The organism is Afipia sp. MLSD5-FHT05B12 (genome assembly GCF_058793355.1).
The window spans coordinates 1-112355 of sequence record NZ_JBXAFS010000007.1; the positions used below are offsets into that span (position 1 = coordinate 1).

Annotated in this window: 105 protein-coding genes (1 of these 105 running past the window's edge); 52 read left to right on the top strand and 53 right to left on the bottom strand. The window is 61.4% G+C overall.

From position 1 onward, the window contains the following. Positions 1–522 (top strand): hypothetical protein (locus AC1Q6J_RS11440; RefSeq protein ID WP_492279446.1); only part of this gene is annotated, 522 nt, incomplete at its 5' end. Positions 523–969: 447 nt separating this feature from the next. Here AC1Q6J_RS11440 and AC1Q6J_RS11445 read toward each other — a convergent pair. After that, positions 970–1239, bottom strand: a complete 270-nt coding sequence (locus tag AC1Q6J_RS11445) for a hypothetical protein (protein WP_492279447.1) — start codon at positions 1237–1239, stop codon at positions 970–972. A gap of 123 nt (positions 1240–1362) precedes the next feature. Beyond that, complete coding sequence (locus tag AC1Q6J_RS11450; RefSeq protein ID WP_492279448.1) at positions 1363–2064, bottom strand: DUF1013 domain-containing protein; 702 nt, start codon at positions 2062–2064, stop codon at positions 1363–1365. A gap of 208 nt (positions 2065–2272) precedes the next feature. Between AC1Q6J_RS11450 and ispH the strand changes: the two genes are divergently transcribed. From ispH to rnhA, 3 genes are all read left to right on the top strand, one after another. Further along, the gene (ispH, locus tag AC1Q6J_RS11455; protein WP_492279449.1) at positions 2273–3244 is read left to right on the top strand and encodes a 4-hydroxy-3-methylbut-2-enyl diphosphate reductase; all 972 of its coding nucleotides are present in this window, start codon (positions 2273–2275) and stop codon (positions 3242–3244) included. 167 nt (positions 3245–3411) lie between these two features. Beyond that, entirely contained in the window at positions 3412–4392 is a 981-nt protein-coding gene (locus tag AC1Q6J_RS11460; RefSeq protein WP_492279450.1) for a homoserine kinase, read from the top strand. Further along, positions 4389–4838 (top strand): ribonuclease HI, encoded by a 450-nt coding sequence (gene rnhA / locus AC1Q6J_RS11465; RefSeq protein WP_492279451.1) that lies wholly within the window; start codon positions 4389–4391, stop codon positions 4836–4838. Before AC1Q6J_RS11460 ends, rnhA begins: the two co-directional genes overlap by 4 nt. A gap of 172 nt (positions 4839–5010) precedes the next feature. On the opposite strand, the gene AC1Q6J_RS11470 is transcribed toward rnhA, so the two are convergent. Both AC1Q6J_RS11470 and AC1Q6J_RS11475 read right to left on the bottom strand, forming a co-directional pair. Next, entirely contained in the window at positions 5011–5496 is a 486-nt protein-coding gene (locus AC1Q6J_RS11470) for a peroxiredoxin (RefSeq protein ID WP_492279452.1), read from the bottom strand. A 118-nt stretch (positions 5497–5614) separates the two neighbouring features. Further along, positions 5615–6481, bottom strand: a complete 867-nt coding sequence (locus AC1Q6J_RS11475) for a protein-disulfide reductase DsbD domain-containing protein (protein ID WP_492279453.1) — start codon at positions 6479–6481, stop codon at positions 5615–5617. A 159-nt stretch (positions 6482–6640) separates the two neighbouring features. On the opposite strand from AC1Q6J_RS11475, the gene AC1Q6J_RS11480 reads away from it, so the two are divergent. Next, positions 6641–7291 carry a YqgE/AlgH family protein gene (locus AC1Q6J_RS11480; protein WP_492279454.1) on the top strand — a complete coding sequence of 217 codons (651 nt, stop codon included), beginning with the start codon at positions 6641–6643 and terminating at the stop codon, positions 7289–7291. A 140-nt stretch (positions 7292–7431) separates the two neighbouring features. On the opposite strand, the gene AC1Q6J_RS11485 is transcribed toward AC1Q6J_RS11480, so the two are convergent. Together AC1Q6J_RS11485 and AC1Q6J_RS11490 are read right to left on the bottom strand one after the other, a co-directional pair. Next, a complete protein-coding gene (locus AC1Q6J_RS11485) occupies positions 7432–10368 on the bottom strand; it encodes an EAL domain-containing protein (protein WP_492279594.1) in 2937 nt (978 codons plus the stop codon). Positions 10369–10715: 347 nt separating this feature from the next. Continuing rightward, a complete protein-coding gene (locus AC1Q6J_RS11490) occupies positions 10716–11714 on the bottom strand; it encodes an NAD(P)H-quinone oxidoreductase (protein WP_492279455.1) in 999 nt (332 codons plus the stop codon). Between the two features lie 230 nt (positions 11715–11944). Between AC1Q6J_RS11490 and AC1Q6J_RS11495 the strand changes: the two genes are divergently transcribed. Further along, positions 11945–12139, top strand: a complete 195-nt coding sequence (locus tag AC1Q6J_RS11495; RefSeq protein ID WP_492279456.1) for a DUF1192 domain-containing protein — start codon at positions 11945–11947, stop codon at positions 12137–12139. Positions 12140–12496: 357 nt separating this feature from the next. Next, a complete protein-coding gene (rcdA, locus tag AC1Q6J_RS11500) occupies positions 12497–13006 on the top strand; it encodes a protease adaptor protein RcdA (protein WP_492279595.1) in 510 nt (169 codons plus the stop codon). Between the two features lie 135 nt (positions 13007–13141). Here rcdA and rpmE read toward each other — a convergent pair whose 3' ends face one another. Beyond that, positions 13142–13369: a 50S ribosomal protein L31 gene (gene rpmE / locus AC1Q6J_RS11505; RefSeq protein WP_002717151.1), complete on the bottom strand. Its 228-nt coding sequence runs from the start codon at positions 13367–13369 to the stop codon at positions 13142–13144. 163 nt (positions 13370–13532) lie between these two features. Here rpmE and AC1Q6J_RS11510 point away from each other — a divergent pair, with 163 nt between their 5' ends. Further along, positions 13533–15413, top strand: a complete 1881-nt coding sequence (locus AC1Q6J_RS11510; protein WP_492279457.1) for an ABC transporter ATP-binding protein/permease — start codon at positions 13533–13535, stop codon at positions 15411–15413. A gap of 12 nt (positions 15414–15425) precedes the next feature. On the opposite strand, the gene AC1Q6J_RS11515 is transcribed toward AC1Q6J_RS11510, so the two are convergent. Together AC1Q6J_RS11515 and AC1Q6J_RS11520 are read right to left on the bottom strand one after the other, a co-directional pair. Then, a complete protein-coding gene (locus AC1Q6J_RS11515) occupies positions 15426–16277 on the bottom strand; it encodes an enoyl-CoA hydratase (protein ID WP_492279458.1) in 852 nt (283 codons plus the stop codon). A gap of 123 nt (positions 16278–16400) precedes the next feature. Next, positions 16401–17234: an oxidoreductase gene (locus AC1Q6J_RS11520; RefSeq protein ID WP_492279459.1), complete on the bottom strand. Its 834-nt coding sequence runs from the start codon at positions 17232–17234 to the stop codon at positions 16401–16403. A gap of 120 nt (positions 17235–17354) precedes the next feature. Between AC1Q6J_RS11520 and AC1Q6J_RS11525 the strand changes: the two genes are divergently transcribed. The 4 genes from AC1Q6J_RS11525 (at position 17355) to AC1Q6J_RS11540 (ending at position 20413) form a co-directional block, all read left to right on the top strand. Next, on the top strand, positions 17355–18242 hold the full coding sequence (locus tag AC1Q6J_RS11525) for a LysR family transcriptional regulator (protein WP_492279460.1): 888 nt from the start codon (positions 17355–17357) through the stop codon (positions 18240–18242). Positions 18243–18374: 132 nt separating this feature from the next. Next, positions 18375–19004, top strand: coding sequence for a LemA family protein (locus AC1Q6J_RS11530; RefSeq protein ID WP_492279461.1), 630 nt, complete (start codon positions 18375–18377; stop codon positions 19002–19004). Positions 19005–19031: 27 nt separating this feature from the next. Beyond that, positions 19032–19901: a TPM domain-containing protein gene (locus tag AC1Q6J_RS11535; protein WP_492279462.1), complete on the top strand. Its 870-nt coding sequence runs from the start codon at positions 19032–19034 to the stop codon at positions 19899–19901. A gap of 14 nt (positions 19902–19915) precedes the next feature. Continuing rightward, positions 19916–20413, top strand: a complete 498-nt coding sequence (locus AC1Q6J_RS11540; protein ID WP_492279463.1) for a TPM domain-containing protein — start codon at positions 19916–19918, stop codon at positions 20411–20413. Between the two features lie 129 nt (positions 20414–20542). Here the strand turns inward: AC1Q6J_RS11540 and putA are convergent, their stop codons facing one another. Beyond that, positions 20543–23551: a bifunctional proline dehydrogenase/L-glutamate gamma-semialdehyde dehydrogenase PutA gene (putA, locus tag AC1Q6J_RS11545; protein WP_492279464.1), complete on the bottom strand. Its 3009-nt coding sequence runs from the start codon at positions 23549–23551 to the stop codon at positions 20543–20545. 224 nt (positions 23552–23775) lie between these two features. Here putA and AC1Q6J_RS11550 point away from each other — a divergent pair, with 224 nt between their 5' ends. Beyond that, complete coding sequence (locus tag AC1Q6J_RS11550) at positions 23776–24354, top strand: hypothetical protein (RefSeq protein ID WP_492279596.1); 579 nt, start codon at positions 23776–23778, stop codon at positions 24352–24354. Between the two features lie 139 nt (positions 24355–24493). On the opposite strand, the gene AC1Q6J_RS11555 is transcribed toward AC1Q6J_RS11550, so the two are convergent. Together AC1Q6J_RS11555 and AC1Q6J_RS11560 are read right to left on the bottom strand one after the other, a co-directional pair. Then, entirely contained in the window at positions 24494–26047 is a 1554-nt protein-coding gene (locus AC1Q6J_RS11555) for an acyl-CoA synthetase (protein WP_492279465.1), read from the bottom strand. 136 nt (positions 26048–26183) lie between these two features. Further along, positions 26184–27356: an acetyl-CoA C-acetyltransferase gene (locus AC1Q6J_RS11560; protein ID WP_492279466.1), complete on the bottom strand. Its 1173-nt coding sequence runs from the start codon at positions 27354–27356 to the stop codon at positions 26184–26186. A 139-nt stretch (positions 27357–27495) separates the two neighbouring features. Here AC1Q6J_RS11560 and AC1Q6J_RS11565 point away from each other — a divergent pair, with 139 nt between their 5' ends. The 11 genes from AC1Q6J_RS11565 to AC1Q6J_RS11615 all read left to right on the top strand — a co-directional run bounded on the left by AC1Q6J_RS11565 (position 27496) and on the right by AC1Q6J_RS11615 (position 38170). Then, the gene (locus AC1Q6J_RS11565) at positions 27496–28218 is read left to right on the top strand and encodes a TetR family transcriptional regulator (protein WP_492279467.1); all 723 of its coding nucleotides are present in this window, start codon (positions 27496–27498) and stop codon (positions 28216–28218) included. 76 nt (positions 28219–28294) lie between these two features. Beyond that, positions 28295–29419 (top strand): CaiB/BaiF CoA transferase family protein, encoded by a 1125-nt coding sequence (locus tag AC1Q6J_RS11570; protein ID WP_492279468.1) that lies wholly within the window; start codon positions 28295–28297, stop codon positions 29417–29419. Between the two features lie 43 nt (positions 29420–29462). After that, a complete protein-coding gene (locus AC1Q6J_RS11575; protein WP_492279469.1) occupies positions 29463–30221 on the top strand; it encodes an SDR family NAD(P)-dependent oxidoreductase in 759 nt (252 codons plus the stop codon). Between the two features lie 4 nt (positions 30222–30225). Next, positions 30226–31035, top strand: a complete 810-nt coding sequence (locus AC1Q6J_RS11580; RefSeq protein ID WP_492279470.1) for an enoyl-CoA hydratase/isomerase family protein — start codon at positions 30226–30228, stop codon at positions 31033–31035. A 56-nt stretch (positions 31036–31091) separates the two neighbouring features. Beyond that, on the top strand, positions 31092–32966 hold the full coding sequence (locus tag AC1Q6J_RS11585; protein WP_492279471.1) for an AMP-binding protein: 1875 nt from the start codon (positions 31092–31094) through the stop codon (positions 32964–32966). A gap of 30 nt (positions 32967–32996) precedes the next feature. Beyond that, positions 32997–34124 carry an acyl-CoA dehydrogenase family protein gene (locus AC1Q6J_RS11590; protein ID WP_492279472.1) on the top strand — a complete coding sequence of 376 codons (1128 nt, stop codon included), beginning with the start codon at positions 32997–32999 and terminating at the stop codon, positions 34122–34124. 119 nt (positions 34125–34243) lie between these two features. Next, on the top strand, positions 34244–35488 hold the full coding sequence (locus AC1Q6J_RS11595) for an acyl-CoA dehydrogenase (RefSeq protein WP_492279473.1): 1245 nt from the start codon (positions 34244–34246) through the stop codon (positions 35486–35488). A gap of 5 nt (positions 35489–35493) precedes the next feature. Next, the gene (locus AC1Q6J_RS11600) at positions 35494–36189 is read left to right on the top strand and encodes a nitroreductase (RefSeq protein WP_492279474.1); all 696 of its coding nucleotides are present in this window, start codon (positions 35494–35496) and stop codon (positions 36187–36189) included. Between the two features lie 30 nt (positions 36190–36219). After that, positions 36220–36630, top strand: coding sequence for a nuclear transport factor 2 family protein (locus tag AC1Q6J_RS11605; RefSeq protein ID WP_492279475.1), 411 nt, complete (start codon positions 36220–36222; stop codon positions 36628–36630). A 9-nt stretch (positions 36631–36639) separates the two neighbouring features. Then, positions 36640–37521, top strand: a complete 882-nt coding sequence (locus AC1Q6J_RS11610; RefSeq protein WP_492279476.1) for a haloalkane dehalogenase — start codon at positions 36640–36642, stop codon at positions 37519–37521. A gap of 244 nt (positions 37522–37765) precedes the next feature. After that, positions 37766–38170 (top strand): hypothetical protein, encoded by a 405-nt coding sequence (locus AC1Q6J_RS11615; RefSeq protein WP_492279477.1) that lies wholly within the window; start codon positions 37766–37768, stop codon positions 38168–38170. 71 nt (positions 38171–38241) lie between these two features. On the opposite strand, the gene glnA is transcribed toward AC1Q6J_RS11615, so the two are convergent. The 4 genes from glnA to AC1Q6J_RS11635 form a co-directional block, all read right to left on the bottom strand. Continuing rightward, a complete protein-coding gene (glnA, locus tag AC1Q6J_RS11620) occupies positions 38242–39672 on the bottom strand; it encodes a type I glutamate--ammonia ligase (protein WP_492279478.1) in 1431 nt (476 codons plus the stop codon). A 65-nt stretch (positions 39673–39737) separates the two neighbouring features. Then, positions 39738–39920, bottom strand: a complete 183-nt coding sequence (locus AC1Q6J_RS11625) for a hypothetical protein (RefSeq protein ID WP_492279479.1) — start codon at positions 39918–39920, stop codon at positions 39738–39740. Positions 39921–39985: 65 nt separating this feature from the next. Further along, entirely contained in the window at positions 39986–40309 is a 324-nt protein-coding gene (locus tag AC1Q6J_RS11630; RefSeq protein WP_492279480.1) for a YkgJ family cysteine cluster protein, read from the bottom strand. Then, entirely contained in the window at positions 40306–41013 is a 708-nt protein-coding gene (locus AC1Q6J_RS11635; protein WP_492279481.1) for a helix-turn-helix transcriptional regulator, read from the bottom strand. The genes AC1Q6J_RS11630 and AC1Q6J_RS11635 overlap by 4 nt, the downstream gene beginning before the upstream one ends. A 97-nt stretch (positions 41014–41110) precedes the next feature. On the opposite strand from AC1Q6J_RS11635, the gene AC1Q6J_RS11640 reads away from it, so the two are divergent. Then, positions 41111–41839, top strand: a complete 729-nt coding sequence (locus AC1Q6J_RS11640; protein ID WP_492279482.1) for a glutathione S-transferase family protein — start codon at positions 41111–41113, stop codon at positions 41837–41839. An 11-nt stretch (positions 41840–41850) separates the two neighbouring features. Here AC1Q6J_RS11640 and AC1Q6J_RS11645 read toward each other — a convergent pair whose 3' ends face one another. Next, positions 41851–42477: a pyridoxamine 5'-phosphate oxidase family protein gene (locus tag AC1Q6J_RS11645; RefSeq protein ID WP_492279483.1), complete on the bottom strand. Its 627-nt coding sequence runs from the start codon at positions 42475–42477 to the stop codon at positions 41851–41853. Between the two features lie 103 nt (positions 42478–42580). After that, entirely contained in the window at positions 42581–43132 is a 552-nt protein-coding gene (locus AC1Q6J_RS11650; protein ID WP_492279484.1) for a carboxymuconolactone decarboxylase family protein, read from the bottom strand. 124 nt (positions 43133–43256) lie between these two features. Here AC1Q6J_RS11650 and AC1Q6J_RS11655 point away from each other — a divergent pair, with 124 nt between their 5' ends. Then, positions 43257–44156 carry a LysR family transcriptional regulator gene (locus AC1Q6J_RS11655; RefSeq protein ID WP_492279485.1) on the top strand — a complete coding sequence of 300 codons (900 nt, stop codon included), beginning with the start codon at positions 43257–43259 and terminating at the stop codon, positions 44154–44156. 9 nt (positions 44157–44165) lie between these two features. On the opposite strand, the gene AC1Q6J_RS11660 is transcribed toward AC1Q6J_RS11655, so the two are convergent. Together AC1Q6J_RS11660 and pobA are read right to left on the bottom strand one after the other, a co-directional pair. Further along, on the bottom strand, positions 44166–44594 hold the full coding sequence (locus tag AC1Q6J_RS11660; RefSeq protein WP_492279486.1) for a PaaI family thioesterase: 429 nt from the start codon (positions 44592–44594) through the stop codon (positions 44166–44168). Positions 44595–44767: 173 nt separating this feature from the next. Beyond that, complete coding sequence (gene pobA, locus AC1Q6J_RS11665) at positions 44768–45937, bottom strand: 4-hydroxybenzoate 3-monooxygenase (RefSeq protein WP_492279487.1); 1170 nt, start codon at positions 45935–45937, stop codon at positions 44768–44770. Between the two features lie 259 nt (positions 45938–46196). Here pobA and AC1Q6J_RS11670 point away from each other — a divergent pair, with 259 nt between their 5' ends. Continuing rightward, positions 46197–47342, top strand: coding sequence for an ABC transporter substrate-binding protein (locus AC1Q6J_RS11670; RefSeq protein WP_492279488.1), 1146 nt, complete (start codon positions 46197–46199; stop codon positions 47340–47342). 213 nt (positions 47343–47555) lie between these two features. On the opposite strand, the gene AC1Q6J_RS11675 is transcribed toward AC1Q6J_RS11670, so the two are convergent. The 3 genes from AC1Q6J_RS11675 to AC1Q6J_RS11685 form a co-directional block, all read right to left on the bottom strand. After that, complete coding sequence (locus tag AC1Q6J_RS11675) at positions 47556–48287, bottom strand: ABC transporter ATP-binding protein (protein ID WP_492279489.1); 732 nt, start codon at positions 48285–48287, stop codon at positions 47556–47558. Next, the gene (locus AC1Q6J_RS11680) at positions 48284–50038 is read right to left on the bottom strand and encodes a branched-chain amino acid ABC transporter ATP-binding protein/permease (RefSeq protein ID WP_492279597.1); all 1755 of its coding nucleotides are present in this window, start codon (positions 50036–50038) and stop codon (positions 48284–48286) included. Before AC1Q6J_RS11680 ends, AC1Q6J_RS11675 begins: the two co-directional genes overlap by 4 nt. 180 nt (positions 50039–50218) lie before the next feature. Then, the gene (locus AC1Q6J_RS11685; RefSeq protein ID WP_492279490.1) at positions 50219–51259 is read right to left on the bottom strand and encodes a branched-chain amino acid ABC transporter permease; all 1041 of its coding nucleotides are present in this window, start codon (positions 51257–51259) and stop codon (positions 50219–50221) included. Positions 51260–51438: 179 nt separating this feature from the next. Here AC1Q6J_RS11685 and AC1Q6J_RS11690 point away from each other — a divergent pair, with 179 nt between their 5' ends. Then, a complete protein-coding gene (locus AC1Q6J_RS11690; protein WP_492279491.1) occupies positions 51439–51954 on the top strand; it encodes a MarR family winged helix-turn-helix transcriptional regulator in 516 nt (171 codons plus the stop codon). 74 nt (positions 51955–52028) lie between these two features. Here the strand turns inward: AC1Q6J_RS11690 and AC1Q6J_RS11695 are convergent, their stop codons facing one another. The 9 genes from AC1Q6J_RS11695 to AC1Q6J_RS11735 form a co-directional block, all read right to left on the bottom strand. Continuing rightward, positions 52029–53312, bottom strand: coding sequence for a glycerate kinase type-2 family protein (locus AC1Q6J_RS11695; RefSeq protein ID WP_492279492.1), 1284 nt, complete (start codon positions 53310–53312; stop codon positions 52029–52031). A 170-nt stretch (positions 53313–53482) separates the two neighbouring features. Continuing rightward, the gene (locus AC1Q6J_RS11700) at positions 53483–54712 is read right to left on the bottom strand and encodes an ABC transporter substrate-binding protein (protein WP_492279493.1); all 1230 of its coding nucleotides are present in this window, start codon (positions 54710–54712) and stop codon (positions 53483–53485) included. Positions 54713–54886: 174 nt separating this feature from the next. Then, the gene (locus AC1Q6J_RS11705) at positions 54887–56116 is read right to left on the bottom strand and encodes an ABC transporter substrate-binding protein (RefSeq protein ID WP_492279494.1); all 1230 of its coding nucleotides are present in this window, start codon (positions 56114–56116) and stop codon (positions 54887–54889) included. 172 nt (positions 56117–56288) lie between these two features. Beyond that, positions 56289–57518 (bottom strand): ABC transporter substrate-binding protein, encoded by a 1230-nt coding sequence (locus AC1Q6J_RS11710; protein ID WP_492279495.1) that lies wholly within the window; start codon positions 57516–57518, stop codon positions 56289–56291. A 220-nt stretch (positions 57519–57738) separates the two neighbouring features. Continuing rightward, positions 57739–58755, bottom strand: a complete 1017-nt coding sequence (locus AC1Q6J_RS11715; RefSeq protein WP_492279496.1) for a branched-chain amino acid ABC transporter permease — start codon at positions 58753–58755, stop codon at positions 57739–57741. Positions 58756–58757: 2 nt separating this feature from the next. Further along, positions 58758–59636 carry a branched-chain amino acid ABC transporter permease gene (locus AC1Q6J_RS11720; RefSeq protein WP_492279497.1) on the bottom strand — a complete coding sequence of 293 codons (879 nt, stop codon included), beginning with the start codon at positions 59634–59636 and terminating at the stop codon, positions 58758–58760. A 10-nt stretch (positions 59637–59646) separates the two neighbouring features. Continuing rightward, positions 59647–60360 (bottom strand): ABC transporter ATP-binding protein, encoded by a 714-nt coding sequence (locus AC1Q6J_RS11725; RefSeq protein WP_492279498.1) that lies wholly within the window; start codon positions 60358–60360, stop codon positions 59647–59649. After that, entirely contained in the window at positions 60357–61154 is a 798-nt protein-coding gene (locus AC1Q6J_RS11730) for an ABC transporter ATP-binding protein (protein WP_492279499.1), read from the bottom strand. The genes AC1Q6J_RS11725 and AC1Q6J_RS11730 overlap by 4 nt, the downstream gene beginning before the upstream one ends. A gap of 308 nt (positions 61155–61462) precedes the next feature. Continuing rightward, entirely contained in the window at positions 61463–62344 is an 882-nt protein-coding gene (locus AC1Q6J_RS11735) for an IclR family transcriptional regulator (RefSeq protein ID WP_492279500.1), read from the bottom strand. 127 nt (positions 62345–62471) lie between these two features. On the opposite strand from AC1Q6J_RS11735, the gene AC1Q6J_RS11740 reads away from it, so the two are divergent. The 10 genes from AC1Q6J_RS11740 (at position 62472) to AC1Q6J_RS11785 (ending at position 74681) form a co-directional block, all read left to right on the top strand. Continuing rightward, complete coding sequence (locus AC1Q6J_RS11740; protein WP_492279501.1) at positions 62472–64562, top strand: 3-hydroxyacyl-CoA dehydrogenase NAD-binding domain-containing protein; 2091 nt, start codon at positions 62472–62474, stop codon at positions 64560–64562. 178 nt (positions 64563–64740) lie between these two features. After that, positions 64741–66423, top strand: a complete 1683-nt coding sequence (gene pimA, locus AC1Q6J_RS11745) for a dicarboxylate--CoA ligase PimA (RefSeq protein ID WP_492279502.1) — start codon at positions 64741–64743, stop codon at positions 66421–66423. Then, positions 66420–67604, top strand: a complete 1185-nt coding sequence (locus AC1Q6J_RS11750; protein ID WP_492279503.1) for an acetyl-CoA C-acyltransferase — start codon at positions 66420–66422, stop codon at positions 67602–67604. Before pimA ends, AC1Q6J_RS11750 begins: the two co-directional genes overlap by 4 nt. Positions 67605–67782: 178 nt before the next feature. Beyond that, positions 67783–68970 carry a pimeloyl-CoA dehydrogenase large subunit gene (gene pimC / locus AC1Q6J_RS11755; protein ID WP_492279504.1) on the top strand — a complete coding sequence of 396 codons (1188 nt, stop codon included), beginning with the start codon at positions 67783–67785 and terminating at the stop codon, positions 68968–68970. 184 nt (positions 68971–69154) lie between these two features. Beyond that, a complete protein-coding gene (pimD, locus tag AC1Q6J_RS11760) occupies positions 69155–70297 on the top strand; it encodes a pimeloyl-CoA dehydrogenase small subunit (RefSeq protein ID WP_492279505.1) in 1143 nt (380 codons plus the stop codon). Positions 70298–70320: 23 nt separating this feature from the next. Beyond that, a complete protein-coding gene (locus AC1Q6J_RS11765; RefSeq protein WP_492279506.1) occupies positions 70321–71094 on the top strand; it encodes an SDR family NAD(P)-dependent oxidoreductase in 774 nt (257 codons plus the stop codon). 208 nt (positions 71095–71302) lie between these two features. Beyond that, positions 71303–72811, top strand: coding sequence for a glycerol kinase GlpK (glpK, locus tag AC1Q6J_RS11770; RefSeq protein WP_492279507.1), 1509 nt, complete (start codon positions 71303–71305; stop codon positions 72809–72811). 149 nt (positions 72812–72960) lie between these two features. Next, the gene (locus AC1Q6J_RS11775) at positions 72961–73671 is read left to right on the top strand and encodes a carbonic anhydrase family protein (RefSeq protein ID WP_492279508.1); all 711 of its coding nucleotides are present in this window, start codon (positions 72961–72963) and stop codon (positions 73669–73671) included. 8 nt (positions 73672–73679) lie between these two features. Continuing rightward, positions 73680–73862, top strand: a complete 183-nt coding sequence (locus AC1Q6J_RS11780) for a hypothetical protein (protein ID WP_492279509.1) — start codon at positions 73680–73682, stop codon at positions 73860–73862. 192 nt (positions 73863–74054) lie between these two features. After that, on the top strand, positions 74055–74681 hold the full coding sequence (locus AC1Q6J_RS11785) for a glutathione S-transferase family protein (protein WP_492279510.1): 627 nt from the start codon (positions 74055–74057) through the stop codon (positions 74679–74681). A 69-nt stretch (positions 74682–74750) separates the two neighbouring features. Here the strand turns inward: AC1Q6J_RS11785 and AC1Q6J_RS11790 are convergent, their stop codons facing one another. The 3 genes from AC1Q6J_RS11790 to metF form a co-directional block, all read right to left on the bottom strand. Beyond that, positions 74751–75260, bottom strand: coding sequence for a hypothetical protein (locus tag AC1Q6J_RS11790; protein WP_492279511.1), 510 nt, complete (start codon positions 75258–75260; stop codon positions 74751–74753). A 190-nt stretch (positions 75261–75450) separates the two neighbouring features. Further along, positions 75451–79305 carry a methionine synthase gene (gene metH, locus AC1Q6J_RS11795; protein ID WP_492279512.1) on the bottom strand — a complete coding sequence of 1285 codons (3855 nt, stop codon included), beginning with the start codon at positions 79303–79305 and terminating at the stop codon, positions 75451–75453. Between the two features lie 116 nt (positions 79306–79421). Then, positions 79422–80333 (bottom strand): methylenetetrahydrofolate reductase [NAD(P)H], encoded by a 912-nt coding sequence (gene metF / locus AC1Q6J_RS11800; protein WP_492279513.1) that lies wholly within the window; start codon positions 80331–80333, stop codon positions 79422–79424. A 433-nt stretch (positions 80334–80766) separates the two neighbouring features. Between metF and AC1Q6J_RS11805 the strand changes: the two genes are divergently transcribed. Next, the gene (locus AC1Q6J_RS11805; protein WP_492279514.1) at positions 80767–81786 is read left to right on the top strand and encodes an LLM class flavin-dependent oxidoreductase; all 1020 of its coding nucleotides are present in this window, start codon (positions 80767–80769) and stop codon (positions 81784–81786) included. A gap of 44 nt (positions 81787–81830) precedes the next feature. Here the strand turns inward: AC1Q6J_RS11805 and AC1Q6J_RS11810 are convergent, their stop codons facing one another. Then, entirely contained in the window at positions 81831–82397 is a 567-nt protein-coding gene (locus AC1Q6J_RS11810; RefSeq protein WP_492279515.1) for a cytochrome b, read from the bottom strand. Positions 82398–82570: 173 nt separating this feature from the next. Here AC1Q6J_RS11810 and AC1Q6J_RS11815 point away from each other — a divergent pair, with 173 nt between their 5' ends. Then, positions 82571–83266 carry a VIT1/CCC1 transporter family protein gene (locus AC1Q6J_RS11815; RefSeq protein ID WP_492279516.1) on the top strand — a complete coding sequence of 232 codons (696 nt, stop codon included), beginning with the start codon at positions 82571–82573 and terminating at the stop codon, positions 83264–83266. 38 nt (positions 83267–83304) lie between these two features. Here AC1Q6J_RS11815 and AC1Q6J_RS11820 read toward each other — a convergent pair whose 3' ends face one another. Next, on the bottom strand, positions 83305–84168 hold the full coding sequence (locus AC1Q6J_RS11820) for a prephenate dehydratase (RefSeq protein ID WP_492279517.1): 864 nt from the start codon (positions 84166–84168) through the stop codon (positions 83305–83307). A 152-nt stretch (positions 84169–84320) separates the two neighbouring features. Then, complete coding sequence (locus AC1Q6J_RS11825; RefSeq protein ID WP_492279518.1) at positions 84321–85073, bottom strand: 3-deoxy-manno-octulosonate cytidylyltransferase; 753 nt, start codon at positions 85071–85073, stop codon at positions 84321–84323. Between the two features lie 210 nt (positions 85074–85283). Here AC1Q6J_RS11825 and AC1Q6J_RS11830 point away from each other — a divergent pair, with 210 nt between their 5' ends. From AC1Q6J_RS11830 to AC1Q6J_RS11855, 6 genes are all read left to right on the top strand, one after another. Next, entirely contained in the window at positions 85284–85832 is a 549-nt protein-coding gene (locus tag AC1Q6J_RS11830) for a c-type cytochrome (RefSeq protein ID WP_492279519.1), read from the top strand. Between the two features lie 364 nt (positions 85833–86196). Next, positions 86197–88080: an extracellular solute-binding protein gene (locus AC1Q6J_RS11835; protein WP_492279520.1), complete on the top strand. Its 1884-nt coding sequence runs from the start codon at positions 86197–86199 to the stop codon at positions 88078–88080. Beyond that, positions 88077–89972, top strand: a complete 1896-nt coding sequence (locus AC1Q6J_RS11840; protein ID WP_492279521.1) for an extracellular solute-binding protein — start codon at positions 88077–88079, stop codon at positions 89970–89972. The genes AC1Q6J_RS11835 and AC1Q6J_RS11840 overlap by 4 nt, the downstream gene beginning before the upstream one ends. A 3-nt stretch (positions 89973–89975) precedes the next feature. Next, complete coding sequence (locus AC1Q6J_RS11845; RefSeq protein ID WP_492279522.1) at positions 89976–91085, top strand: microcin C ABC transporter permease YejB; 1110 nt, start codon at positions 89976–89978, stop codon at positions 91083–91085. Next, a complete protein-coding gene (locus tag AC1Q6J_RS11850; RefSeq protein ID WP_492279523.1) occupies positions 91082–92260 on the top strand; it encodes an ABC transporter permease in 1179 nt (392 codons plus the stop codon). Before AC1Q6J_RS11845 ends, AC1Q6J_RS11850 begins: the two co-directional genes overlap by 4 nt. Positions 92261–92267: 7 nt before the next feature. Next, positions 92268–93905 carry an ABC transporter ATP-binding protein gene (locus AC1Q6J_RS11855; RefSeq protein ID WP_492279598.1) on the top strand — a complete coding sequence of 546 codons (1638 nt, stop codon included), beginning with the start codon at positions 92268–92270 and terminating at the stop codon, positions 93903–93905. 7 nt (positions 93906–93912) lie between these two features. On the opposite strand, the gene AC1Q6J_RS11860 is transcribed toward AC1Q6J_RS11855, so the two are convergent. Both AC1Q6J_RS11860 and AC1Q6J_RS11865 read right to left on the bottom strand, forming a co-directional pair. Beyond that, a complete protein-coding gene (locus tag AC1Q6J_RS11860; protein WP_492279524.1) occupies positions 93913–94776 on the bottom strand; it encodes a C40 family peptidase in 864 nt (287 codons plus the stop codon). Continuing rightward, positions 94769–96145, bottom strand: coding sequence for a leucyl aminopeptidase family protein (locus AC1Q6J_RS11865; protein ID WP_492279525.1), 1377 nt, complete (start codon positions 96143–96145; stop codon positions 94769–94771). The genes AC1Q6J_RS11860 and AC1Q6J_RS11865 overlap by 8 nt, the downstream gene beginning before the upstream one ends. 213 nt (positions 96146–96358) lie before the next feature. Between AC1Q6J_RS11865 and AC1Q6J_RS11870 the strand changes: the two genes are divergently transcribed. Further along, positions 96359–97162: a tetratricopeptide repeat protein gene (locus AC1Q6J_RS11870; RefSeq protein WP_492279526.1), complete on the top strand. Its 804-nt coding sequence runs from the start codon at positions 96359–96361 to the stop codon at positions 97160–97162. 66 nt (positions 97163–97228) lie between these two features. Here AC1Q6J_RS11870 and AC1Q6J_RS11875 read toward each other — a convergent pair whose 3' ends face one another. The 9 genes from AC1Q6J_RS11875 to AC1Q6J_RS11915 all read right to left on the bottom strand — a co-directional run bounded on the left by AC1Q6J_RS11875 (position 97229) and on the right by AC1Q6J_RS11915 (position 106284). Beyond that, positions 97229–98206, bottom strand: coding sequence for a type II secretion system F family protein (locus AC1Q6J_RS11875; protein WP_492279527.1), 978 nt, complete (start codon positions 98204–98206; stop codon positions 97229–97231). A 9-nt stretch (positions 98207–98215) separates the two neighbouring features. Then, positions 98216–99187, bottom strand: a complete 972-nt coding sequence (locus AC1Q6J_RS11880; RefSeq protein WP_492279528.1) for a type II secretion system F family protein — start codon at positions 99185–99187, stop codon at positions 98216–98218. A gap of 10 nt (positions 99188–99197) precedes the next feature. Beyond that, the gene (locus AC1Q6J_RS11885; RefSeq protein WP_492279529.1) at positions 99198–100646 is read right to left on the bottom strand and encodes a TadA family conjugal transfer-associated ATPase; all 1449 of its coding nucleotides are present in this window, start codon (positions 100644–100646) and stop codon (positions 99198–99200) included. Positions 100647–100667: 21 nt separating this feature from the next. After that, positions 100668–101930 (bottom strand): CpaE/TadZ family protein, encoded by a 1263-nt coding sequence (locus AC1Q6J_RS11890; RefSeq protein WP_492279530.1) that lies wholly within the window; start codon positions 101928–101930, stop codon positions 100668–100670. Then, complete coding sequence (locus AC1Q6J_RS11895) at positions 101927–102664, bottom strand: CpaD family pilus assembly protein (protein WP_492279531.1); 738 nt, start codon at positions 102662–102664, stop codon at positions 101927–101929. Before AC1Q6J_RS11895 ends, AC1Q6J_RS11890 begins: the two co-directional genes overlap by 4 nt. A 21-nt stretch (positions 102665–102685) precedes the next feature. Further along, complete coding sequence (locus AC1Q6J_RS11900) at positions 102686–104179, bottom strand: type II and III secretion system protein family protein (RefSeq protein ID WP_492279532.1); 1494 nt, start codon at positions 104177–104179, stop codon at positions 102686–102688. A 17-nt stretch (positions 104180–104196) separates the two neighbouring features. Then, positions 104197–104982 (bottom strand): Flp pilus assembly protein CpaB, encoded by a 786-nt coding sequence (cpaB, locus tag AC1Q6J_RS11905; RefSeq protein ID WP_492279599.1) that lies wholly within the window; start codon positions 104980–104982, stop codon positions 104197–104199. A 211-nt stretch (positions 104983–105193) separates the two neighbouring features. Beyond that, positions 105194–105718 (bottom strand): A24 family peptidase, encoded by a 525-nt coding sequence (locus tag AC1Q6J_RS11910; RefSeq protein WP_492279533.1) that lies wholly within the window; start codon positions 105716–105718, stop codon positions 105194–105196. 401 nt (positions 105719–106119) lie between these two features. Then, entirely contained in the window at positions 106120–106284 is a 165-nt protein-coding gene (locus tag AC1Q6J_RS11915; RefSeq protein WP_006022733.1) for a Flp family type IVb pilin, read from the bottom strand. Positions 106285–106345: 61 nt separating this feature from the next. On the opposite strand from AC1Q6J_RS11915, the gene AC1Q6J_RS11920 reads away from it, so the two are divergent. Further along, positions 106346–106558, top strand: a complete 213-nt coding sequence (locus AC1Q6J_RS11920; protein WP_492279534.1) for a hypothetical protein — start codon at positions 106346–106348, stop codon at positions 106556–106558. A 17-nt stretch (positions 106559–106575) separates the two neighbouring features. On the opposite strand, the gene AC1Q6J_RS11925 is transcribed toward AC1Q6J_RS11920, so the two are convergent. Beyond that, complete coding sequence (locus AC1Q6J_RS11925; protein ID WP_492279535.1) at positions 106576–106737, bottom strand: Flp family type IVb pilin; 162 nt, start codon at positions 106735–106737, stop codon at positions 106576–106578. A 332-nt stretch (positions 106738–107069) separates the two neighbouring features. Here AC1Q6J_RS11925 and AC1Q6J_RS11930 point away from each other — a divergent pair, with 332 nt between their 5' ends. The 3 genes from AC1Q6J_RS11930 to AC1Q6J_RS11940 all read left to right on the top strand — a co-directional run bounded on the left by AC1Q6J_RS11930 (position 107070) and on the right by AC1Q6J_RS11940 (position 108875). After that, the gene (locus AC1Q6J_RS11930; protein ID WP_492279536.1) at positions 107070–107564 is read left to right on the top strand and encodes a pilus assembly protein N-terminal domain-containing protein; all 495 of its coding nucleotides are present in this window, start codon (positions 107070–107072) and stop codon (positions 107562–107564) included. Positions 107565–107701: 137 nt separating this feature from the next. After that, positions 107702–108259 (top strand): TadE/TadG family type IV pilus assembly protein, encoded by a 558-nt coding sequence (locus tag AC1Q6J_RS11935; protein ID WP_492279537.1) that lies wholly within the window; start codon positions 107702–107704, stop codon positions 108257–108259. Positions 108260–108272: 13 nt separating this feature from the next. Continuing rightward, positions 108273–108875, top strand: a complete 603-nt coding sequence (locus AC1Q6J_RS11940; RefSeq protein WP_492279538.1) for a TadE/TadG family type IV pilus assembly protein — start codon at positions 108273–108275, stop codon at positions 108873–108875. Between the two features lie 125 nt (positions 108876–109000). Here AC1Q6J_RS11940 and AC1Q6J_RS11945 read toward each other — a convergent pair whose 3' ends face one another. From AC1Q6J_RS11945 to AC1Q6J_RS11955, 3 genes are all read right to left on the bottom strand, one after another. Next, entirely contained in the window at positions 109001–109213 is a 213-nt protein-coding gene (locus tag AC1Q6J_RS11945) for a cold-shock protein (protein ID WP_002714433.1), read from the bottom strand. 276 nt (positions 109214–109489) lie between these two features. Continuing rightward, positions 109490–109777, bottom strand: a complete 288-nt coding sequence (gene infA / locus AC1Q6J_RS11950) for a translation initiation factor IF-1 (RefSeq protein ID WP_006022729.1) — start codon at positions 109775–109777, stop codon at positions 109490–109492. A gap of 56 nt (positions 109778–109833) precedes the next feature. Then, positions 109834–111264 carry a DEAD/DEAH box helicase gene (locus tag AC1Q6J_RS11955; RefSeq protein WP_492279539.1) on the bottom strand — a complete coding sequence of 477 codons (1431 nt, stop codon included), beginning with the start codon at positions 111262–111264 and terminating at the stop codon, positions 109834–109836. Positions 111265–111790: 526 nt separating this feature from the next. On the opposite strand from AC1Q6J_RS11955, the gene urtA reads away from it, so the two are divergent. Further along, positions 111791–112355 carry the start of an urea ABC transporter substrate-binding protein gene (gene urtA / locus AC1Q6J_RS11960; RefSeq protein ID WP_492279540.1) on the top strand. 755 nt of this gene lie beyond the right edge of the window, so the window shows 565 of its 1320 coding nt (coding positions 1–565); its start codon is at positions 111791–111793; the stop codon falls past the right edge of the window.

The following is a 112355-nucleotide window of genomic DNA, read 5'->3' on the forward strand; positions in this document are numbered from 1 at the left end:
CAACCCGCCCCAACAGGGGGCAGAACCAGAACAGACTCTCCTTATAAACGAGGGCAACTCGGGGAGCAGGTCACGGCTGCTAAGCTTTTGCTTTTTGAATTTTCCGGTAAACCGCAAGAAACAAAGAAAAGCAGCTTAGACGCTTTTGTAAAAATGGCTGGACGCGAACATGCAAAGCTCGAACTCGCGGCTCGTCGTTCGTTCGATGCACTTCAAGATTTGGCGACTATCTTTCTTCCAAAAGACCGATTGCTCAGTTCTGCTGGGGTGCTCCCAGTTTACTACTGGTTCATTAGGCAGCTTAAACAATCTCAATATCCAACTGTGCGAGAGTTTCTCAATCGCTTCGAAGAAGAGAGAAAGACGAATCGCAAAAAGGTCGATGCTGGAGGTACACCGAGCAGTGTGGATCGGCAGCTTGTTGAGTATGATCAATTTAATCGAAGCACCAACGATCTTGCTAGCCACTTGGGGCGTGTTGAGATTCTAAAAAAGAGGTTTGCCAAATTTTCGCCGCAATAAAGGAATATTTTCCTATAGTTATCCCGCCGTCTCATGAGCGGCGGGGATTGCTAGGTGACGCGGTGGAGCGCCGGGAGGCGCAGCGCCAAAGTCATTTGGCGCGCGCGGCCCTCGCAAGATCGCGCAGGCGGACTGATCGCAAGGTTCGCCTCACGGGTGTCTCGCAAGCACCCCGGCGCCTCCCGAGGCTCTATCGCCTTCGCGCATCTGCGCGGGGGGGCGTGTCTCACACCTCGGACGCGTTCAATCGCGCCGCGAGATCGTGTTGGCATGTTGAATGCGCCCAAACATTCAATGTCGTCCCCGCGAAAGCGGGGACCCATAACCCCTGAATTTTCTGGTTCAACGAGATGCGCAACGACGCTCCCGTCACCGTCGATGGCATAGGGAGTATGGGTCCCCGCTTTCGCGGGGACGACGACGTGAATGCAATTTGCTGGCGCTGATCTACTGCGTCTTCTCGGCCGGCTTGTCGAAACATGCGGCGACAAATTGCGCCAGTTCGCGCTTTTGAATTTTCGCGACCTTGGCGGCGTTGTTGCATTCGATCAATTTGACCTGCTCGGCGCGGCGTTTTTCGGCAGCCTCGCGAAACTCCGGCGCGACCGTTTTGGGATCGACGATCTTGTCGGCGCGCGCAGGTGCGCCGCTGAGGATCGCGGAGCCGAGGGCGGTCAGAGCCGCCGCAACAAAAAGGAGCGTGACGCGGTTGTGCATCACACTCCTGTACCACTCATCCGGCGATTAGGACATGCCCCGTCTGGGGGCATGATCCCGAAAAGTGGAAGCCGGTTTTCGGAAAAGATCATGCCCACAATAAAAGGCACGATCCCGAAAGGCTTACTCCTCTTCGGCCTTTTTGCCGCCGATGTTTTTCAGTTTGGCGAACACGGCATCGACATTCATGTCGTCGCGCTGCTTCTCGGTGGTGATGGCAGCCTCGTGTTCGGCGTCCTTGCGGGTGGTCTCCGAGGCCGGCAGCAGGGTCGCGCCGCCGTATTGCTGGGCTGCGGGCTTTTCCTTGGCCGCGCGCTGCACCTCGAAATCGAGCTCGATCTGCGAGCACAGGCCGAGTGTCACCGGGTCCATCGGCGTCAGCGTCGAGGCGTTCCAGTGGGTGCGGTCGCGCACGCTGGCGATCGTCGTCTTGGTGGTGCCGACGAGGCGCATGATCTGGCTGTCTTTGAGTTCGGGATGATTGCGCACCAGCCACAGGATCGCACTCGGCCGTTCATGGCGGCGCGAAACCGGCGTGTAGCGCGGCCCTTTCTTCTTCGCAGGCGCTGGCAGGATCACCTTGGATTCGCCGAGTTTCAGGCGGTACTCCGGATCGGCTTCGCCCTTTTCGATTTCCTCGCGGGAAAGCTGGCCGGTCGAGATCGGGTCCATGCCCTTGATGCCCTGCGCCGCGTCGCCGTCGGCGATGGCGCGGATTTCCAGCGGGTGCATCTTGGTAAATTCGGCCACCTGGTCGAATGTCAGCGCGGTGTTATCAACCAGCCACACGGCAGTCGCCTTCGGCATCAGCGGTGCATTGCTCATGGCAAATCTCCTTTACGCTTCGCCCGCCAGATTTTTTGGGGGGTAAAGCCGTCTGGTCATCGGTGATGACGGGAATTCGTCCCTATATAGTCTGCGGAGGGCGGACCATTCAATGGTTTTGATCGCCCTTGACAGAATGGGGGAGGCAGCCCCAAGTCGCTGTTTCAAGTCCCTTATCGGTTCCGAAAACCCTTGATTCCGGCTTAAAATGACCCCTGACGCTCAAAAACCGCAGCTTTCAGTCGTGCTTTGTTCCCCCCGAGGTTTCTGCGCCGGGGTAGTCCGGGCCATCGACACGGTGGAACGCGCGCTGAAGCTCTATGGCGCGCCGGTCTATGTCCGTCACGAGATCGTGCATAACCGCTATGTGGTGGAAAGCCTGCGGGAAAAGGGCGCCATTTTTGTCGCGGAACTGAACGAAATTCCACAGACCGATGCGCCGGTGGTGTTTTCCGCCCATGGCGTGCCGAAAGCCATTCCGAACGAGGCCGACAAGCGCAATTTCTTCACGCTCGACGCCACCTGTCCGCTGGTGACCAAGGTCCACCGCGAGGCGGCGATCCATTTCAAGCGCGGCCGTGAAATCATCCTGATCGGCCATGCCGGTCATCCGGAAGTGGTGGGCACTCTCGGGCAGTTGCCGAAGGGCGCGGTCGTCCTGATCGAGACCATGGATGCGGCGCGCACCTTCCAGCCGAAGGATGCCTCCAAGCTCGCCTTCGTGACGCAGACCACGTTGTCGATCGACGACACTGCGGAAATCGTCGCGGTGCTCAAGGAGCGTTTCCCGGACATCGACGGACCGCACAAGGAAGACATCTGCTACGCCACCACCAACCGCCAGCTCGCGGTGAAGAAGGTCGCGCCGCAGGTCGAAGCCATGATCGTGGTCGGCTCGCCGAACTCCTCGAACTCGCAGCGCCTGCGCGAAGTCGCCGAGCGCGAGGGCTGCAAGGTCTCCGTGCTGGTGCAGCGCGCGTCCGAACTCGACTGGTCGAAGTTCGAAGGCATCAAGACCCTCGGCATCACGGCCGGCGCGTCGGCGCCGGAAGTCATCGTCGAGGAAATCATGGATGCGTTCGCCGCCCACTACAAGCTGAGCGTCGAGACCGTGTCCGCAGCGCAGGAAAACGAATTCTTCCCGCTGCCGCGTCCGCTGCGGAACGACGCGGCGGAGTAAACCTCTGGTGCGGCGGATTTGAAGTTCCTGTCAATGGGCTGCGAGTCCGTTCAGGAACTTCAAATCCAAGCCGCACCGGAATCATCACCATCCTGGTGTCCCTTTGATTCCGAAGTTCGCATCAAAGGTTGCTGCAACACATGCGAACTTCGGAATCGGGACACTAGATGGCGGTTTACACCGACGTCACCGCCGAGGAGCTTGCGGATTTTCTCGTTCCTTACGGAATAGGCGACCTGCTCTCCTACAAGGGCATTGCCGAAGGCGTGGAGAATTCCAACTATCTTCTGCACACCAGCAAAGGCTATTTCTTCCTGACGCTGTACGAGAAGCGCGTCGCGGCGAAGGATCTGCCGTTTTTCCTCGGGTTGATGGCGCATCTGGCGACGCACGGCATCACCTGTCCGCAGCCGGTTGTCACCGAAAGCGGCGAGGCGCTGGGCACGCTGGCCGGACGGCCCGCCGCGATCATCGATTTTCTTGAAGGCGTGTGGCCGCGCAAGCCGAGCGCGGCGCATTGTGCCGCCGTCGGTCAGGCGCTGGCGAAGATGCATCTGGCCGGTGCGGATTTTGCCATGTCGCGCCCCAATGCATTGTCGGTGAAGGACTGGCGTCCGCTGTTCGATCAGGCGGCTGACCGCGCCGACGGCGTGCAGCACGGATTGCGTGCGCTGCTCGGCACCGAGCTCGATCATCTCGAAAAGCACTGGCCAGGCGATCTGCCGAAAGGCGTCATTCATGCCGACCTGTTTCCGGACAACGCGCTGTTCCTCGGCGACAAGCTGTCGGGACTGATCGATTTCTATTTCGCCTGCAACGACATGCTCGCCTTCGATGTCGCGATCTGTCTGAACGCCTGGTGCTTCGAGATCGATCACTCCTTCAACGTCACCAAGGCGCGGGCTTTCCTCAATGCCTATGGCCGCGAGCGCAAACTCTCCGCCGCGGAGCAGGATGCGCTGCCGCTGCTGGCGCGGGGCGCCGCGATGCGCTTCCTGCTGACGCGGCTGGTGGACTGGCTCAACGTGCCGCCCGGTGCGCTGGTCAAGCCGAAGGACCCACTCGAATATGTCCGCAAGCTGCGCTTCCACCAGAGCGTGAAGAGCATGCGCGATTACGGCGTCGAGCAGTCCGGGATTGTGGCGTGAGCGATTCAAAGCTGCCGCATGTCACGATCTTCACCGACGGCGCGTGTTCCGGAAATCCGGGACCGGGCGGCTGGGGCGCGATTCTTCGGTTCGGCGATGTCGAGAAGGAATTGAAGGGCGGCGAAAATCCATCGACCAACAACCGGATGGAATTGATGGCGGCGATCTCCGCGCTTGAAGCGCTGAAGAAACCGGCATCGGTCGATCTGACCACCGACAGCCAGTATGTCCGTCAGGGCATCACAAGCTGGATTCACAACTGGAAACGCAATGGCTGGCGCACCGCCGACAAGAAGCCGGTGAAGAATGCCGATTTGTGGCAGCGGCTCGATGCGGCGCTGAAGGCCCACAAGGTCCGCTGGCACTGGATCAAGGGCCACGCCGGTCATGCCGAAAACGAGCGCGCCGATCAGCTCGCGCGGGATGGACTGGCGGAGAACAGGTAGAGTTGAGTTTTCAGGCGATGCGGTAACTTTTCGCGTCGTCCCCGCGCAGGCGGGGACCCATAACCACGAAGGCTATTGATGCGAAGGTGCTAACAGCTTGCTTAGGGAGTATGGGTCCCCGCTTTCGCGGGGACGACAGCTCGTATGTTACGCCTCTTACGGATAGGCACTCTCAAAGCTGCGACAGCAGCGTGTCGCCGCCGGAGACCTCGACCTTGCTCGGCACGGCTTCGAGGTTGAGAATTTTCACCACGCCGTCGTCCACCAGCATCGAATAGCGCTTGGAGCGGATGCCGAGACCATTGGCGGACGCGTCGAGTTCGAGGCCGATGGCCTTGGCGAAATCGGCATTGCCGTCGGCGAGGAAAATCGCTTCGTCGCGCTGGTCGGTGTCGCGCTTCCAGGCGCTCATGACGAAGGCGTCGTTGACCGATACGACGGCGATGGTGTCGACGCCCTTGTCCTTGAGGGCATAGGCATTCAGGAAAATGCTCGGCATGTGCATCTTGTGGCAGGTGCCGGTGTAGGCACCGGGGACGGCGAACAGTGCGACCTTCTTGCCCTTGAAAATATCGTCGGTGGTTTTGACCTGCGGACCTTCCGCGGTCATGACGCGAAACCTGGATTCGGGCAGCTTGTCGCCAATTTTGATGGTCATCGGTGTTCTCCGTAAGATCGGTGCAGTGTCATAGCGCGGTTTCCGTAGAGGTGGGAACCGGTTTTGCGAATGGGTGGCGCGCAAATCGCCCGTGAGCCGCGCGTGCTGCGGTGCGATCTCAGTCCGTCTTCGCCGGCAGGGTGGCATTGACCTCGTAGGCGCCGCCGGGTCCGGTGACCGTCAGCTTCAGGACCGCGCCGTCGGCGCTCGCGCCCGGAGGAAGCCCGTCGAGCTCGAAGGCAAAACGCAGGACGCCGTCCGCCTCGCGCTTGATAAGCTTGGGGACCGGCAATGCCCAGTCCGGCGCCGGACCTTCGGCAAAGAGCTGGACCTCCTTGTCCTTATGGGCCGCGTTCTTCTCGTCCCGGACCACGTCGACCAGAACCAGCTTGCCGTCGCGCCGGACGTCGCGAACCGCAATCGGCGTCGCATCGCCGATCCTGGCGGGCTTCGGAACGGTTTCGAGCGCCGCCGCGATGGCGCTGTCCTGGGTGCTGGCGACGCTGACAAATCCAAGCTCGGCATTCGCCTCGACCGGGATGCAAAGCTTTTCACACACCGCGTAGCTGATCGAGGCGCGCAGCGTCACCGGCTTGTCAGGACTCTTTGCAATGATCCGCAGCGGCAGCAGCACCTGGTTATGATAGCCGAATGAGAATCCTCCGGCTCCGTCGGGGAATTTCACCGGCACTGGCCAGAGGATTTTGACGGATTCGATGTTGTCGGACTTCGAAAAATCGATCCGCGGTGGCACGCCGGAATCTCCCGGCGTGCGCCAGTAGGTTTTCCAGCCCGGCTGGAGCTGGAAGCTGATGCCGCCGAGCAGCACATTGCCGCTGCGCGAACCGGCAATCAGCCGGACTGACGAGTACGTGTCCCTGATCCAGGGCGAGGCGTCATCCGCACGCGCCTGCAACGGCGCGAAGCAGCCAATCGCGGCGAGGGCAATGCTGGAGATTGTGCGAACGGGAACCGAAAGTGTCATCAGACGTCCTTACAGGGTGGCATCCCTGTGAACCATTGAATTGCCTGTGATCCGGTCTTTTTCGCGACCAAATGCAGCAGTTGCAGCCGCGCTGCGCCGCTTGATTGACAGGAGTGGCACCCAATATCAGGATGGATGCACAGTACGAGAGTCGTTGCGATGAAGGCCACGCGCAAGAAGACCGAAAAGCCTGCTGGCGGTCAGATTCTGGCCGAAGGCGAGACATCGGGCGTCGGCTATCTCGACGGTCAGTTGCTGATCGCCATGCCCGTGATGGACGATGAGCGCTTTGCCCGCTCGGTGATCTACCTGTGTGCCCACTCGTCCGAAGGCGCCATGGGCATCATCGTCAACCGCCCGGCCGGAAGCATCGACTTCCCGCAGTTGCTGGTGCAGCTCGATATCATCAACAAGGCCGATCAGATCAAACTGCCCGGCAGCGCCGAGGATATGAAAGTCCTGAAAGGCGGCCCGGTGGATACCGGCCGCGGCTTCGTGCTTCATTCGAGCGACTTCTTTATCAAGGATGCGACGCTGCCGATCGATGACGGAATTTGCCTCACCGCAACGCTCGACATCCTGAAGGCGATTGCGGCAGGTGCCGGACCCAAACATGCCATTCTGGCGCTGGGCTATGCCGGCTGGGCGCCCGGCCAACTCGAAAACGAGATCCAGCATAACGGCTGGCTGCATTGTCCCGCCGATCCCGATCTGATTTTCGGGCCCGACGCCGAAGACAAGTATCAGCGCGCCCTCGAGAAGATCGGCATCGATCTGGCGATGCTGTCGAACGAAGCCGGGCACGCCTAGATTCTGATCCGGCAATAGCCCGTCATTCCGGGACGCGCTCTTTGCGCGGCCCAGGAATCTTCGTCAGCATCAACGTGAATCGTTACGCTGGATTCCGGGCTCGCTCGCTTCATCCACGCCCCGGAATGACGCCAAGGCGGCTAGGCCGTCTCAGGCCCGGGCATGGCGGCGGGCGCGGTCGTTGCCGCCGGTGGCATCGGCGTCGTGATGTTGCGGATGCTTTGGCGGCGGTTGCGCGGCTGCTGAACCTTTTCGCCTGTCAGCAACCGGAGGCTGGCATCGGCGTCCATCGGCTCGCCGAAGGCGAAGCCCTGCGCGTATTCGCAGCCCAGCTGGAACAGCTCGACGGCGTCGGAATCGGTTTCCGCGCCCTCGGCGACAACCTCCATGTTGAGATCATGCGCCAGCGCAATGATCGATTTGAGCAGCACCGGCCGCGCGCCGCGGCTTGAGGTGCGCACGAACGACTGGTCGATCTTGATGGTGTCGAACGGGAAGCGCTGCAGGTAGGCCAGCGACGAATGGCCGGTGCCGAAGTCGTCCAACGACAGGCCGACGCCGAGTTCCTTGATCCGGTGCAGCATCTGGGCGGCGTGCTCGGGATTTTCCATCACGAGGGATTCGGTCAGTTCCAGCTTGAGCGAGCCGCGCGCCACGGCGGAGCGGGATATCACGCCGCGCACGTCGTGAATGAGATCGTGGCGGAGCAACTGGCGGGACGAGACATTGACACTGGCGAAGATCGGCTCGCGCGAGCGCACGGTGCGTTGCCAGATTGCAAGCTGCTTCGCTGTCGTGTCCATCACGAACAGGCCGAGTTCGACGATCAGGCCAATTTCTTCCGCGATCGAAATGAATTCCGACGGCGACATGCGGCCGAGCTTGGGATGATCCCAGCGCGCCAGCGCCTCGAAGCCCGCGATGCTGCGGTCTTCCAGCCGCACGATGGGCTGGTAGAGAATGGTGATTTCCTGACGCTCGATGGCGCGGCGCAGTTCGGATTCCAGCGCGAGCCGGTCGGTCTTGCGCGCGCGCATGGCGGATTTGTAGACGTCGATGCGGTCACCGCCGATGCGCTTGGAATGATACATCGCCAGTTCGGCGTCCTTGATGATCTCCTCGGTCAGCGGGATCTGCGGATCGCTCAGCGCAAGGCCGATCGATGCGGTGAGGAAAATCTCGCGGCCATCGAAAGCGATCGGCGCCCGGATCGTCTTGCGGATGGTCTCCGCGAAAGCGGTGATCCGCGCCGGCTCGTGCTCCGAGGTCAGGATCAGGCCGAACTGGTCACCGGCGAGACGCGCCAGCGTGTCCTGCGGCTTGAGGATGCGGGCAAGACGCCGCGCCAGCGTCAAAAGGATCGAGTCGCCGACGGCGATGCCGACGGAATCGTTGACCTGCTTGAAGCGGTCGAGATCGATCACCATCACGGTGGGGCGCAGGTTCGGCGTGGTCTTGGCGAACATCGACACCGCGCCGAGACGGTCGATGAAGAGCTGCCGGTTCGGCAGGCCGGTGAGATTGTCATGCACCGAATCGTGGAGCAGCCGTTCTTCGGAATTCTTGATGTCGGTGACGTCGGTGAGGGTGCCGACCACGCGCGAGACTTCGCCGTCAGAGCCGACCACCGGGCGTGCCTTGAGCGCGAACCACATGAAGTGTCCGTCAGGCGTGCGCAGCCGGAAGTCCTGAACCAGGCGGCCGCGGCGCTGATCGAGCACGCTGTCGAGCGCGGCGCGGAAGCGGTCCTGATCGAGCGGATGCAGCACCTCGAGCCACTTGGCTGCGGGGCCTTCCAGCGTGCCGCGTTTGAGTCCGAGCAGCACCTCGGTTTCGGGGCTGGTGAAGACCTTGTCCGCCGACACGTCCCAGTCCCAGATCAGATCGCCGGAGCCGGTCAGCGCCAGCGCGCGGCGCTCGACGTCGGAGACGACGCCGTTGGTTGCGCCGCCGCCCGCGAAGGCATGCTGCATCACCGTGAAACCGATCAGCATCACGATCAGCACAAGGCCGCCAAGCAATGCGGGCCCGACAATGTCGTTGGTGACCGCGCCGGCGATGGTCATGCCGGCGGCGGCGACCCAGACCATCAGCAGGAACCAGGTCGGAATCAGCAGCACCGCGCGGTCGAAGCCGTGGGTCGAGAGATAGACGATCAGCGCAAAGCCAAACACCGCGATCAGCGCCAAGGAGATGCGCGCGATGCCCGATGCGACGGCGGGATCGAACAGTGCGAGCGCGACCAGCGCGCCGAGGAACACCAGCCAGCCCATGGTGATGTGCGAATAACGCACATGCCATCGCGACAGGTTGAGATAGGCGAACAGGAACACCAGCAGCGTCGCCGCCAGCATGGCCTCGCCGGATGCGCGCCACACGCGCTCCGCGCCGGCCGACATGTCGAACACCTTGCCCCAGAATCCGAAATCGACGCCGATATAGACCAGCACTGCCCATGCCAGCGCGGCGGCGGCCGGGAACATGATGCTGCCCTTGACCACGAACAGGATGGTCAGCACCAGCGCCAGAAGTCCGGAAATGCCGATGACGATGCCCTGATAGAGCGTGAACGAATTGACCTTGTCCTTGTAGGCTTCCGGCTCCCACAGATAGAGCTGCGGAATTTTGTCGGTGCGCAGTTCGGCGACGAAGGTGATCACAGCGCCAGGATCGAGGGTAATGCGGAAGACGTCCGCGGTGGCGTTCTCCTGGCGCTCCGGACGGTCGCCGGTCGAGGGCGTGATCGAGGCGACGCGCGACAGGCCGAGATCCGGCCACAGCAATCCCGACGACACGATGCGGTAGTGCGGAACGACGATCAGGCGGTCGAGCTGATCGTCGGTGTTGTTGGTGAGCGCGAACACGATCCAGTTCTGGCCGCCTTCGCGCGCGCGCACCTCGATGCGGCGGACGATGCCGTCGGTGCCGGGCGCGGTGGAGACCTGGATGCGGTCGGTGTCGCTGCGCTGGAATTCGAGCACGCCGGTCAGGTCGATCGCGGGCGCGTCGCTACGGACGCTGATCGCGTCGAGCGCATGCGCCGGCTGAACGGCGGCGAACAGGATCAAGCTCAGCAGAAATGAGAGCGCTGCGGCCCGAAGCGAACTTCGACTATGGAACACGTGCAGCGCGAAGCCTCTGATCGAGCGCAAAGTCAGCTCTCCGCGGTGGACACGGCGGGACGAAAAGGGCCCGCCGGTTGGAACGCGATAAATGCCACGAATATGAAGCAAATCAAAGGGTTTCGATAGGTTCCCCGGCCTTAAACCGTCAGTGTGGTGGTTCGCAAGTCCGCAACATTTTCTCCGCATGCCCATTTGCGGACTTGCGAACCAAAACCACACTGGAATCATTAGTTTTCTCGTGCTCTCTTGAATCCGAGGTTCGCTACCGGCCTAACTGCGGAATAGGGCGAACTTCGGATTCAGAGCACGAGCACAATTTTGCCAATATGTTGGCTCGATTCCATCCGCGCATGGGCTTTTGAGGCCTCTTTCAGCGGGAACGTGCTGTCCATCAGGGGTTTGACGCGGCCACTGGCGAGCCAGGGCATGGCCTTGGCCTCAATTGCGCTGACCATCGCCGCCTTGTCCGCGATGGAACGCGGGCGCAGCGTCGATCCGGTATGATGCAGCCGCTTCATCATCAGTTTGGCGAAGTTTGGCGTCGCCTTCGAGCCGCCGAGGAATGCGATCTGGACGATGCGGCCTTCAATGGCCGCGGCCTCATAATTGCGGTCGATGTAGTCGCCGCCGACCATGTCGAGGATGACGTCGACGCCGACGCCGTCGGTCAGCGCCTTCGTTCTCGCGACGAAATCGTCGGTTTTGTAATTGATCGCGGCGTCCGCACCGAGCTTGAGGCACGCATCGACCTTGTCCTGTCCGCCGACTGTGACGAATACCTTTGCGCCATGCGCCTTCGCCATCTGGATCGCCATGGTGCCGATGCCGGACGAGCCGCCGTGGATCAGCAGCGTTTCACCAGGCTTCAATCCGCCGCGCTCGAACACATTGTGCCAGACCGTCATCAGCGTCTCGGCGACCGCGCCGGCCTCGGTCATCGAAAACCCTTTCGGCACCGACATCGCGTGGCTCTCATGGGTGAGACAGTATTCGGCGTAACCACCGCCCGCGACCAGCGACATCACCTTGTCGCCGATCTTGCGTTTGGTGACGCCTTCACCGAGCGCGACCACTTCGCCGGCGACTTCGAGACCCGGAAGATCGCTTGCGCCGGGAGGCACGGGATACAGTCCCATGCGCTGCAACACGTCGGGGCGGTTCACGCCCGCTGATTCAACCTTGATGAGGATTTCGTTCGGTCCCGGCTTCGGCACCGGCCGCTGTTCAGGCACGAGCACCTCGGGTCCGCCGGGTTTGGAAATCGCGATGGCGGTCATTTGCGCGGGCAGCTTGTCCATGATGTGTCCTTGCGGCGGATGGGCGGGGAAGGAAGATGTCAGCTATAATCGGGTGAACGAGAGGAGGGAAGCATGGCCGCCGATGACGACGACAAGCTAGTGTGGCGGTTCGCAAGTCCGCATCCTTTTGCAGCTCGCGCTCTTGCGGACTTGCGAACCAAAGCCACACTAGAATTTATAATTACTAGTGTCCTTTTGAATCCGAAGTTCGCTATGGAAGGTGTTGCAAAATGAAGCGAACTTCGGATTCAGGACACTCAGGAAAGAAAATCACCCACGAACTGGGGCAGGATCTGTCGCTGCTGTCGTTCGAGGACATTGAAGATCGCATCGCAGCGCTCGCAGCCGAGATCGAGCGGCTGAAAGCCGATGCCGCCAGGAAGCGCGCCAGCCGCGACGCCGCCAACGCCTTCTTCAAATCGTGAATGTTCAAATCGCAATCGCGGGTTCCGCGCAATTGCAAAGGAACCGTAAAAAGAACCGTTCATTTACGACGTATTAAGCTTTCGGGATTATGACTGCAATTGTCCTTGTTTGGACACCGAGTGGCTCCTGTCACTCTGTTTGACGCCTCCCTGTTATCAACTTTCAAAAGCCGCCGGAAACGGCGGCTCTTTTTTGTCTGATAATACCTTGGCCGGGGTTATTTCCCCGTGCCCGGCATCGCGCTGGAAACCATATCTCCTCATTGTTACGCGGCGTGGCTGGACTCTCCGCGCCGGGCGCGCAATGATTTGTTCATCATAAAAAAATCAGCGTACCAACTGCGTGAGGCGTTAACCATGTCCGACCAGGGCGAAGCCGATCTCGTTCTCTTAAGCGAGAGGATCACCAATTCACCCGCCTTCGGGACCTTGTTCAGGGAAGGCATGGACCTCGTCGAAGAAACCGCGGCCTACCTGGACGGACCCGGCCGCACCGAGGCCAAGGCGCTGGAGCGCTCGGTGAGCCTGAGCTACGCCACCGAAAGCATGCGGCTGACGACGCGGCTGATGCAGTTGGCGTCCTGGCTGTTGCTGCACCGCGCGGTCAAGGAAGGCGAGATGACGCTGCACCAGGCCAATCGCGAAAAGACCAAGGTCAAACTGACCGCCGCCGATCCCGGACCGGAAGATATTGTTTCGAAACTGCCGTCACGCTTGCAGGACCTTGTCACGCGCTCGATGGCGCTGCAATCGAAGGTGCGCCGGCTGGATGCGACGATCCACACGCCGGCTTCAGAGCATCTGGCGATCGGCAACCCGCTGGTGCCGCAAATGAACATGCTGAAGGCTGCCTTCGAGCGCCGGTAAGCGTCTGGTTGTTACCTCGCCCCGCTCTTGCGGGGAGAGGCGAAACAGGAAATTTGCGGCGGCATTCCCCAAACGAAAAACGCCCCTGCGCAAGCGGGGGCGTTTTTGTATTGAATGCCGGAATTCCGGGAAAGATCAGTCCTTCTTGAGGAAGCCCGAAAACTTCTTCTGGAAGCGCGAGACGCGGCCGCCGCGATCGAGGATCTGCTGGGTACCGCCGGTCCAGGCCGGATGCGACTTGGAGTCGATATCCAGGTTCAGGGTGTCGCCTTCCTTGCCATAGGTCGAACGGGTCAGGTACTCGGTCCCGTCGGTCATGACGACCTTAATTGTATGATAATCCGGGTGAATTTCGGCTTTCATGGCAAATCCTCTGGCGCCGTGCGCCCACAGATCGGGAATGTTCGGGACGAATTTGGCCGCTCTATATCGCAGGACAGCCTCTGAAACAAGCCGAGAACGTCATTTGCCAGCGCCCGTCATGGGGCCTATTTGAGGGCCAGAAAGCAACACGGCGGCCGATCGGATGAGTGCAGTGGAACGCGTTGAGGACCCGGGTTTGCCATCCGCGCAGGCGCGCGAAGTGGCGGCCGTCAAAGGGGGCTCCGCCGCGTCCGCCGGGCAGACGCCTGATGCGCCGGAGCCGCCACAGAAGAAGTCGCGCGGCGTGAAGCTGCGTCCGCTGCTGGCGCTGGCGCCTTATGTCGCGCGCTATCGCGGACAGGCTTTAGCGGCGCTGGTGGCGCTGATCGTCGCATCCGCCGCGACGCTGGTGGTGCCGCTCGCCGTGCGCCGCATGATCGATTTCGGCTTCAGCCCCGAAGGCATCGCGCTGATCAACAGCTACTTCGCGGTGATGATCGCGGTGGTGGCGGTACTCGCCTGCGCCAGTGCCGCGCGCTACTATCTTGTCATCACGCTGGGCGAGCGCATTGTCGCCGATCTGCGCCGGGATGTGTTCAGGCATCTGACGTCGCTGTCGCCGTCGTTCTTCGATACCGCGCATAGCGGCGAACTGGTTTCGCGCCTGACCGCCGACACCACACAAATCAAGTCCGCGGTCGGTGCGTCGGTCTCGATCGCGCTGCGCAATCTCGTGCTGTTCGTCGGCGCCTCCACGATGATGGTCGTCACCAGCCCGAAGCTGTCCGGCATCGTGCTCGCGGTGATCCCGCTGATCGTGCTGCCGCTGGTCGCCTTCGGCCGCCGTGTGCAGAAACTGTCGCGCGGTGCGCAGGACACGCTGGCGGAGGCCTCGTCCTATGCCTCCGAACTGATCGGTGCGATCCGCACACTGCAAGCCTTCACCAATGAGCGCCTCGCGGAAGCGCGGTTCGGCGGCGAAGTCGAGCGGGCTTACGTCGCCGCGCGCAACTCGACGCGGGCGCGCGCGTTTCTGACCGCCACGGTGATTTTCCTGATTTTCGCCAGCGTCGTGGCGATCCTCTGGATCGGATCGCATGATGTGTTGACCAACCAGATCAGCGCCGGGCGTCTCGGCCAGTTCATCCTCTATGCGGCCTTCGCCGCAGGCGCGCTCGGCGAGCTCAGCCAGGTGTGGGGCGAGATCTCGCAGGCCTCCGGTGCGTCGGAGCGGCTGTTCGAAATCCTGCGCATCAAGCCGGATATCGCCGCTCCCATCAATCCGCGCCCATTGCCGGTCCCGCCGCGCGGCGACGTGGCGTTCGACAATGTGCGGTTCTCGTATCCGACGCGGCCGGATCATCTTGCGGTCGACGGCGTCTCGTTCGCGGTGAAGGCCGGCGAGAAGGTCGCGGTGGTCGGCCCGTCAGGTGCGGGCAAGAGCACGCTGTTCCATCTGTTGTTGCGGTTCTACGATCCTGCGAGCGGTGTGATCTCGGTCGACGCCGTGCCGATCCGCGAGGCTGATCCCTCCGCGGTGCGGTCGCGCATTGCACTTGTACCGCAAGATTCTGCGGTGTTCGCGACCAGCGCCCGCGAGAACATCCGGTTCGGCCGTCCCGACGCCAGCGATGCCGAGGTCGCGCGTGCGGCCGATCTGGCTCATGCCACCGAATTCATTACGCGCCTGCCGCTTGGGTTCGATACGCAGCTTGGCGAGCGCGGCGTGACGCTGTCCGGCGGTCAGCGCCAGCGCATCGCGATTGCGCGCGCGATCCTGCGCGATGCGCCGCTGTTGCTGCTGGATGAGGCGACGTCATCGCTCGATGCCGAGAGCGAGACTCTGGTGCAGACGGCGCTGGAAGAATTGATGAGCCATCGCACCACGCTGGTGATCGCGCATCGTCTTGCGACTGTGCTGTCCTGTGACCGCATTCTGGTGATGGAGCAGGGACGCATTGTCGAGCAGGGAACGCATGCCTCGCTGGTCGCGGCCAACGGCCTTTACGCGCGCCTCGCACGTTTGCAGTTCGAGGGCATTTGATTTCCCCACAAATTAGCTGCGCTTGAACACCGGCTTGCGCTTTTCCACGAAGGCCTTCACGGCTTCCTTGTGATCCGCGGTGCCTGCGGATCGCACCATGCGCTCGGCTTCGTGATCGAGCGAGGTCAGGAAGTCGTTCATCAGCGCTTCGTCGAGATTGTCTTTCAGGAAGCGCAGCGCTGTCGTTGGACCCTCGGCAAGCTTCTTTGCCCATGCAAAGGCTTCCTCGCGCAGCTTGTCGTCCGGCACCACGCGGTTGACGATGCCGAGTGCTTCGCAGCGTTTTGCGTCGATCTTGTCGCCGAAGAACATCAGCTCGCGCGCGCGTGACGTGCCGACAAGGCGCGTCAGAAGCCATGACATGCCGTAGTCGCCGCTGAGCCCGATCTTCACATAGGCCGTGGTGACGAAAGCGGACTCCGCGGCAATGCGCAGATCGCACGCCAGCGCCAGCGAAAGTCCGGCGCCCGCAGCGGGACCGGGCAGCGCCGCGATGGTCGGCTTGCGGACATTGACCAGCGCGCCGGTCAGCGTGCGCTGGCGTTCCTGCAAGCGCACGACTTTCTGGTCGAATGTCAGCTCCGGTGCATTGCTGCTGCCGGGTTTCCCGCCCATGCCTTTAACATCGCCGCCGGCGCAGAACGCATCGCCCGCGCCGGTGATGAGGAGAGCGCCGACGTTCGGGTCTTCGCCGCAGAGCTTGATCATACGGCGAAGTGCCGGCGTCAGATTGTCGGAAAGCGAATTGCGCGCCTGCGGACGGTTGAGCGTGATGACGGCAACGCGGTCGCGCACTTCGCAGAGAAGTTCGTCCGTGCCGGTGTCGATCACAGTTTGGGATGATGCAATCGCGATGGCGGTCATGGTTGCTGTTCCAATGCCGGGTTGGTTTCGAATTGGAACTGTGAACGTAACCACGGCCGATTTCCAGTGAAACCTCGCGCAACGCTGTCATGTGGCGCGAGGTTCGAGGCATGTTCGGCAACATCATGCATTGGTCCAGTCGGTCGATACTGCGACATCGCGCCAGGCGGCAAGCTCCTTCTCCACATGCGCATGCTTGGCTTCGATGCGCTCAACCGTGTCGCTGCCGAGCGGCAGGCGTGTCGGAGGTGTGTTGGTGTCAACCAGTTTCATGAATGCCGCCGCAAGCTTCGACGGATCGCCGCGCTGGGCATGATTGACGTCGGCGGCCACATTGCGGGTTTTGCCGACGGTGTCGATGTAATCGGGTATCTCCTGACGGGTTCGCGACAGCGACTGATCGTCAAGGAAATCGGTGCGGAAGAAACCTGGCTCGACCACCGTTACATGAATGCCGAGCGGCGCCAGTTCAGCGTGCATCGCTTCGCTGAGGCCTTCCACCGCAAATTTCGTCGCACCGTACACGCCCCATCCCGGATAACCGGCATAGCCGCCGACAGACGAGATATTGATGACGTGGCCCGAGCGCTGGCGGCGCATATGCGGCAGCACGGCGCGGGTGACGTTGAGCAGGCCGAACACGTTGGTGCCGAACACCCGCTGCGTCTCTGCATCGCTGGCTTCCTCCACGGCGCCGAGCAGGCCGAAGCCGGCGTTGTTCACCAGCACATCGATCCGGCCGAATGTCTTTACGGCGGCGCCTGCGGCCTCGTGGGCCTGTGCTTCGTTGGTGACGTCGAGCTTCACGGCCAGCAGCCGCTCGTGCGAGCCGAACTGCTTGGTGACGGTTGACGGGTCGCGCGCGGTTGCGACAACCGCGTCGCCTTGGGCGAGTGCCTCCGCCGTGATCCGTGCGCCGAAACCGCGAGATGCTCCTGTAATGAACCAGACGCGCATGATTTTCTCCCTTTTCGCCGGGGACGGGATCGTCCGCCGGCTGATGGGAGGAAACTAGCGGGTATCCATTGATGAGATAATCTCGTATAATTTCCGTAAGCTAGTGAGGAAAATTCATTAATGGCGCGCGTGGATTCATCCGATCTGGCGGGTTTTGTGGCCATCGCCAAACACCGCAGCTTCAAGGCGGCGTCGGTCGAACTTGGCGTGACGCCCTCGGCGCTCAGCCACGCTTTGCGGACAGTGGAGGAGCGGCTTGGCCTGCGGCTCGTCAACCGGACCACCCGCAGTGTGGCATTGACCGAGGCGGGCGAGCGCCTGTTCTCCCGCATCAGCCCGGCATTTCGCGACATCGACGACGCGCTTGAAGACCTCAACACCTTCCGCGGCAAACCCGCCGGAACATTGCGGATCAACTCGGCGCGGCAGTCGGCGCGTCTTGTGCTGATCCCGCTGATCACGAAATTCCTCAAGGCCTATCCGGATATACACGTCGATCTCGTCATTAACGATGCGCTTGTCGATGTGGTGTCGGCGGGATTCGACGCCGGCGTGCGTTTCGGCGAGACCATCGCCACTGACATGATCGCAGTGCCGGTCGGGCCACGCCATCGTTTCGCGGTGGTTGGCTCGCCGGGATATTTCAAGGCGCACAAGCCGCCAGTAACGCCGCATGACCTGAGCAGGCTGCCGTGTATCCGCTACCGGTTTTCGAGCGGTTCAATGTATCGCTGGGAATTCGAGCGCGGCGGCATCGAGTTGGATATCGAGGTCGATGGTCCGCTGACGCTCGGGGATCAGGATCTGATGCTGGAAGCGGCGCTCGATGGCGCTGGTCTTGCTTATGTGTTCGAGGCACAGGCCGGGCAATTGATCGCCAAGCGCAAGCTGGTGCGCGTGCTGGCCGACTGGTGTCCGGCCTACCCTGGATTCTTTCTATACTATCCGAGCCGGCGGCAGGTTCCTGCTGCGCTGCGCGCATTCATCGACTATTCAAGAGCAAAGTAGCTAAAAAGCGAACGAGCGGGGCAAGATGACCCGGGCAGACGGGGCGTGTATGCTCGCCGTCACACGGCCGCGCTAAGGTCGCTCGCTTGTTCTCTCATTCTGCCGGCGTTCGGCGTTTTACTGGAGATATTCATGCGCAAGATTTTGACGGTCCTCGCAGCGCTCGCGTCGCTGAGCCTCACCAATTGCGGATACAATGCGATCCAGCAGAACGACGAGTCGGTGAAGTCGGCATGGTCCGAAGTCGTGAACCAGTATCAGCGCCGCGCCGATCTGGTGCCGAACCTCGTCAACTCCGTCAAAGGTTTTGCCCAGCAGGAAAAGGATGTGCTGCTCGGCGTGACCAATGCGCGCGCCAAGGTTGGCGGCGTGCAGGTGACCCCGGAAGTGCTGAACGATCCGGCGGCGTTGCAGAAATTCCAGGCGGCGCAGAGTGAACTGACCGGAGCGCTGTCGCGGCTGCTGGTGGTGACGGAGAATTATCCGCAGCTGAAATCCGACCAGTTGTTCCGCGATCTGGTTGCCCAGCTTGAAGGCACCGAGAATCGGATCGCCGTCGCGCGTAATCGCTACATCAAGGCAGTGCAGGATTATAACGTCGGCATCCGCACCTTCCCGAATAACCTGACCGCGATGGCGTTCGGCTACAAGGAAAAGGCTAACTTCACCGTGGAGAATGAAAAGTCGATTTCCACGGCGCCGAAGGTTGATTTCAACGCGCCGTCGCCGGCTGCTCCCGCGACACCCGCGCCCGCCAAGTAAGGGAAGAGGGAATAGCGGACACCCGCGATGAAAGCGGCAAAGGCGGCCATTCTCGCGTTCATGCTGTGCTGGGCGTTTGCCGGTGCGACGTTTGTTGCGCGGGCGGACGTTGCGGTGCCGCCGCTGACCGGGCGCGTTGTCGATCTGACGGGAACGCTATCGGCCGATCAGGCCGCGGCCCTCGAACAGAAACTGAAGGCTTTCGAGGATCGCAAGGGCAGCCAGCTTGCGGTGCTGATTGTGCCGACCACGCAGCCGGAAACCATCGAGCAGTATTCGCTCCGCGTGGCCGAGCAGTGGAAGCTTGGGCGCAAGAGGGTCGACGACGGTGTGCTTCTGATTATCGCCAAGAACGACCGCAAGCTGCGCATCGAAGTTGGCTACGGTCTTGAAGGCGCTCTCAACGACGCCACCTCGAAGCGCATTATCGACGAGATCATCACGCCGAAGTTCAGGAGCGGCGACTTCGCCGGCGGCATTTCGGATGGCGCGGACCGTATCCTGAAAGTGATCGATGGCGAGCCGCTGCCTGCGCCGAAGCCAGAAGGCGAGATGCCGGACCTGAGCGCGATCGGCGAGTACTTCCCGTTTCTCTTTATTATCGTGCTGGTCGGCGGCGGAATTTTCAGGGCGATCTTCGGGCGGCTGCTGGGCTCGCTGGTGGCTGGTGGCGGCGTTGCCCTCTTCATCTGGTTCTTCCTTGGTGTGTTGCCGATCGCCGCTATCGGAGGAATGATCGCCTTTGTCGTGACGCTGATCGGCGACACGCTCGTGTCATCCGGAGGCCGTGGCGGCTACGGCGGCGGATTCAGTTCCGGCGGTTCGAGCAGTTCCAGCGGTGGGTTCAGCGGAGGCGGCGGCAGCTTCGGCGGCGGCGGCGCGTCGGGCAATTGGTAGCCAAGAGCACAGCAATGGGCATCAAACGCATCGGCAAACATCTTCTTCTCAACCGCTGGCGAGTGCGTCGCGCGTTCCCGCGCCAGGCGCTGGCCAATATCGAGAAGGCCATCAAGGCCAGTGAAGCGGCCCATGCCGGTCAGATCCGCTTTGTGGTGGAAGGCGCGCTCGATGGCGCGCCTCTGTTCAAGGATCAGCCCGCGCGTGAGCGCGCCATCGATGTGTTCGCTCAGCTTCGGCTTTGGGACACTGTGAACAACAACGGCATTCTGATCTATCTGCTGCTTGCCGACCGCGACGTCGAGATCGTCGCCGACCGCGGCATCAGCGAAAAGGTCCAGCAGGCGGAGTGGGAGAAAATCTGCCGCGTCATGGAGGCGGAATTCCGCTCCAGGAATTTCGAGGGCGGAGTGCTGAAAGGCATCGCGGCGGTGACCAGGCTTCTGGCGAAGCATTTCCCGGCCAGCGGCGCGCATGGCAACGAACTGCCAGACAAGCCGGTGGTGCTGTAGGAGCCTGTCACAAATGAGAGGTGTCATGCGCGGGGCTGAACCGCGCATCCATCATTCTTCAGAAGATTTTCGAAGCGAATGGATTGCCGGGGCAAGCCCGGCAATGACGAACTGTGTTTGCTTTCCGCGCTACTCTTCCGTCATCAGCCCGACATTGCCGCCCGCAGCCGCGGTGTTGATCGTCACCGTCTGCTCGGTGGCGAGACGTGGAAGATAATGCGGCCCGCCGGCCTTCGGCCCTGTTCCCGACAGGCCATGCCCGCCGAACGGCTGCACGCCGACCACCGCGCCGATCATGTTGCGGTTGACGTAGACGTTTCCCACCGCGAGCCGCTCCACCGTGGCCTCGACCGTGTCATCGATGCGCGAATGAATCCCCAGCGTCAGGCCGTAGCCGCTGGTGGCGATTGATTGCAGTACATGCTCGAAATCCGCCGCCTTGTAGCGCACTACATGCAGAATGGGACCGAACACTTCCTCTGTCAGTTGCTCCGCATTTTCCAATTCGAAGATATGCGGCGCGACGAAGTTGCCTGATGCGGACGCGTCGCCCGCGAAATGAACGCGTGCAGTGGCTTTCATCCGCGCGATGTGGGCATCGAGGCGTTCTTTCGCCTCGGCATCGATCACCGGCCCGACCTGGGTGGCAGGATCGCGCGGATCGCCGACCTTCAGTTCACCCGCAGCTCCGGCGATAATCTCGATCATGCGGTCCGCGACATCGTCCTGCACGAACAGCAGCCGCAAGGCCGAGCAGCGCTGGCCGGCGGAACGAAAGGCGGACGTCACCACATCGTCGGCAACCTGCTCGGGCAGCGCTGTCGCGTCGACGATCATGGCGTTGATGCCGCCGGTCTCCGCGATCAGCGGCACGATCGGGCCGTCCTTTGCGGCGAGAGTACGGTTGATCGAACGTGCGACGTCGGTGGAGCCTGTGAAGACGACGCCGGCGATGTTGTCATGCGCGACCAGCGCCGCGCCGATATTGTCGTCACCCTGCACAAGATGGAGCGCCGAATCCGGAATGCCAGCCTCATGCAGCAGCATCACGGTTTCCGCGGCGATGCGCGGGGTCTGTTCGGCGGGCTTCGCCACGACAGCGTTGCTTGCCATCAGGCAGGCGGCGGCCTGGCCCAAAAAAATTGCCAGTGGAAAATTCCATGGCGAGATCGCCACCATGACGCCGCGTCCGCGCAGTCGTAGCGTGTTGCTCTCGCCGGTGGGGCCGGGAAGCGGCATGCCGTCGCCGAACAGCTTGCGGCCTTCGATCGCATAATAGCGGCAGAAATCGATTGCCTCGCGCACCTCGGAGACCGCATCGTCGATGGTCTTGCCGCCTTCGGTTTGCAGCAGCGCGACGAAGCGCGGCATTCGTTGCTCCAGGAGATCGGCGGCGCGCTCCAGCGCGGTGGCGCGGGTATCGGCGGATGTCCGGCTCCAGAAGGCGAAGCCGGTGCGCGCCAGCGCGACCGCTATCGCAGCGTCTTTCTCGGAGGCGTCGTTGTCACCGCTTGAAGGCGTCACTACACCGTCAACCGACGCCAGCAAGGCGCCAAGCGCGGCGCGCTCTCCGAACTCGACGCCTTTTGAATTGATCCGCGGCAGATACAGTTCGCGCGGCAACGGCAGGCGGGTGTTGCGGGCCCGATCAGGCGTTGCGATGATCCGTTCCGGCCGCTCCAGCAGCGTCGCGACCGGAACGCTGTCGTCCGCCGCCAGCGCCACAAAGGACGAATTGGCGCCGTTCTCCAAAAGCCGCCGCACCAGATAGGCCAGCAGGTCGCGATGGCTGCCGACCGGCGCATAGATGCGGCATGCGAGATCCGGCTTGTCGGCATGAAGCTGCGCATAGAGCGCGTCGCCCATGCCGTGCAGCCGCTGAAATTCGAAGCTGTCGTCATCGCCCGCGAGCTCAGCGATGGTCGCCACCGATAGCGCGTTGTGGGTGGCGAATTGCGGAAAGATGCGCGGGCGCAGGCCGAGCAGTTTTCGCGCGCAGGCAATGTAATTCAGGTCGGTCATCGCCTTGCGGGTGAAGACAGGATAGCCGTTGAGCCCGCGTTCCTGCGCGCGCTTCACCTCCGTGTCCCAATAGGCGCCCTTCACGAGGCGCAGCACCATGCGGCGGTCATGCCGCGCGGCGAGATCGTGGATGTGATCGATTACCGCCTCGGCGCGTTTCTGATACGCCTGCACGGCGAGGCCGAATCCGTTCCAGCCTGCCAGCGAAGGGTCCGCGAACACCGCGCCGATGACGTCCAGCGACAGTTCGAGGCGATCCGCTTCCTCGGCGTCGATAGTGAAGTTCATGTTGTGCGCCATGGCGCGGCGCGCGAGATCGAGCGTGAGCGGCACCAGTTCGGCCATCACCCGCGAGCGGCTGAGCGCCTCATAGCGCGGATGCAGCGCCGACAGCTTCACGGAGATTCCCGGCCGGTCCGGGTGAGGCCTGTTGCCTGCGGTGCGGCCGATGGCCTCGATCGCCGCGGCATAGGACTCGAAATAGCGTGCGGCATCGGCTGCGGTGCGCGCACCTTCGCCGAGCATGTCGAAGGAATAGCGATAATGGTGGTAGGGGCCATCGTCGTCCGCCGCGCGCGCGAGTGCGGCGTCAATGGTTTCACCCAGCACGAAATGATTTCCCATCAGCCGCATTGCCTGCCGGGTCGCGGTACGCACGGCGGGAAGACCGATCCGCTTGGCGATCAATCCGACAGTGCCGAGCGGCGTCTCACCCGGCTGGATCACGCGCGCGGACAGGCCGAGCGCCCAGGCCGACGCATTGACCAGCAGCGCACTCGATTTGGTGCGGTGATGGGCGAAGTCGCCCTGACCGAGTTTATCCTCGATGAAGCGGTCGGCAGTGGCGGTGTCGGGGACACGCAGCAGCGCTTCTGCCAACACCATCAGCGCAAGACCTTCCTTGGTCGAGAGCGCGAATTCGCGCAGCATGTCCTCCACGCCGCCGAAGCCGCCATCCTCCGCGCGCACGGCCTCGATCAAACGCGAGGCGGTGCGGTCGATGCGGGCATTCTGTTCGGCGGCCAGCGGCGGCGTCGCCAGCAGGCGCGCGGCGATCTCGCCGTCATCGGGCGCGTAGGGCGCTGAAAAGGGTGGAATGTCGTCGAACCCGGGCATGACGTCATGCTACGACGCAAATGCCGAACCCGGAAGCGGCTGGTTCCGCCAATTCCCGCTCATGCAAGGACATTATTTCTTCGCGCGAATGTTGGTGCTGGGCGCGGCCGGGCTGTTGATTGCGCGGCAAATCCGTCATACTTCTGCGCAGCTCATTTTTCAGGGTTCCTGCGTTGTTCAAGCTGATTTTCCCGGCCATTGTGATCGCGGCGGTGTTCGGCATCATGGTCGATGCGCAGCCGCTGTCTGCCATGCAGCTTAGTCCGCAGCAGAGCGAACTCTACACCTCGGTGTCGATCAATCCGCCGTCATCGTCGGAAATGACGATCTGCTACGGCTTCGTCTGCCGCCGCCGCGCGACGCTCGATTTCACGGCGGCCGACCGCAAGGCGCTGACGCAGATACTGGCCGCCGGCAAGGCGACCGCGGTGGCCGAGCGGGCGGCAATCCAGAAAGCCGTGATCTGGTTCGATCGCCGGGTTGCCCCGATGGTCGGTACCGCGGGGCGCGTGTCGCGTGCCGACATCCGCAGCGGAGCGGACGCGAAGAATTTCGACTGCTGGGACTCGACCCGCAACGTATCGAGCTTCCTGCTGGTGTTGCAGGAGTGGGGACTTCTAAAGCATCACACCGTTGGCAATCCGCGCTATCGGGGAAACATTCTCGCGATGCAGTTGCCGCACAACACGGCGGTGATCGTGGAAAAGGAAAGCCGGATCGAGTGGTCCGTCGATATGTGGACCACGCGTTATCTTCAGCCGCCCGACGTCATGCTCGTGGAGCAGTGGCTGAAGGAAGAGTGAGTCTCTCTAACCTCTCCCCGTTTGCGGGGAGAGGTCGGATCGCGTCAGCGATCCGGGGTGAGGGGCTTTGTTTGAATTTCGCATGTGCGTTTGCCCCTCACCCCGACCCTCTCCCCGCAGGCGGGGAGAGGGAGCAGGCTTACGCCTGCGCCGGCGTCTTCTTGACCTTCGCCCAATACTTGTCGCGCAGGTGACGCTTCACCAGCTTGCCGGTTGGCGTGCGCGGCAGCTCGGCCTCGAAGTCCACGCTCTTCGGACATTTGATCGGCGACAGATGCTGGCGGCAGAACAGGATCAGCTCCGCTTCGAGCTCCTTGCCGGCGCGTGACATATCATGCGGCTGCACCACGGCCTTGACCTCTTCGCCCATTTCCTCGTTCGGAACGCCGAACACCGCGACGTCGGCGACGGCCGGATGTGAGATCAACGCGTCCTCGGTTTCCTGCGGGTAGATGTTCACGCCGCCGGAAATGATCATGTAGGCCTTGCGGTCGGTGAGGTAGAGAAAGCCGTCATTGTCGAGATAGCCGACGTCGCCCAGCGTCGACCAGCCGCGGTCGTTGTAGGCGCGCTGGGTCTTGTCGGTGTCGTTGTGATAGGCGAACTGTGGGCCTCCTGCGAAATACACTGTGCCGGTTTCGCCAACAGGCAGTTCAGCGCCGTCGTCGTCGAGAATTTTCACCTCGCCGACCACTGCGCGACCGACGGTGCCGCGATGCGCCAGCCAGTCTTTCGATGTGGACACCGTGACGCCATTGCCCTCGGAGCCTGCGTAATATTCGATCAGGATCGGTCCCCACCAGTCGATCATCTTTGCCTTGACGTCGGCGGGGCAGGGCGCCGCGGCATGGACCGCGCCCTTCAGCGACGATGTATCGTATTTCGCGCGCACGTCATCCGGCAGCTTGAGCATGCGCACGAACATGGTCGGCACGAGCTGCGACTGCGTCACCTTGTACTTCTCGACTAGCGCCAGGAATTCCTCGGCATCGAACGATTCCATGATGATCGAGGTGCCGCCAAGTGCCGCCGACATCATGTTGAAGCGCAGCGGAGCGGCGTGATAGAGCGGCGCCGGCGATAGATAGATGCTCTCGTCCGTCATGCCGCACATGTTGCCGCAGAGCAGCTTCAGCAGCGGATTGGGCACCAGGATCGACGGCTCGGTCAGTGGACGCTTGATGCCTTTCGGGCGTCCTGTGGTGCCCGACGAATACAGCATGTCGTAGCCGGCGGATTCATCGGCGATCGGTGTCGCGGGCTGTGTTGCCAGCGCATCGTCCCACGAGCGAAATCCGGGATGCGAGCCGCCCGCGATAAAGAACATGGGCTTGTCTGCGGCATTGGTCAGCAGCGGCGCGACAGATTCCACACACTTCGGCGTGGTGATGACGATCCTGGCGCCGCAATCCTTGACGATATAGGCGATCTCGTCGGCGGTGAGATAGCGGCTGATCGCCGTGTAATAGAGTCCGCTGCGCTGCGCGGCCCAGCAGATCTCCATGAAGACCGGGGTGTTTTCCATCAGCAGCGCGATGTGATCGCCCTTTTGCAAGCCGAGCGAACGAAACAGTTGCGCGCCCTGGTTGGAACGGCGGTCGAGTTCACGGTAGGTGACGGCTTCGCCGCTCCTCGCCATCTGGTAGGCGATCTTGTCCGGCGTGTTCTGGGCGTGAATCGAAGGATGAGACATGACGTTTCCTCGGTGCTCCCGATGCATCGGCGGCTTGTGCCGCTCGTTCGTTGGGTTTTGAAAGGTCCGATGCTGCGGTTGATACCCGTCAGCAAAAAAAGGGCGGGTCATGAACCCGCCCTTTCAAAGTCGTTGCTTACAGCCGCTCGACGATGGTCACGTTGGCCATGCCGCCGCCTTCGCACATGGTCTGGAGACCGTAGCGCTTGTTGCGCTGTTTCAGCGCGTTGATCAGCGTCGTCATCAGCTTGGTGCCGGAGCCGCCGAGCGGATGGCCGAGCGCGATGGCGCCGCCATTGACGTTGAGCCGTGCCGGATCGGCTCCAGTGTCCTTGAGCCAGGCGGTTGGCACCGAGGCGAAGGCTTCGTTGACCTCGAACAGATCGATGTCATCGATCTTCATGCCGGCTTTCTTCAGCGCGCGGTGGGTCGCGGGCAACGGCGCCTCCAGCATGATGATGGGATCGCCGCCGATCATGGTCATGTGATGGATACGCGCCAGCGGCGCGATGCCGAGCGCCTTCAGGCCCTTCTCGTTCACCACCATGACGCCTGACGCGCCGTCGCAGATCTGGCTGGCGCTGGCAGCGGTGAGCTTGCCGTTCTCGGCAATCGTCTTGACGCCGCGGATGCCTTCGATGGTGGCATCGAACCGGATACCTTCGTCGATGCTGTGAATATCGCTCGAGCCGTCCTCGCGCGTGAACTTGAGCGGAACGATTTCGTCCTTGAACGCGCCAGCCTGGGTGGCGGCGATCGCCTTTTGGTGGCTCTGGTAGGAGTACTGGTCGAGGTCTTCCTTCGCCAGGCCGTACTTCTCCGCCATCATTTCAGCGCCGGTGAACTGGCTGAACTGGATGTTCGGGTATTGCTTCTGGATATTCGGGCTCATGTAGGTGCCGAAGCCGTTCTTCGCGGCCAGCGTTGCCGGAAGTCCCATCGGCACGCGGGTCATACCCTCGACACCGGCGGCGATCACGATGTCCATCGAGCCGGCCATCACCGCCTGCGCGGCGAAGTGCAAGGCCTGCTGCGACGAACCGCACTGACGGTCGACCGAGGTGCCGGGTACGCTCTCCGGGAGCTTGGAAGCCATCACCGCGTTGCGGGCGACGTTGTTCGACTGCTCGCCGGCCTGCATGACGCAGCCCATGATCACATCTTCGATCTGGGCGGGATCGACACCGGTGCGGTCCACCAGCGAATCCAGCACTGAAGCTGCGAGATCGACTGGATGCCAGCCTGCGAGGCGGCCTCCCTTGCGTCCCCCTGCGGTGCGGGCGGTGGCAACGATATAGGCTTCAGCCATAGTGATACTCCCTGATGGATTGTTTTCGGTTGGGCGCGATTAAAGGCGCGGTGCGAGATTTAGTCAATCGGTCAATTAACTCTTGAGCGCGGCCCGATCATCGGGTTAGCTGGTGGCCCGTTATGTCCCGAGACCGCGCATGTCACCGACCCTGACCGCCAAAAAGCCGCGCCGGCCGCCGTCGAAGCAGGTTCCCGAAAAGGAAACCGTGCCGATGAATGCTACGGCTGCGAAATTACTGGTGGCCGCCGGCGATCTGATGATCGAGCGGAACTCGACCGAGGTGTCGCTGAGCGAGATCGCGCAGAAGTCGGGCGTCAACGCCGCGCTGGTGAAGTATCACTTCGGCAACAAGGATGGTCTGTTGCTGGCGTTGCTGGCGCGCGACGCCGCCGCGGAAATGACGAATCTGGCTTTTGTGCTCGATCAGCCGATTTCGCCGACGGAAAAGATGCGGCGGCATATCGCCGGCATCATCAATGCCTATTACCGCGTGCCATATCTGAGCCGGCTGATTCATCTGCTGCTGCATCAGGGCAGCGAGGCGACTTCAAAAGAAGTCCATCGCTTCTTCATTGATCCGCTGTTCGGCTTCGTGCGCGGCCTGCTCGAACAGGGCGTTGAAGCCGGCGAATTCCGCAAGGTCGATCCGGCGCTGTTTTACATCAGCCTCAACGGTGCCTGCGACAACCTGTTCTACGGCCGTCAGATGAATGCCCGATTCCTCGGGCCGACTGGCATCACCGACGAGGTCAGGCGTCAATACATCAGGCACATGACGACATTGTTCCTCGGCGGATTGCTGACGGACAAGGCAGGCATGTCCTTCGACACAGAAGGATCGTCGGCCGGCAAGGGGTGATAGAATTCTGTCAGTTAAAAAGCGGCGTTGTATCTGTCGCGCAAACAAGAAGACGTGAATTCGGGAGAGAAAACAGATGAAGGATCGTTCGGCGGCAACAGGTCCGCTGCGTGGCGTGCGCGTTATCGAGTTCGCAGGCATCGGACCAGGCCCGTTCGCCTCGATGCTGTTGTCCGACATGGGCGCGGACGTCGTGTCGATTGCGCGGCCCGGACAGGGCAAGCGCGATGTGCGTGATTTCGTCAATCGCGGGCGGCGCGTCATCGAGCTGGATCTGAAGAACCCGGCTCACATCACGCAGGCGCTCGATCTGATTGCATCGGCGGATGTGCTGATCGAAGGTTTCCGGCCGCAGGTGATGGAGCGTCTCGGTCTCGGGCCCGACGTTGTGCTGAAGCGCAATCCGAAGCTGGTTTACGGCCGCATGACCGGCTGGGGTCAGGAAGGACCGCTGGCGCAGGCAGCGGGTCATGACATCAATTACATCGCTATTACCGGCGCGCTCGATTCATTCCGCGCCGCCAACGGCGAAACTGTCTCGCCGCTCAATCTTGTCGGCGATTACGGCGGTGGCGCGATGTATCTCGTCGTTGGCGTGCTGGCGGGCGTGATCGAAGCGCGCGCGTCGGGCAAGGGTCAGGTCGTGGATGCCGCGATGTGCGACGGCGTCTCCAGCATGCTGACCATGTTCCACAGCATGAAGGCGACCGGGCGCTGGACCGATCAGCCGCGCACCAACCTGCTCGACGGCGGCGCGCCTTTCTATCGCACCTATCAGTGCAAGGACGGCGGGTTCATGGCGATCGGCGCGCTCGAGCCGCAGTTCTATGCGGAGTTGCGCAAGCTCGCCGGGCTCAGTGAAGACTGTTACGACGCGCAGATGGACCGCAAGGGCTGGCCGAACCTGCACGAAAAGATGGCCGCGCTGTTCAAGACCAGGACGCGCGATGAATGGGCGGCGATTCTGGAAGGCTCGGACGCCTGCGCCGCCGCGGTGCGCGGCCTGTTCGACGCGCCGTCACATCCGCACCTAGCCGCGCGTCAGACCTTCGTCAACGTCGACGGCCATGTGCAGCCCGCACCTGCGCCGCGGTTCTCGCGCACGCCATCAAACATTCAGGGCTCGCCGGCGGTGCCGCCGATCGATGCCGCCGAAATTCTTTCGCAGTGGTCGCAACCGGCCACAGCGAAAGCGTCCTGAAGTCATCACGACTTAACAATCCGTCACACGAGGAAAACGACTTATGCAGCTCAAGGATGTTTCAGTACTCATCACCGGCGGCGGTTCAGGCCTGGGCGCGGCAACGGCGCGCGCGATGGCCGCGAAGGGCGCGAAGGTCGCCGTCATCGATATGAACAAGGACGGCGCGGAAGCCGTCGCCAAGGAGATCAAGGGTCTCGCGCTGGTCGGTGACGTTTCGGAAGAAGCGCCGGTCAAGGAAGCCATCGCGAAGGCTGAAGCCGCGCACGGCACCATCCGCGTGCTGGTGAATTGCGCCGGCATTGGCGGCGCGGTGAAGACCGTCGGCAAGAACGGCGCCTATCCGCTCGATCATTTCTCACGCGTCATCAAGGTCAATTTGATCGGCACGTTCAACTGCATCCGTCTCGTCGCCGAGCGCATGCAGACAGCCCCGCCAATCGGTGAAGAGCGCGGCGTGTGCATTAACACCGCCAGTGTTGCTGCTTTCGACGGCCAGATCGGCCAGGCGGCGTACTCTGCATCGAAGGGTGGTATCGTCGGCCTGACACTGCCGGTCGCGCGCGATCTCGCCTCGATGAATATTCGCGTCATGACCATCGCGCCCGGCCTGTTCCTGACGCCGCTGCTGATGGGCCTGTCGGAAGAAGCGCAGAAGAGCCTTGGCGCGCAGGTGCCGCATCCGGCGCGCCTTGGCGATCCGAGCGAGTACGCCCAACTCGCGGTTGCGATTGTCGAGAATCCGATGCTGAACGGCGAAACGATCCGTCTCGACGGCGCGATCCGCATGGCGCCCCGGTAACGCCGTGACCGCAACGCCTCTGCTTGTCGAGCACGACAATGGTGTGGACTGGGTGACCCTCAATCGCCCGGACAGCCTGAACGCGCTCGACGATCAGATGGTCGATGCGTTGAATCAGTACTTCGGCGATCTGGCGCGCAATACACGCACCCGGATCGTCGTGCTGAAAGGGGCCGGTCGGGTATTCTGCGCCGGCCTCGATCTCAAGGAGGCGATGAGCCGGCGTCCGCCAGGCGCGCCGCCAGCCAGCGTGGCCGATGCGCTCGATCACCAGCGCTCGATCGCCGACATCGTGATGCTGATGCGGCGCTGTCCGCAGCCGATCATAGCGCTGGTGCAGGGCGCCGCCTCCGGCGGCGGCTTTGCGCTAGCGCTGGCTGCGGACATCCGGATCGCGGCGAGATCGGCGCGGATGAACTGCGCTTTCATCCGGCTCGGGCTCGGCGGCTGCGATATCGGCACCAGTTATTTCCTGCCGCGTCTGGTCGGCGTGTCGGTGGCCTCGGAACTGATTCTGACCGGGCGCTTCATTCATGCCGAGCGGGCGCATGCTGTCGGTCTTGTGTCCGAAGTGGTGGATGACGGCGATCTCGATGTTGCGGCTGCGCCCTATATCGAATCCATGCTGGCAGCATCCCCACTCGGTCTGAGGCTCTCCAAGGAGTGCCTCAACATGAGCGTCGATGCGTCCTCGATCGAAGCCGTGATCGCGATGGAGGACCGCAACCAGGTGCTGACCTCGCGGTCGGAGGATTTCAAGGAAGGTGTGCGCGCCTTTCTGGAGAAGAGGAAGCCGATCTACCGCAATATGTAATTGCGGACGAACAAACAGAAAGCCTCACAAGAGGCCACGTTCCAGGGAGAAGCGAAGTGAACGCGGAGACGGCAACGGTACTCACGAAGCCCGCATTCCGGAAAATCGACTGGTTGCCGCGCGATATCGATGTCGAGCGGCGCGCTGACGGCGTGATCGTCCTGAAGTCCCGGTTTCCGCTCGATCCGTATGAACCGCATATTCCCGCCTCGGTGGCGAAGTGGGCTGCCGCGCGTCCCGACCACATCTGGCTGGCGCAGCGCAGAGGCCCCGAGCGGCAATGGCACAAGGTCTCATACGGTGAAGCGAAGCGGACCATTGATGCGCTGACGCAGGCGCTGCTTGACATGAAGCTGCCCGCCGGTCGTCCGGTTGCGATCCTGAGCGGCAACTCCATCGAGCACGCGTTGATGACGCAGGCGGCGATGCAGGCGCGGGTTCCGGCGGCGCCGGTGTCTCCGGCCTATTCGCTGATGAGCCAGGATCACGCCAAACTGAAATACCTGTTCGGTCTTGTGCAGCCTGCGGTGGTGATGGTGCAGGATGGCGCGATGTTCGAAAAGGCGCTGGCTGCGCTTGATCTTGATGGCATCACGGTGATCCATGTCGATCGCGCGCCCGCGAACATCAAGAGCGTTTCCTATGCCGATCTCGCCGCGACGCCGGTGACGCCCGCAGTCGCGGACTCGATCGCGCAAATCGCGCCGGACACAGTCGGCAAGCTGTTGTTCACCTCGGGCTCCACGGGGATGCCCAAGGCCGTCATCAACACGCAGAAGATGATGTGCGCCAACGCCCGCATGATGATGCAGGTGCGGCCGCGTCCCGACGACGCGCCCGACGGGATCTATCTCGACTGGATGCCGTGGAATCACACCATGGGCGGCAATGCGCTGTTCAATGTGGCGCTGACCGAAGGCGGCACGCTGTATATCGACGATGGCCGTCCGGTGCCCGGCCAGTTCGAGGAAACGCTGCGCAACCTGCGCGAGGTTTCGCCGACCTACTATGCCAACGTCCCGGCTGGCTACGCGGCGCTGGCGGCGGTGATGGAAAAGGACGATGCGCTGTGCCGCTCGTTCTTCAGGGATCTCGGATTGCTCGCCTATGGCGGCGCGCGGCTGCCCGACGATCTTTACGATCGCTTCCAGGCGCTGGCGGTGCGCACCACCGGCGAACGCTTTGTGTTCTATACCGGCTGGGGCTCGACCGAGACCGCGCCGACATCCACCGGCACCTATTGGGACACCGAGCGCGTCGGCCTGATCGGTCTGCCGTTTCCCGGGGTCGAGTTGAAGATGGTCCCGGTTGGGGCGCAGTACGAATTGCGGCTGCGCGGAGTGAATGTAACGCCGGGATATTACGGCCAGCCCGAACTGACGCAGAAGGCCTTCGACGAGGAAGGCTTCTACTGCATCGGCGATGCCGGTGTGTTCGTCGATCCGAAGGATCCAGCGCAGGGCCTGATTTTTTCGGGCCGGGTGGTCGAGGATTTCAAGCTCACAACGGGGACGTTCGTTCTGGTCGGCGCGCTGCGCACCGATGCCATTGCCGCGGCGTCGCCGGTTGTTCAGGACGCGCTGGTGGCGGGACAGGATCGCCCCTTCATCGGTCTTCTGGCGTGGCCCAATCTCGACTCCTGCCGCCGGCTGATCGAAGACATGAATGCGTCGATGGACATGGTGGTGAATCATCCCAAAGTCCGCGCACATCTGCGCGAGGGATTGTTGGCGCACAACAAGGCCATCAACGGCGTGAGCAGTATGAAAATTGCCCGTGCCATGCTGATGGCGGAGCCGCCGTCCATCGACGGCAATGAACTCACCGACAAGGGTTACATCAACCAGCGCGCGGGGCTTGAGCGCCGCGCCGCGCTGGTGAAGCAACTCTATGCAGACCAGCCGGGGCCGGACGTCATCGTTCTCGGATAATTTTCACATTCACAACACGAGTCAAACCAGATGAACTTTGAATTCTCGGACGACCAGAAACAATTGCGCGACCAGGCGCGGCGTTATCTTAGCGAACATTCGCCGCCGAAGGCGGTGCGCGCCGTGCTGGAAGGCAAGGCGCCTTATGACGAGGCGCTGTGGAAGGGCCTCGCGGAGATGGGCTTTCTCGGTGTCGCTATTCCGGAAGAATTCGGCGGCGCGGGCGCGGGACACCTCGAACTATGTGTGATCGCCGAGGAAATGGGTCGCGCGCTGGCGCCGGTGCCGTTCTCGTCAACCATTTATCTCGCCGCGGAAGCCATCATGCTCGCGGGCAGTGATGCTCAGAAAGCGAAGTGGCTCCCGAAGATCGCGTCGGGTGAAGCCATCGGCACGCTGGCGCTGTTCGAGGGCGTCGGCAATCCGTCGCACAAGGCGATCAAGGTCTCGGCATCGCAGGGCGCGATCTCCGGCATCAAGACGCCGGTGGCGGATGGCGCGATTGCGGATTTCGCAATCGTCGCAGCGCGCACCGGATCGACCGGCCGCGAGACTGACATCGGATTGTTCATTGTCGATCTGAACGGCGAGGGCGTGACGCGCAAGGCGCTCGCCAATCTCGATCAGGCGCATGGCCAGGCCGAGATCACGTTCGACCGCGGCAAGGCGGAGCCGCTCGGCGCGACCAGCGAGGGCTGGAGCATCCTGACCCGCGTGCTGGACCGCGCAGCCGTGCTGATGGCGTTCGAGCAGGTCGGCGGCGCCGACCGCGCGCTGGAAATGGGCCGCGATTATGCGCTCGACCGCATCGCCTTCGGCCGCCAGATCGGCTCGTTCCAGGCGGTGAAGCACATTCTTGCCGACATGTATGTGTCGGCGACGCTGGCGCGCTCCAATTGCTACTACGGCGCGTGGGCACTCTCGACCGACGCCGCGGAATTGCCGGAAGCAGCGGCAACGGCCCGCATCAGCGCCACGCAGGCGTTCCAGCACTGCGCCAAGAACAACATTCAGGTGCATGGCGGCATGGGGTTCACCTGGGAATTCGACTGCCATCTGTATTACCGGCGCGCCAACGTGCTCGCGCTGTCGCTCGGAAGCGCGACCTACTGGGAAAACCAGTTGATCGACCGCCTGCGCTTCAAGAACGCGAGTTGAAGATCACGTCATTCCGGGACGCTCGTCTTCGAGCGAACCCGGAATCCAGTTGAGACAAGATTCCGGATCGACCCGCGTTGCGGATCGTCTGGAATGACGAGAAACAAAGGATCATTCTCATGAATTTCGATGACACCCCGCAGGAAGCCGCCTTCCGCGCCGAAGCCCGCGCCTGGATTCAGGCCAACGCACCGAAGGAACTGGAAGCTGAACTGTCGCAGCCGACCGTCGGCCGCATCAAGCTGAAGAACCACGACATCCTGGAAGAATCCAAGAAGTGGCAGAAGAAGAAGGCCGCTGCCGGCTGGGCCTGCCTGCACTGGCCGAAGGAATTCGGCGGCCGCGGCGCGTCGCCGATCGAGCGCGTGATCTGGCAGCAGGAAGAAGGGTTCTACGGCAAGCTGGAAGGCGTGTTTTTGATCGGGCAGGGCATGTGCGGCCCGACGCTGATGGCGTTCGGCAGCGATGCTGACAAAAAGACCTATCTGCCGCCGCTCGCGTCCGGTGAACATGTCTGGTGTCAGTTGTTCTCTGAACCGTCCGCCGGTTCCGACGTCGCGGGTCTGCGCACCCGCGCGGAAAAGAAGGGCGACGACTGGATCATCAATGGCCAGAAGGTCTGGACCACCGGCGCGCACTTCTCCGATTACGGCATCGTCATCACACGCACCGATCCGACCCAGCCGAAGCACAAGGGCCTGACCATGTTCTGGCTCGACATGACGTCGCCGGGCGTCACCGTGAAGCCGATCAAGCAGGCCAACGGCCAGTCGGAATTCAACGAAGTCTACTTTGTCGATGTGAAGATTCCGGACTCGCAGCGGCTCGGCAAGGTCGGTGACGGCTGGAATGTATCGCTGACCACGCTGATGAACGAGCGCATGTCTATCGGCGCGCGGCAGTCGACCGGCTTTCCCGAACTGTTCGCGTTCTGCAACGATCTGATGCTGGAAGACGGTCCCGCCATCGAGGACAAGAATGTCCGCTCAAGGCTCGCAAGCTGGGCGGTCAAGGCCAGCGGTCTCAAGTATACCAGCTATCGTTCGATCTCGGCGCTGTCGCGCGGCGAACGCCCGGGCCCGGAAAACTCCATCGGCAAGCTCGTCGCCGGCACCATGCTGCAGGACATCGCGATGTTCGCGATGGACCTTCAGGGCGCGTCCGGCGCGCTGACCGATGCGGACAGCCCGTCGGTCGGCGGCCAGTTTCAGTCGATCCTGCTGCGCTCGCCGTCGGATCGCATAGCAGGTGGTACCGACGAAATCCTGCGCAACATCATCGCTGAACGCGTGCTAGGCTTGCCGGGCGACATCCGCGTCGACAAGGATGTCCCGTTCAACGCGATTCCGACCAAAGGACGCTGAGATCCATGCTTGCACAACCCGACAGCCGCGACATTGAAGTCGTGGAGAAGCTGCTTGCCGCGCGGTATTCCTGCCGCGCGTTCAAGCCGGACCCGGTTCCGCGCGCGACCATTGAACGTGTGCTGAACGCCGCGCAGAAAACCGCGTCATGGTGCAACAGCCAGCCATGGCAGGTTGCGATCTTTTCCGGCGATGCGGTCAGGACATTCGGCGAGGCAATGTACAAGGCGGCGAGCGAGCGCGCGCCGCCGGTGACGGACTTTCCGTTTCCGCGCGAGTATCAGGGCGTTTATATGGATCGTCGCCGCGAGAGCGGATACCAGCTCTACAACGCACTCGGCATCCAGCGCGGCGACAAGGCTGCGTACAACAAACAGATGCTGGAAAACTTCCGCTTCTTCGGCGCGCCGCATGTGGCGATCATCACCAGCGACGACGCGCTCGGCGTCTATGGGGCCATCGATTGCGGCGGTTATGTCAGCAGCTTCATGCTCGCTGCGCAGGCCGCGGGTCTCGCCACCATTCCGCAGGCGGCTCTGGCCGGGCATGCCGACGTGGTGCGCAAGCATCTCCGGGTCGGGGATGATCGCCGCGTCGTCTGCGGCATTTCGTTCGGCTATGCGGATGAGGCGCATCTCGCCAACAGCTATCGCACCAACCGTGCGACGATCCCTGAGGCGGCTACGTTCATCGGCGAGTAAGTTCGCGAGAAAGAAGTTGCGATGGCGGACATGAAGGCGATCGACGACGCGGCGGCCACCGAACGCGTTCGCCGTGTCGTCACGCGCTACGCGACAGCCTGGGCGGCAGGAGACTTCCCAACGATCCGCGACTGCTACCACGATCAGTTCACGCTCCATTACGGCGGCAACAATCCGCTGTCTGGCACGCACAAGGGTAAAGCCACGTGCCTCGCAGTGCTTGAAGAGTTTCGCAAGCGCACCCGGCGCAAGCTGCTCAGTGTCGATCAGATCATGGCCGGGCCGGAGCGCGGCGCGGTTCTGGCGCGCGAGCAGTTCAGCCATGACGACAAATCCACGGACGTGCAGCGGCTGCTGGTGTATTCGATCCGCGACGACCGGCTCCATGAGTGCTGGGTCTACGATCAAGATCAGGCCCTGATCGATCGCTTGTTATCATGAGGATGCGCCGTGACCGAGCAGCCGCTTTCGAAGAAGTTTGTCGATGTCCTCGGTCATCGCATGGCCTATCACGAACGCGGCGAAGGCGCGCCGATCCTGTTCCTGCACGGCAACCCGACCTCGTCGTATCTCTGGCGCGACGTCATTCCCGAGCTTGAAGGACAGGGCCGTCTGATCGCGCCGGATCTGATCGGGATGGGCGATTCCGGCAAGCTGCCGAACGTGAAGCCGGATACCTATCGCTTTACCACGCACCGCAATCATCTCTGGGCGTTCATCGACGCGGTGATTGGCCCGGGCGAAAAGGTTCTGCTGGTGATTCACGATTGGGGTTCGGCGCTCGGTTTCGACTGGGCCAACCAGCATCGCGATCGCGTGCGCGGGATCGCCTATATGGAAGGCATCGTGCGCCCCGTCGCGGGATGGGAGGAGTGGAGCGAGGCGGCGACGCCTGTGTTCCAGGGATTCCGCTCCGACAAGGGTGAGCAGATGATCCTCGACCGCAACCTGTTCATTGAACGGGTGCTGCCGGGCTCGGTTCTGCGCAAGCTGACCGACGCCGAGATGGAGGTCTATCGCAAGCCATTTCTCAATCGCGAGGACCGCTGGCCGACACTGACCTGGCCGCGCCAGATTCCAATAGGCGGAGAGCCTGCCGATGTGGTCGCTATTGTCGATGCTTATGCGCAATGGATGGCGCAGAACGATGTGCCGAAGCTGTTCGTTAATGCCGAACCCGGTGCGATCCTGATTGGAAAGGTGCGGGAATTCTGCCGCGGCTGGAAGAACCAGACCGAGGTCACCGTTCCCGGCAGCCATTTCATTCAGGAAGATTCCGGTCCGGCGATTGGCCGCGCCATCGCGGACTGGGTCAGGGACAAGCCCGTCTAAGCCTTCGCTGTCACGATATGCTTGTCGTTCCGTCTCCTCCCGTGCCTCGCCGAATCACCCGTTGATTCGCCCTGTGTGCGGGCCGGTTCCATCTCTCTAACATTCAATGAACGCGCGGATGAACACGAGCGCGTGGTTAACCTTGCGTTAGGAAATTGCATTGCATCTTCCGGGAATGAAGTGGCGCATGATTTTTCCGCCAAGCCGCCCATACTGGCGGGTCATGTAGCTGGGGAGATTTTCAATGTGGTCCAGCCGCGAAGCCTTTGAGAACGACGTCTGCCCGGTCGGCGACGAGATGCTCGGAAGCCTGTACCGAGCCAGCGAACACGGTCTTCCTCAACTTGTGGAATCGGTCTCGGCGGATGTCAGGGCGATGCTTGCTCTGTTCTGCTACCGCCGCGCCCATCTGCACGGGATGAGCCTCGCGATCGCGGCGACCTGCACAGAGCGCGATCTGGTCGAGCAGGGCGGTATTGTCGGCTCGACGCTGTTCGCGATGTCGCGCGAGGCGCCATCGGCAGGCCCGTCAGCGTCGTCTTACGGCAACCGCCGCAATATCACGCTCTCGACCAAGCCGCTGAGCACCTTCGCCCCGATCGCCGACGAGATCGACGACGAGGGCGACCTCGCGGCGATGCCGGCGTAAGCCGCTGCGACCTGGGTTGACATTCGCGTCACGCGCCCGCGGTCAGGGATGCGAATGTCAAATCCGCTCCACTAGATATCATAATAGAGATGAAACTCGTGCGGATGGGGGCGAAGCCGAATGGCATCGATCTCCTTCGTTCGTTTGTAGTCGAGCCAGGTTTCGATCACATCGCGGGTAAAGACGTCGCCGCATAGCAAGAACGCGTGATCGCGCTCGAGTGCATCGAGCGCCTGATCCAGCGATCCCGGTGTCGATTTCACCTCCTTCGCTTCGGCGGGCGGCAGATCATAAAGATTCTTGTCGATCGGCCTGCCAGGATCGATGCGCTTCTCAACGCCATCGAGGCCGGCCATCAGCATCGCGGAAAAGGCGAGGTAGGGATTGCACGACGGGTCCGGCGAACGGAACTCGACGCGCTTCGCCCGCGGGTTCGGTGAATACATCGGAATCCGGCAACACGCCGAGCGATTGCGCTGGGAGTAGACCAGGTTGATTGGAGCTTCGTAACCCGGCACCAGACGCCGATAGGAATTCGTGGTCGGGGCGCAAAGGCCGCATAAGGCCCAGGCGTGGGTCAGAAGCCCGCCGATGTAATAGCGGCCGAGCTCGCTCAACTCGGCGTAGTCAGCCTTGCCGTAGAACAGGTTGGTCTCGTTTTTCCAGAGACTCTGATGAACATGCATTCCGGAGGCGTTGTCTTCGAACAACGGCTTGGGCATGAATGTCGCGGTCATGTTGTGCCGGTGAGCGGTGTTTTTGACCACATACTTGTAGATCATCAGGTTGTCAGCCATGCGGGTGAGCGTCGTGAAGCGCATGTCGATTTCGTTCTGGCCGCCGGTCGCAACTTCATGGTGATGGGCTTCGATCGCGATCCCCAGCGCTTCCATCGTCAGCACCATTTCGGTGCGAAGATCCTGCAGGCTGTCGGTTGGCGGAACTGGAAAGTATCCCTCTTTCGGGCGCGGCTTATGGCCCAGATTCGGCTCCTCGTCCTTGCCGGTATTCCAGCTGCCTTCGCTGGAATCGATTTCGTGGAAGGCGTAGTTGATACCCTGTCCGTAGCGCACGTCGTTAAAGACGAAGAACTCCGCCTCCGGGCCGAAATAGCTCGTATCGGCGTGGCCGGTACTCCTCAGGTAGGTCTCGGCTTTCTGGGCAATATAGCGCGGATCGCGGCTATAGGATTGACCGGTCACCGGGTCCCTGATGTTGCAGATAAGAACAAGCGTCGTTGTTGCAGGAAAGGGGTCGATGAAGGCGGTCGCCGGGTCGGGCACGACCAGCATGTCGCTTTCCTGAATCTCCTGGAAGCCGCGGATCGATGAGCCATCGAATCCAAGGCCCTCGTCGAGGGCGCCGGCATTCACCGCGCTCGGTGGGACGGAGAAATGCTGCCAGACACCCGGCAGGTCGGTGAACCGCAGATCAATCATCTGGACCTTGTGGTCCTTGATGGTCTTGAGGACATCTTCGGCGGTCGCACAGTTCGAAATCATGGCCTCACTCCTGCAACTGAGAGCGATTCCTTGAAAATCACGCCGTCATCCGCTGCTGGACAGCTTCAGCTTTGGTGTGGCCCGCGCATCATCTTGAGCGCGTCCTCGACATGCCGCCAGTTTTTGGCCAGTTCGGCCTTGCCTTGCTGTTCGCACTCAATGGCCTTCTGGGCGGCTTCGGCAATTGCCCGGGGCCCGTGTGCTTCCAGCAATTGACGCGCATAGTCGTGAATTTCCATCTCCCGCATGGCGTCGTGCTCCTCTGGTTCAGGGGCTGAAAGAGTTGACGCTTGAAGGGAACATTAGTTCCCGATTATTCGCCGCCAGCCGAACCGGCCGCGAGTTCCGGCAGTCCGAACCGCCGCCGGGCCATGCCGCATTCCGGGTCTCCCGGCATGCAGGTGCGGCAGACTTCGGGACGCACATCGTAGATTCCGCAGGCTGTCGCGGTTCCGACCTTGCCGGTCAGCGCCGAACACCGGTCGCCGTCGCAGCGCATGCCGGACAGCCGGTCGTTGACGAATTTTTCGGGAATGAGGTCGAGCGCGGCGTCATCTTCCACCGTGAAGCGCGGCCAGTTGCTCGAATAGGAGCAGCAGGCGCCGCAGCTCTGGCAGGGGTTGTCGGTTGAGGTCATGGCGTCGGCGCTCGCGCATGTTGTTTGAGCGAAAAACTCTTCATCCATTTCGCCCGCAATGCGGCGCGGCGCTCGGGGTACTTCTCGTTGAGAAATACCGCATCTGTCATGCGGTCGATCCGGAAGCTGCGAAAATCCTTTCGCAGTTCGCACCACGCGGCCAGCATTCGCACGGTCTCCAGATAACCCACTGCGATCGGCCAGACAGTGCGTCGGGTGTCGTGGCCCTGTTCGTCGCGATAGTGCAGCAGGACTTTCTTGCTGGCATAGATATGCGCCCGCAATTGCGTCATATCGATGCTGTCGGACGGCGCGTCCCATTTCGGCGGGGTCCGGCTGGCGGGCTCGAGCGCCAGCGGTTGCAGCCGCTCGGGAATGGTTTCGACGATCTTGGCGATCAGGTCCTGCGCAGCCTTCGCCAGCGCCGGATCGGCCCGCCCCATCACCCATTGCGCGCCCAGCACCGCGGCCTCGACCTCGTCCGGCGTCAGCATCAGCGGCGGCATGTCGAACCCCTTTTCCAGCACATAGCCGGTGCCGGTCTCGCCCCGGATCGGCACGCGCTGGCCGATCAGGGTGGCGATATCGCGGTAGATCGTGCGTTTCGAGGTTTCCAGCTCCTTTGCAATCGCCTCGGCAGTCAGCGGCTTGCGGGTGCGCCGAAGCACCTGGATGATCTGGAACAGCCGGTCGGCGCGCCTCATTTTGCGGTCTCTCGCAGGGTCTCTTGCTGCTGACAGTATGGTGGCAGCAGGGGGTATCTACAAACGGGCATCTTTTCAACGCGCAAAGGATGCTTCCATGATCACTCTCTATGGCATTGGCCCCGGCTTCGGCCTCCCGGAAATCAGCCCCTATGTCACCAAGACCGAAGTCCAGTTCAGGATGGCGGGCCTGAAATACGTCAAGCAGCGGGCGATGCCGGACACCTCGCCGAAGGGTCAGTTGCCCTATGTCGACGATGGCGACGAGCGGATTGCCGATTCCACCTTCATCCGGTTCCATCTTGAAAAGAAGCACGGCTTCGATCTCGATGCCGGGCTCGATGAGCGCCAGCGCGCCGAAGCCTGGGCGATCGAGCGCATGGTCGAAAATCATTTCAACTGGGCGTCCGTCTATACCCGCTGGATGATGCCAGAAAATTTCGCCAAGGGACCAGCGCATTTCTTCGACGACGCGCCCGAAAACATTCGCGACGCGGTACGGGAGGACGTGCGCGGCCGGGTTGCGGAGAGTATGCGTATCGCGGGGTTAGCCCGCCACACGCCTGACGAGATCACCGAACTCGGCGTCCGCTCACTATCCGCGCTGTCGATGCTTCTCGGCTGGAAGCCGTATTTGATGGGCGACAAGCCCTGCGGTACCGACGCGATGGCGTTCGCCTCACTGGCCGGGCTGATGACGCCGTTCTTCGATTCGCCGTTGCGTCAGCGCGCGCTGGAGTTCTCCAACCTCGTCGCCTACGTGGACCGGATGATGGCGCGCTACTATCCCGAACATCAGTGGCAGCGGATGATCGCTGCGGCCTGACAGACAAGCCCTTATTGAGGCGGAAGGCGCTGTTTCAGCAGCGCCACGTCCGCCTCAAGCTCGGCGATGCGCTCATCCCGGGCGGCAATGGCCGCCGCGACATCGGCGGCGTCGAACTTCATGGGAATATGCTGCGGACAGTTGATGTCCCATGCGGTGATCTTGAACAGGATCGCCTGCTCGGGCTTTGCCTTGTATTCCTTCGGCATCAGCGCCGCGATCAGTGCCGGGTCGTCCTCGACCACGCGCGCCTCGCCCCAGATCTTGATCCGGCGGCGATTGATGTAATCGATCAGGAAAATATAGGCCTTCGGATTTTCGCTGAGATTGCCCTGCGTGATGTATTGGCGGTTGCCGCGGTAATCCGCGAAGGCCAGCGTGTCTTTGTCGAGAATCCTGAGGAAGCCCGCCGGGCCGCCGCGATGCTGGATGTAGGGCTGACCGTCCGCGTTCGCCGTCGCCAGGAAGAAGCTGGTCTGCTCGCCGATAAAGGCGGCGAGGGACGGGTCGATCTCGGTGCGAAAGCCGCCGCCGTCTTCCATATGGGCGTACCCTCCGCGCGATCCCTTGCGGGTCTGGATCGCCTTCACGGCGGGTGTGAACGCGACATCGCTGGAGATCGTGAAATCGTTGTTCATCTCTCGCCTCTTTTTTGTCACGCCTTGCACGAGCGTATTTGCACGATCAGAAACGAGGCAAGCCGCGCGGGCATCCGGCTTGCCTCATTCGGGTTCTGAAGGCTCAGGCAGCCGCACGTGCCGGCACGAGGGGGAAGTCGATCTCGGTGCCGAGCGACTCATTGATGTAGTTCGTGAAGGTGTTGAGCGCGACATGCGCGACGATCTCGATGATCTGCGCGCCGGTATACCCGGCTTGCTGCAAATCGCGGACCGCGTCGGCGCCGACATGGCCGCGCTTCTGCGTCAGCAGAACCGCGAAGCGGACCGCCGCATCCGCCGTCGCATCGGTCGACCCTCCGTCGCGATTCGCGCGAATTTCCTCGTCGCTGAGCTTGGCGAGATTCTTGCCGAGGTAGGCGTGCGCGGAGAGGCAATAGCTGCAACCGTTGATCTCGGCGATGGCCAGCGCGATGCGCTCGCGCGTCCGTGCATCGAGCGTGCCCTTGCCCAGCGCGCCGTTGAGACCAAGATAACCTTCGAGACCCGCCGGGCTGACGCCGACAAGACGGAACAGGTTCGGCACCACGCCGAGCTGCTTGTTGACGGCCTCCAGCAGAGGCTGCGAGTCGGCAGGGGAAGCTTCAATGGAAGCCGGGGTTGGGATCAGGGACATCGGATTATCCTTTCAGAGGCGGCTCGGCCCATGCCGCACCGCTGCCGTGAGATATGCGGCTCGCCCCATTCTGTAACAATCTGGCCTATTGACACTTCATAATTGCTGTTTATGAAATAATCCCATGGACCGTCTCGATGCCATGCGCGCGTTTGTTTCCGTCGCGGACCTTGAGGGATTTGCACCGGCGGCCCGCAAGCTTGGTCTCTCGGCATCGGCGGTGACGCGGCTGATCGCCAGCCTGGAGAACCATCTCGGCGCGCGGCTGCTTCAGCGCACCACGCGATCGGTGACGCTGACCGACGTCGGCACCCGCTATCTTGAGCGCGCGCGGCGGATTCTCGGCGATGTCGAGGAAGCCGAAGGCTCGGTTCAGGCCGAGCGCACCCAGCCGTCCGGCAGACTCGTCGTTTCCGCGCCACTGATGTTTGGACGGCTGCATGTCGGGCCTGTCATGTCGGACTATTTGAAGCAATATCCGGACGTCAGCGCCGAACTGCGGCTGTCGGACCGCATGATCAATCTGGTGGACGAGGGCGTCGATATCGCCGTGCGCATTGGGCATCTGGCGGATTCCAGCGTGGTGGCGCGCACGGTTGGCGACATGCGGCGGATCGTCGTTGCCTCTCCGTCATATCTCAAGGCGCGCGGAGCGCCATCGAAACCGTCGGATCTTGCCACGCACGAGATCATTCAATTCTCGGGCGGAACGTCGCTGTCCGAATGGCGCTTCACGGAGAACGGCCGCGAGATCCGCGTTCCCCATATCTCGCGCTTCGCCACCAACAGCACCGACGCGGCGGTGCTGCACGCCGAGCAGGGCGGCGGGCTGATCAACGTGCTGGCCTATCAGGTAACGGATGCGCTCAAGGCTGGACGATTGAAGATCGTGCTGGCTGACTACGAGGCGCCGCCGATGCCGATTCATCTCGTCTATCCGACCTCGCGATTGCTCTCCGCGAAAGTCAGGGCGTTCGCCGATCTTGTGATCGAGAAATCAGACTGGCGGTTCGGAACCAAGTAGCGAGCCGTATCAGGATTTCCGGCTTGGGATCTTGAAAGTCGCGTTGGCTCGCGCACAAGGTTCGCCATCGGCCGTGACAAAGCACTGCGCGAAGCAGATTGACCCGCCGATTTTGACGAAGTCGGTTTCGAATGCGAGCCACTGGCCGATCTTTGCCGAGCCGAGAAAATCGACCGAAAGATTCACGGTGACGATGCCCGAGAGACCCCCCTTGACGCAGCAGCTCAATCCCATCGCATTATCTGCAAGCGCCGCGATCAGCCCGCCATGAATCAACCCGCGGGAATTGGTGTGCGCCTCGGCGAGGCGCAATCCAAGAATGTAGGCATCTGGCGTCGCCTTGAAATAGATCGGCTCCCACGGCTCGGTGAGCGGACTGCGCCGCGGATGTCGTGCGAAGCCTGCTGGAATATCGGCGAGAGTTTCGGTCGTTCCCATGTTTCTCTTTCAAATGCTGCGTGGTGCGGTTGCCGCACTATAGAGTGGGCTCCGCGCGCGATCATTCAAAATCAAGTTTGAAACAGGACGCTTCTGTACGTTTGAAACGACAACGAAGTGATTTTATTTCATCTGCGCGTAATAAAGACGAGAGCAACGCTTCGCCTGTCAGCTCAATACGGCAGTCCGACATAGTTTTCCGAGAGCGAGGTCTTCGCCGCGTCGGATTCGATCAGGTAGGCGAGTTCCGCGCGCTGGATACGTGAACTGAATTCATCTGTTCCCGGAAAACGGTGAAGCATCGAGGTCATCCACCAGGAGAAGCGCTCGGCCTTCCACACCCGGCTCAGCGCGCGCCGCGAGTAATCGTCGATGCCCGCCGGAGATTTATCGGTGTAGAACTCGCGCAGCGCCGTTGAAAGATAATGCACATCGCTGGCGGCAAGGTTGAGCCCCTTGGCGCCTGTCGGCGGCACGATATGCGCGGCGTCACCCGCGAGGAACAGCCGTCCGAACCGCATGGGCTCGGCGACGAAGCTCCGCAACGGCGCGATGCTCTTTTCGATCGACGGTCCTGTGATGAGGCTGGCGGCGGCTTGCGGGTCGAGGCGGCGTTTCAATTCGTCCCAGAACCTGTCGTCCGGCCAGTGGTCGATATGGTCGTCGAGTTTGCATTGCAAGTAGTAGCGGCTGCGATGCATTGAGCGCATCGAACACAGCGCGAAGCCGCGCTCGTGATTGTTGTAGATTAGTTCAGGCGAGACGGGCGGCGTCTCCGACAGGAGGCCGAGCCAGCCGAACGGATAAACGCGCTCGAAGATCTTGAGCGCATCCGGCTCGACGCTCTGCCGGCTGACGCCGTGAAAGCCGTCGCACCCCGCGATGAAATCGCAGGCCACCTCATGGGTTGCGCCATCCTTGACGTAACGCACCCGCGGCTGGTCGCTTTCGAAGTCGTGCAGGCTGACATTGCCGGCGTCATAAACGGTCGTGAGTCCCGCCTTGATCCGCGCATCCATCAGGTCGCGGGTAACTTCGGTCTGCCCGTAGACGGTTACCGTCTTGCCGGTCGCCCGCGTCATGTCAATCCGGTGGCGTGCGCCGCCGAACGCCAGTTCGATGCCGTGATGGATCAGGCCGTCATGGTGCAGCCGCTCCGCGACGCCGACTTCCTCCAGCAGGCCGACAGTGCCCTGTTCGAGTACGCCCGCCCGGATCCGCGCCAGGATGTAGTCACGATCCTTGCGCTCAAAAATGACGTTGTCGATGCCATAGCGGTGCAGCAACTGTCCGAGCAGCAACCCCGCCGGGCCTCCGCCGATGATGGCAATCTGTGTCCGCAACGTCTGTAACTCCCGGCGTCTTGCGAATAGGGTTTTGTTCGCCGTCAAAATTGATTATACCAGATAACAATATCGGGAAAGGCCGTTCGAAGCCTCGCGTATCATACCAATGGCAAGTGCGGAAAGCATTGCAAATGGCCGGTAACTTCTATCTGAATGGCTGCAACCGACACCGGATGCTGCACCGCAAATAGCCTCGCATCCCGCAATCGTTAACGACTGTCAGAAACGTCAAAGAGACTTTCAAGGGAGGATGACCATGAAGACTTTAACATGGACCGCAGTGGTTCTTGGGGCCGCGATGGCTTTGCCGGGTGCCGCGCGCGCGCAGGACATCACTATCGGCGTCAGCATCAGCACCACAGGCCCTGCGGCCGCGCTCGGCATTCCTGAAAAGAACGCGCTCGAGTTCGTGCCGGGCGAAATCAGCGGCGCCAAGATCAAGACTATCGTTCTGGATGACGCCGGTGATCCAACCGCCGCCACAACCAATGCGCGCCGGTTCGTGACCGAATCCAACGCCGACATCATCATCGGCTCGTCGACCACGCCACCATCGATCGCAATCTCAACCGTCGCCAACGAAGTTGGCGTGCCGCAGCTCAGCCTCGCGCCGCTGCCGATCACTCCGGCTCGCGAAAAGTGGACGGCTGTGATGCCGCAGCCGGTGCCGATCATGGGCAAGGTGCTTTACGAGCACATGAAGAAGAACAACATCAAGACCGTGGGCTATATTGGCTTCTCGGACTCCTACGGCGACTTGTGGCTCAATGATCTGAAGACCCAGACCGGCGCCATGGGCGGCATCACCGTTGTTGCCGAAGAGCGCTATGCGCGCCCCGACACCTCGGTAGCAGGTCAGGTTCTGAAACTGGTCGCAGCCAATCCGGATGCAATCCTGATCGGCGCATCGGGCACCGGTGCCGCGCTGCCGCAGTCGGCGCTGCGCGAGCGCGGTTACAAGGGTTTGATCTATCAGACCCACGGTGCCGCCGCGATGGATTTCATCCGCATTGCCGGTCCGTCCGCGGAAGGCGTCATCATGGCCGCGGGCCCAGTGATGGCTCCGGAGGGGCAGGCGGACAGCGCGCTGACCAAGAAGCCGGGCATGGCGCTGAACACCGCCTATGAAAAGAAGTACGGCGCCAACACCCGCAGCCAGTTCGCCGGCCACATGTACGATGCCTTTGAAGTGCTGAAGCGCGTCGTGCCGGTTGCCTTGAAGAAGGCCAAGCCCGGCACGCCGGAATTCCGCGAGGCGATCCGTCAGGCTTTGCTCTCTGAGAAGGAAATTGCAGCCAGCCAGGGCGTCTACAACTTCACCGAGAAGGACCGCTTCGGCACCGATGATCGCTCGCGCATCATCCTGACTGTGAAGAGCGGCAAGTATGAAGTCGTGAAGTAACGGCTGAAAGAATATTCGCTGCGACGGTGCCCGGCCTTGTGCCGGGCATTTTCTTGCCGGGGCGAGTATCAGAATGACATCACGGTCGGGCATAGCCGTTCGAAGAACGGCGTCATTTCCGCTCGCCTGCGTCCCAGCCATCCCGAGCGAAGGCATCGGTGTCCGATTATCGGGATCGCCGGAACAAGCCCGGTGATGACAAACGAGAGAACGCTACAGCTTGCTCTGTTCGTCGTGCTGGAATCCAAGATAGCTCGCCACCACGCGCTGGTCACCGCTGATCTCTTTCGCCGAGCCGCTCATGATGAATTCGCCAAGCTCCATGACATAGGCGCGGTCGGCGATCTCCAGCGCGGCGCGGGCGTTCTGCTCAACCAGCAGCACCGATACGCCGGCCTGACGCAATTCGCCGATGGTGCGGAAAATGTCCGCAACGATCAGCGGTGCGAGGCCGAGCGACGGTTCGTCCAGCATCAAGAGACGCGGCTGACTCATCAGCGCGCGGCCCATGGCCAGCATCTGCTGCTCACCGCCGGACAGCGTGCCTGCGAGTTGAGTGCGGCGTTCCTTCAGTCGTGGAAACAGCGCAAAAACTCGTTCCTGCTCGCTGGCGGCCTTTGCGCGCGGCACACGGAAGCCGCCGAGTTGCAGGTTTTCCTCGACTGTCATGGTGCCGAACAGTTCGCGATGCTCAGGCACGATGCAAAGTCCCGCCGCGACGCGGTCCTCGATATCGAGACGGGAGATTTGCTGCCCGGAGAAGACAACACTGCCGTTGAGTGGCAGGATTCCCATGATGGCGTTGAGCAGCGTGGTCTTGCCTGCGCCGTTGGCGCCGACGATGGTCACGATCTCATCGGCGTTGACGTCAAGCGTCACGCCGCGCACGGCTTCGACCTTGCCATAGGCAATGTGCGCATTTTCGACGGACAGCAGTTTTGTCATGACGCTGTCCCCAGATAGGCCTTGATCACGTCGGGATTGGCGCGGACCGCCATCGGCGCTCCTTCGGCGATCTTGGTGCCGAACTCCAGCACAACGATACGGTCGGCGATATCCATCACGAAGCCCATGTCGTGTTCGACCAGAAGGACCGACATGCCCTCAGAGCGTAACTGGCGCAGCAGCGCCGACAGTTTCTGCTTCTCCATGTGACGCAAACCGGCCGCGGGCTCGTCCAGCAGCAGCAGGATCGGATCGACGCACAGTGCGCGGGCGATTTCCACGATGCGCTGCTGGCCGAGCGAAAGACTTCCCGCCAGTTGATGCATCTGGCCGCTGAGACCGACGCGCTCGATCTGCTTTGCAGCTTCCGCCAGCAGCGCGGCTTCATCCTTGCGGTCGAGCCGCAGCATGCTGGCGATCGCGCCGGCATGGCCGCGCAGATGGGTACCGATGGCGACGTTTTCCAGCACTGTCATGTCGGGCACCAGCTTGACGTGCTGGAAGGTGCGGGCGACGCCGAGCCTGGCGATGTCCTGCGGCGGCGCATTGTCGACGTTGTGACCGAGAATGGAGATCGTTCCGCCCGATGAGCGCAGCACGCCGGTGATGAGGTTGAACGTGGTGCTCTTGCCCGCGCCATTGGGGCCGATGAGCGCCACGATCTCGCGCGCTTGAACGTCGAACGACACGTCATTGACTGCGATCACGCCGCCGAACTGTTTGCGCGCGGCCTGAATGTCGAGCAGCGTTTCGGAGGCGGGGATAGCCTTGCTGCGCGGCGGCAACGCTTCCGCCGCCTTCGGGCGGGGAAGCTTCGCGGTATCGAATTTCAGCAGGGCCGCGAGGCGAGGCCACATGCCGCCGGGCGCGACCTGCAGCAACGCCACCAGCAGGATACCGAAAATCACAGTCTCGAGCTGCGCCGATCCGTGAAACACCACTGGCAGGAAGCTTTGCAGGAATTCCTTGAGCACGATGACGATGCCTGCGCCGAGTACCGCGCCCCAGACATAACCCGCCCCGCCGACCACGGCGATGAACAGATACTCAATGCCGGCATTCAGCCCGAACGGCGTCGGATTCACCGCACGCTGGAAATGTGCATAAAGCCACCCCGACAAGCCTGCGAGCACGGCGGCATAAATGAAGACCAAGAGCTTGGCTCGCGCGGTCTGCACGCCGAATGCTTCCGCCGCAATATGGCCGCGGCGCAGCGCGCGGATCGCGCGGCCAGTCCGCGAGTCGAGCAGGTTCACCGTCAGCAGCGCACACACAATCACCGCGAACCAGATCGCGAAATAAATCTTGCCGGGGTCGGTCAGGTGCAATCCGCCAATCGCCAGTGGCGGAATGCCTGAAATACCGTCGTTGCGTCCGACCAGTTCGAGCTTGCTGAACAGATAGAACAGGCTGATGCCCCAGGCGATGGTGCCGAGCGGCAGGTAGTGGCCAGACAGTCGGACTGTGATCAGGCCGAGAATCACGGCCGCGACGCCGCTGACGATCAGCGACAGCGGCAATGTCAGCCACGGCGACAGTCCGTAGGAGGTGGTGAGGATCGCTGTCGTATAGGCGCCGAAACCGCAGAATGCGGCCTGGCCGAATGACGTCAGGCCGCCGACGCCGGTCAGCAGCACGAGGCCCATCGCAACCAGTGCGGCCAAGCCGATGTTGTCGAGCAGTACGATCCAGAACGGCGGCATGCCCGGGATAAACGGGATGCCCGTCATCACCAGTGCGAATACGATCATGCCCCAACGCTGCGTCACATCAGTGTCCCGAATCCGAAGTTCGCATCATCGTGCAGCGTCTTTCGTAGCGAACTTCGGATTCGAAAGGACACTGATCAAATATAATTCTAGTGTGGCCTTGGTTCGCAGATCCGCTAACGGGCCTGCGAGAACAGAAAAGCGGACTTGCGAACCGCCACACTAGTCGTTCTCCTCTTCGACCTCTGGCGAAGCCAGCGAGCGCAGGATCAGAACCGGGAGCAGCAGCGTGAAGACAATGACCTCCTTGAAGTTGCTGGCATAGAACGACGAGAACGCTTCGACGATACCGACCACTACGGCTGCGGCGGCGGTGAGGGGATAGCTCACGAGGCCGCCGATGATGGCGGCGACAAAACCTTTCAGGCCGATCAGGAATCCGGTGTCATAGTAGATCGTGGTGATGGGGACGATCAGGATGCCTGAGATGGTGCCGATGACGGCGGCGAGCAGGAACGCGACCTGTCCCGACAGCGTGGTGCGAATGCCGACGATGCGTGCGCCGAGGCGATTGACAGCGGTAGCGCGGAGCGCCTTGCCGTAAAGCGTGTAGCCGAACAACAGCCAGAGGCCGACGATCAGCAGGATGGTGATAGCATAGATGGCGATGCTCTGGCCGGTGAAACGCAACGGCCCGATAGTGAAAGCGGCGGTGGAAATCGCCGGTGCGCGCAGGCCTTCGGGCCCGAAAAACACCAGCCCCAGCCCCTGCAAGGCGAGATGTATGCCGACCGACGCGATCAGCAGCACCAGCACCGAGGCATGTGCTATCGGCTGATAGGCGATGCGATAGAGATAAAGACCGATCGGGGCGACGATGATGATCGACAGCAGGAAGTTGACGACCACATTGTTCTGGCGTCCCGCCAGCATTGTCGCCAAGCCCCAGATCGCGAGCGGCAGCAGGATGTTCAGCGCCAGCGATCGCAGCACCAGCCGAAGGGTCATTATGTTGCGGCCGGCGACGATGTCGAAGCAGAACGCGACGATGCCCATGCCGATCGCCAGCAGGGCGGTGCCCGGCACCTTCCCGGTTGCCAGGATCGCGTAGGTCAGCGCGCCGAAGGTAATGAACTCGCCCTGCGGGATCAGGATGACGCGGGTTACCGCGAACACCAGAACGAGCGCGAGCCCGAGCAGCGCGTAGATCGCGCCGCTGGTTATTCCGTCCTGCAGCAGGAACAGAAGGATCGTGCTATCCAAGGCGTCCCCTCAAGCGTCGCGCGCATGCGGATTGAAGGGTCCGCTGCACCGAAAGCGGCGGTTGAATTCCGCCATCTCTATTTGATATATTTTATAACGATTATCGAGTATAACTACAAGCCTTGGTCGCTCTTCGGGTAGAGGCGCCCTTATAGCAGACCGATCACGGGAAGCGCACGATGGCTGTTTCCAGGACCGCGAATAACGCTGCCGCCAAAGCCAAAAAACGGCCGCGGCGGGCGCCGGCGGTATCTCCTGCCGCCCCGATCCGGATCGGGGACCTGTCGGACTTCCTCGGCTATTCGCTCAAGCGTGCGCAACTGCGGATTTTCGACGACTTCATCGGCTGCGTCGCGGCACTGCAACTGACGCCGGCGCAATTCTCCGTTCTGATGCTGGTCGAAGCAAATCCCGGGCGGAACCAGACCGAGATCGCCAGCACCCTTGGAATTCTGCGGCCCAACTTCGTCGCCATGCTGGACGAACTGGAAAGCCGGGATCTCTGTGTCCGCGTGCGCTCCAGCAGCGACCGCCGCTCGCACATCCTGAAGCTGACGGACAAGGGCCGCGCGGTTCTGTCCCGCGCCAGGAAGCTGATCGAGACCCGGCACGAGGCGCGCCTCAAGGACCTGCTGGGAGAGGACAACCGCGCCCTGCTGCTGACGATGCTCGGCAAGATCGCGAAGGAGTTTTAAGGGGCGGCATTTCACTTCACCTCTCCCCGCAAGTGCGGGGCGAGGGAGCGCGCGGTGCTCGGAGTAACGACAGGCTACGGATCCACCAGAATGATGCGGATATCGTTGACGTTGGTTAGCGTCGGTCCGGTCATCAGAAGATCGCCCGTGGCTTCAAAGAACGCGGTGGCATCATTGTTGGCAAGATAGGCCTTCGGATCGAGCTTGAGTTCGCGCATCTTTGCAAACGTGCGCTGATCGAGGATCGCACCGGCCGGATCGGTCGGATGTCCGGCGCCGCCGTCCGCGCCATCGGTATCGCCGGCCAGCACGCAAATGCCCGCCGTATCGGCGAACAGGCTCGCGAGCGCGAGCACGTATTCCTGGTTGGGCCCGCCGCGTCCATTGCCGCGCACCGTCACCGTGAGTTCGCCGCCGGACAGGACGGCGAGCTTCTTTCCCTCTGCATGCCCCTTCAGGGCAATCTGTGCATGGGCGGCGGCAACATCGCGCGCTTCGCCTTCGAGATCGGCACCGAGCGCAACGATTTCATAGCCGGCGTTTCGCGCCACGGCGACGGCTGCATCGAGCGATTCCTGCGGGCGCGCGATGATCCTGAAATCCGCGTGCGCGAACGCCGCGTCGCCAGGCTTGCAGCTCTCGTTGCGCGGATCATTCAACGCTGCAATCACGGCATCATCGGCCTTGATTTGATAGCGGGCGACGATCTCACGCGCGTCGGCCAGCGTCGTGGTGTCCGGCACCGTCGGCCCGGACGCGATGGTCGCAGGATCGTCGAACGGCACATCCGAGATCGCCAGCGTCAGAACTTGCGCGGGCGCAGCGGCTCGGGCGAGCCGGCCGCCCTTGATGCGCGACAGATGTTTGCGCACAGTGTTCATCTCTCCGATCGGCGCGCCCGATCGCAGCAGGCTCTTGTTCATCGCCTGCTTCTGCGCGAACGAAATTCCGTCAGCCGGCGCGACCCAGTTCGCTGAACCGCCGCCGGACAACAGCACCAGAACGAGATCATCGGCGCTGGCAGCTCCAGCCAGTTCAAGCGTCCGCGCCGCGGCCTTCATGCCCGCTTCATCGGGCACCGGGTGACCGGCCTCGACAATCTCGATGCGCCGGGTTGGCATGCCGTATCCGTGACGCGTGGTGGCGAGTCCCGACAATCGCGCGGGATCGATATGGCCGCCGTCGAGATAGTGCCGTTCCGCAGCATACGCCAACGCGCCGGCAGCCTTGCCCGCGGCAAGACAGAGGATGCGGCCGCGCGGCGGCGGTGGCAGGTGTTCGGCAAGAATGCGGTCAGGGTGGGCTGCGGCGACAGCGGCGTCGAAAATGGCGCGCAGCAAAAGGCGTTTGTCGGTCATCAGATCATCGCTTGGCGCTATACGGGCTCAAGACATGACATGATCGGGGGCACGATAAAAGGCCCTCCGCAGGGTTATTGCGGAGGGCGGAAATGTTTCCAGATCTGCCCGTGCAGGGCGGGGAAGTCGGATTTCAGAACTGGAAATCCGGCTTCCTTCCGAGCCAATCGTCAGCCGCCGACCTCGCCGCTGATGACGGGACCGAACAGTTCCCAGCGCTCGCCCTTGAATCGCATCATCTGCAATTGCTCGATCGGTGCGAAGTCGGTGGCGCTGGTGTTCAGCTTGATGCCGGGCAGACCCATCTCCTGCTGAAGATCCTTGATACTTGCAGCCTGCTTCATGACGTTCTCGCGGGTGAGATTGTCTCCGCAGGCCTTCAGCACATGCACCATCGTCTGCGCGGAGCTGTAACCATATGCGACCGAGCTGTCGGCCCGGTTGGCTTCGGGGAAGTACTTCACGAGGAAGGCGTCGAAGTTCTTGACGCCCGGATCGTCCTTCCATTGCGGGTCGGTCGGATCCTTGCCATAGGTCGCAGAGATCACGCCCTGCGCATTTTCGAAACCGGCCGGCTTGATGACCGACCCCGTAGACGAGGCGACGTTGTTCAGGATGAACAGCGGCTTCCAACCAAGCTCGGCGACCTTCTTGATCGATTGCGCGCCAAATTTCGGTGTGGTGATGCTGACGAAGACATCAGCCCCCTTCGATTTCAGCGCAACGACCTGCGAGTCGATCGTGGGAACGGACGTCTCGTAAGGCTCCTCGGCGATAATCATCGAAGCGCCTTTGGCTCCGAGACCGTCCTTCAGCCCCTTCAAAACGTCCTTACCGAAGTCGTCGTTCTGATAAAGAATGCCGATCTTGCCGTTCGGTTTTTCCTTCATCAGGTATTTCGCATAGATGATCCCTTCGCTCTGGTAGTTGGGCTGCCAGCCCATGGTCCAGGGGAAGTTCTTCGGATCGTTCCACTTGGTGGCGCCGGTCGCCACGAACAGCTGCGGCACCTTCTTGGCGTTCATGTATTTCTGGATCGCCGAATTCGATGGCGTGCCGAGCGAATTAAAAATCAGCAGAACTTCGTCGCTTTCCACCAGCTTGCGGGCCTGTTCCACAGCCTTCGGTGGCGAATAGCCGTCATCATAGGAAATGAAATTGATCTTGCGGCCGTTGATGCCGCCTTCGGCATTGATCTTGTTGAAATAGGCAGCCTGCGTTTTGCCGATGATGCCATAGGCGGACGCCGGTCCGCTGTAGGGCATGATGCTGCCGATCTTGATTTCGGTGTCGGTGGCGCCGGTGTCGTATTTCTTTTGTGCGACCGCATTGCTGGTCGACGCAGCCAAGGCTGCGACGGTAGCGAGAAAGAATATGCGTTGAAGTTTCTTGGCGGACATTTCTTTTGTTTCCCTAACCTAGTTTTCTTGATGTTTGTTTTTAGCACTTGCCTTGGAGGCCTTGTGGCCTCGCAGGTATTCAATACCGTTTGTCTTGTTGATTCAACAAAATGGCATTGAAGTCATAACCCCCTGCGAATGTGTCGCAGGGGGTTTTTGTTGTCTGACGCCGAACTAGCCGCCAACGTCACCACTCAGGATATCGCCGAACCGGACCCAGGTCTCGCCCTTGAATTTCATCAGCTGCATCTGGCTGATCGGGGCAAAATCGGTCGCGCTGGTGTTGATCTTGACGCCAGGCAGCAGACCTCCGAGTTCCAGATTTTTAATGCTGGCCGCCTGCTTCATGACATTCTCGCGCGTGAGATTGTCGCCGCAGGCCTTGAGTACGTGAACCAGGGTCTGGGCCGAGTTGTATCCGTAGATCACCGAACCGTCGCTCCGGTTGGCTTCGGGGAAGTACTTGAGAAGGAAAGCGTCAAAATCCTTCATTCCCTTGTCGTCCTTCCACTGCGGATCGGTTGGGTCCTTGGCGTAGGACGCCGAGATGATGTCCTGCGCATTCTCGAATCCGGCGGGCTTGATCACCGAGCCAACCGACGCCGAGACGTTGTTCAGAATGAACAGCGGCTTCCACTGCAATTCCGCGACTTTCTTGATCGACTGGGCAGCGAACTTCGGCGTGGTGATGCTGATAAAAACATCGACGCCTTTCGACTTCAGGGCGACGACCTGTGAGTCGATGGTGGGCACGCTCGTTTCATAAGGCTCTTCCGCGACGATCATGGAAGCTGCCTTTTTGCCGAGGCCGTCCTTGATGCCCTTGAGGTAGTCTTTGCCGTAATCATCGTTCTGGAAGAGAATGCCGATCTTGCCGTTCGGCTTCTCCTTCATCAGGTAGGAGGCGTAGATCCGGCCCTCACTCTGGTAGTTGGGCTGCCAGCCCATGGTCCAGGGAAATTCTTTCGGATCGTTCCACTTCGTGGCGCCGGTGGCAACGAACAGTTGCGGCACCTTCTTGGCGTTCAGATATTTCTGGATCGCCGAATTCGACGGCGTGCCGAGCGGGCCATAGACGATCAGGACCTCGTCGCTCTCGACCAGCTTGCGCGCCTGCTCGACGGCCTTCGGCGGCGAATAACCGTCATCGTAGGTGACGAAATTGATCTTGCGGCCGTTGATGCCGCCCTCGGCATTGATCTTGTTGAAGTAGGCCTGTTCGGATTTTCCGATGACTCCATAAGCGGAGGCCGGTCCGCTGTAGGGCATGATATTGCCGATCTTGATCTCGGTATCGGATGCGCCGGTGTCGTATTTTTTCTGGGCGAGTGCGCCGGTGCTTGTCGCGGTGAGCAGGGCCACAGCGGCCGAAGCGACCGCGAGTCGCGAGGTGAGTGCTGACATTACGTTCCTCCTTGGAATCGTGTTTGTACCTTCGTTGTGTTTTTTTGATTCTGAGCTCTTTGCGGCTCGACGATATTCAATACCCTTTGCAGGCCGCGTTCAACGAAAAGCCCTCCGCGACGGGGTCGCGGAGGGCTTGTTTTTGCGGCAGCCTGTTTCGCAGCGCGAAAGATTAACTTCCGCCCATTCCACCGCTGATGATCGGGCCGATCAGTTCATACTTCTCGCCCTTGAACTGAATGATCTGCAACTGGTCGATCGGATAGAAGTCGGTCGCGCTGGTGTTGATCTTCACGCCGGGCAGCAAGGTGTCAGGGGTAAAGTCCTTCAGGCTCGCGGCCTGCTTCATGATGTTCTCGCGGGTCAGGTTCTCGCCTGCCTGCTTCAGAACCTGAACCAGCGTCTGCGCCTGACCATAACCGTAGACGACGGAACCGTCGGTCTTGTTCATGTCCGGGGCATACTTGGCTAGGAAGGCGTAGAATTTCTTCATGCCTTCATCGTTGTCCCACTGCGGATCCGCGCCGTCCTTGGCGTAGGCCGCCGAGAGGATGCCTTGCGCATTCTCGAAGCCTGCCGGCTTGAGCACGCTGCCGACCGAGGCGCCGACGTTGCTCTGAATGTACGTCGGCTTCCATTGGAGTTCTGCGACCTTCTTGATGGCCTGGGCGGCGAACTTCGGTGTGGTGAAGCTGACGAAGACGTCGGCGCCGGTCGCCTTCAGCTTGATGATGTGGGAGTCGATGGTCGGCTCGGACACTTCGTAGCTGTCTTCGGCGACGATCTGCGACGCCCTGGCGCCGAGGCCGTCCTTCAGGCCCTTCAGCATGTCCTTACCGAAGTCGTCGTTCTGGTAAAGGATCGCGATCTTGGCATCCGGTTTGGCCGCGAGCAGATGCTTGGCGTACACGCGGCTTTCGCTCTGGTAAGCGGGCTGCCAGCCCATGGTCCAGGGGAATTCTTTCGGCTCGCCGAACTTGGTGGCGCCGGTCGCTACGAATAGCTGTGGCACCTTCTTCGCGTTCAGATACTTCTGGATCGCGGAATTCGACGGCGTGCCGAGCGGTCCGAATACGAGCAGGACTTCGTCACTCTCCACCAGCTTGCGTGCCTGTTCGACGGCCTTGGGCGGGGAATAGCCGTCGTCATAGGTGATGAAGGTGATCTTGCGGCCGTTGATGCCGCCCTGATCGTTGATCATCTTGAAGTAGGCTTCTTCCATCTTCCCGATGACGCCGTAGGCGGACGCGGGACCGCTGTAGGGCATGATATTGCCGATCTTGATTTCAGCGTCGGTCGCGCCGGTATCGTATTTTTTTTGCGCGAGCGCGTGGCCGCTCGTCATCGCGAGCGCGGCGATGGCCGACACCGCTGCTACGTTGAGCTTGAGTTTGGATAGCATTGTAGTCCTCTCCCTGAGATGCGGTATTCCGCCTGGCGGAAATCGGCTCCAGAAAGAGATCATGCCCTGAGGGCTAAAATGAGGGGTCTGATTCAGCTGAGCTGAATCAGACCCCTGTCACCTGGTCCGGAAACCGATTTTCCGGAAACACCATGCGCAAACAATCAGATGCCGACAAGCCTGATTTGATGTCAGGCAATCAGACTTACGGCTTCCCCCTTCAGGGTTTGCTCTTTTTGCGGAATAAGGCTTCGATCATAAAGGCAACCTGCCGGGCGCCGTGCGGCAACAGGAAGATGACGGCGAACAGGAAGACACCGAACACCGCGCCGGACAGCCCCTTGGAGATGTGTTCCGCGACGTTGGGCACGAACACGATGAAGGCCGAACCGACCAGCGATCCCGGTAACCAGCCGACGCCACCGACCACCATGCCGACGAAGATTGCGATCGCCAACTGGATGGTGAAGCTGTCCGGAGCCACGAACTGCACCACGATGGCGCCGAGCGCTCCGGCAATGCCGGTGAAGGCGGCCGAGACGCCGAATGCCAGCGTTTTGTACAGCGGCAGGTCGACGCCCATTGCCGAGGCGGCAATCGGATTATCGCGGATTGCCATCAGCGCGCGTCCGGACCGGCTTCGCAGCAGATTGACGGCCAGGACGTAGATCACCCCTGAGACGAACAGCGTAAAGTAGTACAGCCACATGTCCTGCGACATCTTCAGGCCGAACGGTGCGTCCGGCTTGGTGATGACCAGACCCTGCACGCCGCCGGTCCAGTGTTCGAACAGGTTCAGTTTGAGAATCTGCGGCATCGCGACCGCCAGTGCGAAGGTCGCGAGCGCGAGGTACACGCCCGAAAGCCGCAGTGCCGGAAAGCCGAACAGGAAGCCGAAGATGAAGCAGATGATGCCCGCGGCGGGAATCGTCAGTGCGTAGTTGACGCCGAGATGTTCCATCAGAATGCCGGCGGTATAGGCGCCGACCGCGTAGAAGGCGCTTTGACCGAGCGAGAACTGTCCGCTGCCGCCGGTCAACAGATTGAGGGCCAGGATGGCGATGGCGTAAATCAGCACCATCGTCATCTGGAAGATGATGAAGTTCTTCACGAACAGCGGCGTGACGACCAGCAGCGCAAACACGACAAGCGTCGTGCCGAGGCCGACCGTCATCGTTTTCTTCGGTTCGGCATCGACCGCCGCAGGTGTGGAAATGGAGTCCTGAACTGTGCTCATGATTAAACTCGCTGTACGATGGCGCGGCCGAACAGACCGGACGGTTTGATGACAAGCACGACGATGATCAGTGCCAGCGCGATCGGAAGTTTAAGTTCGTTGCCGACACCGGGAATGTAGGTGCCGACCAGATTCTCGAAGACGCCGACCAGGAAGCCGCCGACCACGGCGCCGAGCGGGCTGGTAAGGCCGCCGAGTACCGCCGCCGCGAAGCCGTACAGCAGGATGCCGCCCATCATGTTGGGCTCGAGGAACACCACTGGCGCGATCAGGAGACCGGCGATGGCGCCAATGGCGCTGGCCATACCCCAGCCGAGCGCGATCATCCAGCTCGTGTTGATGCCGACAAGACGTGCCGATTCAGGCAGCGACGCCGCTGCCCGCATCGCCAGACCCACCCGTGTGAAGCGGAAGAAGATGTAGAGCAGCAGAAGCAAGACCAGCGTAACACCGATCATACCGGCCTGGTGGGTCGAGATCAGCTGGCTGCCCAGGAAGCCGGACGAGCCGAACGGCGAGGGGAACTGCTTGATCGTGAAGTCCCAGGTCAGCCCTGCGACGCTGTTGAGGATTGCGAACAGCGCGATGAAGCCGGCGACATGCACCAGAACAGGCGCATTGGTCAGCGGCTTGAACAGCGCACGTTCGATGACGATGCCGCCGATGAACGAAATCACCAGCGTCATCAGGAAGGCCGGCCAGAACGACAGGCCCCACTGCATCAATTGCCAGGCGATGAAGGTCGAGAACATCGCCATTTCGCCTTGGGCGAAGTTCAGATGGTCGATGGCCTGATAGATCATGACCACGGCCAGCGCCATGCAGGCGTAGATCGCGCCTGTGGCAATGCCAGCCAGGACTTGGTTGGTAAACAGTTCCATGGCTGCGTCCTCAGTATCCGAGATAGGATTTGCGGATGTCTTCGTTGTTCGCGATTTCCTTCGCGCTTCCCGACATCACGATGCGTCCGGTTTCGATCACATAGGCCTGTTCCGCCAGTTCAAGCGCGAGCTGGGCGTTCTGTTCGACCACCAGGATGGTCACCTTGTGCTCGCGGTTGATCCGGCCAAGGATACCGAACAGGTCGCGGACGACCAGCGGCGCCAGACCGAACGAGGGTTCGTCGAGCAGCATTAGCCGGGGACGCAGCATCAGCGCGCGGGCGACCGCGAGCATCTGCTGTTCGCCGCCCGACAGCGTTCCCGCCTGCTGGGTGTGACGCTGCTTGAGCACGGGGAAGAATCCGTACATCTGCTCGATGTCGTTCTCGATCTCCTTCTTGCCGCTGCGCGAGATGGCACCGAGCTGAAGGTTTTCTTCGACCGTCATGTTGGTGAAGGTGCCGCGGCCTTGCGGCACGTGGGCGATGCCGAGCCGTACCACGTTCTCGGTGGACACACCGGCGAGCGACTTGCCGTCGAACTCGATGTTGCCGGTAGAGCGGATCATGTTGCAGATCGCCCGCAGTGTCGTGGTCTTGCCGGCGCCGTTGGCGCCGAGCAGGGTGGTGACGCTGCCCTCGTTGAGGGAGAATTCCAGTCCGTGCAGTGCCTGCACCTGGCCGTAATAGGCGCGCAGGTCCCTGATCGTCAGCATCGTGCTCATTGGTCCTTGCTCCCCAGATAGGCCTTGATGACGTCGGGGTCGGACTGCACCTGAGACGGGGTGCCTTCAGCGAGCTTCTTGCCGAAATTCAGTGCGACGACGTGATCGGCGATCTTCATCACCAATCCCATGTGATGTTCGACGAGCAGAACCGTGATGTTGCGCTGGTCGCGGATGCGGCAGATCAGGTCGCCGAGGACGTAGACTTCCTCGTGATTGAGGCCGCCTGCGGGCTCGTCGAGCAGCAGGATCTTCGGCTCGGCGGCGAGCGCACGGCCAAGCTCGACCCGCTTCTGCGTGCCGAACGGAAGACCCGAGACTTCGCGGTCGGCGACATCATGCAGGTCGAGATAATCGAGGATTTCATGGACCCTCGCGTTGAGCTTGCGCTCCTGCTCGCGGACCCATGGCAGCTTGATCGCGTCGCTGACGAAATCGCTCTTGGTACGGCAGTGTCCGCCGATGCGGATATTGTCGCGCACCGTCAGGCGCGGGAACAGCGCGACGTTCTGGAATGTGCGCCCGATGCCGACCTCGGCGATCTTCTGCGGCTGATGAACCAGAATGCTCTGGCCCTCCATCAGAATCTCGCCCGTACTCGGCTGGTAAAGCCTGCTGAGACAGTTGAAGAGCGTCGTCTTGCCGGCGCCGTTCGGACCGATCAGGCCCAGAATCTGGCCCTTTTTCATGTCGAACGAAACGCCATTCAACGCGATGATGCCGCCGAACACGACAGAGACGTCGCGAACCGCGAGCAAGGGAGCATGCCCCTGCGCAACCTGTGCCTGCATCATGTGTTGATGTCCACGCGAGGCTGGGATGTTCCCGCCTGCATGTAACCGCAACGCGCGCGGCTATCCGATCCCCTCAATACGTGCAACTTTTCCTCCTGGCGGTTTCATTTTTCTTGATGTCGGCAGTTTCTTTGTTTTGCGATCCGCGCGCAACGCCACGGGCGGGCGCGCTCTCGAGTTTTCCTTTAGCACTGTCGCCGGACAGAATCCAACAAAGTTCTTTTTTCGAACTTGACTGAATTCCAGTTCCGGAGCTGAAAAGGTGTCCCTATGCCGGGTTGTCTGGCATGCCACCGCCACGGCGGCGACTAGCGGATCCCCTCAGCGATGCGCGTGACTTTTCCCCCTGTTGTTTTGGCTTTTTTGATGCTGGTATTTTCTTTGTTTTGTGGAGCGCGTCCGACGCTGCCGGTCATCGCGATCTCGATATTTCTTACCATCGCGACGAGGCGAGGGCCAATATCGTTCTTTAATAGAACTTCACTGAACTTGAAGGCGGGTGCGCCGCAGTTGAAGGCATAAGGGCCGGTTCCATCATTCAGCTTCAGGGCAACACCGACCGCGTGGATGTCGCTGTGCCATTCTCCGGCGGACATGGCGAAGCCGTGCTTGGCGACACATTCGCCGGCGCGCTCGATGCCGTCGCGGACCTTGGGCCAGTTGGCGCCGGTATGCTCCTTGATCTCGCGCAACAGGTTGGCGCGCTCATCTTCCGGCAGCGCCCACAGATAGGCACGGCCCATGGCTGTCGTCGCGATCGGAACCTTGGAGCCGACATCGAGCAGTACGCCGACAGTCAATTCGCTGCGGCTCTGTCCGAAGTAGATCATGCTGAGACGGTCGCGCGCACCGATGGCGACGGCACCTCCGGTCTCGCGCATTAGCTGATCGCGATACGGATCGGACACATGACGGACGCCCATGTTGGCGAGCGCGGAATATCCGAGTGCCATTGCGGCAGGCGCAAGCTGGTATTTCTCGAAGCGTGGAACCGGTGTCAGATAACCAAGCTTTGTCAGCGTGTAGGTCAGCCGCGAAATCGTCGGTTTCGGCAAATTCGTGCGCGCCGCGATTTCCTGATTACCCAGAAGACCATCGCTGGGACGGAATGCGCGCAACACATCGAGCCCTCGCGACAGCGCGATAACAAAACTGCGATCCGTCGCAGATTTCTTTGGCGGGCGTTTCATTCGTCAAACCGCATATGTGGTCTTCGTTGACAAAGGACGTGCTTCAAAATATCCCTCCGTGTCAAGATGTGGAATTTAATTCCGCACTGCGAAATAGTCAAAAAACAAGCGCTGCAAGGAGAGTTGTGTGAGCGAAGTGGTCAAGGTTGAACGTCGCGACGCGGTTGCAATTGTCACTGTTAACAGCCCTCCCGTGAATGCGCTCAGCGCCGCTGTGCGTAAGGGCATTGCCGAGGGCGTGAAGAGCGCCGAGGCCGATGCGTCGGTCAAGGCGATTGTCATTGCATGCGCTGGCCGGACATTTATCGCAGGTGCCGACATCACCGAATTCGGCAAGCCGCCACAGTCGCCCAGCCTTCATGAAGTGATCGAGGTCATTGAGAATTCCTCTAAGCCGGTGGTTGCCGCGATTCACGGCACCGCGCTGGGCGGCGGTCTTGAACTCGCGCTCGGTGCGCATTTCCGCGTCGCCACCAAGGACGCAAAACTCGGCCTTCCCGAAGTGAAGCTCGGCCTGTTGCCGGGCGCCGGCGGCACCCAACGTCTGCCGCGCGCGGTCGGTCCTGAGCTCGCCGTGAAGATGATTGTCGGCGGTGATCCGATCGGTGCTGCCGATGCGCTCAAGAACGGATTGATCGACGAGGTTGTCGATGGTGAGCCCGCCGTTGGCGGCGAAGCCTTCGCGCGCAAGGTGCTTGCCGAGAAGCGACCGCTGCGCAAGCTGCGTGACGACGATTCCAAGCTCGCTGCGGCAAAGGCGGACAAGTCGATTTTCACCAGCGCCGCTGCTGCGGCAAATAAGCGCAACCGCGGTCTGGAGGCGCCGCTCGCCGCCGCCGAAGCTGTGAGCCACTCGCTCGACCAGCCTTTCGACCAGGCGCTCAAGTCCGAACGCGAACTGTTCATGAAGCTGATGACCGGCGAGCAGTCGAAGGCGCAGCGCTATGCATTCTTCTCGGAGCGCGAAGCCGCCAAGGTATCTGGCGTGCCAGATGGCACCAAGGCGCGTGACGTGAAGCAGGTTGCGATCATCGGCGCCGGCACCATGGGCGGCGGCATCGCGATGTCGTTCGCCAATGCCGGCATACCGGTCACTCTGATCGAGACCGGCGACGAGCAGCTCAAGCGCGGCCTCGGCGTCATGCAGAAGAACTACGAAGCCACCGCTGCGCGCGGCGGTATCCCTGCCGACGCGCCGGCCAAGCGCATGGGCCTGATCAAGGGTGTCGTCGGCATCGAAAACGTCAAGGATGCTGACCTCATCATCGAGGCCGTTTTCGAGACCATGGCGATCAAGAAGGAAGTGTTCGGCAAGCTCGACCAGTTCGCCAAGCCGGGCGCTGTTCTCGCCACCAACACCTCGTACCTCGACATCAATGCCATCGCCGCCATGACCAAGCGTCCGCAGGACGTGCTGGGCATGCACTTCTTCTCGCCCGCCAACGTCATGAAGCTGTGCGAAATCGTGCGCGGCGAAAAGACCGCGCCGGACGCGCTGACGACCGCGGTCGCTGTCGCCAAGCGCATCGCCAAGGTGCCGGTGGTGGTCGGCGTGTGCGACGGCTTCGTCGGTAACCGCATGCTCGCCGCTCGCGGCAAGCAGGCCGAGAAGTTCCTGTTCGAAGGCGCGCTGCCGCAGCAGGTCGACGCGGTACTCACCAAGTTCGGCATGCCGATGGGCCCGTTCGCGATGGGCGATCTCGCCGGTCTCGATATCGGCTGGCGTTCGCGTCAGGACCGCGGCATCAAGTCGGAAATCGCCGACGCGATCTGCGAGGCCGGGCGCTTCGGCCAGAAGACCGGCAAGGGCTATTACAAGTACGAAGCCGGTTCGCGCTCGCCGCTGCCGGATCCGGAAATCGAGAAGCTGATCGAGGAAACCACCGCGAAGCTCGGCCTTAAGCGCCGGCAGATCGACGATCAGGAAATCCTCGAACGTTTGATGTATCCGATGATCAACGAGGGCGCGCGCATCCTTGAAGAGAAGATCGCGGCCCGCCCGAGCGATATCGATGTGGTCTGGCTGTACGGCTACGGCTGGCCGATCTACCGCGGCGGCCCGATGTTCTATGCCGACAGCGTCGGTTTGAAGAAAATCGCGGAGCGTCTGTCGTTCTACGCCAAGCAGACCAACGATCCGTCGCTCGAACCGACCCCGTTGCTCAAGCGTCTGGCAGACGAAGGCAAGACATTCGCGTCCCTCGCCAAGGGCGCGTGATGTCGTCGCGTAACGCGTTGCAATCTGCCTCTGCTCCCCTCCCCCTTGCGGGGAGGGGGTGGGGGTGGGGGTATCGCGGGCTCGGTGCTTGCGGCTCACCCCCCTCCCTGACCCTCCCCCGCAAGGGGGGAGGGAACAGAGACGCTGCGCATCGCTCGCTATCCAAGGCGTGCCAATCATGACTCATCCCGGCGAACAATTTTATCCGGAGGGTGTGCGCTGGGATTCACCGATCCCGCGCGGCACTCTTCCGGATTTATTGTCGAAGGCGGCCGCGGACTTCGGATCGCGCATCGCGATCGAGTTCCGCGACCGGCCCATTTCCTTCGATGCGTTGCAAGGGAGGGTGGATGTTGCCGCGTCGGCGTTTCTTCGCGCCGGCTATGGCAAGGGATCGTCGATTGCGCTGTTTCTGGGAAATTCGCCGGATCATCCGGTGAATTTCTTCGGCGCGCTCAAGGCGGGCGCGCGCGTGGTGCATCTCAGCCCGCTCGACGGCGAGATCGCGCTCACCCACAAGCTGAAAGACTCCGGCGCGCGCATTCTGGTCACCAGCAGTCTCGCGACTTTGCTGCCGACGGCGCTGAAATTCCTGGAGAAGGGCCTGCTCGACAAGCTGATCGTCTGCGAGGACCAGACCTGGGGCGATGTCGGCAATCCGCAGTCCGCGATCCCGTCCAGTCCGGCGATCGTGACTTTCAAGGATTTCGTCAAGGAGGCGCAGCGGCCCGCAAAGTGGCCCGACGTCAGTGCCGACGACATCGCGCTGCTGCAATATACCGGTGGCACCACCGGATTGCCGAAGGGCGCAATGCTCACCCACGGCAATCTAACCTCGGCGGTCTCGATCTATGATGTGTGGGGCGCGAAGCAGAAGGCCGAGCGTAACACCACCGAGCGCGTCATTCTCGTTTTGCCGCTGTTTCATATCTATGCGCTCACCGTCGTTCTGCTGCGCACATTGAAGAACGGCGACCTGATCTCGCTGCATCAGCGGTTCGATCTCGATGCCGTGATGCGCGACATCGAAGTGAAGCGCGCCACCGCGTTCCCCGGCGTGCCGACCATGTGGATCGCCATCGCCAGCCTGCCCGATCTCGACAAGCGCGACCTGTCATCGCTGGCTTTCGCAGGTTCCGGCGGCGCGCCGCTGCCGGTTGAAGTCGCCAAGGTGTTCGAGCGCAAGACCAAGCTCGCCTTGAAAAGCGGGTGGGGCATGACCGAGACCTGTTCGCCCGGTACCGGCCATCCGCCGGAAGGCCCGGAGAAGCCGGGATCGATCGGACTGATGCTACCCGGTATCGAGATGGATGTGGTCTCGCTGGACGATCCGAAGAAGGTGATGCCGGTCGGTGAAACGGGCGAAATCCGCATCAGCGGTCCGAACGTCACCAAAGGATACTGGAATCGCGAGATGGAGACCGCCGAGGCCTTCGTCGGCGATCGTTTCCTGACCGGCGACATTGGTTATATGGATAGTGACGGATATTTCTATCTGGTGGACCGCAAGAAGGACATGATCATCTCCGGCGGTTTCAACGTCTATCCGCAGATGATCGAGCAGGCTATCTACACCCACCCGTCGGTTCAGGAAGTCATTGTGATAGGCATTCCCGACGATTATCGCGGCGAAGCGTCCAAGGCGTTCGTGACGCTGCGCGCGGGCGCAGAGCCGTTCACCATCGAGGAATTGCGCGCGTTCCTCACCGGAAAGCTTGGCAAGCACGAATTGCCGGTCGCTGTCGAATTCATGAAGGAACTGCCGCGCACCAGCGTCGGAAAACTCTCTCGTCACGAACTACGCAATCAGCAACGTCATCAAACGCAACAACCCAAACTTGCAACAGGAGGTCGCTCATGACCGAAGCCGTTATCGTTTCCACCGCCCGTACCCCGATCGGCAAGGCCTATCGCGGCGCTTTCAACAACACCGAAGGCGCGACGCTGCTCGGCCATGCGATCGAGCACGCCGTGAAGCGCGCCGGCATCGACGGCGCCGAGATCGAGGACGTGGTGATGGGCGCCGCCATGCAGCAGGGCACCACCGGCGGCAACATCGCGCGCAAGGCCGCGCTGCGTGCGGGTTTGCCAGTGTCGGTCGCCGGCACCACCATCGACCGCCAGTGTTCCTCGGGTCTGCAGGCCATTGCGCTCGCAGCGCGATCGATCATGTATGACGGCGTCGAAGTGGCCGTCGCGGGCGGCGGTGAATCGATCAGCCTCGTGCAGAACGATCATATCAACAAGTTCCATGCGGTCGATCCCGAACTGGTCGCGATCAAGGGCGATGTCTACATGTCGATGCTCAACACCGCTGAAGTGGTGGCGAAGCGCTATGGCATCTCGCGCGAGAAGCAGGACGAGTTCGGCCTGGAAAGCCAGCGCCGCACCGCGTCGGCCATGCAGGGCGGACGCTTCAAGGAAGAAATCGCGCCGATGACCACCAAGATGGCGGTGGTCGACAAGAACACCAAGGAAGTGTCCTACAAGGATATCACGATCTCTCAGGACGAGGGTCCGCGCCCCGAGACTACCGCGGAGGGTCTTGCGAGCCTGAAGCCGGTGATCGAGGGCGGTTGCGTTACTGCCGGTAACGCCAGCCAGTTGTCGGACGGCGCGAGTGCGCAGGTCGTCATGAGCGACAAGCTCGCGGCGAAGAAGGGCCTCAAGCCGCTCGGCATCTTCCGCGGCTTCGTTGCCGCGGGCTGCGAGCCGGACGAAATGGGCATCGGTCCCGTTTTCGCGATTCCGCGGCTGCTCAAGCGTCACGGCCTCAAGATCGAGGACATCGGCATTTGGGAGTTGAACGAAGCCTTCGCGGTGCAGGCACTCTATTGCCGCGACAAGCTCGGCATCGACCCGGAAAAGCTCAACGTCAACGGTGGCGCGATTTCGGTCGGTCATCCCTACGGCATGACCGGTTCGCGCCTCGCGGGCCACGTTCTTGTCGAAGGCCGCCGCCGCAAGGCGAAGTACGGCGTGGTGACGATGTGCGTCGGCGGCGGCATGGGTGCTGCCGGTCTGTTCGAGATCCTGCAGTAAGAACGTCGCCGCAAACACAATGCACTCCCTCTCCCGGTGGGGAGAGGGTTGGGGTGAGGGTGCTATCGATGGATCGGCCCCCCTCACCGATGCACTTCGTGCATCGGCCTCTCCCCACGGGGAGGTGAAGAGACGATCGATTGTCCGGACTATCGTTTTTGAATTTCAGGAGGGTCCAATGGATCTCAGTTTCAGCAAGGAAGAACTGGCGTTTCGCGATGAAGTGCGGACCTTCTTCAAGGAAAGCCTTCCCGCCGACATCCGCCAGAAACTGGTGGAAGGCCGCCATACCAGCAAGGAAGACATGGTCGCCTGGCAGCGCATCCTGAACAAGAAGGGATGGGCGGTGCCGCACTGGCCGAAGGAGTACGGCGGCACGGGCTGGTCGCCGGTGCAGCAGTACATCTTCCTCGAGGAGTTGCAGTCGGCTCCCGCGCCGTCGCCGCTGCCGTTCGGCGTCAACATGGTCGGACCGGTGATCTACACCTTCGGCAATGAAGAGCAAAAGAAACATTACCTGCCGCGCATCGCCAATCTCGACGACTGGTGGTGCCAGGGCTTCTCCGAGCCGGGTGCGGGTTCCGACCTCGCCTCGCTGAAGACCACCGCCAAGCGCAAGGGGGACGTCTACGTCATCAACGGTCAGAAGACCTGGACTACGCTGGCGCAGCATGCCGACTGGATCTTTTGCCTTTGCCGCACCAATCCGGATGCCAAGAAGCAGGAAGGCATCTCGTTCATCCTGTTCGACATGAAGTCGCGCGGCGTCACCGTGCGTCCGATTCAGACCATCGACGGCGGCTTTGAGGTCAACGAGGTGTTCTTCGATGACGTCGAGGTGCCGGTCGAAAATCTCGTCGGCCAGGAAAACAAGGGCTGGGATTACGCCAAGTTCCTGCTCGGCAATGAGCGCACCAACATCGCACGCGTCGGCATGTCGAAGGAGCGTGTCCGCCGCATCCGCGATCTTGCGTCCAAGGTCGAGTCGGACGGCAAGCCGCTGATTCAGGATTCCCGTTTCCGCGAGAAGCTCGCGGCCGTGGAAATCGAGCTGAAGGCGCTCGAATTGACGCAGATGCGCGTCGTCGCCAACGAAAGCAAGAACGGCAAGGGCAAGCCCGACCCGGCATCCTCGACCCTTAAGATCAAGGGTTCGGAGATTCAGCAGACCATCACCGAACTGCTGCTCGAAATCACTGGCCCATTCGCGCTGCCTTACGCGGACGAAGACGATAAGAGCAACGAGGAAGCAAGCTGGGCGACCCACGTCGCGCCGGGCTACTTCAACTATCGCAAGGTCTCCATCTACGGAGGCTCGAACGAGATTCAGCGCAACATCATCACCAAGGCCGTGCTGGGTCTGTAAGGCTTCTCCCCCGCCCTGCTCTTGCGGGGAGAGGGACAATCATATGCCGTCATGGCCGGGCTTGACCCGGCCATCCACGTCTTGCTTCGGGACAGGAAGACGTGGATGCCCGTGACAAGCACGGGCATGACGATTTGTTTTGTTGATGCGCCGGCGAATAGCCGGGTGCAATTGGAGGCAGATAATGGATTTTGATTTGTCCGAGGAGCAGCGGCTCCTGAAAGATAGCGTCGAGGGCTTGCTGGCTGACTCTTACGATTTCGATCAACGCAAGAAGTACGCCAAGGAAAAGGGCGGCTGGAGCAAGACGGTCTGGAACAAGCTGGCGGAGCAGGGCCTGCTCGGCCTGCCGTTTTCGGAAGACGATGGCGGTTTCGGCGCCGGCGCGGTGGAAACCTCGATCGTGATGGAAGCGCTGGGACGGGCGCTGTTGCTCGAGCCGTATCTCGCTACCGTGGTGCTCGGCGGCGGCTTCCTTCGTCACGGCGGCTCCGCCGAACAGAAGGCCGCGCATATTCCCTCGATCATCGACGGCAGCAAGACGCTGGCCTTCGCACAGCTCGAGAAGAACTCGCGCTACAATCTCGCTGACGTCACCACGACTGCGAAGAAGAAGGGCGCGGGCTGGATCATCGACGGCGAGAAGTTCGTCGTGCTGCAGGGTGAAACGGCGGATACGCTGATCGTGACCGCGCGCACCAAGGGTGGCCAGCGTGATCGCAGCGGCATCGGTGTCTTCCTGGTGCCGGCCAACGCCAAGGGCGTCACCATCAAGGGTTATCCGACCCAGGACGGCATGCGTGCTGCGGATATCCGGTTTGAGGGCGTCGAGGTCGGCGCGGACGCCGCGATCGGCGATCCGGAGAACGGTCTGCCGCTGGTCGAGCGCGTGGTCGACGAGGCGCGGGTCGCCCTGTGCGCCGAAGCTGTCGGTGCGATGGACGAGTCGCTGAAATCGACCGTCGAATATCTCAAGACCCGCAAGCAGTTTGGCGTGGCGATCGGCCAGTTCCAGACCTTGCAGCACCGCGCAGCGGACATGTTCGTGGCGCTGGAACAGGCACGCAGCATGTCGATCTTCGCGTCCATGGCGTCCGATTTCCAGGATGCCAAGGAGCGCGAGAAGGCGGTCGCAGCAGCGAAGGTGCAGATCGGCAAGTCGCTGAAGTTCGTCGGACAGCAGGCGATCCAGCTTCATGGCGGCGTCGGCATGACCATGGAGCTCAAGATCGGCCACTACTTCAAGCGGCTGACCATGATCGAGAGCACCTTCGGCGATACCGACTATCACCTGCGCCGCGTCAGCGAAGTGGGCAATCTGGTCTGATTTGAAAAGCTGGAGATGCGGCCATGACCAAATCGCCATTCGATCTGGCAGGGAAAGTGGCTGTCGTTACGGGCTCGAGCCGCGGCATTGGCCGCGCCTCGGCGGAATTGCTGGCGCGGATGGGGGCGAAGGTTGTCGTCTCCAGCCGCAAGGCCGACGCCTGCGAGACTGTTGCAGACGCCATCCGCAAGGAGGGCGGTGACGCCCACGTCATCGCCTGCAACATCAGCCGCCGCGAGGAAGTCGATGCGCTGATCAGCGGCACCGTGAAGCACTACGGCCAGATCGATATTCTGGTCTGCAACGCGGCGGTGAATCCGTATTATGGTCCGTTGCTCGACATCGCGGATGAGGCCTTTGACAAGATCATGGGGGCCAACATCAAGAGCAATATCTGGCTCTGCAAGCAGGCGATGCCGAGGATGGCCGAACGCGGCGGCGGGTCGGTGGTCATCATCTCATCGATCGGCGGCCTGCGCGGTTCGACCGTGATCGGCGCCTACGGTATCTCGAAAGCGGCGGATTTCTCGCTGGCGCGCAGTCTGGCCGGCGAGTGGGGCCCGAAGAACGTGCGGGTCAATTGCATCGCGCCGGGTCTCGTCAAAACTGATTTCGCCCGCGCGCTGTGGGAGGATCAGGACAACCTCAAACGCCGCACTGCGACCACGCCGCTGCGCCGGATTGGCGAGCCGCACGAGATTGCAGGGGCGGTGGTCTATCTCGCTTCCGACGCCTCGACCTTCATGACCGGCCAGACCATCGTGATCGACGGCGGTGTCACCACGGCAGCAGTGTAAGTCCTCCTTATCTGCCTCACTCGTCATTCCGGACGGCCCGCGGAGCGGGCTGATCCGGAATCCAGAAGAATTCATCGCACCAATCCGCTGGATTCCAGGTTCGCTCGCTAGGGCTCGCGCCCCGGAATGACGTTGATATTGACGCCCGCCCGCGTAATCGCTTTGTTTGCGTTTCGAAACCAAAACGAAAAGCATTCGAGGAAACGGCATGGCGTCCCATATTCTGGCGATCGATCAAGGCACGACATCGTCGCGCGCCATCGTCTTCCGTTCGGACATTTCCATCGCGGCCCAGGCCCAGCTGGAATTCCAGCAGCATTTTCCGGCCTCCGGCTGGGTCGAGCACGAGCCCGAGGATATCTGGACTTCGACGCTCGCGACCTGCCGCGAAGCGATGAACAAGGCCAACGTCGCCGCGTCCGATATCGCCGCCATCGGCATTACCAACCAGCGGGAGACCACAGTGGTGTGGGACCGCGCCACCGGCCACGCAGTGCATCGCGCCATCGTCTGGCAGGACCGGCGCACGGCGGAGATATGCGCCAGACTGAAAGCGGAAGGCCACGAGCCGCTGATCAGCGCCCGCACCGGTCTCATTATCGATCCGTATTTCTCCGGTACGAAAGTGGCATGGATTCTCGACCATGTCCCCGGCGCGCGGGAACGGGCCGAGCGCGGTGAACTGATGTTCGGCACGGTGGACTCGTATCTCTTGTGGCGGCTGACCGGCGGCAAGGTCCACGCCACCGACGCCACCAATGCCTCGCGCACGCTGCTGTTCAACATCCACAAGGGCGAGTGGGACGATGATCTGCTAAAGCTCTTGCGGGTGCCGCGCTCGATGCTGCCGGATGTGCGCGATTCCTCAGCGAGTTTCGGAGCCACCGTTCCGGAACTGCTCGGCGGTTCGATCGCCGTGCGCGGTATCGCCGGCGACCAACAGGCGGCCACCATCGGGCAGGCGTGTTTCACGCCGGGCATGATGAAATCGACCTACGGCACCGGCTGTTTCGCGCTGCTCAACACCGGCACCACGGCCGTTGCGTCGAAGAACAAGCTGCTGACGACCATCGCCTATCAGTTGAACGGCCAGCGCACCTATGCGCTGGAGGGTTCGATCTTTGTCGCGGGGTCTGCGGTGCAGTGGCTGCGCGATGGACTAGGCCTGATCAAGCATGCCAGCGAGACCGGACCGCTCGCGGATGAAAACGACACCATGCAGTCGGTCTATCTGGTGCCGGCCTTTGTCGGCCTTGGCGCGCCATACTGGAATCCGCGCGTGCGCGGCGCGCTGTTCGGCCTGACCCGCAACACCGGTCCCGCCGAGCTGGCGCATGCCGTGCTGGAGAGCGTGTGTTACCAGACCTACGATCTGTGGGCGGCGATGCGCGCCGACTGGCCGGAGGCGAAAGAGACCAACACCGTGCTGCGCGTCGACGGCGGCATGACTGCCTCCGACTGGACCATGCAGCGCCTCGCGGATCTGCTCAACGCGCCGGTGGACCGGCCGATGATTCAGGAAACCACGGCGCTGGGCGCGGCTTATCTCGCCGGTCTTGGCGCGGGCGTCTATCCAGAGCCCGCGCGGTTTGCGGATTCATGGCGGCTGGAGCGGCGATTCAAGCCGAACATGTCGGAAGCGACGCGCACGCGCAAACTCAAGGGCTGGTCGCAGGCGGTGAAGGGCGTGCTGGCGAGCGATCCAGGCGAGGAATAGGCGGACATCGAACAGCGGCTTGAAGCGATTTATCGCAACCGCGATTGTATTTTCTTAACGGTTTGGACCCAAGTGTGGCGTCCGCCGCCATCGCGGCGTACTCTTGTTTGCAAGGAAGTTCAGAAAGGCATTTTCAGGGAGACGTCCTCATGCTGCACCGCCGAGCGTTTTGCACCTGCGCTTCAGTCGCCCTCGTTTCATCATTTGCATCGAACAGTGCCCGCGCCGTGGAGGCAGCCTGCGCCGTCATGACCAGCGACCGCCAGCACGCCCTCAGCCCGGACGAAGCGCTGGCGCGGCTCAAGGTCGGCAACGAGCGCTTCGTCGCCGGCAAGACCATCAATTGTGACCTGATGCAGCAGGCCCGGGAAACCTCGAAGTCGCAGGCTCCGTTCGCCGCCATCGTCGGCTGCATGGATTCGCGCGTGCCGCCCGAGCTTGTTTTCGATCAGCGGATCGGCGACGTTTTCTGCACCCGAGTGGCAGGCAACTTCATCAACACGGATTTCATCGGCAGTCTGGAATATGCGACCAAGGTTGTTGGCGCGCGGGTCATTGTGGTGCTCGGACATAGCGACTGCGGCGCCATCAAGGGCGCCATCGATCATGTTAAGCTGGGTCATCTGACGGCGACGCTCGCTCATATCCAGCCGGCCGTGACGGCGAGCAAGGCCAGCGGCGAACGAACCTCGAAGAATGCCGCCTTCGTCCAAACAGTGGCCGAAACCAATGTCAGGATGGGCATGGCAACACTGACGGCGAAAAGCCCCGTGATCAAAAGCCTGGTCAAGGCGGGCCAGCTTCGCATCGTCGGCGCGATGCAGGATCTCGCGACCGGCCGCGTCAGCTTCATGGCATAAATCACAAAATGGCGGTCGGAGAAAACTCCAGCCGCCATGACCTCCAACTGACTCTTTCTTACTGGCAGATCACCTGCGGATTGCCGGGGCACGTGATCGAAACCGGCCGGCAGAGGACACCATTGCGCAAACTGAAAGGCTGGTCGCAGGCGGTGAAGGGCATGTTCGCTTTCGATTTCGTCGAAGACTGAGTTCAGATTATCGAAAGCGGAGTTCAAATCCTCGCCCTTCCGTAGGGCGCGTTTACGCGCATCTGCGACGCGCTATGGGGAGAGGGAGCGCATGCGTCGTGGCGATACCCAGCAATGCCGCAAACATGCTTGCCAATCGGGTATCTCGCCGGGTGTAATCGCGTTCGCAATTTTGCGGCGGAGACCACCTTGATGAATCTGATCGGCCAATACGATTCTCCCTTTGTGCGGCGAGTCGCGCTCGCGTTGAGGTTCTACGGCATTCCGTTCGAACACACGCCATGGTCGACCTTCGGTGACGCTGAGAAGATCGCACTCTACAATCCGCTGATGCGCGTGCCGACGCTGGTGCTGGACGACGGCGAGGTGCTGATCGAGAGCACGGCCATCCTGGATTTTCTTGACGAGATTTCCGGCCCGTCGCGGGCGCTGATCCCCGACTGCGGCCACGTCCGGCGCGAGGTGTTGCACATCTGTGCGCTTGCCACCGGCCTCGGCGACAAGGCCGTGAGTCTGCTTTATGAGCGTGTGCTGCGCGGCGAGGAATCGAAGCGCTGGGTCGAGCGGTGCCGGTCGCAGATCGCCGGCGTGTTTGCTAGCCTTGAAGAAGACCGCATGCGGCACAAGACGCGGTTCTGGTTCGGCGACGACATCACCCATGCCGACATCGCGGTGGCCTGCGTGATTCGGTTCACGCGGGAAGCCCATGCCGGATTGTTCGATGCGGCGCGCTATCCCGCGCTCGATCGCCATGCGGAGACCTGCGAAGCGTTGCAGCCATTTCAGGATATCGTGCAGCCGCTGGCGCCGCCGAGCTGACATGCGAAAGCGGTGGCCGGATGGCTCCGGCCACCGCTTGTTTGTTCAATTTAAACCGCGATCAAACCGTTACTGACACAGGGTCCGCGTGCCCTTGATGAAGGTGCCGGGCTGACAGACGAAGCCGTTTCGCGCCGCATAGTTCGAAGAATACGGTATCGCTACGCCGTTGTAGGCGTAAGCATCCACGTAGCCCGGACCATAGGCATAGCTGTCGCGATACGGCCCGCCGAATGGCGCGGTTGCGATGGCACCGGCGGTGCCGACAGCGGTCGCTGCGACGGCCCCCGCGGTTCCCACCGCGCCAGCCACAACATTCCCCGGCCGGAAACCGGTGTCGCGGTTCTCCCACCCGCGATCTTGCGAGGCCGAGCGCATGTAGACTCCGTCACGGCTCTGCATACGGGCACTGTGCTTCATGTGCTTGGTGGAACTGTGCTTCATGGGCCTGATCTGTTTGGCTTTGTCGCTCTTGCCATGCATCGCGGCGCGCGGCTTAGCCGTGTCCTGTGCGAGTGCCGGGGTGGCGACCAGAGCGGTTACAGCCGCAGCAGCGGCGAAAAAGCTCACCTTTTTCATGGTCTCTCCTTTTGTGAGGTTGAGGGGGGCTGGCGGCGCACCAACGTCTCATGCAGGAGGCTGTTCCGGGTTACACAATAATTGATGTCACACGCGCGTGAGTTTCACGCGCGGACCGGGAACATATCAACATCACGCGATCAACGACCGCGCAGCATCAAGCGGTAGATTCAGCGAAGTTGAATCAACTTCAACGCGCGATGGCGCTCGCCACCGGTTTGCTGTTCATCCGCAGATGCATCGCGCAGCCGCAGCCCGGTGGATGCTTCGCCAGCGGCAGTGTCGCGACATCCGGCTCCTCGGACTCGGGCCGTGCATCGCGCGAGGGAATGTAGTTCAGAATCGGCGCCAGCCAGCGTTCGATTTCCTCAGGCTTCATTCCCTTGCGCTCGGCATAGTCCTCGACCTGATCGCGTTCGATCTTGCCGACGCCGAAGTAATAGCTTTCCGGATGGCTGAAATAGAGGCCCGACACCGAGGAGCCCGGCCACATCGCAAAACTCTCGGTCAGCGTCACGCCCGCGGTGCGCTCCGCATCGAGCAGGCGGAACAGCGTCGCCTTCTCGGTGTGATCGGGCTGCGCGGGATAGCCCGGCGCCGGGCGGATGCCGGCATACTGTTCGAGGATCAGTTCGTCGGTCTTGAGTGCTTCATCCGGCGCGTAGCCCCAGAACTCCTTGCGCACGCGCTGATGCATCCGTTCGGCGAAAGCTTCTGCCAGGCGATCCGCCAGCGCCTTCACCAGAATGGAAGAGTAATCATCGTTGGCGTTCTTGAAGCGATCCGCGATCACGTCCTCGCCGATGCCCGCCGTGACTACGAACATGCCGATGTAATCAGGCACGCCGCTCGAAATCGGTGCAATGAAATCCGACAGCGCGACGTTCTTGCGGCCCTCGCGTTTTTCAAGCTGCTGGCGAAGCGTGTGCAGCGTGGTCAGCGGCTTGGTGCGCGCCTCGTCGCTGTAGAGAACGATGTCGTCACCTTCCGCATTGGCCGGCCAGAATCCGATGGTGGCCGTCGCCTTGAACCAGTTTTCCTTGACGATGCGGTCGAGCATCTTGCGGGCATCGTCATAGAGAGCGCGCGCGGCTTCGCCGACCTTCGGATCGTCCAGAATAGCCGGGAAGCGTCCGGTCAGTTCCCACGTCTGGAAGAACGGCGTCCAGTCGATGAATTCGGCGAGTTCCTCGAGTGAGTAATCGCTGAAGCTCTTGATGCCGATGAACGCGGGCTTCTTCGGCTGGGTCTTTGACCAGTCGATCTGGTGCGCATTGGCGCGCGCGGCTTCCAGCGAGAGACGCTTCTTGTCCTGCTGCGCCTTGTAGTGGGCATTCGAGATCTTCAAATAATCGGCGCGCACCTCGCGGGCATATTCCTCGCGCTTTTCCGGTGACAGCAATGACGATGCCACGCCGACCGCGCGGCTGGCGTCGTTGACATGCACGACGGGCCCGCGCTTGTAGGCGGGATCGATCTTAACAGCAGTATGCACGCGGCTGGTGGTCGCGCCGCCAATCAGCAACGGAAGATCAAGGCCCTGGCGCTCCAGTTCGGAGGCCATGAACACCATCTCATCCAGCGAGGGCGTAATCAGGCCGGAGAGACCGATGATATCGGCATTCTCGGCCTTTGCCGTCTCAATGATCCTGGCGGCGGGCACCATGACGCCGAGATCGACGACCTCGAAGTTGTTGCACTGAAGCACGATGCCGACGATGTTCTTGCCGATGTCGTGGACGTCGCCCTTTACGGTGGCAAGCACGATCTTGCCGGCGGAGTTGCGTCCGTCGCCAGCAATGCCAGCGGCCTGATTGCGCGCTTTTTCTTCTTCCATGAACGGCATCAGATAAGCGACCGCCTGCTTCATCACGCGCGCGGACTTCACCACCTGCGGCAGGAACATCTTGCCGGCGCCGAACAGGTCGCCGACGACGTTCATGCCGTCCATCAACGGGCCTTCGATCACATGTAGTGGCCGCTCCACCGTGAGGCGTGCAGCTTCGGTGTCGGCGTCAATATATTCGGTGATGCCGTTGACCAGCGCGTGGCTCAGGCGCTTCTCCACCGGCCATTCACGCCAGGCAAGATCCTGTTCCTTGACCTGCTTTTCCTGGCCGCGGAATTTTTCCGCCAGCTCCAGCAAACGCTCCGATGCGCCGGGATCGCGATTGAGAATGGTATCTTCGCAGACCTGGCGCAGTTCGGGATCAATGTCGTCATAGATCACCATCTGTCCGGCGTTGACGATGCCCATGTCCATGCCGGCCTTGATGGCGTGATACAGGAACACCGAATGCATCGCCTCGCGCACCGGCTCGTTGCCGCGGAACGAGAACGACAGATTCGAGACGCCGCCGGAAATATGCGCATGCGGCAGGTTCTGCCGGATCCAGCGCGTGGCCTCGATGAAATCGACGCCGTAATTATTATGTTCTTCGAGGCCGGTGGCGATGGCGAACACGTTCGGATCGAAGATGATGTCCTGCGGCGGGAAATCGAGCTTCTCGATAAGGAGATCGTAGGCGCGCTTGCAGATCTCGATCTTGCGCTCATAGGTGTCCGCCTGTCCGACCTCATCGAACGCCATCACGACCACTGCAGCGCCGTGGCGGCGTGCGATCCCTGCTTCATGCAGGAACTTGTCGACGCCTTCCTTCATGGAGATCGAGTTGACGATCGGCTTGCCCTGCACACACTTCAGGCCGGCCTCGATCACGTCGAATTTCGACGAGTCGATCATCACCGGCACGCGAGCGATGTCTGGTTCGGAGGCGACCAGATTGAGGAACTCGATCATCGCCTGCCTGGAATCCAGCAGGCCTTCATCCATGTTGATGTCGATGACCTGCGCGCCGTTCTCGACCTGATCGCGCGCCACCTGAAGGGCGGCGGTGTAATCGGCGTTCTTGATCAGCTTGCGGAAGCGGGCCGAGCCGGTGACGTTGGTGCGTTCGCCGACGTTGACGAACGGAATGTCGGAGGTCAGCGAGAACGGCTCGAGGCCTGACAGACGCAGCAGCGGCGGGATTTCGGGAACGATGCGCGGCTTGTGCGGGGCGCAGGCTTCGGCAATCGCCTTGATGTGCGCGGGTGTGGTGCCGCAGCAGCCGCCGACCACATTGACCAGACCGGCCTGTGCGAACTCGCCGACCAGCCGCGCCATGTACTCCGGGCTCTCGTCGTACTGGCCGAATTCGTTCGGCAAGCCCGCGTTCGGATAGGCGCAGACCAGCGCATCGGCAACGCGGCCAATGTCGGCGATATGCGCGCGCAGGTCTTCCGCGCCGAGCGCACAGTTAAAGCCGATGGTGATTGGGTTGGCGTGCTGCACCGAATACCAGAACGCTTCCGGCAGCTGGCCGGAGAGCAGGCGGCCTGATTTATCTGTGATAGTGCCGGACACCATCACCGGCACATGGATGCCGCGCGCCTCGGTGATTTCGGCGATGGCGTAGAGCGCGGCCTTGGCGTTCAGCGTATCGAAAATGGTTTCGACCAGCAGCAGGTCCGCGCCGCCATCGAGCAATCCGTTGATCTGCTCGCTGTAGGCGATACGCAGGTCGTCGAAGGTCACTGCGCGGTAGCCGGGATTGGCGACATCCGGCGAGATCGACGCGGTGCGGTTGGTCGGACCGAGGGCGCCGGCGACGAAACGCGGCTTGCCATCCTTCGCGGTCGCGCGGTTGGCGGCGTTCCGCGCCAGCCTGGCACCGTCGCGATTCAGTTCATAGGCGAGATCGACCATATCGTAGTCGGCCTGCGCGATGGAGGTCGAGGAGAAGGTATTGGTCGCGACGATGTCCGCGCCCGCGTCGAGATAGGCGAAATGAATGTCCTCGATCGATTGAGGTTGCGTCAGGATCAACAGGTCGTTGTTGCCTTTGACGTCGCGGTGGAAATCCTTGAAGCGCTCGCCGCGAAAGGCGGCTTCGTCGAACTGAAGCCCCTGGATCATCGTGCCCATCGCGCCGTCGAGCACAAGGATGCGCTCGCGGGCAAGCGCGCGGAATTTTTCAGCGATGGGACTCGAATTCTTCACCACGGTATCATCCTGTTGTCGTCATGGCCGGGCTCGTCCCGGCCATCCACGTCTTCAAATGCATCTGCCGCCAAGACGTGGATGCCCGGCACAAGGCCGGGCATGACGGCAAATGAAAACTAGGCAGCTTTCTGCGCGCCGGCCGGGCGAATTCCCAGGAGGTGGCTGATGGCGAACACAAGATCCGCACGGTTCATCGTATAGAAATGGAAGTTCTCGACGCCATGCTTGGCGAGCTTCTGCACCTGACCGGCGGCAACGGCCGCCGCAACCAGCCGGCGGGTGTCGGCATCGTCGTCGAGGCCTTCGAATTTTGCCGACAGCCATTCCGGCATGGATGCACCGGCGCGCTTGGCGAAGTTGGACGCCATCTTGAAGTTCTGCACCGGCAGGATTCCCGGAACGATCGGAATCGTAATGCCTGCGGCGCGGACGCGGTCGAGATAACGGAAGTAAAGATCGTTATCGAAAAAGAACTGGGTGATGGCGCGGGTCGCGCCGGCATCGACCTTGGCTTTCAGCGCGTCGATGTCGGCCTCGAGCGTGGCGCTTTCGGGATGCTTTTCGGGATAGGCCGAGACGCTGACTTCCATATCGGGATGATGACGCTTGATGCTTGCGACGAGATCGGCGGAGCTTTGATAGCCTTCGGGATGCGCTGTGTAGGCATTGCCGATGCCGCTCGACGGATCGCCGCGCAGCGCCACGATGTGACGGACGCCGACGTCATGATAGCGCGCGACAACGTCGTCGATGTCCGCCTTGGTGGCGTCGACGCAGGTCAAATGCGCGGCGGGCGTGAGTTTGGTCTCGGAGAGGATGCGCGCGATGGTCGAATGGGTGCGTTCACGCGTCGAGCCGCCGGCGCCGTAGGTCACCGACACGAAGTTCGGCGTCAGCGGCGCTAGCCGGTTGATGACTTCCCAGAGATTGCGCTCCATCTCTTCCGTTTTGGGCGGGAAGAACTCGAAGGAAATCGCCGGACGTTTTTGCCCCTGCGATCCGGCCGGGGCGGTTGCTTCGCTCGTCACGCTTCTCAACTCCACATTTCAACGGCGGTGCGCAGGCCGGATTGGGTAGCGGCTTCCGCGACCAGGTGCGCCTTCATTCCGCCCTTTGGGGCGGACTTCGTCACCGTTTCGCCTTTACGGATAAAATAGGCGAAACCGCGCGTTCCTGACAGCCCATCCGCCAGGCTTTTGATGTGGGAATTTGCCCAATATCGGGCGTTTATCGAAAGGAAATGAGCGGCAGACGGGGAGATGGATGGCGAAAATCTCGAGATTCAGCCGATAATACTGCCATTTATGGAACTTTATGGCAGGATTTGCGTGTCCGTAGTGGGCAGGTTCCGGCGGTCTTATTCGATATGTCATATATCTGCCCACTCCACCTTGGCGACCGGCTGGGTGGCATGCCATGGCAATGCGTTGTCAGGCGCAGGCGAGTGACTAATTTGGCTCCATGACTCCGCTTTCCATTCTCGACCTTTCGGTCGTCACCACCGGTACCAAGCCCTCCCAGTCGCTGCGCAACAGCATCGATTTGGCGAAGCATGCCGACCGCCTCGGCTACACGCGCTACTGGCTGGCCGAGCATCACAGCCTCTCGTCGGTCGCGAGCCCCGCGCCCGAGATCATGATCGGGCAGATTGCCGCGGCGACGCAACGGATTCGCGTCGGCTCCGGCGGCGTGATGCTGCCGAACCATGCGCCGCTGATGGTCGCCGAGCGCTTCAAGATGCTGGAAGCTCTATTTCCCGGCCGCATCGACCTCGGTCTCGGCCGCGCGCCTGGCACCGATCAAACGACGATGCACGCCTTGCGTCAGCGGTTCGATCCGCGCGGCGGCGATGATTTCATCGAGCGGCTGGTCGAACTGACCTTGTGGGAAACACGCAACTTTCCCGAAGGCCATCCCTACAACAAGGTGATTGCGATGCCGGACGATGCGCCGCTGCCGCCGATCTGGCTGCTCGGATCGAGTGACTACAGCGCGCAGCTCGCGGCGCAGGTCGGCATGGGCTTTGCGTTCGCGCATCACTTCGCCTCGCACGATGCGGCCGATGCGATGATTCATTATCGCGCGCACTTCACGCCGTCGAATTGGCGCGAGACGCCGTATGCCATTCTGGCGATTGCGGTGATCATGGCCGAGACGGATGAAGAGGCAGACCGGCTGGCGTCGTCGGCCGATCTCAATCGCCTGCTGCGCGACCGCGGGCAATACCGCCCGCTGCCGAGCATCGAGGAGGCGCAGGCTTATCCGTATTCCGATGCCGAGCGCGCCAGCATCGCGCGCAGCCGTTCGCGGTTGTTCGTCGGTTCAGCGCAGACAGTGATGGAAAAAATCACGCCGCTGATCGAGACCTGCAAGGCCGACGAGGTGATGGTGATCACGGCGACGTATGACCACGATGCACGCAAGCGCTCGTACAGCCTGCTGGCAGACGCATTTGGAATCGGCAAGCGGGCTGCTGCCTGAACAGGCGCCGCGACACGCATTCTGGTTGAAGTTATCGCTCCAGGCTAGGGGGTATCACGCGGCGGAAGCATCCGCACCAGCGTGCGATCACGAAATACGAAATGATGGAGTAACGCTGCGAGCGCATGAAAGCACGCCAGTATAACCAGCGCATTCGCCGTCACTTCGTGAACCTCCTTCACTGAACGGGCGAATGCACGGTCCGCAATCCAAGGGGAGGCGATTTCGCCCAGGCCGAACAGTGGCAGGCTGTTTCCCTTCGCAAACTGGAGCGCGATGCCTGTAACCGGAGCGGCGACAAGCAACACATACAGTGCGTAGTGTGCGATCCGCGCTGCTGGATCGGTCCAGCGTCCCATCCATGTGCCGAACTTCGTCGATTCCGGCGTCGGCGTGTGGGTCATGCGCCATGGCACACGTACAAGCGAAATGACAAGGATGGCGAGGCCCACCGAAATATGGACGAACAGTCCAGCGGCTCGCCCGGCTCCTTTTGGCAATACGTCATCGAATGTGCCGAGAGCCCACGCTATCGCAACCAGTACAACTGTAAGCCAGTGTAGAAACTGCGCCGTCGGGCTATATCGATAAGCCAGTTTGTCCTGCGGCATGAGAGTCTCCTTTGTTTCACGATATGCTTCGCGAAACGCGTAAGATTTGATGTGCGTCAAGCGTGGCTTTTTCTCTCCCTGCACGATCCAGCTTCGCTATACTTCCCAAGCAAAGACAGCGCTGGATACAGCTGCGGACTTTGCGATTGATACGCAATTGCGCCGGATACAAAATGCATCCACTCCATCGTGAGTCTCACTTCATCGAGCGCATTGGCTGGCTCCGAGCGGCTGTGCTGGGTGCTAACGACGGAATTATCTCCACAGCGAGTCTCGTTGTTGGTGTCGCCGCGGCATCCACATCCTCGAGCGAAGTTATGCTCGCGGGTGTTGCCGGGCTTGTCGCGGGCGCCACGTCGATGGCGGCGGGCGAGTACGTTTCAGTCAGTTCGCAAGCCGACACGGAATCGGCCGACCTGGAAAAAGAACGCCGTGAACTGGCGGAGCAGCCTGAATCAGAGCTGGACGAGTTGACGAAAATCTATGTCGACAGAGGCCTCACTCCTGCGCTGGCGCGGGAGGTCGCTGTACAGTTGACCGCGAAGGACGTGTTTGCCACTCATGCGCGCGACGAACTCGGCCTCTCCGCGCACGTTGTTGCCCGCCCTGTGCAGGCTGCGTTCACCTCGGCGACTACATTTGCGGCCGGTGCGGCTCTGCCGCTGGTCATGGCGGTGTTGTCGCCCCCGTCCCTGATTCCGTGGATCGTATCTGGCGGCTCGCTTGTCGCACTCGCGCTTCTCGGTGCGATCGGCGCCCGGACCGGAGGCGCGGGTATCTTCAGGCCGATGCTGCGGGTTGTGTTCTGGGGCGCGGTCGCCATGGGTGCGACCGCCGCCATTGGTCGTCTTGTCGGCCACGCCGTATAGTTCCCGGAAAGTGATGACGCGGACAGATTGCGTCAGCCTTATTCCGCGCCCTTTTCCGTGAACGCCACGCGGAACGGATGCGCCGGATAGACGCCGACAATCCGCAGCTCTTTCGAGAAGAATTTCAGCTCTTCCAGCGCATAGGCGAGGTTGCGGTCGTCGGGATGGCCGTCGACATCGGCGTAGAACTGCGTGGCGAAGAAATTGCCCTCGACCATGTAACTCTCCAGCTTGGTCATGTTGACGCCATTGGTCGCGAAGCCGCCCAGCGCTTTGTAAAGCGCCGCCGGAAGATTGCGCACCCGGAAAACAAAAGTCGTGACCAGCGGGCCGGAGCCTTGTGCGGCCCAGAGCTGCTCGCGCGCCAGGATCACGAAGCGTGTGGTGTTGTGAGCTTCGTCTTCGATGTCCTCGGCCAGAATATCGAGGCCATAGATGTCGGCAGCAAGACGCGAGGCAATCGCCGCGCAGCTTCTATCGCCGCGTTCTGCAACGACGCGCGCTGCGCCCGCCGTGTCGCTCGCGACTATCGGCTTGATGCCGAGCTTGCGGATAATGTTGCGGCACTGCCCGATGGCGTGGACATGGCTTTCGACAGTCTTGATACCGTCGAGCTTCGCCCCGTGAGGCCCCATCAGTTGATGACGGATCGGCAGAAACCATTCGCCGACGATGAACAGCCCTGACTGCGGCAGCAGATGATGGATGTCGGCGACGCGGCCGGCCAGCGAGTTCTCGATCGGAATCATGCCAAGGCTGGCTTCACCCGACGAGATCGCCGCCAGTGCATCCTCGAACGTGGCGCATGGCAGCGGCGTGGCGTCCGGAAAGGCTTCCGCAATCGCAATGTGCGAATTGGCTCCGGGCTCGCCCTGAAAGGCAATTTTCATCGATTTGGTCATTGTGCTTTGCCTGCCAGTGTGGTGGTCCGCAAGTTCGTAACAGTCCCTAAGCAACCCTCATTACGAACTTGCGGACCAAAACCACACTAGAATTATTGGGTGGCTAATGTCCCTATAATTCCGAAGTTCGTATCAGAGCGCGCGGCGAGGTTTTACGAACTTCGGAATTGGGACATTAGCATTTGCCGCGCGGTTTCGAGATCGTGAGGCGTATCGACGCCCAGCGGCACCGTGTCAACCACTGTGACGTCGATCCGCATGCCGGCCTCGAGGGCGCGGAGCTGTTCGAGCTTTTCGCGGGTCTCGAGCGGCGAGGGGGGCAGGGCGACGAATCGCGCCAGCGCGCTCCGGCGATAGGCATACAGTCCGATGTGGTGATAGCGCGGGCCGTCTCCATAGGGAGCGGTCGCCCGGGTGAAATACAGCGCCCGCAAGCGCGTCGCGCTCAGCGGCGATCCGATGACCTTGACCACGTTCGGATTGGTGTGTTCCTCGTCCTTTCGGATCACCGCCGCCAGCGTAGCGATATCGACTTCGGGATCGGCGAGCGGCGTCAGCACGGCGCGAATATCCTCAGGCGCGATGGTGGGCAGATCGCCCTGCACATTGATGACCGTGTCGATCTGTCCCGCGTCGTCGAGCGCCTGAAGTGCCTCGAAAATCCGGTCGGACCCGGACGGATGATCCGTGCGGGTCATGACGGCCTCGCCGCCATGTGCTCTGACAACTTCGGCGATGTCCGGCGCGTCGGTCGCGACAACCACACGGCCGATTCGCGCAGCGTCCGCACGGCGCACGACATGGACAATCATCGGCAGGCCGGCAATGTCCAGCAACGGCTTTCCCGGCAGCCTGGTCGCGGCCATACGGGCGGGAATCAGCACCAGGGCGCGGGTTTCTGTCATGGGGGACGCGGGGCTCGGGACAGCCGGATTGGCGAGGAAATGACGGTGTTTTCAAGGGGTCGGCGCGTTTATACGGGTTGCCAGAAGGCAGGCAAACCGTTATCTCGATCCCGCTGCCTGTATTGCGCTGCACGCCTGTTCCCGGTAGCAATCCAAGGTCGCTCTGCGCGGCTAAATGTATCGACTTTCCGGCTCGGGGCCTGATCGAAAATGGACTCCTTCGAACTCAACAAGATCATGGGCGCGGTGCTTGCCACCTGCCTCGTTCTGCTCTCCATGAATATGGCTGCCAACGCGATTTTCTCGCCGAAGAAGCCCGAAAAGCCCGGCTTTGAAATTGCGATCAAGGAAGCTGAAGGCGCCGGTCCGGCCGCCGCAGCTGCGCCGAGCGAGCCAATCGAGAAGCTGCTCCAGACCGCTTCTGTTGAGAAGGGTGCCGCCGCCGCCAAGAAGTGCGCAGCCTGCCACACCTTCGAGAAGAACGGCCCGAACAAGGTTGGCCCGAATCTTTATGGCGTCATCGACGACGAGATTGGCCACGGCCGCGGCGGGTTCAACTTCTCCGCTGCCATGAAAGGCAAGGGCGGCAAGTGGACCTACGACAGCATCAACAAGTTCATTGCCAGCCCGAAGGGCTTCGTCCCCGGCACCGCGATGGGCTTCGCCGGCATCAGCAAGGACAGCGAGCGGGCGGATCTGATCGCCTATCTGCGCACGCTGGCCGATACTCCGGTGCCGCTGCCGACTGCCAGCAAATGAGCTTTCGGCCAGTGATCCGGTTCTGACATTCGTATCATGTCTTCCGCGAGCACTTTTACGAATGGCAGAACCAAAGGATCACTGGAATCATAAGTTTGCCGGTGTCCCTTCGAATCCGACGTTCGCTCGGGATGTGCTGAAAATGAAGCGAACGTCGGATTCGGGACGCTGGTGACAGAAATTTAATCCGAAAACGGCCAGGTTCGCCTGGCCGTTTTGCGTTGCAATTGCTGCTGTTTTCGATCTGGACATTTCGTCGCAAAGAACCCGCGGCAACGGGCTGGCGTCATATCCAAAAACCGACATAATCGGCCAAGACGTTGCCTCGGCACCCGTTTTTCGATCAGCAACAGGAACATTTAATTTGAACATTTCCCGCCGCCGACTTCTCCAGACTGGAGCTTTTGTTGCCGCAGCACCGGCGCTGAATGCGGCGGGGTTGAGGGTCGTCAATCTCGCGCACGCTCAGGCCACGCCGGAATGGAAGCATGCCCTGTCGCTGTTCGGTGACGTCAAATATCCCGCCGACTTCAAGCGTTTCGACTACGTCAATCCAGATGCACCGAAAGGCGGCATCGCCCGTCAGATTTCGATCGGGACGTTCGACAACCTCAACTTCGTGGTGGCGGGCGTGAAGGGCACCATCGCGCCAGCCGTGATGCTGATGTACGAGTCGCTGACGACGCAGTCGCTCGACGAAGCCAGCACCAAATACGGTTTGCTGGCCGAGGCCGCGATGCATCCCGACGATCATTCGTGGGTGACGTATCGCCTCCGCAAGGAGGCGCGCTGGCATGACGGCAAGCCTGTCACGCCGGAAGACGTGCTGTTCTCGCTGGAGGCGCTGAAAAAATACAGCCCGATGTATTCGTCATACTACAAGCATGTGGTGAAGGCAGAGAAGGTCGGCTCGCACGAGATCAAGTTCACGTTCGATGCTCCGGGCAATCGCGAATTACCCAGCATCGTCGGCGAACTGGTCGTGTTGCCGAAGCACTGGTGGGAAGGCACCGACAGTGCAGGCCGCAAGCGTGACGTCGGCGCGACGACGCTTGAGAAGCCGCTCGGATCGGGGCCGTATACGATCAAGGACTTTGTCGCAGGCCGCTCCATGACCATGGAGCGCGTGAAAAATTACTGGGGCGCGAACACGCCGGTGCGTGTCGGCCAGCATAACTTCGATGAAATGCGTTTCGAGTTCTTCCGCGACGCGACCGTCTCGCTCGAAGCCTTCAAGGCCGATCAGGCGGACTGGACTGTCGAGGCGTCGGCCAAGAGCTGGGCGACGGCTTACGATTTTCCGGCGGTGAAGGAAAATCGCGTGGTACTCGAGGAGTTTCCGATCAACGACTCCGGGCGGATGCAGGGTTTCGCTTTCAATATTCGCCGCGAATTGTTCGCAGACAAGCGGGTGCGCCGCGCTTTCAACTATGCGTTCGATTTCGAGGAGATGAACAAGCAGTTATTCTACGGCAAATACAAGCGCATCAACAGCTACTTCGAAGGCACCGAACTCGCCTGCTCGGGCGTTCCGGTGCAGAGGGAGTTCGAGATTCTCAAGGAGGTCTACGGCGAGATCCCGCCGGAGGTGATCGCCAAGCCTTACGAGAATCCGGTCGGGGGTGATCCCGAGAAGGTACGCGACAATCTCCGCAACGCGACGCGGCTTCTGAAAGAAGCAGGCTATGAGGTGCGTGACGGCAAGCTGGTCAAAAAGGATGGTACGCCAGTCGCGGTCGAGTTCCTGCTGGACAATCCGTCATTCGAGCGCATCGTTCTGTTCTACAAGCCATCGCTCGAGCGGCTCGGAATCACGGTGAACGTCCGCACCGTCGACGACGCGCAATACCAGAACCGGGTGAGAAATTTCGATTACGACATCATCTCGGATGTGTGGGGGCAGTCGCTGTCGCCCGGCAACGAACAGCGTGATTTCTGGGGAACGCCCGCCGCCGATGTCCCGGGGTCCCGCAACACGGTTGGTATCAAGAATCCAGTCGTCGACAAGCTGATCGACAAGATCATTTACGCCGGAGATCGCGAAACCTTGGTTGCCGCGACCAAGGCGCTCGATCGCGTGCTGCTCTGGCACTATTACTGCGTGCCTCAGTTTACCTATGGCTTCTCGCGTTACGCGCGATGGGATCGTTTCAGCCACGCGCCGCTTCCGAAATACGGCCGTTCCGGTCTGCCATCGCTATGGTGGTATGACAAGGCGAAGGCCGACAAGATCGGCAAGCGTTCTTGACCGGCCTTTCGCGGCGACGGGTTCTTGTCCTTGGCGGCAGCGCGATGGCTGCGGCATGGTCGCCGCTATCGGCCGTGGCCCAATCCGGCGTTGAAGCTGCCCCTGATGCCCATGGCATGTCGGCATTCGGCGATCTGAAGTATCCGCCTGACTTCAAGAATTTCGACTACGTCAATGTCGGTGCGCCAAAGGGCGGCGTGTTCTCGACCGTTCCGTCGTCTCGCGCCTACAACCAGTCGTTCTTTACGTTCAATTCGCTGAACAGCTTTATCCTCAAGGGCGACGGCGCTATCGGCATGGATCAGACCTTCGCAGCGCTGATGGTGCGTGCAGGCGATGAGCCCGATGCGATGTATGGCCTGGTCGCGCGTTCGGTGCGGATTTCGCCGGACAAGCTGACATACCGCTTCACGCTGCGGCCCGAGGCGCGATTCCATGACAGCACCAAGATCACCGCGAAGGACGCTGCGTTCTCCCTGACGATCCTCAAGGAGAAAGGGCACCCGATCATTCAGCAGCAGCTCCGTGATATGATCAAGGCCGAAGCCGGCGATGACGCTACGCTGACGGTGACGTTCGCGGCGAAGCGCGGCCGCGATGTGCCGCTATATGCCGCGGGATTGCCGATCTTCTCGAAGGCGTACTACGACAAGAAGCCGTTCGACGAATCCAGCCTCGATATTCCGCTCGGCTCCGGGCCGTACAAGGTCGGCCGCTTCGAGGTCGGGCGATACATCGAATACGAACGCGTGAAGGACTGGTGGGCGAAGGATCTGCCGGTGTCGCGCGGTGCCTTCAACTTCGACGCCGTGCGCCACGAATTCTACCGCGACCGCGATGTTGCCTTCGAGGGCTTCACCGGCCGGAATTATCTTTATCGCGAGGAATTCACCGCGCGTATCTGGAATACGCGCTACGATTTCCCCGCCATAAAGGATGGCCGGGTCAAGCAGGAACTGCTGCCGGACGATACACCATCGGGAGCGCAGGGCTGGTTCCTGAACACGCGCCGCGCACAGTTCAAGGACCCGCGCGTCCGCGAGGCCATGATCCAGGCGTTCGACTTTGAATGGACCAACAAGACCATCATGTACGGCGCTTATGCGCGCACGGTCTCGCCGTTCCAGAATTCCGATCTGATGGCCGAAGGCCCGCCGCCACCGGAAGAACTGAAACTGCTTGAACCATTCCGCGGTCAGCTGCCCGACGAGGTGTTCGGCGCGCCATTCCTGCCGCCGGTCAGCGACGGATCGGGACAGGATCGCACCTTGCTTCGCAAGGCGTCACAACTGTTGCAGGACGCCGGCTGCGTCATCAAGGACGGCAAGCGCCAATTGCCCAACGGTGATGCGTTCCGGGTCGAGTTTCTGCTCGAAGAACCCGCGTTTCAGGCGCACCATGCGCCCTACATCAAGAATCTCGGCGTGCTCGGCATCGACGCCAGCGTGAGGCTGGTCGATCCGGTGCAGTTCCGCTCGCGTCTCGACGATTTCGATTTCGATGTCGCGATTCAGCGTTTCAGCATGTCGTCAACACCGGGCGATGCGATGCGGACGTTCTTCTCGTCCCAGGTCGCCGACATCAAGGGATCTCAGAATCTGTCCGGCATCAAGAATCCTGCCATCGACGTACTGATCGAGCGTATCATCGCGGCTGAAAATCGCGATGAACTGCGCATTGCCTGCCGGGCGTTCGATCGCGTGTTCCGCGCCGGGCGTTACTGGGTGCCGCAGTGGTATTCGGCCAGCCATCGCATTGCCTATTGGGATGTATTCGCCCATCCTCCGAATATTCCGCGTTACGCCAACGGCGTTGGCGCGCCAGACCTGTGGTGGTTCGATGAGGCAAAGGCCAAGAAGCCCGAGCAGGCCAGGCCAGTGCAGGCGAAGTAGTCCATGACCGCATATATCGCCCGCCGCATCCTGCTGATGATTCCCACGCTGCTGGGCATCCTGTTCGTGTCCTTTGTCGTGGTGCAGTTCGCCCCGGGTGGTCCCGTCGAGCGGGTGATCGCACAACTGTCCGGCTCTGACACCGGCGCCAGCTCGCGCGTTTCAGGATCGTCCAGCGGCGATTTCGCCTCGCGGCCGCAGGCGGGGGCGTCCGCGGACGCGGTTTCCTCGAAATACCGCGGCGCGCAGGGTCTCGATCCGGATTTCGTCAAGAGCCTCGAGAAACAGTTCGGCTTCGACAAGCCTGCGCCGGAACGCTTCGCGCTGATGCTGTGGAATTTCGCGCGTTTCGATTTCGGCAAGAGCTACTTCCGCGACGTCAGTGTAATACAGCTCATCAAGGAGAAGCTGCCGGTCTCGATGTCGCTCGGCATCTGGATGATGCTGCTGACCTATCTGATCTCGATTCCGCTCGGAATCCGCAAGGCCATCCAGGATGGCTCGAAATTCGATACCTGGACATCGGGCATCATCATCATCGGTTTCGCGATCCCGGGTTTTCTATTCGCGATTCTGCTGATCATCCTGTTCGCGGGCGGATCGTTCTTCGATATCTTTCCGCTGCGCGGTCTGACATCGGACGGCTGGTCGCAATTCCCCTGGTACCAGAAGATCACCGATTACTTCTGGCACATCACGCTGCCGCTAATCTCGATGGCGCTAGGCGCCTTCGCGACGATGACGCTGCTTACCAAGAATTCGTTCCTTGATGAAATCCGCAAGCAGTATGTGATGACCGCGCGCGCCAAAGGGTGCAGCGAGCGCCAGGTACTCTACGGCCACATTTTCCGCAATGCCATGCTGATCGTAATCGCCGGTTTCCCGAGCGCCTTTATTCACGCCTTCTTCTCCGGCTCGCTGCTGATTGAGACGATCTTCTCGCTCGATGGTCTCGGGCTGCTCGGCTTCGAGAGCGTGCTCAATCGCGACTATCCGGTGGTGTTCGGTACGCTGTTCATCTTTTCGCTGGTCGGTCTGGTGGTCAATCTGATTTCGGATCTCACCTATATGTGGATCGACCCGCGGATCGATTTTGAGGCGCGCGAGGTATGACGATCGCTCCCGTCCCGCCGGTCGAGACCACGGCGCTGTCGCCGATAGGCGAAGCCGTGCCGCCCTCGCGTCATCCGCTCGGCATATCGCCGCTCAACCAACGGCGCTGGCGCAACTTCAAATCCAACCGGCGCGGCTATTGGTCGTTCTGGATCTTCGCTTTGCTGTTTTTTGTCTCGTTGTTCGCGGAGCTGATCGCCAATGATCGCCCGTTCCTGATCAAGTTTGATGGCAAGCTGTATTTCCCGGCCTTCGTGACTTATCCCGAAACCGCGTTCGGCGGCGACTTTGAGACGGCTGCCGACTACCGTGATCCGTATCTGCAGAAACTGATCAAGGAGAAGAACGGTACCATCATCTGGCCGCTGATCCGCTACTCGTATGACACACACAATCTCGATCTGCCAACGCCGGCGCCGTCGAAGCCGACATGGATGCTCACCGAGGCGCAATGCAAGGCGGTGGTCGATAAGAAGGGCGTGCGCGGCTGCCGCGACCTCGAATACAACTGGCTCGGCACTGACGATCAGGGCCGCGATGTGGTTGCGCGCCTGATCTACGGTTTCCGGATTTCCGTATTGTTCGGTCTTGCGCTGACCATCATTTCATCCGTGATCGGCATCGCCGCCGGTGGCATCCAGGGCTATTTCGGCGGCTGGGTCGATCTCCTGTTTCAGCGCTTCATCGAGGTATGGACCGCAATCCCGTCGCTGTATCTGCTTCTGATCCTGTCATCCGTGCTGGTGCCCGGATTCTTCGTGCTGCTTGGAATCCTGCTGTTGTTCTCATGGGTGTCCCTGGTCGGTCTGGTCCGCGCGGAATTCCTGCGCGGACGCAATTTCGAATACATCCAGGCGGCGCGGGCACTGGGTGTATCGAACGGTACCATCATGTTCCGCCACCTGCTGCCGAACGCGATGGTGGCAACCATGACCTTCCTGCCGTTCATCGTCTCATCGTCGGTGATGACGCTGACGGCCCTGGATTTCCTTGGCTTCGGCCTGCCGCCGGGCTCGCCGTCGCTCGGCGAACTGCTGTCGCAGGGCAAATCGAATGTGCAGGCGCCGTGGCTCGGCTTCACTGGGTTCTTCTCGGTTGCGATCATGCTATCGCTTCTGATCTTCATCGGCGAGGGCGTGCGCGATGCCTTCGATCCGCGCAAGACGTTCAGGTGAGATCATGTTGGACGCGATCAACCAGCCTCTGCTCGATGTCCGCGATCTGTCGGTCGGTTTCCGCCAGGGCGGGAATGTGAGCGTCGCGGTCGACGGTATTTCGTTTTCGATCGATCGGGGGCAATGCGTCGCGCTGGTTGGCGAATCCGGCTCGGGAAAATCCGTCAGCGCGCTGTCGGTGCTGAAGCTGCTGCCGTATCCGACGGCATTTCACCCGTCGGGCAGCATCCGCTTCAAGGGCCAGGAGCTGCTGAGCCTCAGCGAGAACGAGATTCGCGGCATTCGCGGCAACGACATCTCGATCATTTTCCAGGAGCCGATGACGTCACTTAATCCGCTGCACACCATCGAGGCGCAGATCGGCGAAGTGATCTATCTGCACAGTGGCGTGCGCGGCGCGGCGGCGCGGGCGCGGATGCTCGAATTGTTGACGCAGGTCGGCATTCCCGAACCGGAAACGCGCCTTGCGAGCTATCCGCATCAGTTGTCCGGCGGACAGCGTCAGCGTGTGATGATCGCCATGGCGCTGGCGAACGAACCGGATCTTTTGATCGCGGACGAGCCGACCACGGCGCTCGACGTCACGGTGCAGGCGCAAATTCTCAAGCTGCTGGCCGATATTCGCGAGCGGCTCGGCATGAGCATGCTGTTCATTACCCATGACCTCGGCATTGTGCGGCGCATCGCCGATGTGGTCTGCGTGATGAACAACGGCAAGATCGTCGAGCAGGGACCGGTGGAACAGGTCTTTACGGCGGCTCAGCATCCTTACACCAAGGCGCTGCTGGCGGCGGAGCCGAAGCCAGATCCTGCGCCGCCGCGGCCGGAATCGCCAGTCGTGATGTCATCCGATGACTTGAAGGTCTGGTTTCCGATCAAGCGAGGGCTGTTGCGCAAGACCGTCGGGCACATCAAGGCGGTCGATGGTGTCAGCGTGTCGGTACGCAAGGGCGAAACGCTCGGCGTAGTCGGCGAGTCCGGTTCGGGCAAGACCACCCTCGGGCTGGCGTTGCTGCGCCTGATTTCGTCGAGCGGGCCGATCGTGTTCCTCGGCAAGGATATTCAGGGTCTGAAGTTCAAGGAGATACGTCCGATCCGCCGCGACATGCAGATCGTGTTTCAGGATCCTTTTGGGGCACTCAGCCCGCGCATGTCGGTCGGCGACATCGTGGCGGAAGGCCTCGGCGTGCATCAGCCGTCGCTCAGCGAGAGCGAACGCGAGGCGCGGGTCATCAAGGCGCTGAAGGATGTTGGACTCGATCCGGCGACCCGCTTCCGTTATCCGCATGAATTTTCCGGCGGCCAGCGCCAGCGCATCAGCATCGCGCGCGCCGTGGTGCTGGAGCCGAATTTCGTGGTGCTGGACGAGCCAACCAGCGCGCTGGATATGTTGTTCCAGGCCCAGATGGTTGATTTGCTGCGCGAACTGCAACGCAAGCGCGACCTGACTTATATGTTCATCTCGCATGACCTGCGCGTGGTCGCCTCACTCGCAAGCAACCTGATCGTAATGCGTCACGGCAAGGTGGTGGAGGAAGGCGCCGCAGCGGATATTTTCAAGAATCCGAGGTCCGGCTATACGCGGGCGCTGTTCGCGGCCGCCTTCAACATTGAAGCCGCGCCGCACATCGTGCCGGAGATGTAGGCGTCTCTCAGCCTAACCGCCTGATGCTCGTTACGTCGCTGCCCGCGGCCTTGATGCGCGCTATGGCCGCCTGCGTCGGCTCGATCGCTGTCGCCATGTGGTGCGCGTTGGCGTGAACGATGGTGGTGTTGTCTCGCACGATCGCGACATGGCCTTTCCAGAAGATCAGATCGCCGCGTTTGAGATCCTGCCATTGCGATGGTGGCAGCGTGGTTCCCAGCGAGGCCTCTTGCATATCGCTGTCGCGTAGCGCGGTGATGCCGGCGGCCGCGAGCGATGTCTGCACGAGGCCCGAGCAGTCGATGCCGAGGCTGGTCCTGCCGCCCCACAGGTACGGCGTGCCGACGAAGCGTTCTGCGACGGCAACGAAATCGGCTTCGTTGGTGTTAAGCGACGCCACGTGTTGCATCGGCAGATAGTGCCGCTGGTTGGTGATCGCGAAGCCGCCATCGGTCTTGACGATTTCGACGCGTGCGCCGAGCGGCAGGCTTTCCACTGGCGGCAGCTTGATCGAAGGTCCGGGAAACGCGAAGGTGCGCAGCGCTGTGACCTTGTGCGTCGGCGCCGAGCGCGGCTGCACCAGCGCGATATCGGGAAGCCATCCGACATACCCGTCTGCCTTGAGCTGGCCCCAAGCCCATCCCTCCGCGTCGCGATCGTAGATCGTCACGCGTTCGCCCTTCAGCGCCTCGGTGTCCAACGCTGCATCGTGCGAGGGTTCGCGCCGGACCGGTGCGATGGGATCGAAGACTTCGAATTCCGTGCCTTCGGTAAAGCGATCGGCTGTGACTTTGCCTTCAAGATGTTTCGCCGCGAGATCGGGCCGTGCGGGTGTTAGCCTCGGTTCGAATGTGGGTTTTGGATCAGCCATATCGCTCGCTCAACAGCTTGTAGATCGCGCGTGCGGCCTGGCATTCGCCGCCTTCGGGCCGCGCGGGCTTGGCCGATGGTGTCCAGCCGTAAATATCCACGTGAAGCCAACCCTTGGCGCTTTCAACAAAACGTTTCAGGAACAGGGCGCAGGTGATCGAGCCTGCGAATGCACCGCCCGGCGCGTTGTTGAGATTGGCCGCCTTGGAATCCAGCCAAGAGTCGTAGGGCATCCACAGCGGCATGCGCCACAACGGATCATTCTCAGCGTGGGCATGGCGCGCGACGTCCGCCGCCAGCACCTCATCATTGGTATAGAACGGCGGCAGATCCGGTCCCAGCGCGACGCGCGCGGCGCCCGTCAGGGTACCGAGGTCGATCAGCAGATCCGGGGTCTCCTCGTCGGCCAGCGCCAGCGCGTCGGCCAGCACGAGGCGCCCTTCCGCATCGGTGTTGCCGATCTCGACATTGACGCCCTTGCGCGACGGAAAGATATCGAGCGGGCGAAAGGCATTCCCCGCGACTGAATTCTCGACGGCGGGAATCAGAACGCGGAGGCGAACCTTGAGCTTCGCATCCATGATCATCTGCGCGAGCGCGAGTACGTTGGCCGCTCCGCCCATATCCTTCTTCATGATCAGCATGCCGCTCGACGGCTTGAGATCAAGCCCGCCGGTATCGAAACAGACGCCCTTGCCGACCAGCGTCACCTTCGGATGCGATGCGTCGCCCCAAGTGATGTCGATCAGCCGCGGCGCGCGGGCCGATGCCATGCCGACCGCATGGATCAGCGGGAAGTTCTGTTTCAGCAGGTCATCACCGACAATGCACGTGTAGGACGCACCGAATTTCTCCGCGAGTGCCTGTGCAGCTTGCGCGAGTTCGTCCGGCCCCATGTCATTGGCCGGCGTGTTGATGAGGTCACGCGCCAGCGCAGCCGCGTCCACCATGCGCGTCAGCTGAACCATATCGATGCCGTCGGGCGGAACCAGCCGTGCGCCGGGCGTGTCGTTCTTGCGATAGCGATTGAACCGGTAACTACCGAGCGCGAAGGCGAGCACCGCCAGCCGCGTGTCATGCGGTGCATTGGCAAAGCTGTAGGTGCCCGCCGGCAGCAGGCCGGGCAACTGTCCCGGCCGGAAAGGATCGCGCCACTCGGAAGAGGCATCCTCGATGCCGAACAGCACATGGGCGAGCGATCCGTCCTCCGCGGGCAGCGCGAGATACTGGCCGGGCTTTGCGGTGAAGGCATTGGCCGCCGCGAATCGCCGAGCCGCGGCGGGGAGAGTGGCGCTGACGGCATCCCAGGTCGATTTGGTGGCAAAGGTAATGGGGGTGGCAGATGTGGTGCTCTGGAAGGCTGGATGCATGGAGTTCCCGGACAGGGTGAATGACAGGCATTCACTATAGCAGCGCGACTGTGCTGCGCAGCAGGCTCAAGATCGCGTTTTTACATGTCTTTCTGATCGGGAGGCATGTGGTTCGGGCGCCCTCGCCCTTCGGGAATTAACCAGACATTAGGGTTAACAGTCTATTGCTGGCGTCATCCGGCTTCGCCAACCTCGATTGCGAGTCCATGCGTCATGCGTAATCCATCCCGTTTCGCCAGGTATTTCGGGTCCGCAGCGGCCGCAACGCTCCTCGCAGCCAGCCTCGGCGGTTGCCAGACCGCGCGTTCCCCCGACATTACCGGATCGCTCAATGCCCGTGCTGAAGCGGGACCGGGCGTTGCATCGCGCGATGAGATCGAAGCCTACGGCGAACGCTATCGCGCCAACCCGCGGGATGCGGCCGCCGCACTACAATATGGCCAGTCGTTGCGCCTGAACGGGCAGCGCCAGCAGGCCGTCGCAGTGCTGGAGCAAGCGACCATCGCCAACCCCGGCAACAAGGCGCTGCTGGCAGCCTATGGCCGAGCGCTGGCGGACAACGGAAATTTTCAACAGGCGTTCGACATTCTGACCCGTGCCCATACGCCGGCAAATCCCGACTGGCGCATTCTGTCGGTGCAGGGCACGACGCTCGATCAACTCGGCAATCACGAAGAGGCTCGCCGCTACTATGCGAGCGCCCTGAAGATTGCCCCTGAAGAGCCATCGGTGCTGTCGAATCTCGGCATGTCCTATGTTCTGTCCAAGGATCTGCCCAAAGCCGAGTCGGTGCTGCGCAGGGCCTATAGCCGTGGATCGGCGGATTCCCGCGTCCGCCAGAATCTCGGACTGGTGGTCGGGCTCCAGGGTCGTTTCGCGGAAGCCGAAACCATCGTGAAGGCAGACCTGCCCGCCGAAGAGGCGGAAGCCAACGTCGCCTATCTGAAGCAGATGCTCAGCCGCGATGGTGGACGAGCTCCGCGCACGACGGCCATGGCCGAGCCCAGCCGTTCATAGGCCACGCTTCATTTCAGCTGTCTTGGAGTTGAATGACGCAGCGGCGTCTGACCGGCGCCGCTCGCACTATTTCATGTATTCCGAGACCTTGATGCCGGTCGGGCCCAGAATGACGACGAACAGGACCGGCAGGAAGAACACGATCATCGGCACGGTCAGTTTCGGCGGCAAGGCGGCCGCCTTCTTCTCGGCCTCGTTCATGCGCATGTCCCGGTTTTCCTGAGCCATCACGCGCAGCGTCTGCCCCAGCGGCGTGCCATAGCGTTCCGACTGTTGCAGGGCCAGACAGACCGATTTCACACCCTCGGTGCCGGTCCGCTTGGCGAGATTCTCGTAAGCCATCTTGCGGTCCTGGAGGTACGAGAGCTCGGCGGTTGTCAGCGAGAACTCCTCCGCGAGAGCGATCGACTGGCTGCCGATTTCCTGGCTTACCCGGCGAAATGCTGCTTCGATCGACATGCCGGATTCGATGCAGATCAGCAGCAGGTCGAGCGCATCCGGAAACGCCCGCCGGATCGACAGCTGGCGCTTGGTGATGGCGTTCTTCAGGAACAGCATCGGCGCCTGCATGCCGAACCATGTCGCGCCCAGGCACATGCCGATTTTCATAGGTGTCGGCTGCTGCATGTTCGAGATCACGAACACATAGAGAATGGCGCAGATCAGGAACACGATCGGCATGACAAGGCGGAAGAAGAGAAACGTGACATAAGGTGCCTGGCCGCGATAACCGGCCATAACGAGCTTGTCGCGGGCTTCTTCCTGAGCCACCCACTTGCCGAGGTTGAAGTCCTCAACGACCCTCTGCACGACCTGTTTCGGCGTCTGGCGCAGCGAAACTTTCTCTGAGCGGTTCAGCCGGTCGCGTTCGCGCTGGCGCATCCGCTCGCGTTCGCTGGCAACAGCCTTCATGCGTTTGGCCAGTCCGTCACCGGCGAACATCGGTGCCACAACCGCGTAAGCTGCTGCTGCGGCGGCGATGGCCGCCATCAACATCGTCATGAACCTGACGTCGTGGAACTTTTCGATGAGAAGATCGACCATGGTTCCTCGTCAGAAATCGAAGTTGATCATTTTTTTCATGACAAGAATGCCGGTCGACATCCAGAGCACGCAGCCCGCCAGCATCAGTCGCCCGGTTGGATGGGTCCAGAGCAGGGAAATGTATTCGGGTGTCATGATGTAGACCATGATCATCACAAGCGGAGGCAGGGCGCCGATAATACCAGCCGAAGCCTTGGCTTCCATGGACATCGCCTGAATCTTCGCGGCCATCTTCTTGCGGTCGCGAAGCACCTTGGACAGATTTCCGAGGGCTTCCGACAGGTTGCCGCCGGACTTGGTCTGGATCGCAATCACGATGCCGAAGAAGTTGGCTTCGGGCAGCGGCATTCTGTCGTAAAGACGCTGGCACGCGTCACCGAGCGGCATGCCGATGGTCTGGGTTTCGATGATCGCGTTGAACTCGCTGCGCAGCGGCTCGGGCGCATCGGCGGCAACAACCTTGATCGAATCGAACAGCGGAAGGCCGGCCTTGATGCCGCGAACGATCACGTCGACGGCATCCGGCAAGGCTTCGAGAAATTTCTTTTCGCGGCGCTTCTTGAGAAAGCCAAGCACCCAGCGCGGCAGTCCGAATCCCGCACCCAGGCCAAAGCCAAGCGAGGCAAGTGGAGGCGCACCGGCAATATAGGACCCGATCAGAGCGATCGCGCCGAGAATCCCGGAGCCGATCAAGAACTGCTGCTTGGTCCAGATCATGCCCGCCTGGGCGATGCGGGTTTCGATCGAAACCTTCTTGGATGCGGCAAGCTTCTGTTCAAGCTCTTTGAGGGTGTCTTCGACCTGCACGCGGCGTGTGCGCGACCGGTCGTCAATACGCAATGCAGGTTCGGCGCGTGCAAAGGACTGGACACGCTTCTCGGCCTGCTTTTCGCCGGAGAGCAGCGGATAGATGAAAACCCACGCGAGTCCGCCCACCGTGAGGGCGGAGAGGAAAGCCAGTGCCAGCGCCTGCATATTCATGGGCGCGCTCCTATACCTCTGCGACTTCGGCCGCATCGAGCGCGGCGGCGAGCCGCTTTTCCTCGCCGTAATAGCGGGCGCGTTCCCAGAACTTCGGGCGTCCGATACCCGTCGAGCGATGGCGGCCGACAATGTTGCCGTTCAGATCTTCACCCATCAGATCGTAGATGAAGATATCCTGGGTGATGATGGTGTCGCCTTCCATCCCCATCACCTCGGTGATGTGAGTGATGCGGCGCGAGCCGTCACGCAGGCGGGCCGCCTGGACGACGACGTCGATCGAGGCGCAGATCATTTCGCGGATGGTGCGCGACGGCAGCGAGTAGCCGCCCATGGTGATCATGGATTCGCAGCGCGACAGCGCTTCGCGAGGATTGTTGGCGTGCAGTGTTCCCATCGATCCGTCGTGGCCGGTGTTCATCGCCTGCAACAGGTCGAACGCCTCGGGTCCGCGGACCTCGCCGACGATGATGCGTTCAGGCCGCATACGCAGGCAGTTCTTGACGAGATCACGCATGGTGACCTGGCCTTCGCCTTCGATGTTGGGAGGGCGCGTTTCAAGACGGACGACATGCGGCTGCTGCAACTGCAGTTCGGCGGCGTCCTCGCAGGTGATGATGCGCTCGTCTTCGTCGATGTAGTTGGTCAGGCAGTTCAGCAGCGTGGTCTTGCCAGAGCCCGTGCCGCCGGAAATCAGCACGTTTGCGCGGCAGCGCCCGATAACTTGCAGAATTTGAGCGCCCTCGGGCGTAATCGCGCCGAATTTGACGAGCTGTTCCAGCGTCAGCTTGTCTTTCTTGAACTTGCGGATAGTGAGGGCCGGGCCATCGATGGCCAGCGGCGGAACGATTGCGTTGACGCGCGAACCGTCGGCGAGACGGGCGTCGCATATTGGCGACGACTCGTCGACGCGGCGGCCGACCTGGCTGACGATGCGCTGACAGATGTTAAGGAGCTGCTGGTTGTCGCGGAAGCGAATGCCGGTTTTCTGGATCTTGCCGCCGACTTCGATAAAGACGGTGCCGGCGCCGTTCACCATGATGTCGGCGATATCGTCGCGCGCGAGTAGCGGTTCAAGCGGTCCGTAGCCGAGAACGTCGTTGCAGATGTCGTCGAGCAGTTCCTCCTGCTCGGCGATCGACATCACGATGTTCTTGATCGCGATGATTTCGTTGACGATGTCGCGGATTTCCTCGCGCGCGGACTCAACGTCGAGCTTCGCAAGCTGGGCGAGATCAATAGCTTCGATCAGCGCCCCGAAAATCGTTGCCTTGACCTGGTAATAGGTATCGGAGCGCCGCGCTTCCACCACGGGAGCGGGAGACCGTACAGGCGACAGCGGCGGCGATGAGACGTTCGCCACGGCCGGCTTTGCCGCGGCTGGCGTTGTCACATGCCCGCGATCCGCGGGTTGAATCCCCCGGATGTCGGCCTCTGTTCCGCTACGCTTACCAAACACGACAGTACTCCACGCGAAAGTCTATTTGGCCCGGAGCTTTCCGAGCAAAGGTGCCAGAAACGAATTGCGCGGCTTCTTGGCTTCGCCGCGGCCGGTGAGGCGCTGTGCGATCTGCAAAAACATCTCCGACGTGCGATGATTGGCGGCGATTTCGGCGATCATCTGTCCATTGTTCGCCGCCGCGCCGAAGATCTGCGGCTCGAACGGGATGGTCACGATCGGCGGACTTTCTATCGCCTTCGCGAACTCGCTGGTGTTGATCTCGGGCCGCTTCGGCACGCCCGCCTGGTTGATGCAGTACAGCGGTGCCCTGTCGTTGGGCCGTGCGGCCTTCAGCGTGTCGAACATGTTCTTGGTGTTGCGCAGATTGGCGAGGTCGGGCGTGGCGACGATCAGAATGTCGTCGGCGCCGACCAGCGCGCGCTTGGTCCATCCAGACCACTGATGCGGAACGTCGAGAACGATGCAGGGCATCGTCGTGCGCAGCGTATCGAAGATCGAATCGAACGCGTCTGTGCCGAAATCGTACACCCGGTCGAGCGTCGCGGGCGCCGCGAGCAGGCTAAGATGGTCGGTGCATTTGGAGAGCAGACGGTCGACGAAGGCGGTGTCGATGCGGTCGGGAGAGAAGACAGCGTCGGCGATGCCCTGCGGCGGATCCTGATTGTAATCGAGGCCCGCGGTTCCGAAGGCGAGATCGAGATCGGCGACGACCGAGTCCAGCGCAAGGTCGCGCGCGATCGCCCAAGCGACGTTGTGTGCCACTGTGGATGCGCCTACGCCGCCCTTGGCGCCGACTACGGCTATAATCCGTCCGACGGCCTTGGCTTCCGGAACTGAAAACAGGCCGCAGATCGAGCGGACGATATCGAGCGGTGCGACCGGCGCGATGACATAGTCGCTGATGCCGCGACGCACAAGCTCGCGGTACAGCACGACGTCGTTGACGCGGCCGATCACGATCACCCGCGTCCCAGCGTCGCAAACCGTCGCGAGCTGATCGAGGCCCGAGAGGATGTCGTTGCGGCCCTCGGTTTCGAGCAGAATCACGTTCGGGGTCGGCGCGGTGCGGTACGCCTCGATGGCCGCCGCCATTCCGCCCATTTGAATCTTGAGATGCGCCTTGTCCAGCCGCCGGTCTTCACCGGCGGCCTGTACGGCCGCGGCGGTTTCGACGGTTTCGCAGAATGCCTGGACGGAAACGCGCGGCGCCGGCGCAATATGCTCCTCGGCGGCGGTCGAGGCCGTCCCGTCCTCCTGGTCCTGGCGCGCGTAACTGATCATTTGCCTACTTCGCTAAGTTTGGCCTTGTCGGCTTCAGGGTATGCAGTCGTCGTTGTCGTGCCCTTTCGATACTTGTCGAAAGCAACGCTGCGGCGAGGCGTATAGGCTGGCGTTTCGGAGCGCGGCTGGACGAGATCTGACGGATTGTCGACCATTGCTGCGAGGTTGCGCTGGCTTGCGCAGCCCAGATTGTAGTACGGCCGGTTGTTGTAATAGCCCTTGTTCTTGATCGACGGGCCGAGGTCTTCCGGCCAGAGGCCGCAGGGACCGGCATCCGCAACGATCCGCGGATAGTTCACGCGGATGGTTGCAAACTGCCTCGGATCGGTCGGACGATAGTTCCTGACGGTGATGCCACGCGGCGGCACACCGGCGGCCGCCAGGATAGCCTGGATCTCGCGCAGTGAATCGGCTGCGACACGCGCGTTCGGCGTATTCGCCGGCATATCGATGATGATGCCGCCGGTGCCTTCGCGTAACCAGGCTTCAGCGAGACCAGCGATGTCCGAACGCTGCGCAGCGGTGAGCCCGCCCCGGCCGGTCCCGACGAAGACTTCGGTCGCGCGGTTCGCTTCCTGAACCACGATGGGATGGCGTTGCCGGTAATCGTTCGGGATGCTGCTTGTCGGCGTATCCTGATCCGTATGCGTGCAGGCCCCTAACGCCGCAGACGCCCCGACAAGGGCGACCGCGATCCGCAGGCTGCGTTTGAGATTGGGTACTCGCATCGTCATCGTTACTGTCCTTGTCCCATCTCAGTCGGTGATGAAGCCGTAAGTGCCGCGATACTTGCGGCCGGGCTCAGCGCGTCCGGGAACGCCATAGATGCGGTTGATGTTGCCGAGAAGATCCGACTGCGGGTCTGCGGCATCGGCAAACCCGTCGTCAGGACGCGACAGGTCCTTCTGCGCGACCGCGCGGACCACGAACGGCGTTACCAGCACCATGAGTTCGGTGTTGCGATTGACGTAGTCGCGGCTGCGGAAGAGCGTTCCGAGTACAGGCAACTGCGCCAGTCCGGGCAGGCCGTTGATGGATTGCTTGGTCTGTTCCTGGATCAGGCCGGCCATCGCCATCGAGCCGCCCGAAGGAATTTCGAGGGTGGTTTCCGCGCGGCGGGTTTTGACGGACGGAATCGTCAGGGTGCTTCCCGCCTGATCGAGCGTGATTGAGTTGTCGGGCGATAGTTCAGAGACTTCGGTCAGCACGCGCAGGCTGATCCGGCCTTCGGTCAGCACGATCGGCGTGAAGTTCAGGGTAATGCCGAATTTCTTGAAATCGATCTGGGTGGTACATGCCCGCGAAATAGGGTCGCAGGTATATCCCTTGGGAAGCGGGAATTCGCCGCCCGCGACAAAGGTCGCGGATTCGCCGGAAATCGCCGTGAGGTTCGGTTCCGCAAGCGTGCGAACGACACCGGCGCTCTCCATCGCGCGCAGGGTCGCGGTCACCGCGGGGACGCGCTGTCCGAGCAGGTTCGTTGCCTGGCCCGCCGCGCCGGTCAGGGCGTTGCTGGCAACCAGCGGGCGGCCGTATGCGGTGAACGGATTGGTGTTGTTGAAGTTCACGACGGCGGTGCCGTAATTCATAGTGGCGCTGAGATCGACACCCAATTGCTTGATAATGTCGCGCTGAACTTCAGCTACGGTGACCTTCAGCATGACCTGATCGCGGCCGCGAACAGCGATGCTGTTCACGACCTTCTCGGGGCCGCCGGCCAGACGCGCGGCCATCTCCTGCGCCTGTTGCGCATCGACGGGACTTGCAGCCGAACCCGATAGCACGACGCCGTCGCCGACGCCTTCGATCCGGATGTCGGACAGCGGGAACGATTGCTTCAGCGCAGCGCGGACACCGTTGAGGTCGCGTGTCACCGCGATATCGTAAGCGGCGATCTGCTGGCCTGACGTGTCGAAGAAGACGATGTTGGTCTGGCCGACTGCGGCGCCGATGATGTAGGCGCGTTGCGCTGAGCGCACCACGGCGTTAGCGATCTTCGGGTCCGCGACCAGAACATCCTTGATGTCGCGCGGCAGGTCGATGACGACGGATTTTCCGATGCCGAGCGGCAGGAAGCGAGCATTCAGCTGGCCTCCGTTCGGGGCCACGGCGGCCGCCGCGGGCGTGCGGTAATCGCTCGCGATTGCCGGCGACAGCGCCGGGTTCAGCGTCAGCGCGGAAACCGCGGCAAACGACAGGGCACGCACCATGAAGGTCCGTACAGGTGCCTGATGTCCCTCTCGCCTCATCGTGCCGGTCCTCTCGATCACTTCCGTGTCGTCATTTGCGTGGAAACGCCGTAGCGAACGACGTTGACACTGTCGCTCTTGCTGCCGTCGTCGATGTTGATGTCGTTGCGGTTGGCATCCACCAGGCTGCGCAGTGCAAGCGACAGGGTGCCGCTCTGCCGCGCACGCGCCAGCAATTCTGCCTGATCGGGTTTCAGTTCCAGCGTCGTGGTCTTGCCGACCACGACTTTCTGCCCGTCCTTTTCTCCCACTGTCTGGTCGATGGCGAGAACGCGGATGTTGCTCAGGATGATCTCAGAGTTGATGACATCGTTAGTACCGGTGCGGCTGGCGACCTTCTCACGTTTGGTGAGAATGACGTCGACCTTGTCGTTGGGCAGAATGAAGCCGCCGGCGCCGGTTTCCGGCGAGATTTCCGTGGAGATCGCGCGCATGCCGGTCGGCAGGATGGCCGCCATGAAGCCGGAGCCATTGCCCTTGACGAGCTTGGTTTCGCGGATCGGCTCTCCCGCAAGGAACGGCGAGCGCGCAATCGATCCAACGATCTGGGTCATGGCTTCGGGCTGATCGTTGCGGCGGATGAAGCTGGAGCTTGCCGTCGACGAAGGCCAGTTCTGCCACTGGATATCGTCGGGCGTGACGGTCTGACCGAGCGGAATATCGGTGCGGGCTACCAGAACGTCGGTGGTGTCCATTGTCGAGGGTGTCGCGACCGGCTTTGGATCGGAGCCGCTTGCAAGATAGGCAGCAGCGCCGCCGGCGCAGACAGCAATAGCCAAGACGACAATCCGCGCGGTATTCATACGCTTCACTTTCCACATCACGCCGCGACGGACCTGTCGCTGTGGTCGGATTTGACCAGCTAAACGTCAAAGCATGGTTAATGAGGCGTATCTAAATCGCGTTAATGAGACGTTGCCAACGTGTGGCGGCTTGCAAGTCTGCAAGTGTCTCCAGCGTGTTGCAGCGAGCGCTGTGGGTGAGGCGGATTTCCGGTTCGGAACGGCAGAGGGTTCAATGGCCGATGAAGCGGGTAAGGTCGACGGCCTTCATCCATTCGGTTTCGGGATAGATCATCAACGCACCCAGGGCGAGGGCGATGCCGTAGGGGATGCCGCTGTCCTTGCGGTGGAGCCGTTGCAGCCATTCCTGCGAAATGAGTGAGTACGGCAGCGGCCATTGCCGGAATTGAAGCATCAGGAGCGTCAGCGCACCGCCGAACAGGGACGCATAGACCAGATAGCTGGCGAGCGGCGGAAATCCGAACCAGAGCCCGGCAGCGGCTGCGACCTTGGCGTCGCCGCCGCCCATCCATCCGAAGGCGAAGCAGGCGAAGGCGATGACGAGCACCGCCAGGCCGGCTGCCACATGCATGCCGATTTCGGACAACGGCATGCCGCTGAAACCGGCAAGGACAAAGAAACCCGCCACCAGCAGCAGCGAGACCCGATTGGGGATTGTCATCGTGAAGAGATCGCTCGCCGCGGCGAAGGCCATCAAGGCGGGAAACAGGAAGACGCGTGCGAGATCGAGGATCATGGGGGCCGGGTCTGACAGATTGAGCGGCGGAAGCTAATGGTCCGATTCTAACATTCTCATCGCGAACGCGCGGCCGGATGGGATGCGAATGTCAAATCCGCTTTCCTGGGTCCGATTGAGCGACACGGCAGGCTAACCGGCAGAAATGAACAATACTAAAATGCGCCAGGCCAGATGCTGGCAATCCGGAACAAGGCCATGAGGCAGGCAAGGACAAGCGCCGCGCAGACCAGCCGGGCCGGTTCGTCGCGGGAAAGCGACACGAAAAAGTGCCCGAAATTCGTGCGTTTCTCAACTGAAGACGGCTTCATACGCGCTTTACTGAGTTCCGCCGAAAATGGCCCGGGCACAGAAAAGGGCTTCGGTCTCCCGAAGCCCTTTTCTTCAACAAAGCCGATCGATTACTTGATCGAGGCGTTGATGTTCGTGAACTTGGTGTTGAGCGTGGTGCCGAGGCCGTTGACGGCCGCGATGATCGCGAGCGCAATGCCCGCGGCAATCAGGCCATACTCAATGGCGGTGGCGCCGGATTCGTCCTTGACGAAGCGAGCAACGAGCTTGGTCATCTATAACTCCATTTGTACACGTGGCTGTAGAACTCTGGCCGTTGCGGGGGCGGAAACCACCGTGACCATGGCGTCAACCTACGCAGCAGGAATTGCAGCGCAGTTAATTCGATTGCCGAAAGCCAAAGGTATCGGCCTGTTCTTGCTGACGGTAAATGCCGGTTTAACGGCGTCGCGCAAATTGAGCCGAGTGTTGGGGCTCAGCACGGATTCAGAGGGCCGGCTCGACGCGCCGAACGAAATGAAGGCTTCGGTTTCCCGAAGCCTTCATTAGAATACAGGCGCTGCCCGTTAGTTGATCGATGCGTTGATATTCGTGAACTTGGTATTGAGAGTGGTGCCGAGGCCGTTCACGGCGGCAATGATCGCGAGTGCGATGCCGGCAGCAATCAGGCCGTATTCGATTGCAGTCGCGCCGGACTCATTCTTGAGGAAGCGGGCAACGAGCGTCATATTTATTCTCCATTTGCGCATTGGCTGTGAAGGCGGAACGTCTTGAAACGAGAACCAATGTCCCCGGCGCGGAACCTTGCGTCGGCAAATGTTCCAATTCCTTAATTCGATCGCCGAAAACCAACTCCGCTGCGAGGGGGGGGGTAAGTTTCCGATTAACAAACAATCTGCAATTACTTGCACTCAGGATGGCAAGCGAACCGTTCCGGCTGGATGCCATAGCCGCTACGCCGTTTGCAGTTCATTCATCAATTAACGTCAGATTTGCCATGTCGGGCGCCGGCACCGCTGCGTATCGCTTTTGCCGGCTTGTACACGCCCCGGAGTAAAGTATGTCGATCAATGTCTCTCGCCGTTACGCGCATAAAGCCGTAGCGCTGCGCTTTCTCGTTGCCGGGTTCCTGATGTGCCCGATCGCGACATTCGCCGGCACCGGCGATGAATCCGTGGCGGTCTTCGTCGATCAGGCAAAGGTGGTCAAACTCCCCGAAAAGGTCGCGACCATCGTGGTCGGAAATCCCCTGATCGCAGACGTTAATCTTCAGCCCGGCGGCATGGTCGTTGTCACTGGCAAGGGTTACGGCTCCACCAACATGATCGCCATGGACCGCGCCGGCGAGGTTCTGGCCAGCCGTTCCATTCAGGTCGAAGGCCCGGCGGACAAGATGGTCACCGTCTATCGCGGCCTGGATCGTGAATCCTACAGCTGCACTCCCGATTGCCAGCGGCGGGTGACTCTCGGCGACGGGCGGACCTATTTTGAGACCGCCCTCGGCCAGACCAACGTCCTGAACAACCAGGCCAGCGCCGCCGGCGCCCGGCCCTGACGCCGAAGCAGCGGCTGATTCGTTAACAACCGGTTAATCCCGCGCCGCATGTTGTTCGAATCAGGCGCAAGCATTCGACAATCTCTGTTGGCTATTCTCAGCGGTAGTTATTTCCGCTGCATGCTGAGGATAGTCCGATGCGCCCCCCCGCGACATCCATGAACGCCATCAACAAGGCTTTGCGCCGGTTTCGCCGCGACAGGCGCGCGTCGGCAGCCGTTGAATTTGCGTTTGTCGCTCCGCTTTTCTTTGTGATGCTGTTTGCAATTATGGAAACGGCGCTGGTATTTTTCGCGGCGCAGATTCTGGAGACCGGCACGCAGGACTCCGCGCGATTGATGCTGACGCATCAGGCGCAAGATGCCGGCATGACACAGGCCCAGTTCAAGCAGGATCTTTGCAATCGCGTGAGCGTGATGTTCAGTTGCGACGGCGTCTATGTCGATGTGAAGTCATTTGCAGAAGGCGCTACGGTCAATATCACCGACCCGATCGATGGATCGGGAAATTTCGTCAATAACTTCACCTATCAGACGGCGCCCGCCGGCAGTCCGGCCACGGTTGTCGTTCGCGCCTTTTATCAATGGCCGATGTTCGTGACCGGGCTCGGCTACAACATCGCGAATATCGGGCGCAACACGTCGAGCAGCAAACGCCTCCTGGCGGCGACCGCGGCGTTCCGCGTCGAACCTTGATGGATCAACAATCATGAAGCTGATTTCACTTTTCAAGAACGCTCGCCGCGGCCGACGGCTTGTCGTCCGGTTCAACAAGGACAAGCGCGGCGTGGCCGCGGTGGAATTTGCCTTTATCGTTCCGCTGATGCTGGCACTGCTGTTCGGAATGATCGACGTGGCGAGCGGCGTCGCCATCGATCGCAAGGTAACTTTGACCGCACGCACTCTCTCCGACCTTGTCTCACAGGGCACGAAAGTCACGTCCACGGACATCTCGAACTTTTTCAAGATGGGCAGCGCCATCATGACGCCCTATGCAGTCACACCGTCGACGATGACGCAGAAGATTTCGGCGGTTAGCATCGATGCATCGAAGAAGGCAAAGGTGGTCTGGAGCTATTCCGGCGCCGTCAACGGCGCCAACTCTGTCACGGTCACGGCCGGTTACGCCAAGGATACGGTCATTACCACGATCCCGGCTGATCTTCTTGTTGCGAACACGCAGTTGATCTGGAGCGAGGTCACTTACACCTTCACGCCGATCACCGGATACATCATCAAGGCCAACGTGCCGCTGTCTGAAGACTGTTACACGCGGCCTCGCCAGTCCGAAACGGTTACTTATTCGAGCTGACTGCGGAACTGCTTTTCCGATCGCGCTCACTCGGCAAAACAAAAGGCCGTGCGGTTCGCACGGCCTTTCGATATTTGATTTCTCGGTTTCCGAAATTCCCGCAGCGTGAGCCGCTAGAAATTCAGTTAGCCGGCGGCCCGGAGATTGTCGGCCGAAGACTTGCCCGAACGGCGATCGGCGACGATTTCGTAGCTGATCTTCTGGCCTTCGCGCAGCGTTCCCAGACCAGCGCGCTCGACGGCGCTGATGTGAACGAATACGTCGTTTCCGCCATCGTCAGGCTGAATGAAACCGTAACCCTTAGTCGCGTTGAACCACTTCACTGTTCCCATGCTCACGCAGGTAGTCCTTCTCAAGATAGATATAGTCAAAGCCCACGTCTAAATGGGCTGGTGAGATCGAAATTTGGATGAGGTCGTCAGCGTCTAAACCGGCTGTACCGGTGGATAGCTAGGTCGTCCGGCCGAAGATCGATCTTTCAATATTACGTGAAAATGGCCCCCAAAACAATCCTGACGGGTGCGGATTTTTGATGCCCGCCCAGCGTGCCTCGGAAGCGCCGGATCGCGCATGACGCGTGCCATGCGCGATCCGGATGATGCGGAGAAATCCGTTTACCTGCGGCGAAACTGTCCGCGCGGCGGAGTGCCACGGGGCGGACCGCCGGCGCCGCCGGGACGTTCGTCCTTGTGCCGGAAAATAAGGCGGCCCTTCTCGAGATCGTAAGGTGACATTTCGATGGTCACCCGGTCGCCCGCCAATGTCTTGATGCGGTTCTTCTTCATCTTCCCGGCGGTGTAGGCCACGATCTCATGTCCGGCATCAAGCTGGACGCGATAGCGTGCGTCGGGAAGAATTTCGGTCACCAGCCCTTCGAACTGGATCAACTCTTCTTTGGCCATAGGGGTCTCCAAATCCTCTAAATCAAGGTCTCTGTTTCTGTGTCCGCAGGTCCGGTTCAGGACCGCTGCGGGCGCTGATTCCGATTGGGCCGATTTTGCGCCGGACGGCTTTCACGATGCAAGAAGGCGACGCCCTGAATACCTTCGCCCTTGCCGCCCTGTGACGGCTCGTGGCGAGAGCCCTCGAAGCGGTGTGCTTGCGCGGGAGCGCCCCCGCCCGGGCGGCGGCGGCGGCGCGGGCCTTTCGATCCGGGAGCGCCGTCATTTGCACGCGGGCTGTGTCCGTTGTGGGGGCCGGACCGTGCCGGACGGTGGTGCTGAGCGGGCGCAGCCGCTGCGGGACGCTGTTGATGTCCCGGCGTGCGGCGGTCTTCCTTTGGCAGGGATACGCGGATCAGCTTTTCGATGTCGCGCAGATAGCCGAGTTCCTCACCGCCGGCCACCAGAGAAATCGCGGTGCCGTCCGCGCCGGCTCGCGCGGTGCGGCCGATGCGGTGAACGTAGGTTTCCGGCACGTTGGTCAGGTCGAAGTTGATGACGTGGCTGATGCCGTCGACGTCGATGCCGCGCGCGGCGATATCGGTCGCCACCAGCGTGCGGATGTCGCCGGTGCGGAACGCCGCCAGTACGCGCTCGCGATGGTTTTGCGACTTGTTGCCGTGAATGGCTTCAGCAGGAATCCCCGCTTTCACAAGGCCTTTCACAACCTTGTCGGCGCCATGCTTGGTGCGGGTGAACACCAGAGCGCGATTGACCGGTTCGGTCTTGAGCAGTTGCGCCAGAATGGCGGGCTTTGCCGAGTGATCGACTTGCAGCACCTTCTGCGTGATGCGCTCGACCGTGGAAGAAACCGGCGTCACGGCGACACGTGCTGGATTGTTGAGCATCTGGTCGGCGAGATCGGCGATGTCCTTCGGCATGGTCGCCGAGAAGAACAGCGTCTGGCGCTTGATCGGCAGCTTGGCGACGATTTTGCGGATGTCGTTGATGAAGCCCATGTCGAGCATGCGGTCGGCTTCGTCGAGCACCAGAAATTCGACCTGCCCGAGCTTCAGGGCATTGCTCTGGACCATGTCGAGCAGACGTCCTGGCGTCGCCACCATGACTTCGACGCCCTGCATGACGGAGCGGACCTGGCGGCCCATCGGCACGCCGCCAATTGCCAGCGCCGACGTCAGGCGGATGTGCCGGCCATAAGCGTTGAAGCTGTCGAGGATCTGACCGGAGAGTTCGCGGGTTGGGCTCAGCACCAGCACGCGGCAGGTCTTGGGCTGCGGCTTGATACGGTTTTCCAGGAGGCGATGCAGGATCGGAAGCGCGAAGGACGCGGTCTTGCCGGTGCCGGTTTGGGCGATGCCGATGACATCGCGTCCGGTGATCGCGATGGGAATGGTCTGGGCCTGAATGGGGGTAGGCGTGACGTAATTTTCTTCTTTAAGAGCACGCGAGATTGGATCGGCGAGGCCGAAATCCTGAAAGGAGGTCAAAAGGGTATCTTTCTATGAGTCGCAACGCGCGCCCGGCAGATTGCCAGGTGCGGGCGGGTGTCGGAGACACCCGCGTGTCTGGGGCGTCGGTTTTGGTTAGCTGAAGGGGCAAGCCAGAAACCGTAAACGGGATCAGTACACGCGGCTCGCAAAGACCCGATGATTCTCAAGGTCGTGGCGCTCATATGGAGCAGGAACACGGCGCTTTCAAGGTGAAATCGACCGGAGGGCGGTGGTGGTAGCTCGGATGTCCCGAGGGTGAGCCCGATCGGGTCGATTTGTGCTTGAATTGTAGACAATGTTGAATTTTTGCTTGTTATTTATGCATGTGATGAAAAGGAGGTCAGCTTAACTGATTGAAGAATGGGCAGATGAAGCGTGCGTCGATCTGAAATCGAATTTATATCTACAAAATCAGAATGTTAGGTGAATCTATCCCATGGCATAGTTCTTGCGATTCCCTTAACGCCGCCGGCCGAAGGCCGTCGCACAGCGTTTCACGTCTGCGTCAGGGAGATGACATCGCATGACTACGCATTTCAGCAACACCGTAGTTGCACCGTTCAGCCGCCGTAAATGGCTGGCCGCAACTGCAGGTCTTTTTTTGGGTCTCGCCACGGTTGGCGGGGCAAAGGCGCAGGGGACCATCAAGGTCGGCGTCCTTCATTCGCTTTCCGGAACCATGGCCATCAGCGAAACCACGCTGAAGGATACCGTGCTTTTCCTTATCGATGAGCAGAACAAGAAGGGTGGCGTTCTCGGCAAGAAACTTGAGGCCGTCGTTGTCGATCCGGCGTCGAACTGGCCGCTGTTCGCGGAAAAGGCCCGTGAACTGATCACCAAGGACAAGGTGTCCGTGGTGTTCGGCTGCTGGACCTCGGTGTCGCGCAAGTCCGTGCTGCCGGTGTTCAAGGAACTGAACTCGATCCTGTTCTATCCGGTGCAGTACGAAGGCGAGGAGAGCGAGCGCAACGTGTTCTACACGGGTGCGGCGCCGAACCAGCAGGCGATCCCTGCGGTGGACTATCTTGCCAAGGAAGAAAAGGTGCAGCGCTGGGTTCTGGCCGGCACCGATTACGTTTATCCGCGCA

What these genes read in the sequence shown, in the direction of transcription:
- AC1Q6J_RS11445 (WP_492279447.1), bottom strand. Translation starts at nt 1,239, where the DNA reads ATGCACAACCGCGTCACGCTCCTTTTTGTTGCGGCGGCTCTGACCGCC.
- AC1Q6J_RS11450 (WP_492279448.1), bottom strand. Translation starts at nt 2,064, where the DNA reads ATGAGCAATGCACCGCTGATGCCGAAGGCGACTGCCGTGTGGCTGGTT.
- ispH (WP_492279449.1), top strand. Translation starts at nt 2,273, where the DNA reads ATGACCCCTGACGCTCAAAAACCGCAGCTTTCAGTCGTGCTTTGTTCC.
- AC1Q6J_RS11460 (WP_492279450.1), top strand. Translation starts at nt 3,412, where the DNA reads ATGGCGGTTTACACCGACGTCACCGCCGAGGAGCTTGCGGATTTTCTC.
- AC1Q6J_RS11470 (WP_492279452.1), bottom strand. Translation starts at nt 5,496, where the DNA reads ATGACCATCAAAATTGGCGACAAGCTGCCCGAATCCAGGTTTCGCGTC.
- AC1Q6J_RS11475 (WP_492279453.1), bottom strand. Translation starts at nt 6,481, where the DNA reads ATGACACTTTCGGTTCCCGTTCGCACAATCTCCAGCATTGCCCTCGCC.
- AC1Q6J_RS11480 (WP_492279454.1), top strand. Translation starts at nt 6,641, where the DNA reads ATGAAGGCCACGCGCAAGAAGACCGAAAAGCCTGCTGGCGGTCAGATT.
- AC1Q6J_RS11490 (WP_492279455.1), bottom strand. Translation starts at nt 11,714, where the DNA reads ATGGACAAGCTGCCCGCGCAAATGACCGCCATCGCGATTTCCAAACCC.
- AC1Q6J_RS11495 (WP_492279456.1), top strand. Translation starts at nt 11,945, where the DNA reads ATGAAGCGAACTTCGGATTCAGGACACTCAGGAAAGAAAATCACCCAC.
- rcdA (WP_492279595.1), top strand. Translation starts at nt 12,497, where the DNA reads ATGTCCGACCAGGGCGAAGCCGATCTCGTTCTCTTAAGCGAGAGGATC.
- rpmE (WP_002717151.1), bottom strand. Translation starts at nt 13,369, where the DNA reads ATGAAAGCCGAAATTCACCCGGATTATCATACAATTAAGGTCGTCATG.
- AC1Q6J_RS11510 (WP_492279457.1), top strand. Translation starts at nt 13,533, where the DNA reads ATGAGTGCAGTGGAACGCGTTGAGGACCCGGGTTTGCCATCCGCGCAG.
- AC1Q6J_RS11515 (WP_492279458.1), bottom strand. Translation starts at nt 16,277, where the DNA reads ATGACCGCCATCGCGATTGCATCATCCCAAACTGTGATCGACACCGGC.
- AC1Q6J_RS11520 (WP_492279459.1), bottom strand. Translation starts at nt 17,234, where the DNA reads ATGCGCGTCTGGTTCATTACAGGAGCATCTCGCGGTTTCGGCGCACGG.
- AC1Q6J_RS11525 (WP_492279460.1), top strand. Translation starts at nt 17,355, where the DNA reads ATGGCGCGCGTGGATTCATCCGATCTGGCGGGTTTTGTGGCCATCGCC.
- AC1Q6J_RS11530 (WP_492279461.1), top strand. Translation starts at nt 18,375, where the DNA reads ATGCGCAAGATTTTGACGGTCCTCGCAGCGCTCGCGTCGCTGAGCCTC.
- AC1Q6J_RS11535 (WP_492279462.1), top strand. Translation starts at nt 19,032, where the DNA reads ATGAAAGCGGCAAAGGCGGCCATTCTCGCGTTCATGCTGTGCTGGGCG.
- AC1Q6J_RS11540 (WP_492279463.1), top strand. Translation starts at nt 19,916, where the DNA reads ATGGGCATCAAACGCATCGGCAAACATCTTCTTCTCAACCGCTGGCGA.
- putA (WP_492279464.1), bottom strand. Translation starts at nt 23,551, where the DNA reads ATGCCCGGGTTCGACGACATTCCACCCTTTTCAGCGCCCTACGCGCCC.
- AC1Q6J_RS11550 (WP_492279596.1), top strand. Translation starts at nt 23,776, where the DNA reads ATGGTCGATGCGCAGCCGCTGTCTGCCATGCAGCTTAGTCCGCAGCAG.
- AC1Q6J_RS11555 (WP_492279465.1), bottom strand. Translation starts at nt 26,047, where the DNA reads ATGTCTCATCCTTCGATTCACGCCCAGAACACGCCGGACAAGATCGCC.
- AC1Q6J_RS11560 (WP_492279466.1), bottom strand. Translation starts at nt 27,356, where the DNA reads ATGGCTGAAGCCTATATCGTTGCCACCGCCCGCACCGCAGGGGGACGC.
- AC1Q6J_RS11565 (WP_492279467.1), top strand. Translation starts at nt 27,496, where the DNA reads ATGTCACCGACCCTGACCGCCAAAAAGCCGCGCCGGCCGCCGTCGAAG.
- AC1Q6J_RS11570 (WP_492279468.1), top strand. Translation starts at nt 28,295, where the DNA reads ATGAAGGATCGTTCGGCGGCAACAGGTCCGCTGCGTGGCGTGCGCGTT.
- AC1Q6J_RS11575 (WP_492279469.1), top strand. Translation starts at nt 29,463, where the DNA reads ATGCAGCTCAAGGATGTTTCAGTACTCATCACCGGCGGCGGTTCAGGC.
- AC1Q6J_RS11590 (WP_492279472.1), top strand. Translation starts at nt 32,997, where the DNA reads ATGAACTTTGAATTCTCGGACGACCAGAAACAATTGCGCGACCAGGCG.
- AC1Q6J_RS11595 (WP_492279473.1), top strand. Translation starts at nt 34,244, where the DNA reads ATGAATTTCGATGACACCCCGCAGGAAGCCGCCTTCCGCGCCGAAGCC.
- AC1Q6J_RS11600 (WP_492279474.1), top strand. Translation starts at nt 35,494, where the DNA reads ATGCTTGCACAACCCGACAGCCGCGACATTGAAGTCGTGGAGAAGCTG.
- AC1Q6J_RS11605 (WP_492279475.1), top strand. Translation starts at nt 36,220, where the DNA reads ATGAAGGCGATCGACGACGCGGCGGCCACCGAACGCGTTCGCCGTGTC.
- AC1Q6J_RS11615 (WP_492279477.1), top strand. Translation starts at nt 37,766, where the DNA reads ATGTGGTCCAGCCGCGAAGCCTTTGAGAACGACGTCTGCCCGGTCGGC.
- glnA (WP_492279478.1), bottom strand. Translation starts at nt 39,672, where the DNA reads ATGATTTCGAACTGTGCGACCGCCGAAGATGTCCTCAAGACCATCAAG.
- AC1Q6J_RS11625 (WP_492279479.1), bottom strand. Translation starts at nt 39,920, where the DNA reads ATGCGGGAGATGGAAATTCACGACTATGCGCGTCAATTGCTGGAAGCA.
- AC1Q6J_RS11630 (WP_492279480.1), bottom strand. Translation starts at nt 40,309, where the DNA reads ATGACCTCAACCGACAACCCCTGCCAGAGCTGCGGCGCCTGCTGCTCC.
- AC1Q6J_RS11635 (WP_492279481.1), bottom strand. Translation starts at nt 41,013, where the DNA reads ATGAGGCGCGCCGACCGGCTGTTCCAGATCATCCAGGTGCTTCGGCGC.
- AC1Q6J_RS11640 (WP_492279482.1), top strand. Translation starts at nt 41,111, where the DNA reads ATGATCACTCTCTATGGCATTGGCCCCGGCTTCGGCCTCCCGGAAATC.
- AC1Q6J_RS11645 (WP_492279483.1), bottom strand. Translation starts at nt 42,477, where the DNA reads ATGAACAACGATTTCACGATCTCCAGCGATGTCGCGTTCACACCCGCC.
- AC1Q6J_RS11650 (WP_492279484.1), bottom strand. Translation starts at nt 43,132, where the DNA reads ATGTCCCTGATCCCAACCCCGGCTTCCATTGAAGCTTCCCCTGCCGAC.
- AC1Q6J_RS11655 (WP_492279485.1), top strand. Translation starts at nt 43,257, where the DNA reads ATGGACCGTCTCGATGCCATGCGCGCGTTTGTTTCCGTCGCGGACCTT.
- AC1Q6J_RS11660 (WP_492279486.1), bottom strand. Translation starts at nt 44,594, where the DNA reads ATGGGAACGACCGAAACTCTCGCCGATATTCCAGCAGGCTTCGCACGA.
- AC1Q6J_RS11670 (WP_492279488.1), top strand. Translation starts at nt 46,197, where the DNA reads ATGAAGACTTTAACATGGACCGCAGTGGTTCTTGGGGCCGCGATGGCT.
- AC1Q6J_RS11675 (WP_492279489.1), bottom strand. Translation starts at nt 48,287, where the DNA reads ATGACAAAACTGCTGTCCGTCGAAAATGCGCACATTGCCTATGGCAAG.
- AC1Q6J_RS11680 (WP_492279597.1), bottom strand. Translation starts at nt 50,038, where the DNA reads ATGATCGTATTCGCACTGGTGATGACGGGCATCCCGTTTATCCCGGGC.
- AC1Q6J_RS11690 (WP_492279491.1), top strand. Translation starts at nt 51,439, where the DNA reads ATGGCTGTTTCCAGGACCGCGAATAACGCTGCCGCCAAAGCCAAAAAA.
- AC1Q6J_RS11695 (WP_492279492.1), bottom strand. Translation starts at nt 53,312, where the DNA reads ATGACCGACAAACGCCTTTTGCTGCGCGCCATTTTCGACGCCGCTGTC.
- AC1Q6J_RS11700 (WP_492279493.1), bottom strand. Translation starts at nt 54,712, where the DNA reads ATGTCCGCCAAGAAACTTCAACGCATATTCTTTCTCGCTACCGTCGCA.
- AC1Q6J_RS11705 (WP_492279494.1), bottom strand. Translation starts at nt 56,116, where the DNA reads ATGTCAGCACTCACCTCGCGACTCGCGGTCGCTTCGGCCGCTGTGGCC.
- AC1Q6J_RS11710 (WP_492279495.1), bottom strand. Translation starts at nt 57,518, where the DNA reads ATGCTATCCAAACTCAAGCTCAACGTAGCAGCGGTGTCGGCCATCGCC.
- AC1Q6J_RS11715 (WP_492279496.1), bottom strand. Translation starts at nt 58,755, where the DNA reads ATGAGCACAGTTCAGGACTCCATTTCCACACCTGCGGCGGTCGATGCC.
- AC1Q6J_RS11720 (WP_492279497.1), bottom strand. Translation starts at nt 59,636, where the DNA reads ATGGAACTGTTTACCAACCAAGTCCTGGCTGGCATTGCCACAGGCGCG.
- AC1Q6J_RS11725 (WP_492279498.1), bottom strand. Translation starts at nt 60,360, where the DNA reads ATGAGCACGATGCTGACGATCAGGGACCTGCGCGCCTATTACGGCCAG.
- AC1Q6J_RS11730 (WP_492279499.1), bottom strand. Translation starts at nt 61,154, where the DNA reads ATGATGCAGGCACAGGTTGCGCAGGGGCATGCTCCCTTGCTCGCGGTT.
- AC1Q6J_RS11735 (WP_492279500.1), bottom strand. Translation starts at nt 62,344, where the DNA reads ATGAAACGCCCGCCAAAGAAATCTGCGACGGATCGCAGTTTTGTTATC.
- pimA (WP_492279502.1), top strand. Translation starts at nt 64,741, where the DNA reads ATGACTCATCCCGGCGAACAATTTTATCCGGAGGGTGTGCGCTGGGAT.
- AC1Q6J_RS11750 (WP_492279503.1), top strand. Translation starts at nt 66,420, where the DNA reads ATGACCGAAGCCGTTATCGTTTCCACCGCCCGTACCCCGATCGGCAAG.
- pimC (WP_492279504.1), top strand. Translation starts at nt 67,783, where the DNA reads ATGGATCTCAGTTTCAGCAAGGAAGAACTGGCGTTTCGCGATGAAGTG.
- pimD (WP_492279505.1), top strand. Translation starts at nt 69,155, where the DNA reads ATGGATTTTGATTTGTCCGAGGAGCAGCGGCTCCTGAAAGATAGCGTC.
- AC1Q6J_RS11765 (WP_492279506.1), top strand. Translation starts at nt 70,321, where the DNA reads ATGACCAAATCGCCATTCGATCTGGCAGGGAAAGTGGCTGTCGTTACG.
- glpK (WP_492279507.1), top strand. Translation starts at nt 71,303, where the DNA reads ATGGCGTCCCATATTCTGGCGATCGATCAAGGCACGACATCGTCGCGC.
- AC1Q6J_RS11775 (WP_492279508.1), top strand. Translation starts at nt 72,961, where the DNA reads ATGCTGCACCGCCGAGCGTTTTGCACCTGCGCTTCAGTCGCCCTCGTT.
- AC1Q6J_RS11780 (WP_492279509.1), top strand. Translation starts at nt 73,680, where the DNA reads ATGGCGGTCGGAGAAAACTCCAGCCGCCATGACCTCCAACTGACTCTT.
- AC1Q6J_RS11785 (WP_492279510.1), top strand. Translation starts at nt 74,055, where the DNA reads ATGAATCTGATCGGCCAATACGATTCTCCCTTTGTGCGGCGAGTCGCG.
- AC1Q6J_RS11790 (WP_492279511.1), bottom strand. Translation starts at nt 75,260, where the DNA reads ATGAAAAAGGTGAGCTTTTTCGCCGCTGCTGCGGCTGTAACCGCTCTG.
- AC1Q6J_RS11805 (WP_492279514.1), top strand. Translation starts at nt 80,767, where the DNA reads ATGACTCCGCTTTCCATTCTCGACCTTTCGGTCGTCACCACCGGTACC.
- AC1Q6J_RS11810 (WP_492279515.1), bottom strand. Translation starts at nt 82,397, where the DNA reads ATGCCGCAGGACAAACTGGCTTATCGATATAGCCCGACGGCGCAGTTT.
- AC1Q6J_RS11815 (WP_492279516.1), top strand. Translation starts at nt 82,571, where the DNA reads ATGCATCCACTCCATCGTGAGTCTCACTTCATCGAGCGCATTGGCTGG.
- AC1Q6J_RS11820 (WP_492279517.1), bottom strand. Translation starts at nt 84,168, where the DNA reads ATGACCAAATCGATGAAAATTGCCTTTCAGGGCGAGCCCGGAGCCAAT.
- AC1Q6J_RS11825 (WP_492279518.1), bottom strand. Translation starts at nt 85,073, where the DNA reads ATGACAGAAACCCGCGCCCTGGTGCTGATTCCCGCCCGTATGGCCGCG.
- AC1Q6J_RS11830 (WP_492279519.1), top strand. Translation starts at nt 85,284, where the DNA reads ATGGACTCCTTCGAACTCAACAAGATCATGGGCGCGGTGCTTGCCACC.
- AC1Q6J_RS11845 (WP_492279522.1), top strand. Translation starts at nt 89,976, where the DNA reads ATGACCGCATATATCGCCCGCCGCATCCTGCTGATGATTCCCACGCTG.
- AC1Q6J_RS11850 (WP_492279523.1), top strand. Translation starts at nt 91,082, where the DNA reads ATGACGATCGCTCCCGTCCCGCCGGTCGAGACCACGGCGCTGTCGCCG.
- AC1Q6J_RS11860 (WP_492279524.1), bottom strand. Translation starts at nt 94,776, where the DNA reads ATGGCTGATCCAAAACCCACATTCGAACCGAGGCTAACACCCGCACGG.
- AC1Q6J_RS11865 (WP_492279525.1), bottom strand. Translation starts at nt 96,145, where the DNA reads ATGCATCCAGCCTTCCAGAGCACCACATCTGCCACCCCCATTACCTTT.
- AC1Q6J_RS11870 (WP_492279526.1), top strand. Translation starts at nt 96,359, where the DNA reads ATGCGTAATCCATCCCGTTTCGCCAGGTATTTCGGGTCCGCAGCGGCC.
- AC1Q6J_RS11875 (WP_492279527.1), bottom strand. Translation starts at nt 98,206, where the DNA reads ATGGTCGATCTTCTCATCGAAAAGTTCCACGACGTCAGGTTCATGACG.
- AC1Q6J_RS11880 (WP_492279528.1), bottom strand. Translation starts at nt 99,187, where the DNA reads ATGAATATGCAGGCGCTGGCACTGGCTTTCCTCTCCGCCCTCACGGTG.
- AC1Q6J_RS11890 (WP_492279530.1), bottom strand. Translation starts at nt 101,930, where the DNA reads ATGATCAGTTACGCGCGCCAGGACCAGGAGGACGGGACGGCCTCGACC.
- AC1Q6J_RS11895 (WP_492279531.1), bottom strand. Translation starts at nt 102,664, where the DNA reads ATGACGATGCGAGTACCCAATCTCAAACGCAGCCTGCGGATCGCGGTC.
- AC1Q6J_RS11900 (WP_492279532.1), bottom strand. Translation starts at nt 104,179, where the DNA reads ATGAGGCGAGAGGGACATCAGGCACCTGTACGGACCTTCATGGTGCGT.
- cpaB (WP_492279599.1), bottom strand. Translation starts at nt 104,982, where the DNA reads ATGAATACCGCGCGGATTGTCGTCTTGGCTATTGCTGTCTGCGCCGGC.
- AC1Q6J_RS11910 (WP_492279533.1), bottom strand. Translation starts at nt 105,718, where the DNA reads ATGATCCTCGATCTCGCACGCGTCTTCCTGTTTCCCGCCTTGATGGCC.
- AC1Q6J_RS11915 (WP_006022733.1), bottom strand. Translation starts at nt 106,284, where the DNA reads ATGACCAAGCTCGTTGCTCGCTTCGTCAAGGACGAATCCGGCGCCACC.
- AC1Q6J_RS11925 (WP_492279535.1), bottom strand. Translation starts at nt 106,737, where the DNA reads ATGACGCTCGTTGCCCGCTTCCTCAAGAATGAGTCCGGCGCGACTGCA.
- AC1Q6J_RS11930 (WP_492279536.1), top strand. Translation starts at nt 107,070, where the DNA reads ATGTCGATCAATGTCTCTCGCCGTTACGCGCATAAAGCCGTAGCGCTG.
- AC1Q6J_RS11935 (WP_492279537.1), top strand. Translation starts at nt 107,702, where the DNA reads ATGCGCCCCCCCGCGACATCCATGAACGCCATCAACAAGGCTTTGCGC.
- AC1Q6J_RS11940 (WP_492279538.1), top strand. Translation starts at nt 108,273, where the DNA reads ATGAAGCTGATTTCACTTTTCAAGAACGCTCGCCGCGGCCGACGGCTT.
- infA (WP_006022729.1), bottom strand. Translation starts at nt 109,777, where the DNA reads ATGGCCAAAGAAGAGTTGATCCAGTTCGAAGGGCTGGTGACCGAAATT.